We start from the raw sequence: 115,343 nt of genomic DNA on the forward strand, positions 1-115,343 counted from the left end.
AGAGAAATCTAATAATACGCTAATAATACGCTAACGATTACCGGTAAAGTTTGGAATCTCTGCACCAAGATTATAAACGCCAAAGTTTATTAGGAATAAATCAAGGGGTATTTAATCGGGTGCTTACTATTTAATCAAAGAAGCCGTTAAATATCGCTTTCCGAAACATTGTTCAAGAACGAATAAGCCTTTCTGTCAAATCTTTCGTAACGAGGAGGTGTCGGTACATACGAGTCGTCGTCCCACAATGTGCTGGTGATCATCAGATCGGCACTATAGCGATTGCATGCAATGGGCACATTGTGAATGCGACATTGCCGCAACAGCATCATGATGTCGGCCTCATGTGGCTGAGGATTCAAATCGTCGATGAGAAAAACAGCCAGATTGATTTCTTTGCGGACAACCATTGCGGCTATTTCTGCATCTCCACCCATAGGTCCCGAATTCATGCACGTGATGTCGGGTTCGATTCCTTCGTTTAATAAGGCGCGTTTCACCAGGGATCCGGTAGTTCCGGTACAAACCAAGTGGTGGTGTGATAAAAATTCGGAGTTGTAAACTACCCAATCCACCATGTCGGCTTTCCTCCGATCGTGTGCTACGAGAGCGATAGTTAATTTTTTATTCATTGGATACTGTTTGTTTTAAATTCCTAACTCTTTTCTGATAGCTCCTATTTTGGCGTTTGCACGCTCTTCGGCCACTGCGATTTCATCACGTGATTTTACTATATCGTGAACTTCGATGTAAAATTTAATCTTTGGTTCGGTTCCGGATGGACGTATCGAAAGTTTGGTTCCATCTTCGGTGAAATATTGCAAAACGTTTGATGTGGTAGGCATTTCGAGTGAAATATGTTCGTTGCGAACAAAATCTATTCCTTCAAGTTTTGCAAAATCCTTCATCAAAGTAACCTGCGATCCGGCCAATGTTTTTACAGGATTATTCCGAAAATTTTTCATCATGGCTTCTATTTCATCTGCGCCTTCTTTTCCTTTTCTTACGAGCGATACACTTACTTCTTTGGAATAGCCGTATTCCACGTAAATATCCTGCAATAATTGATACATCGTTTTACCCTGATCTTTGGCCCAAGCAGCTACTTCGGCAAATAGACAGCAAGCCGATATCGAATCTTTGTCGCGAACAAAATCGCCTGCCAAAAATCCATAGCTTTCTTCGCCTCCGCCGATGTATTGTTTTATCCCTTCGTTTTTGCGAATGACGTCAGCAATCCATTTAAACCCGGTGTAGCAATCGTAAATTTCCACTCCGTTGCGCTTAGCTATTGTGGCTGCAAGTTCTGTGGTTACGATCGTTTTCACGGCGTAATCTTTCGACGATAACTTGTTGAGTTGGCGTCGCCGTGTAATCAGGTAATATACAAGAATGAGCAGCGTCTGATTGCCATTGACGAGAATAAAGTTGCCTTCGGCATCGCGTATTGCGGTTCCTATACGATCGGCATCGGGATCGGTTGCCATAATAATATCCGCATCTGTTTCTATGCCTTTTTTAATTGCCAAATCGAGGGCGGCAGGTTCTTCGGGATTGGGTGAGATGACAGTCGGAAAATCGCCGCTGATTACATTCTGCTCCGGAACATCAATGATGTTCGAAAATCCAATAGCCTTCAATGCGTCGGGAACCATCGTGATGCCGGTACCATGAAGTGGAGTATATACGATTTTCAAATCTTTTTGATGTTCGATGGCTTCGGGGGAAAGAACCAGTTTTTTTACTTCATCGATGAACGCTTGGTCCATATCCTTGCCGAGTGTTTCGATCAGTTCTTTTTTGCCTGAAAATTTGATTTCGTCGTTCGATTTGATTCGATTTACTTCGGCGATGATTTGATGATCGTGAGGAGCCAATACCTGAGCACCGTCGTTCCAATAGGCTTTGTAGCCGTTATACTCTTTCGGATTATGTGACGCGGTGATCATAATTCCGCTTTGACATCCCAGCTTTCGTATGGCGAAAGACACCTCGGGTGTAGGTCGCAAGCTTTCGAAAAGATAAACTTTAATGCCATTGGCGCTGAAAATATCGGCCGATATTTCGGCGAACTTACGGCTATTGTTTCGGCAATCGTGTCCGATAACCACTTTTATTTCGGGTTTGCTGGCGAATTCTTTTAGCAAATAATTAGCTAGTCCCTGTGTGGCTGCACCAACGGTATAAATATTCATCCGGTTGGTTCCTGCACCCATAATTCCGCGCAAACCGCCGGTTCCGAATTCCAAATCTTTATAAAATGCATCGATGAGGGTAGTCTTATCTTCGTCATCGAGCATTTTCTGAACTTCGGCTTTCGTTTCGGCATCGTAGTTTCCGTTGAGCCATTCTTGAGCTCTTGCCGTAACGCGTGATAGCAATGTTTCGTTGTCCATAACTTTAAAAAGATTATAGTTGATTATTTCTTATGTCTTATTTTGTTGTTTCAGGTACCTTATAGCGGTCGCCCGTTTCTCTTATAACGGCTCGGCGATATTCTTCGGGGTAACCCGGTCGTGAGGGAAATTCGGGCAATCCGTGAGGATTTCTTTTAAATTTATCGTTTTCTTCTTTCTTTACCACTCCATCAATATATTTTACGAGCAAGTATTCGCCAAGTTTTTTCCATTCCGATATACCGTTTGAGATTTGAGCGTTGGTATAATTGGTCAGATAATCAATGGATTCTGTCTCCGATTTTTTGTAAAGTTGCAAGGCCTCTTTTTCGATTTGAGGTTGTTGCTGACGAAAAGATTCTTCGAGCTTGCGTTGAACTTTTTCAACATCTTTAATCATATAACTGTATTTGCCGTAAACCATGTTCGAAACCCAGTTGTGTATCCAAAAAGCCGAATTCCACGAGAAAGTGAGCAAATCGCCATTACCGACTCTCATTTCTTCGGCTACGGAAGTGTTTCCGCAGTAAACGGGATAATATACGTTTTGAGCGGCGTCGTCAACTCCGAACCACAAGATTCCGCCAATTTGGTTGGGCAGCCACGATCGCATTTGTGCTACGAAAGAAAATCCGGTTTGCTGGGTTGCGATGGGGCGTTCGTTGAAATATTCGATCGAATCGACAGTCCACGTCAAAGGTGACCACCGATACGGACACTGAAAAGGTCCGGCTCCAAGGTCGTTGCGCCAGTCGAGGTCGGTACCCTCATAATGATCACGCATGTAGGATTGTGCCTCTTCTACAGAGATCAGCCGATCGGGTTTGATGTAGAGGGGCATGGGTTCTGTGGTTTCTCCTTTGGCATATGAAACATACTGTGCCATGTCTTTATTCACATGATTGAAAAACGACCACACGCGCGCTTCGCAAAATCGTTGTGCGCCGAAATCGAGTGGTGCGTATGCACGTGAAAAACTGAAATCGCTGTCGTTACCGTCGAAATAACCTTTTTCGCGAGCGAAAGAGATGACATCGGGAGAGTAAAGACAGTTTTGAGGATCGTTGAGCGGAAACTGCTGAATGCGTGCCTGGTTGGCATGTGCTGAGACGCAGTCGTCGGGGATGCGGACGGCAACCCAAACCGCTCCTTTGTTTCCGGGCCCTTTCCCGATCATTTCCATGATCCATACTTCGTTGGGATCGGCTATCGAAAACGATTCGCCCGAACTGTAATAGCCGTATTGAGCAACCAGATCCGTCATCACTTTTATAGCTTCGCGAGCAGTTCTGGATCGTTGCAATGCTATGTAAATCAAGCTGCCATAATCGATCATTGCGGTTGTGTCGACGAGCTCTTCGCGTCCGCCGAATGTGGTTTCTCCGATAGCTACCTGATATTCGTTAATATTCCCGATTACGTTGTATGTTTGTTGTACTTGATGGATTTCCCCCAGATATTTGCCCGTATCCCATTCATAAACTTTGAGCATTTCTCCCTCTCTATGTGTCGAAGCAGGCCAATGATACAGTTCACCATAGAGTCCAAATGAATCGGCAGCATAAGAAATCATCGTTGAACCATCTTTTGAGGCCTTTTTGCCGATTAAAAAATTGGTGCAGCTAAATGCTTGATTCGTACAAAATAAAATTGTAAAAAATGCGATAAGATTTTTTCGAGTCATACATTCATTCAAATTGGTTTTTTGCAACAATTCGTAAAGGTACGTTTTTTTGATGTAATTTTACAAATATAACATCAATATCTTTATTTAATTGTCTGCAATTTCTGACGAGTGAAAAATATGATTAATTTTGTAGGATAACAAATATCACTACGTGACAAATGGGGGAAAAAGAAACGAAAATGCGTTTTAGGTTGTTGGGAATGAATCACTATCAGTGGATAGTGATAGTGGTGTTGTTAGCTATGCTTTTTCTCTTTAGCGATAACAGTATTTTTAAAAGAATCGAGTATGATCGACAAATCAGAGATTTGAAATCGCAGATAGAATTTTACCGGGCGCAATCTGATACAAATCGGTTGAAATTGAATGAATTGCAATCCAATAAATACAATCTGGAAAAATTTGCACGCGAAAATTATTTTATGAAAAAGGACAATGAAGAGGTTTTTATTATCGAATAAAATTTTTTTTTGGAAAAAGCAGCATTTTCATTTTAATAATTGCAGGTTTATCTCCGGATGCTTTGTTCCAAAATATTCCGTCTGTTTTTACGGGAGTATAAATTCATAGATACTGAATCTGTTAGTATTATTTTTAAATAGGTAAGATAAAAGAATAGATGTCAAAATCAAAGGAAATAATTTACGCCTTTTCGTGTGTGTTGATATTGGCTGCTGCTGCTATGTACATGGCTTTGCCTGAAGTTGCTACTTGGATGATGGTTGTCGGCGTTGTTATTTTTTCTGCTGTCACGGCCAAAAATCCATATCCGGGCAAAAGTATCAGGGGCAAGCGTTTGTTTATGTTTCGGATATATGCTTGCGTATTGATGGCTGTAGGAATCTATTTTATGTTTCGCCGGCAAAATATCTGGTTTTTAATGATGCTCATCGCATCGGTTTTTCTGATATATTCAGCTTTTTTGATGCCGCGGGTATGGGAGAAAGAGCAACTTGAACACACGGATAAAGAATCATAGAATTCGATAGAAAAAATGCCGGACAATAGGGTTGAAGAAAAATATAAAAGATATTTGCTGCTCGAAAAGGGATTGTCAAAAAATACCATCGAAGCATACATGACAGATTTGCATAAATTTTCGACCTACGTTGCACAACACAATTTGTCTTATCGAGACATTTCGTATATACATCTCCAGGATTTTCTGTCTTCTCTTCACGATCAAAATATCTCGCCGAGGTCAGTTGCCCGAATTCTTTCAGGCGTAAAATCGTTTTTTAAGTTTATGCTACTTGATCAGTATATTGATCATGATCCGTCGGAACTACTCGATGCTCCCAAAATAGGATACAAACTACCCCAAGTTTTGTCTGTCGAAGAAATCGATCGGATATTGAGCGTGATCGATGTTTCTACTGTCGAGGGTTCCCGAAATTATGCCATTATCGAAACGCTTTACAGTTGCGGGTTGCGTATTTCGGAACTCACATCACTCAAGTTTTCAAATTTGTATTTCGACGAAGGATTTATTCGTGTCGAAGGCAAAGGAAGTAAACAACGTCTGGTACCTATCTCCGAAACCGCAATTCAAAAGATAAAAAATTATCTGCAGCATCGTCAATTGATAAATATCCGTAGGGGAAGCGAAGATGTATTATTTGTAAGTACTCGCGGGCGATCAGCCGGATCGATGCTTTCGCGCTCGATGATATTTCAATTTATCAAAGAATATGCAGAGTTGGCGGGAATCAAGAAAGAAATAAGTCCGCATACATTTCGTCATTCATTTGCCACGCATTTGCTCGAAAGAGGGGCTAACATTCGGGTGATACAGGAAATGCTGGGTCACGAGAAAATTACCACGACCGAAATCTATACACACATCGATCGGAATTTTTTGCGTCAGGAAATTATCGAACATCATCCTCGCAACCGAAAATAAGCTACATCTGCAAAAAAATCATTTTTCCTGCCTTCAATCTCCTTCAAAAAATTAGCCTGATTGGAGAAAATTACCTAAATTTGCTCAATTAATCATTTGCTGAAAATTAAGTTTTCCATTTACCAAATTATGTGTTTTTTAATATAGAGGAAAAATCTTTCTTTGGCATACATATCGTAGATCAAGAAAAATAATTAAAACATAATCGTATGAAATTTGTCGTATCAAGTTCCAACTTACTCAATCATTCGCAGGCAATCAGCAGGGTGATCAATTCGAAAAAGACCCTTTCTATCTTGGATTGTTTTTTACTGGAATTGAAAGGAAACGCATTGTCGTTGACGGCTGCAGATAACGAAAGCCGCCTTCAGACAACGATTGATGTTTCGAATGAAGGCAGCGATGGAAGTGTGGCTATTAATGCCAAAAACTTACTCGATCCGCTCCGTGAATTGCCGGATCAGCCATTGACTTTCGAGATAAACGATGACACATTGGAGGTAAATATTTTTTACCACAACGGTAAATACAACTTTATAGGTTTGAAAAGTGAGGAATATCCTGAGCCTAAACAACTGAGCGATAATGTAATGACGTTTCGTATCAATGCACAGGATCTTTTCAATGGCATCAATCGAACGATTTTTGCTACGGCCGACGACGAATTACGACCGGTCATGAATGGTATCTTTTTTGATCTTACACCCGAGGGTCTGACCTTTGTGGGATCTGACGGCCACAAGTTGGTTCGATTTATTAATAAGGCTGTGAAAAGCGAAGGTCGATCTTCGTTCATTCTTTCCAAAAAACCGGCGAATCTGCTCAGGGCCCTGCTTCCACGCGAAACAGGCGAAATAGAAATACGATTTGACGAAGACCAGGCTTATGTTGTCATGCAGGATTATACCATGTTATGCCGATTTACCGAAGGACGATATCCAAATTATAATTCGGTGATTCCCAAAAACAATCCCAATAGTGTTACCATCGATCGTTTGTCTTTACTGAATGCCCTAAAGCGCGTAGCCGTTTTTACTAATCCGGCTATTGGCCTGATCAAAATGCAATTCTCTGAAGACAGTATTGTGGTTTCGGCTCAAGATATCGATTTCCTTACTTCCGCCGAAGAAACAATTCCTTGCACTTATCACGGAAATGTGCTCAATATCGGATTTAAGGCTTTATTTTTGATTGATATACTCAACAACATCCCTTCGGCTGACGTTCGTATTGAGCTCTCTGATCCTTCGCGTGCAGGTGTCGTTTTTCCCGCCGAAAACGAAGAAAACGAAGATATGCTTGCATTGCTTATGCCCATGATGCTTAACGATTGATTGCCGAAGAAAAATTTTATCCACGAATGAAATTGAATCTTAAAAATCCGTTGGTTTTTTTTGATCTCGAAACTACCGGTATCAATATAACGAGAGACAGAATTGTAGAGATATCTTTCTTGAAAGTTTATCCGAACGGGAAGGAAGAAATTAAATCACGCAGAATAAATCCCGAAATGCCTATTCCTCCCGAAGCCACTGCTATTCATGGCATCTCCGACGAGGATGTAAAAGATTGCCCCACATTTAAGCAAATTGCCAAATCTTTGGCAGATCAATTAGAAGGTTGCGATTTGGCAGGTTTCAATTCGAGCCGTTTCGATGTGCCTCTGCTTGCAGAAGAGTTTTTGCGTGCCGGAATTGATTTCGATATGAGCAAGCGCAAGTTTGTGGATGTGCAAATTATTTTTCACAAAAAAGAACAACGTACGCTCGAGGCCGCTTACAGATTTTATTGCAATAAGGAGCTCGAAAATGCTCACTCGGCCGAGGCCGATACCGTTGCAACATATGAGGTTCTGAAATCGCAACTCGATCGGTATCCCGATTTGGAAAATGATATCGAGAAGTTGTCCAACGAATTTTCGAGCTTCAATAACAATGTCGATTTTGCCGGGAGAATCGTGCTCAACGAAAAAGGTATTGAAGTTTTTAATTTCGGAAAACACAAGGGTAAACCGGTTTCCGAAGTTTTCAAAAATGAACCCAGTTACTATTCATGGATTATGGATGGCGATTTTCCACTGAATACAAAACAGGTGGTTACGAAAATTCGTTTGCGCGAAATGAATAAATAGAGACTATCTTAAACCGATTGTATGAAGTATTTTCAATGGCTGATAGTAATCGCGATGACCTTTGTTTTCACGGAATGTGGAAAAGGTAATGCCGAAAATGAGCACAAGACTAAAATGGATCCTATCGTCAGAGAACGCAAGGCTCGTTTTGTCGGAAACTACAATCGCGAATTCAACGATTTACCTGATCTGCATTTGGAGGCCGCTATCCGCAACGGAATTGAACCATTGAAAAGTCGTGTTGATACTCTGCTGTTAAAGAACGATTTGGTGCGACTGCCTGTTGAACTCGAACTTTACAAAATGTACGATCTCAAACATTCCATCCCTTTTTTGGTTCCTTCGGCTGCAAGTTTGCTGATCGAAATTTCCCGAAATTTTCGCGATTCTCTTTATAGTAAGGATCTGCCGCTTTATCGATTGTATCTGACAAGCGTTACACGCACCGACGAGGATATTGCGGGTCTTACCAAAAAAAATATAAATGCTGTCGAAAACTCGTCGCATCGATATGGAACTACTTTCGATATTTCATGGAAGCGATTCGATCCCGTTGATCCGGATACGCTTCAATCATTACCTCCGGAGCGTTTGAAACTCGTCTTGGCACAGGTGCTTTTCGATTTGAGAAATCAGAATCGATGCTATGTGAAGCATGAGCGAAAACAAGCCTGTTTTCACATTACAGTTCGTTAGTCGTTCATCCAATGTCGCGTTTTTTTATCACTCTTGCATACAACGGAAAAGATTATGTGGGATGGCAAATTCAACCCAACGGAGAAAGTGTGCAGGAAGTGGTGCAAAATGCGTTGTCCATCATTTTGCGTGGTGAAATTGTTTTGGTGGGTGCCGGTCGGACCGATGCCGGTGTTCATGCCCGAAAAATGATCGCTCATTTCGATTGGAACGGCATAGCTTTCGATCCAAACGATTTAGTATTTAAGCTCAACGGATTTTTACCTCGAGATATTGCCGTTTACGCTATCCGAGAAGTGGATGCTCGCGCTCACGCCCGATTTAGCGCTTCATCGCGAACATATAAGTATTTTATTACTCTTCGGAAGGACCCGTTTTTGTTCGATCTGAAATATCGAATTTTTTATACGCCGGATATCGAAAAAATGAATTGCTGCGCACAAATTTTGAAGGAATACACCGATTTTACCAGTTTCAGCAAATTGCACACCGATGTAAAAACAAATTTTTGTAATATAACTGATGCTTATTGGGAGCGAGTAGGAGAATACGATTTGGTTTTCACGATCACTGCCGATCGTTTTCTTCGGAACATGGTACGCGCCATTGTGGGGACATTGCTTGAAGTGGGGCGAGGCCGACTTGACGAAAACGATTTCCGACGGATTATTGAAGCAAAAGACAGGCGATCGGCAGGAACATCTGCCCCCGGATATGGGCTATATCTTCACGATATAGTTTACCCCGAATGGGTGTTTCAAATCGGGGATTAATCGCGATTTGAATTTCAAAGAAAAAAGCAGCAATCGATTTTGTCGATCGCTGCTTTCTGCATTTTTTAGAATGGATCGAATAAATTCAATCGTTCATCGATATCAAGAATTCTTCATTGTTTTTGGTTCGTCTCAATCTGCCCAAAAGGAATTCCATAGCTTCAACCGAATTCATATCGGATAGGAAATTACGTAAAATCCACATTCTGTTCAGCACATCTTCCGATAGCAGCAGATCGTCGCGTCGTGTGCTGGATGCCATGATATCTACGGCGGGGAAAATGCGTTTGTTGGACAGTTTGCGATCGAGTTGCAATTCCATATTTCCTGTTCCTTTGAATTCTTCGAAAATCACGTCGTCCATCTTCGAACCAGTGTCGGTGAGAGCGGTAGCAATAATAGTGAGAGAACCACCATTTTCGATATTTCGTGCAGCACCGAAAAAGCGTTTGGGCTTGTGGAGGGCATTGGCATCGACTCCTCCCGAAAGCACCTTGCCTGATGCCGGTTGAACGGTATTGTATGCTCTTGCCAATCGGGTAATGGAATCGAGCAGGATAACCACATCGTGTCCGCATTCTACGAGACGACGGGCTTTATTGAGCACGATTTCGGCAATCTTTACGTGGCGATCAGCCGGTTCATCAAAGGTGGATGCAATTACTTCCGCGTTCACACTGCGTTCCATGTCTGTAACTTCTTCGGGTCGTTCGTCAATGAGCAGTATGATCATATATACTTCGGGGTGATTGTCGGCAATAGCGTTAGCTATATCTTTCAACAACATTGTTTTACCGGTTTTGGGTTGGGCAACGATCAACCCACGTTGTCCCTTCCCAATAGGAGAAAACAAATCGACTATTCTACACGAAAGATTGTCGTTGTGCCCTTTTGTAAGATTAAATTTTTCGTTCGGGAACAAAGGCTTGAGATGATCAAAAGGAACTCGGTCGCGTACCTCTTCGGGATTGCGTCCGTTGATCATGTCCACTTTTACGAGCGGAAAAAATTTTTCACCTTCTTTTGGCGGACGGATCGGGCCCTCCACAACGTCGCCTGTCTTCAACCCGAAAAGGCGAATCTGCGATTGCGATACGTAAATATCGTCAGGCGACGACATGTAGTTATAGTCCGAAGAACGCAGAAAACCATATCCTTCAGGCATAATTTCCAGCACTCCGGATGCTGTCAAAATTCCGTCGAAATCGAATAAAGGTTCTTTTTCGGTATCTTTCGGTGCGTTCGGAGTAGTCGTATTGGGTTTGTTTTGTTGATGTTGGCTTTGATTCTGATTTTTTGGGGCAGCAGGTTGAGGTCGAGCTTGCAAGGGAGCCGGGGTCACCAATTCCATTAATGAAGGTTTCTCTATTGCGGCAAGTTCATCTATTTCGGGTGTTAACGAGTTTTCTTCCGGTTTGTCTTCGGCTACAACCGGAGGAAGAGTAACAGGTGGAGGGGTATTTTGTTTTTCTTCAGTTCGCTGTTTTGAAGGCCTGAAAACGAGTTGAGTTGGTTTCGTAACCATCTTTTGTTCCGTTTTCGGATCTGCTTCTTTTTTTGCCTGACTTTCGTTTTCCGGTTGTGGACCCGGATCTTTTTTTGCGTCTTCCTTTTCCGGAACGGGAGTTGATTGATCGTCGCGAATTTCCGCTAAATCGGTAGCGGAGCTCGATATTTCTTTTTCCGATTCTTGTTGTGTCGCGACAGGATTTTTTGCGGGAGACTCAGAAACAGATCGTTTTTGAAGCGTATGTTTTCTTCCTGTTTTTTCTGATTTGGTTTCCGACTTTGTCGTTGGTGTCGGCACGGATGTTGATTGATTTTGTTTCGATTTCTTTGTTTCGGCAATCGCTTGCTCATCGAGTATTTTGTAGATGAGCTCTTCTTTTTTATAAGCGTCGGGACGCCTGATTCCCATTTCTTTGGCGAGTGCGCGTAATTCTGTTGTAAGCTTTTCGTTAAGCTCGATAATGTTATAAGCCATGTATAATGTATTGAATTCTCTGTATGGTTTAGTATAATAAATTATATGACAATTATCTACGGAATGTGATGTTTGGTGGAACTCAAATTAACAAACCTGAATAAATAAACTTAATTATAAAATGTGATGAATAAAAAATAAACAAGAACAGTAGAATGTTCGAATACGTTTTTGAAGATTCTACCACAAAGGTAATATTTTTTTAAATATCAATACGCGCAGAATGATTTTTTTTGGATTTTGCCTGTAAAAATCTTTTCAGAAAATGATATTTTGCAAAACCGAACGTTTTTTCCTTTTCGATCATACTACAGCAATAGCAAAAAACAGTATTCCGGTTGTTGGGTTAATTGTATCGAAATTTTTTCTTGTTTATTGACTACGGTACGATAAATCAATTCAATTTCATAGCATTCGATTTGTCGTAGTTGTCCTTTCTCCTCTGTATCTCATTTTTATAAAGTTCGGCTCGTTTGCGGTCGAGCGAATTATTTGTTGTCGATTGATCAAACAGTTGTTTTGAAATAGTGATCCACTCGAGCGCCGAATTCAAGTCGTCGAGCATTTCATAAGCAAAAGCAATGTTGCTGGCCGCTTTAGCCTTATCCGGATTTTTTTTCGTCTTGTCATAATAGGCTTTCCATTTCGAGATAGCTTCCGGCCATTTGTTCGATCGAGCAAAAACATCGGCCTCTTTCATCAGCGAATGATTTGACGTATAGTACCACCTGCTTTGAGTTTCCCAATGAGGAACAAATATGTAAGTCATTTTTTCTGCAGCATACAAGGCAAGTTCTTTCATGGCTTCTTCGTGGGTAGGGAGAATAAGATCGGCATAGGCTTTCCCGTCCTGAATGTCGAATCCTTCCCATCTCAAACTGTCTGTGAATTCTACGGCGGGAAGTTTTCCTTCCATAGTAGGCATATAAACTCGGATGATAGAATTAATCTTTCCCACCATAGCTCCATAAGGATAACCTTCTTGCTTGAAATAATCATTTCTTTCGGTCTGAAGCATCAATTTTTCGAGTGAAAGGATGGCATCTGCGCCGGTCTGCAAGCGTAGATCATTCATTGTTTCGGGGTTTAATCCGATTGTTTCCCAAAAACGGCGATCCGTTCGTAATGGTTTGTCATAGATCATCACTTTATCGAAGTAATTTTCCTCCGATAAAAATTGTGTCAAAGCTTCGGTGAAAATGATGGATATGCTGTCGGTTTTTGCTTCCACTTTTTCAGCATCGCTTTTTCCAACTTGTTTCCACGTGTGTCCCACGTCGTTGGGTTGTTTCCCTGCATTGTCGATAATCAAAATATTGTTCACGGTTTCGGGAAGAGGTATTTGAGGGGGTTCGTTGGTTTGTATTGTTATTGTCCTGATTCCTGCACAACTAAATAACAATAATCCGACAATAGATGCAACGAATAGTTTGTATATATTTTCCATGCCGATAATTTGTATGAGTTTCGCCTTGCTTTAGACAAACAAAATTACAATATTTTTCAGTTCATCTTGCATATGAATGGAGAAATTATAAATTGTCTGAAGTAACGGGTTTTATAGTGAACTCAGTTTAGTTAATTAAATACAGGGAGTAGTAGAAAACATTATTCTGTCAATTCTTTAGCAATTCTTCCACTCTCACAAGTTCGTATCCCCGATGTTTCAATTCCTTAATCAGATCATCCAATCGGTTGTATAACTTGTCAGTACGTTTCGGATCCGTTCCTATATGCATGAGCAGCAAAAAACCATTCAGCGTATTTTTCTCTTCATAAGCGAGAATATTTCGATAAATAGTTTGAGATGAACGATAGTTGTTCATGTCAGGCGTCGTGTAATCGGCATTGGATGTAGTTCCCGGTGTAAAATTTATTATTTGAACATGCATTGCTTTTGCCCAATTGCTAATTTGCCCGTTATACCATTCGTAAGGAGGTACAAAATATCGCTTTTGTTCCATTTTTAACCCGATATTTTCCATTGTTGCATAATTGTCTTTCAAATCTTTTTCGAATACATCCCGAGAAACCAATGTCGAATCCCGTTTCTCCCAATCGGCATACAACACATGAGTATCGGAATGAGGACCAAGATAATGACCATCATGTTGTAAATTTACGGCAAGAGAGGAAAATTTCCTGTAAAAATCTCCTGTCAGGAAAAAGGAAGCTTTCACCTTATTTTTTTTCAAAGTATTTCGAATCGCTTCTGCACCATCGGCAAATTCGTGTCCAGTAAAAATCAGTGCCAGTTTCTTTTTCGAAGGATTTCCCCGCACAATGCCACCCAAAACTTTTTCATTTACATTCGCTTGCGAGTTTAAGTACCCCAGATAGAAACAAAGGGAAGCAGTGCCATCCATTGTCGGTTCATTCGTAGAATAATCGGCAAAATCATCATGATAAACCACATAATCCGACTGAAAAGGCGCATATTCATCCTCGTTGGCCAAATAAATTCCGATTAGACGATTAAAAATCGAAGTGTAAATAGGACCGTCAACCAATCCGCCTGTAATCGGCATTCCATGCAAATGCATAAAAGCAGAATGAGGGTCTTCGGGGGTATCCGCACCATCGGGATAACCGACAATCATGGAAGTTCCCCACGGATTGCACCCCAAAAGCCAGTCGCGCATGGCGGTCTCCATTTCAAGAAATGTATTGTCATCGGTAAGTTCATGATAAAGGCGGCACTGAGTAATAAATCCCACGGTAAGATTATTTGAGCACCAGATAAATGGAATGCCATTCAAAAAAGCATCGCCAAGATCCCGGGCACGGTCTTTTACTCGCTGCAAGCCGGTTCGTATATTTCGAATAAATTCGGTTCTCGCCGCCGGATGATCGTTTTGCAGTGCCAGGTGATAATTTCCAAGGTTAACGAACGGATACCATTGATAATGACGGGCAGAATCGGCACCCATCCATGGCGTTACAGGTTCCAGACGTCCGTAATGCACAGCGTGATTCAGGTATTCACTATTCCGGAGAACGTTATACATTTCGGCAGCAGCCAACTGCATATCGTCAGCCCAGTTATCCTCTTCGTAAAAATAAGGTGCGCCACCGGGCGCTGTCTGACAAACTCCCGGATTTTCCGATCCTTTGCAATAAGCATCCTGAGCCTTTTGAAGCAACATTTCCGAAAATTCGGGATAATAGGGTGCTAAAAGTTTAGCTCCCAAGGTAAACGACGAAGCATATTTACCCAACGTAGAGGCCAATCCTGTACTGCGGTTTTTATAGTTGAAAAGTCCTTGCGGTTTCGGACTGCAAAAATACACCGAACGCTCTTTTCCTGCGCCCCAGCCATAATCCACCTTTTGCCGGGTAGGCAAAACCATTCCCGCATGATCCCGATCATCGGCCACCTGATTGAAGTAAGTATCTTTATCGGGATTCATTTTCACCAGCCAATCGAGTCCCCATTTTGCTTCGTCCAAAATATCAGGAATACCATTTGCCCCCTCGTCTCCGTTTGCCTGATAATGATCGCCAAATACATCGGGATATTGACTGTAAGCGAACAATAGTTGATAGACAGCATTTGCCGAAGTGGTAACATACTGCAAGTAATCCGAAGCATCGTGCCATCCGCCAACTACGTCATAATATCTTCCATCACGTTTGCCGTCAGGATCGCCTACCGTAATTCCGTCATATACATGACAGGAATCCCTCAAAAACGGATTATAGCCGCAACGTTGCTGGCGCATATACTTCAATGGGATTTCCGATGCTCCGGCATAAATATCGTTGCCAATTTTAAAAGGGACTGATTTTCTTTCGCCTATTTTTATTAAATAAGTTCCGGGAGCTGAAAAATCGGAAAAATCCAAACGAGCCGATGATTCAAAAGCCGGTTGTTTGCCCATATTCCTGATTTTATTGCCCGAATAAACCACTTTCCCGCTTTGAACATCAATGACTTCAAAACGTGAGACGTTTTTTTTCTCCTTGCTCACCCATACTGCTACCTTAATATCATTTTGTAGATACCCCACCTGATTCACCCGAATCCATTGTGTTTGTGAGAATCCGAAAATTGGTGTGAGCAAAATAAGTAAAACAACTGAAATTTTTTTCATGAAAATTGGATTTTGATTATGCGTGTAAAACTGCAAAATGATCGTTCCGAAAAAACAACAAGCAGCCCTGTTTTTAGGCTGCTTGTTGCGTATTTGACAGAATTATTCCCACCCGGGGGTTTGTGTGAGAATATAGCCTTTGTCTTTGTATTGATCGATCTGAGCTTTTCCTACGGGTGCAAGATATACTCGATCATCAAAAGTTTGTCTGTCGACAGCTTTTTCAATCATATAAAAGCCCACCATCTCGTCAGCATTAGTTCCATCATAAGTCACGATTGTTCCATCTGCTTTTCTCACCTTCAGTATTCCTTTTTTGCTGGCAGTTAAGAAAGATGGTAATTCTTCCTTGATGTTTATCCATAGGCCAAACAAATTGTCGGGGTGTGTAGTTGCACTCATGTATTGAATTTTTTTCCAGCGTTTAATGTCAAGCAAGCGCGAATATTCGAAAACAAATTCCATTCTTCGTTCTCTTCTTATTTCCCAGATCAATGCAGGTACGTCTGGATCGCGATCCGGATCATCAGGTAATGAAGCCAATGTCATAGGTTCCGTTTTTTTCACCCCTTTAGCTATTGCAACAGCATCTAAGGGGCGATTCCGTATTTTATTAATAGATTTGTCAATATCGGCCTGTGTAACAGCTCCTCCGCCCAACGTAGCCAATTCTGCTTTCGCTTCAATCCAGTTTAGTAACACTTCCGAATAACGCATTACAGGAGCATCGTTTGTATTGGTATTGCTTCCATACATAGGGGGGATGTTACCAGAATCCCAAAATGTGGGACCTGTTCTGTCGATAAATTTGCTAGCGTATAATAACGTCGAGGATTGTACTTTTGGAACATCTTGAAACGTTGCTTCAAAACGCGGGTCACGTGTTTTGATCATATTTTTGATGTTCAATGAATCTGCATATTGAACCGAAGAAAGTTGATATGGCATTCCGTCGTTGCAAAGGAAAGCTTTAGCCAGCGATAAATTTGGTGCAGTGGGTTGAGCTTCATATCCGTTAGAATAAGAAGCAATATGGTGGGTTACATTTTGTGCAGCATCGTAGTGGCGATACATTAACATCTCTTTATTTCCTTTTAAATCTTGAGAGCCGAAAAGTGAACGGAAATCGGTATCGATATCATATTTTCCACTGTTAATCACAAAGTCTCCTGCTTCTATGGCGAATTGCAGATATTTTTGCGCTCTTGCTGCATCATTGTTGTGATATTTCTGCCATGTCCCTTCGAAAAGCATGATGCGTGTAATGAATCCTGCGGCAATATACTTGTTCAATACATTGTCTCCATCGTTCAAACGAATGTTTTCGTAAGCATACTTTAAATCGTCGTAAACGTTATCCATCACTTCGCCACGTGGTGTTCTATCCTTATACATTTCGTCGTAATCTTTTTCGGAAAAAAGTTTATCGTAATAAGGTACATCTCCGAAAACACTCACGAGCCGATGGTATTCGAATCCTTTGAAAAAACGGGCCACTCCCATCCAATGCTTATATTGTTCGTCTGTGATTAGTGGCTTTGCTTCGTTTTCAATTCTGTCGATAAACAGGTTACTTTTTCTAACCCATGCGAAATTCCATGTTGGACCGGCATATTGTGTGAGCATATCGGGAGTTTCAGATGTACTTCCTCTGCTTGAAGGTACACTCGACTCAAAATTCGATTGCACGTTGGCATTCGAGAAATCGTCACTAAAATAATATCCTCTTAAAGGAGCATAAGCCACTCCCCAGGTATTATTATACCCTACAAAATAGTTCATATAGAAACCGTTTGCGAACAATCTTAAGTCGGACTCGTTGCGCCAATAAGTATCGTCGTTCATATCATTCAACTGTGGTCTGTCCAATACATCCGAACAGCTTCCCAGCAAAAGGACTACCGAAAATAGAATACTATAATATATATTTTTTTTCATCGTAGTATATCGTTAAAATGTTATTTGTAAACCAATGGATCCGCTTTTGAAAGTAGGAGCGCCTACTCCCGTACGGCCGGAGTTATAATTCGTTTCGTTAAACATCGAATATCCGGAAATAACCTCGGGATCAATGGGGAGACCTCTTAATTTGTCGAAGGTAAAAAAGTTCTCCAACGACACATAGATTCGTGCCTGTTTAAGCAAAATATGATTGATCACTTGTTGAGGAAGAGAATATCCCAATGTAATGTTCTTCACGCGCAAATATGCCATATTCAGCAGATATCTCGATTGTTTCTGCATATTATTTGCTTCATTTGTTCCATTCAAATTATAAGGAGCAGGATAAAAAGCATCTGTTCTGTCGGGACGCCAAAAGTCTCCGGCTATTGCCTGTGGCATGGCCCCGTCAGACGATTGAAATCCCGGCGTAGTTAAGAATCCCACACCCCATATTTGCCTACTGCCTACTCCTTGTAGAAAAACTGATAAATCAAGACCTTTGTAATCGGCTCCTAATCGGAGACCGTATTCATAACGTGGTGTCGAATTGCCGATAATCTCCAAATCGCCATGATCATCCAATAATCTGCTACCCGCGTCAATTTCGCCATCACCGTTCAAATCGACAAACTTCACATCGCCCGGTCCAAAGAAGAAATTGGAACTATTTTGCAAAAATACCTGATATATTGGTTTTCCGTCTGCATCAGATAGTTTATTTGCGACTTTTCCTTTGTATTTTTCACTTTCATTTTCGGTTAAGGTAATTCTCTGTAGATTTCCGTCCGCATCCAAAACAAAATCTTCTTTTTGATATAATCGATCGGTTCTATAACCCCAGATTTCACCATATTTTTTCCCCACATACCAACCATCAATACTTTGGGTATCACCATATTTCAAAATGGTTGTTACAGCATCGGATAATGTACCCATGATATTGATGCCGATTCCGTTTTCAAATCGATGATTGTAGTCCAGAGCTATTTCCCATCCGTCGGTTCTCATCGAACCGAAATTTCCTTTAGGTGCACCTGCTCCAAAGGTGAAGGAAACGCCTTCACCCGGAACTATCATGTTCTTAGTGTCACGTCGATACCAATCGAAAGTCAACCCGAGACTGTTGTCGATGAAACGAAAATCGACTCCGAAGTTCGTACTTTCCAAATCTTGCCAGGTGATATCTCTTGTAACAGCACCGGGGGTACCGACTGCTACTACTTTTTTGCCACCCGGATCGAGCCAGTTGATTTGATTGGTTGACATGGAAGGAACGTATAAACCGTTGGGAACAGTTTGATCTCCTATGATACCCCACGAACCTCTTATTTTCATCGAGGTCACAGCCGGAGTTATCCATTGCATCCATGGTTCTTCGGTCACCCGCCATCCTGCCGAGAAAGATGGGAACCAACGCCACCACAATCTTTCAGGAAATTTAGAACTTCCGTCGTATCGAAGGTTTGCCTCCAACAGGTATTTATCTTTGAAGGCGTAATTGAGACGCCCGAAAAATCCAAGCTGTGCGTCCCAATAGGTATTGCCTCCGGAAGTTTGTGTCCCGACGGCTTTCCCGAACTGGGGATCGGTGATGTCTGCCAGGTCCGTTATCTGCGACCAGTTATTTTTTGCATCATACGTTACACGATTCATTCCCACCATAAATTTAAACGCATGGGTATCTTTTAATCGAAGGTTATACGTGGTATAAACATTCATTGTATTTGTAACTGCATTTTGTACATTCCTGTAAATATGGTCGGGGTTTGCTCCATGTGCTGTATATTCAACCAGGGCAAGTTGATAGGCAGGCAAAGCACCTTGAGTGGTAGGTGGAACTTGTTCTCCTTTATCGTTCACGTAAATTCTTGTGCCTGATGCGTCGTTTAGGGGTATTGCACCTCCCCAGGAGTTAAGAGCTGTATAACGAGTTCCCGGCCTATTGTTTATGAAGGTCAGATTCGCATTCGTAAAATCAAAGTCTAATGTCCAGTCTTTTGTGAAATTAACTAAGGCACCTATATTCACATTGTAATATTTGTCCTGCAAATTTGCCGTATTTGCCTGCATGGTTTCAGAATGAGGGCTTCTTATAATATTTCCGTTTTCGTATCCCATTGGCTGGATAGGCCCCCAACGATAGAGATATAACCACGGATCGGCGGTTGTGCTATTTGTTGCATAGGGATATCTTTTGTTTCGATCAGAGTAAATCGCTCCGGCTCTCAAGGTTACATATTTGTTGATTTCCGTATTTAATCTAAGGGTTCCGTTGTATCGAGTAAAATCATCTTTCTTAGCGGGTTTCATCATACCGTTCTGATACAAATATCCTAACCCGATATTGTAAGAAGTTTTTCCGCTTTTTCCATTTACCGACAAGTCGTGATTAGTTGATGGTGCCCATTCGCGAATCATATAATCGTAAGGATCATAAGTCCTTAACCCTAATTTTCGATTATTTGCATCTACATACCAATCTCGCCCATAAACCATAGGTTCATTGGGTCCCATTGATCCGTAAGTTTGATGCCATTTTTGGGATTTTTCAAAACTTTCAGGTGTTATCTGCCAAAAAGCGCCGGTTACTGTAGAGCCGACTCTTTGGGCTGCTAAAATAGAATATTCCATAGCGTCCAATCGTCCCATTTCCATTTGTTTCGATATGTTCTGCCATGCTACATTGGAGGAATATTGAACATCTACGCGTTCTTGTTGTGCTCCCTTCTTCGTTGTAATAAGCACTACACCAAAGGCTCCTTTTGCACCGTATATAGAAGCTGATGCAGCATCTTTGAGTATCGATATCGACTCGATGTCATTCGGATTTACTATCTGTATGCTTGGAATCTCAACATTATCCAATAGAATCAAGGGCTTAGATCCTCCTTCGAAAGAAGCGATTTGTCCTCGGATTTTTATTAAGGGATCAGAACCTATCTCTCCACTTGGAATTATAACCGATAGTCCCGGCGTAGATCCCTGTAACCCTCGTCCCACGTCCGGAATGGGACGACTATTGAGTGTTTTGGCAACATCAACCGAAGATACTGCTCCTGTCAGATTTTCCTTTCTTTGGGTTCCGTAACCAACCACTACCACTTCCTCAAGAAGTTCGCTTGCCGATTGCATAACAATCTGTAAATTTGGAGCAACGGATACCTCCTGAGTTTTCATCCCGACATACGAAATCACTAACGTCCCATCTGCAGGGGCAGAAAGTGTAAAGTTTCCATCTAAATCGGTTACAGTTCCTTGTCCTGTCCCTTTTATCTGGATAGTTGCTCCGATTATCGGATCTCCATTTTCATCAATAACTTTCCCCGAAACTCGGGTTTGAGCAATTGATGCTCCCGCACATAATAGTAGCAGGAAGAATAAAAAAAACGATTTTTTTTTCATAACAGATATAATTAAATATTAGGCCACAGGCAATTTTCGAGAAAAGTACGCGGGGAAAACGAATGTGGCATTTTTACATTAATTTAAATCACGTCTGCAAATATACAGAAAATACTATTATATTTACAAAATTTACAAATTTTAATTTTGAATAAATAACATCGAGGTTATATTCACTTCGTTACAAGTATTTATATTTGCTTGTGCCATTATTGGTAATGGAACAGATGAATATCTGTGCCGACAAAAAGTGACAAACAGAAATGCAATTTGTAATTCGTAACTTGCAATTCCCATTTCTCCACTTCAAACTTCTTTTTAATACTCCATTGTTCGAATCATACTATCTCCGTATTTGCGTCGTATTTGCGTCGTACTTGGTTCGAATCAACGCTACTTCGCTTGGGGCAAATATTTACTTGTGGCCTACATAGAGTAAGTTTCCGAACTTGTGCCGGAAAACAATCGCAATTTTAAACTGCTTTTTGTTTTTCATGCTTCACACAAAATAATAATTCCATGCCCGTTATTAGCGGTCGAGATCCAATACCTATTTTATCTTATCTAAAACAATAAAGAGTGCCCATTTGGAGCACTCTTCTTCTCTGATTTTATTACAAAAAGATTCTTTTCAAAAATTAAAACCTATAGCGACGTATCCGTTTTGAGTTTTCACTGAAGTCCCATCAATTCGTGAAATATTGGCCAATCCAAAATCCCAACCGGCATCGATGGTGAAACTGTTGAACTCTAATCCGGCTCCCAGACCTATTCCTCCATCGAAGTTTCTGAATCCGATGCCTGCTGCGTTTACATCGCCGGCACCTGAAAATGTATCGTATTTAACAACATTGTCGCCCGAACCCACTTTGGTTTTTCCGGCAATTCCCACTGCAACATAAGGTCCGGCATTCACATTGAAACGGACTGATCCCGAAATCGGAATTTTGTAGGAAAAATGCAAAGGAAATTGCAGATAATACATGTCGGCATCGACCGGAACCGATTGTTGATCTCCGCTTGTAGTGGAATATGTTGCTCCTTTCATAAAAAAATAGGCACCGGTCTGAACGGACATATTGCTGATAAATTCATAATCGACCGTTAAGGCACCCATTCCTCCGAATTTACCGGACAGATCGGATAAATCGTTGCTCGTCAATCTTGTGAATGATCCGCCTCCCTTAATTCCCACATACACACTTTGCGATTTCGCCGAAATGTTTAAAAACAATGTCAGAATGATTACCAAACTTGTTATTTTACTCATAATCTATGATTTTAATAGCAGTAAATTTTCAAAAGCAGGCTTTTGAAAAACAAAGATAAAGGATTCTTTCCGTTTTAACAACTTCAAATCAATGGAAATATTTACAAAAAAAGCGTTCCGATGTCCCGAAACGCTTTTGGAAGATTCATTTTCCGACATAATTAGTTAAATCGATATCCTATCGAAAGGTAAGCATTTTGATTTTTAATATTGCCATCATCGATTCTCGAAATATTTACCAATCCCATATCCCAGCCAAGGTCCAGCAAAAATTGTCCAAACTCGGCACCTACACCAAGTCCCAAACCGGCATCGAATGGTTTATACTGATAGTTTTCATCCCCGAATACATTATCGTTGGTTATTGAAACTGAGCCCGAAGTAACTTCCGATTTTCCGCCTACTCCATAAGCAATATAGGGACCTGCGTGAAATACCAGACGAGTGGCGGGCATTACTTCATATTTGTAAGCGAAATGAACAGGGAGTTGCAAATAGTTGAGGGTTTGCGTGAAATCGCCATTGAGGTCACCAATTTCTCTTGTTACCTTCGAACCTTTCGTGGTAAAAAACAATCCTGTCTGAACCGCCATTGCCGGTTGAAACTCGTAGTCTAAAGCCAACCCCAGGTTAAATCCGAATTTCACATTTTCGTCCGTCAGTTCGTCACCATAAAGGTTCGACATGTTTAATCCGCCTTTGGCGCTTAACGAAACTTGTGCTTTTACGGTGATTGTCGCAATTAGCATAAGTGCTAATAAAGATACTGTCAATTTTTTCATTGTTCTGATTTTTTTTTAATGATTTTGTTTTAATAATAAATATGAATAAACGCTTTTTTTTTAAGCGAATTGGGGTACAATTCTGCTGATCAAATATTTTGTAACCGTTTAAATTTTTTAAAGTTCAACGGATGAATCTTCTTCATGCAATTTTAACGGTTTTTTTAATAGTTTGATAAAAGCATTTATTGCAATCTGTTTACTTCGATCGAAAATGAGAGGAATAGTTTAATTGAGACATCTCCGAAATATCGAGAAATTCATCCACAAGGGTTTGAATTTCTATGCTTGAGACAGCATCAATCTTCTCAAACATTTCTTCAAATGAAAGATAATCATTGAAATGCAAGAAACTTTTGGCCATTGCCAAAGCTACGTTTTCGTGATTCTCGGACGAAATACCCCATTGTCCTTTCAATTGACGCTTGGCCAAAAGAAGCTGCTTTTCCGTAATCGGCTGTTGATGAATACGCGTAAATTCCTTATCAATCAACTCTATGCATCTATCGATATCTTTTGAATCGCAAGCAAAATAAATATAAAAAACTCCCGTATCGGTGTAGAAAGTGACATTTGATTCCACCTGATATACCAACCCGTTTTTTTCGCGAAGCGAATTATTCAACCGACTGCTCATGCCTCCACTTAAAATGTGGTTGAGCAAATAAAACGCATAGCATCGCGAATCGAACATGTCGATTGTTTGCCGTCCGATAATGGTATGAGCTTGAGCCGATTTTTTGTTAATTATTTTCCGGATGGGAATGTTTTTAGTCGGTTTAATTCTTTCCTTGAAAGGAAGAGCCTCAAATGATTGACTGAAATACTTTTCGACCAATCCGGCCACTTTGGCGAAAGGGGTACTGCCGAACGAAAAAAACACCATTCGGTCGGGTCTGTATTGCCGATTGACAAATCGTTTGACAGTGGCTGAATCAAATGAAGAAACAGATTTTGGCGTTCCCAGAATGTAATGACCAAGTTCATTCCCATCGAAAACAAGATTTTCGAAATCATCATATATCTGCTCGGATGGTGTATCGATATAGGAGTTAATTTCGTCGAGAACCACGTCACGCTCGCGTTCAATTTCGTGCTGTCGAAACTCGGAATGGAAAACCACATCGCTCAACAGCTCAACGGCGCGGGCAAAATAAGGTTCGAGAAAGGTGGAGTAAATGTAGGTTTCTTCTTTTGTTGTATAGGCATTCGTTTCGCCGCCAACGCTTTCCATGCGATTGGCAATATGATATGCCCGACGGTGCTCAGTTCCTTTGAACAACATGTGTTCGACAAAATGTGCCAACCCTATTTCATCCGGATACTCATCTCGCGATCCGGCATTTACCACAATTCCACAATACGAAATATTCGATGAAAAAGGTTGATGAATGATTCTCAGCCCGTTAGAAAGTGTATAGGATTGATAGTGCATGACTTCCCCCAAATTATCGTTTCATATATTCGATTCGCTTTTCGGGCGAAAACCGCTCGATGGCATAACGAAGCATGGTTCGCGGCATTTGCCGGTAATATTGATCGAGAAATTCGGTCAAAACCGGTTCATTCCGCTTCCCAACTTCACGCAACATCCATCCACAAGCCTTGTGCATCAAATCGTGACGATGATCGAAAAATTGCACTGACAGTTGTAAAGTATCCGCAAAATCGTTTTTACGGATAAAAGCCAAAGTCGAAACAACAGAGATACGTTCTTTCCACAGACTTCTGCCGGCGGCCAGATCATATAAAACAGTTCTGTTTTTGTCGAACAACCATTCGCCCACAATATAAGGCGCCGACAAATCTACCAAATCCCAATTATTCACCGCATGGATATGATCGCAATAAAAATCGAAAATCGACTTTTGTTTTTCGGCATCCGCCTTTTTGAATTGTTCTACGAGTAGGATAAGACCGCAGAGACGACATTCGTGCATTTCATCATCGAGTAGTTTTTCAATCTCGTCAAACGACATATTTCTATAAGTTTTGGCTATGCTTCGTGTCTCAGGAACTGTACATCCAATGAAACGATCACCTTCGCCATATTGACCTTTGCCGGTTTTAAAGAAATAGGCTGCATGCTCCGCTTTTTGCGGACTGCCCATCGATAACAATTCATTTTTTATAAGTTGTGCTGTCATGCCTGTAAAAAAAAAATGGGAATCTTAGTTCACCCTTTGTACGGGAAATGTTCCCTCATAAAATCCAACGATATTTTGGACCATTTCTGTCGTCATCTTCAGTCGATCATCGATGGTTTTTGTGGCTGCATGAGGAGCGAGTACCACATTGTCCAACTGAAGCAAATCAGGCAAAATATGTGGTTCGTTTTCGAACACATCCAAGCCGGCAGCCCATATTTTCCCCTCTTTCAGGGCATTGGCAAGCGCCTTTTCGTCCACCAAATTACCTCGTGCCGTATTCACAAAGACGGCAGTTGGTTTCATCAACGCAAATTCCTTTTCGCCAATCATATGATAATTTTCGGGACTTGATGGAGCATTAAGTGAAATGTAATCGGCGGTTTTGAGCAACGCTTCGAGAGAGACATATCGAGCATTATACAATTTTTCAATAGATTCGTCCAGTCTGTTTCTATTGTGATAAATGGTATTCATCCCCGAAGCGACAGCTCTGCGAGCCAAAGACTGCCCGATTCGTCCCATTCCGATGATTCCGAGCGTTCGACCATGAACGGGAAGTCCCGATTCGGCATAAACGCCCCAACTCACACCCTGAGGCGTGCGAAGTTTGCGATCGTAATACCCAATGCGACGGCCGGCTGCCAGCAACAAGGCAAAAGCAAATTCGGCCGTAGGCTCTTGTGTCGAACGAGGTGTATTGGTTACGACAATTCCTTTTTGTGTGGCGTATGCTACATCAATATTATCGAATCCAACGCCGAAATTTGAAATCAACTCAAGTTTCGAACCTTTATCCATAATTTCGGAATCGGTATAAAATCCAAAATTGGGAACTAAGACTTCGAATTCGGGAATCATTTCGAGTACTTCGTTTCGCGTGAAATGCGATTTATCTTTAGGAAGAACTATTTCATACTTTCCTTCCAAATCTTTCAAGTATTCTTCTTTGAATCGGTATGCCATCAATATTTTTTTCATAACAATGCCTGTTTAGTTTGTCTATCGAAAATATTAAATAATCGAATGGGCAATGCGAATGTTTTTGACACAAAAAAAGCGAGTATCAAACCCGCTTTTTTTGCTCTTCAGGTTGGACTTGAACCAACGACCCTCTGATTAACAGTCAGATGCTCTAACCGACTGAGCTACTGAAGAATTCTTTTTGTTATTCGAACCTTTCGATTTTTTTGCTCTTCAGGTTGGACTTGAACCAACGACCCTCTGATTAACAGTCAGATGCTCTAACCGACTGAGCTACTGAAGAATTCTGTATTTTGTGTAATCGAAAAGTGTTGCAAAAGTAGTATATTTTTCGATATAAACCAATATCCATCCCAAAAAAAGTTGTCCAATAACAAAACTCCATTCACTTTCCACAATTTATTGTAGTTTGTATCTTAAAATTTTTCCAAAACTTTATTATCTTTGAAGTGTCAATGCCCATAATAAAACAAAAATATTATGATTTACAGATTTTTAATTTTATCGGATGAAGTCGACGATTTCAAAAGAGAGATCAAAATAGATGCAGATAATACTTTTTACGACCTCTACGAGGCAATTATCCAATCTACGGGTTACAGCGAAAAGGAAATGGCATCGTTCTTTCTCTGCGACGATAATTGGCGCAGAGAAAAGGAAATCACACTGGTGGAAATGAATACCGATTTCGATGAGGATTCATACATCATGAAAGATTGTGTGCTGTCCGATTTTCTGGAAGACGAAAAACAAAAAATCATGTTCGTCTTCGATTATATGAATGATCGTGCACTTTATATCGAATTATCCGAAATCATAACCGGTAAAACGCTCAAAAAACCCGTATGTACAGTGTCTGAAGGCGAACCGCCCGTTCAAATAAAAGATATCGATGAAACCAAACAAGACTCGATATCAAGCGACTTGGATGAAAATTTTTATGGCGATGACGGATTCGATTTGGATGAACTCGATCGGGAAGGGTTCGACGGATTGGACGATCTGCCGGTCGATCTCGATGAAAATGATCTGTATTGAATGAAATCGCTCCTCGTCATGCTCGGCCCGACAGGTGTGGGCAAAACAGAATGGAGCATTCACATTGCACAAAAACTTGGATGTCCGATTCTCTCGGCCGATTCTCGGCAAATTTATCGGGGAATGACTATCGGAACTGCGGCGCCTACCGAGGAACAACTTCAATGTGTTGAGCATTTTTTTGTAGGCTCTCTTCCACCTGAAACTTATTTTAGTGCGAGCGAATATGAGCAGCAAGCATTGCAGCTCTTACAACAATTGCATGAAAAACACGATACCGTTATTCTTTGTGGTGGCTCAATGATGTATATTGATGCCCTGTGCAGGGGAATCGACGATATTCCCACCATAGACGAATCACTTCGTAATGACATTCAAAACCTTTATCGTAGAGAAGGACTCGACCCGATTCGGCAGCAACTCAAAATACTCGATCCCGTTTTTTATAACCAGGTCGATTTAAAAAATCCGAAGCGTGTCATCCATGCGCTCGAAGTCTGCCTTATGGCAGGAGTGCCATATTCTTCGCTTCGCACTAATTCTGCGAAAGAAAGACCTTTCCGAATCGTTAAAATCGGGTTTACTCGCGATCGGGAAGAGTTGTATGAACGCATCAACCAACGCGTGGATAAAATGGTTGCTGATGGCCTGGAGGAAGAAGCTCGAAGTTTTTATTCGAAACGCCATCTCAATTCGCTCAATACGGTGGGGTACAAAGAATGGTTCGATTTTTTCGACGGAAAATATTCGAGAGAAGCAGCTATAGACAAAATAAAGCAACACTCACGCAATTATGCACGCAAACAACTCACCTGGTTCAAAAAAGATCAGGAGATTCGCTGGATAAACCTTTCGGATAAAAATATAGATGTTGAGCACGTTGTTTTATCGGTTTTATCCGAGAGATAGGCTGCTCAATTCTTTCGGGCGAAAAATTCCGGATGAAAAACGAATCAAAATTTTATTCTTTTGCAACCTGTTTTTGTCGTTCGGCTTTCAAATCCATCGCACCTTGCGACCAATATGCCTGCCCCGACATTTTAGCTCCTTCTATTTTTGCATTCACATTCACAAGTTCGCCTTGGATGTATGCCGAAACGTTTATCGAATCGTTTTTCGAAGTAATTTTATTCAATTTAAACGATTCTCCCGAGTCCATCTTAAGCTCTCCGGTCAACGAATCGCCCTGCTGAATGATGAGAATTATACCTTTATCATAACCATAAGGTGCTTGAGGAACTTCAAATTTCCAGCTGCCGATTGCGGACTTCTTTGTTTGTGCATTTGCAGTAAAAGTAATTCCCACTGCGATAATTAGTACAAAAAATAACAACGGCTTTTTCATAACATACTTTTTTTGTGTCATCTGATTGATATCGAATCGATTTTTAAATAACCATGCACCTATTATAACAGATGGTGAAGTCTTTTTGTTTTGCCGTCAGATAAATTGATGGAAAAGTCTTATTACAATCGAATTATTCTTACACAGCTTTTCAAAAATATTATACGAAAATCATTATCTTTGTCAATAAATACATGTATTATATGGCTCTCAGGCAACAGCAAGAACTAAAACAGATACAAAAACTATCGCCACTGCAAATGCAGGTGATTAAGCTTGTAGAGCTTAACACGGTTGAGCTGGAAGACAAAATAAAACAGGAGCTGGAAGAAAATCCCGCATTGGAAGCCGGCGACGAAGAAATGCCCCAAGATCCTGACGATAGCGATATCACACTCGACAATGAGGACGAAAGCGAAAATGTTTCGCAAGAAGATATCATACTCGGCGATTATGCTTCTGAAGAAGACATTCCCGATTATCGCATCAACGGAACTCCCGATTACGATCCATATTATAGACAAACAAACTATTCGGATGAAAAATCGCTGATAGAATCTCTTGAAGAACAGATTGCACTGCAAAATTTGGATGAGCGGAAACAAAAAATAGCTCAATATATCATTGGAAATCTCGACGAAAACGGATATTTGCAACGCGATCTGAAATCAATTTCCGACGATTTACTCTTTCACGAACATATCGATGTTTCGTCTCTCGAAATGGAAGATGTGCTTTATGAAATCCAAGATCTCGATCCCCCCGGCGTGGGTGCCCGTGATCTGCAGGAGTGCCTATTGTTGCAACTTCAGCGCAAGCTGCCTACACATTCTACCAAACTGGCCATGCAAATTCTTACAGAGTACTTCGAGGAGTTTTCACGCAAGCATTATGACAAAATTCTCAATAAATTGAATATTTCCGAGGACGAATTGCGATCTGCGATTGACGAAATCGTTTCCCTCAATCCTAAACCGGGAAATGCCTGGAGCAATTCACTCGAGATCTCGATGAGCAACATAACTCCCGATTTTATTGTCGAATCGGAAAATGGACAAGTTGTGATGTATCTCAACAATCAGAATATTCCCTCACTCAATGTCAGTCGCGATTTTGCTGAGATGTTGCAAGGCTACAATCAGAATAAAGATAGCATGTCGGCCAACGACAAGCAAACCGTGCTTTTTATAAAGCAGAAGGTAGATTCGGCAAAATGGTTTATAGATGCTGTCAAGCAACGACAGAATACGCTCTATAAAACTATGCAGGCAATTATAGAACTGCAATACGATTTTTTTCTGACGGGTAACGAGGGTGCGCTCAAACCGATGATTTTGAAAGATGTTGCCGTAAAAACGGGATTCGACATTTCTACTATTTCACGCGTAAGCAATAGCAAATATGTTCAAACAGCAAGTGGAATTTATCCGTTGAAATTTTTCTTTTCTGAAGCCATGCAGACCGATTCGGGAGAAGATGTTTCTTCTCGCGAAATCAAAATTATTTTAAAAGAAAGCATCGATGGTGAAGATCCGTCAAAACCATTGACGGACGATCAACTTACAAGCATTCTCAATGAGAAGGGATACAAGATTGCTCGTCGTACGGTTGCAAAATATCGAGAGCAATTAAATATTCCGGTAGCCAGATTAAGAAAAAAAATTTAACTTTGGGTATTGTAAACAAAAAAACAGTGCAAATGAAAACAATGGCTCATATTTTTTCGACGGTTTTTCAGCCTTTGCTAATGCCTATTTATGGAATAGCGCTCTTGTTTGTATATACGCATTTTCGATATACTTACAGCCAAAGTTTTTGGCAGATTATGTTCCCTGTTTTTTTATTCTCTTTCGCCCTTCCCAGTATATCTATATTCGTGATGTACAAACTAAAGTTAGTCTCGGATTTGTCCCTCAGTATCCGGCGCGAGCGTTTCATACCGTATGTGTTGGCTTTACTGTCATATACTTTCATGATTTTTCATTACTATCGCATTGGAATGCCTTCCTGGTTTTTGATGTTGACTGTTGCGCCTGTCATTGTGATGATTTTTGCCATCATCATCACCATTTGGTGGAAGATAAGCGCACACATGTTCGGCGTCGGAAGTCTTGTGGGTGGAGTGATGGGAGTAAGCTATTTCGTCGAACACACCAATTCTTCTTTTCTGATTATGATCCTTTTCATTTTATCCGGTTTTGTTGGAACTTCGCGCTTAATCCTCAGACGGCATACTCCCGGACAAGTATATGCGGGTTTTTTGCTGGGATTTGGTGTTACTTTCGCCTGCATCGGTATAGGTGCATGACAAATGATTTGATTGAAATAAATTTCAAACACTAATTTTGAAATAAAGAGATAACGTATTAATTTTACTTCTTTAAATAACTCCTTAAAACAGAAGAATTATGAATTTCCCCGAAAATGTAAAGTACTCTAATGATCACGAATGGATCAGAATAGAAGGTGATACGGCCTTTGTAGGCATCAGCGATTACGCTCAAAGCGAATTGGGCGAAATTGTTTATGTTGATGTGACTACAGTTGGAGAAACACTCCAAGCAGGCGAAGTTTTTGGTAGTATAGAGGCAGTGAAAACTGTTTCGGATCTGATGATGCCGGTGTCGGGAAAAATATTGGAACTCAATGCCGATTTAGATGCAACGCCCGAGCTTGTCAATTCCGATCCTTATGGTAAGGGTTGGATTGTGAAAATAGAAATTACACGGCCTGATGAAATCGACAGCTTGCTTTCGGCCGATCAATACAAGCAACTTTTAGGAAAATAATTCATTGCAAATCAATCAGGGGAGATCGAAATTCGGTCTCCTTTTTAATTCCGAGATAAATTATGAAACCCATTGTCAGCATTATTATGGGAAGTACATCCGATCTTCCCGTGATGGAAAAAGCAGCCAAATTTTTCGATGAAATGGAAATTCCCTTCGAAATAAATGCTCTTTCAGCTCATCGTACACCCGAAATGGTCGAAGAATTTGCAAAAAATGCACATTTGCGGGGGATCAAAGTGATTATTGCAGCCGCAGGGATGGCTGCTCATCTCCCGGGCGTTATAGCATCGATGACCCCGCTTCCCGTAATCGGAGTACCGATAAATTCTACACTCGAAGGGATAGATGCCTTGCTCGCCATCGTGCAAATGCCTCCCGGAATACCGGTGGCAACTGTCGGTGTCAATGGAGCTCTCAATGCCGCAATCCTCTCTCTACAGATGATTTCTACCGGCGATGAAGGAGTGCAGCAAAAACTCATCAACTATAAAAAAGATTTGAAAAACAAGATTGTTAAAGCAAATGAAGAGCTTGCCGAGATTCGCTACAAATATAAGACCAACTAAATGCTCTCTTTTTTTGTTGTGCGAATGAGTGTTTTTTCTTTAAATTTCTCAAAGAGGTGGGCAGTTAGTCCCGATCTTTTTGGGGAATAATTTGTTTTCGGTTTGTCATAATGATTGCGCTTACTCAAAACAATTATTACAAACGTTGATATATAACGATATTCCATCTTCGTTTGTAACGCTTTTTTGAGCGCATTGGCATATATCTCAATGTTTCATTAGTGATACTAATTCTGTGTTTATTTGTTGGCTGGAATTATTTTCTTTGCCGAACTTCTTTATCTTTGAAAGAATAAAATCTGACCCAATCAATCTCCATTTCTACCGGCAGATTATGAGAATGAATATTACCTACCCACGGACCCCCTAATTGCATGTCGATTAACAGGTAGTATTGATGTTTGTCAAATGGGTATTGACCGTCCTTGTCGGTATCGATTCGTGGATAAGAAAATGTTTGTTGATGATTTATGAAAAAGACTAGGCTGTCAGGGTGTACTTCAACTGCATAAGTGTTGAAATCTTCAGAATCAATGACTGCTGTGGTGCCTTGTTTTGGATTTTCACGCTCATCGAGAACGTATGTATAATGGCTATGAACAGTTTGATATGCAATAGAGTCGAAATTCAAATGTTCCATTATATCGATTTCGCCGTCATCCGGCCATTTTCCGCCTTGAGGAAGCAACCAGATTGCAGGCCAGGCACCTTGTGCTCCATTTAGTTTAGCTCGAATTTCCCATCTTCCAAATCCGAAATATCGTTTGTCTTTGCTGTAGATGCCGCCGGTTAAATAATGTGCCGTATCGATCTCCGAATTTGTATTTTCAATACCTCGCAGAATCAATTTTCCTTCACGTATTTCATAACAACGCTCATCATTAGTCATATACTTGTTCCATTCGGATTTTCCGCGAGGGATTTTTGTCCAGGAAGTTTCATCGAAGGTTTTTGACTGATCGAAATTATCTTCCCATGTCAGTGGATATTTGTTACCGAGGAAACGGGTATTGCACCCACTTGACAAACAGATTGCAAGTACCAAAAATATAAAAGGTTTTATGAAACTCATCCCAAATTTATAATTAAGCTCGTACGATATAGATATCAAGGCATAAGAGCAATTGTCGCAAGGTTTCGCGAGGAAATTATCATTATCATCGAACCAGACTTGTTTAGAACTAAAAAAGCTTCAAGAAGCCATTATGTAACCCCTTGAAGCTTTGCGGTATGGACGGGAAAGCCACCTTTGTAAGATAATCTGCTTTCTTTCAGCATCTTACTCCCTCATTTTTTCTTAGGGGGTACAGTTTAGGTTAGGAACTCCTAACTAACTGTATTTAAGTGCTTCCACCACTGTATTTCCAAACTTCCTATTTTGGCAGTCAGACTAATTTTGAATTAAATTTGTCAGACCACTAATATTCAGTGTTTTATTATTTCAAAGACCTTTATGGGGGTACAAATTAGGTTAGCGTCTTCTTCTGCTTTACTTTTGGCAATCTTGGCTGCTATTGGCACTAATCTGTCGTCATAAAATTCAAGTTCAAAGTTACAACTTATTTTCAAATCAACAACTATTTTGAATCACAATGTTTTAAGTTTGGTGCAAGGTGCAAGATATCTATATAGATATACTTGCACCTTGCACCTCTGATTCGTTATTTTATGATTGAAATTATTGTCTTTTTTCTGTGTTTAGTTTAAATGAAAACCGTATATTTGCGATTAATAGCGTCAAATATTTGATGAAAATAATCATAATATGACCGATAAAAAAGTAATCAATAGAATTAAGGTTGTTTTAGCGGAGAACGATAGAACAAATCGCTGGCTTGCCGAAGCAATAGGAAAGAATGAAGCAACTGTTTCAAGATGGTGTTCCAATAAGGCGCAGCCCTCTATTGACGTTTTTCGTCAGATTGCAGAAGCTTTGGATGTGGATGTTCGAGAGTTACTTCATACAACTAAAAAGTAGCAAGCAACCAAGCGTATGGAAATATTAGATAACAAACAGGGCCGAACAGTTGAGCATGAGATAGCTAAACGGTTAGATTCAAACACTTCGGTGTCTGTCAGTACCGGAATGTTTAGCATCTATGCCTTTTATCTTTTGCGGGAAAAAATGAAACACACAAAAGGATTAAAAATCCTGCTTTTATCAAACCCGCAAACAAAAAATCCTCAAGGGGTATCCATTGCCTTGGATAATACTTTTTGGGGAACCGCCGAAGAGGGAGGACTGAAAAGGCAACTCTTACTACGATATGCAGCAGAAGAATGTACCCACATACTTGAAAGAAGTCGTATTCGTGCTTTGAGAGTTCCTAATTCATTCGGATTTAAGTTAATATTTATCCAAAATGAGCACGATAGCTGTGTAATCAATCCCGGTATGGCAGACTTCTGTGCAGATTCATTGGGTTTTATCAACTCGGAGAAACCACAGCTACATATTCTTCACAACAAAAAAGAAGAGGTGGCGCAATACAAACAAATGTTTGACGGAATATGGTCGGATACTTCCATGTCCAAAGAGATTACAAAACTGGCTTTGGATGAGTTAAAAAAAGGGTTTAAGGACTACTCTCCCGATGCTGTGTATTACATGATTTTGCATCATCTTTTTCATTATTCCATTGTTGATTTTGCCGACGATAAGATTTTTAAATCAAGAACCGGATTTAAAGATAAAGAAATTTGGAATAAACTTTACAAGTTCCAGAAAGATGGTGTAATGGGGGCTATCGAGAAAATTGAAAAATATGGCGGTTGTATTATTGCCGATAGTGTGGGGCTCGGAAAAACATTCGAAGCACTTGCCGTTATCAAATATTACGAATTGCGAAATGACCGTGTATTGGTACTTTGCCCCAAGAAGTTGCGTGACAACTGGACAGTTTATACGCAAAACGACAAGCGCAACATTCTGATTAACGACCGTTTCAATTACGATGTGCTTAGCCATACTGATTTAACTCGTGTGCGGGGTAAATCGGGGGATATTGACTTGGCGACAATTAATTGGTCAAATTATGATTTGGTCGTAATAGACGAATCGCATAACTTCAGAAACAGCTATCCCTCTAAAGGCGAAATGACCCGTTATGCCCGCATGATGAATGAAGTCATCAAAAAGGGTGTAAAAACAAAACTGTTGATGCTTTCGGCGACACCGGTGAACAACCGGATGAATGATCTCAAAAACCAAATATCGTTTATCACGGAAGGCGACGACAGCGTGTTCGAAGAAGAGGGCATAGATAATATATCCAACGTAATGAAGCTGGCGCAGCGGCAGTTTTCCGATTGGGCAAAATATTCGGATCGGAATATAAACGAGTTGTTCGACCGGTTGGATAATCGTTATTTCAAACTATTGGACATGCTTACTATCGCCCGTTCACGCAAGCATATCGTGAAATATTACGATTCGGCGGATGTGGGAAGGTTTCCGACCCGTTTGAGACCGATAAACGAGAAAACCGATATCGACAGTCAGCGATTATTTCCATCTTTAAGAAACATCAACAATGCTATTCGGAAGCTGAATCTGGCAAATTACTCGCCCGTATCTTCACTGAAAGAGGAGAAAAAAGCGGAATATGCGGCAAAATATGACTATCAGTTAAGTACGGGAAGTGTTTTTACGCAGTCCGACCGGGAAAAGAATCTGGTTGACCTTATGCGGGTGAATTACTTGAAGCGGATGGAGAGTTCCATCTATTCTTTTTATTTGAGTGTAAAAGCCCTATTAGAACAAGTCAATCAGAATTTATACAAGATAGAACATATAGCCGAATTGTCGGATAAATCCATTACCATAGACAGCATTGATTTAGAAGAGGATGAAAGTGACTACCTGATTGGTAACAAGGTAAAAGTATTGCTTCAAGATATTGATTTGGTAAAATGGCGACAAGAGTTGGAATACGACCGCGATACACTTACAAAGCTAATGGAGAGTGCCGCCACCATATCGGCTGCTCGTGATGAAAAACTGACACGACTGAAAGAGGTCATCGCCCGCAAAATAGAAAACCCGATCAACGAAGACAATAAAAAAGTCATTGTTTTTACCGCTTTTGCGGATACGGCTACCTATCTTTATCAAGAATTGTCAGAATGGATATTGGATGAATATGGCTTATTTACCGCTTTGATAAAAGGAAGCGGGACAAATAAGACAAACTTCCCCGATATAGAAAGGAAAGAGATGAACGAACTGCTTACGCATTTCTCGCCTTATTCAAAAGAGCGTGATAAAACCTATCCGAATGTCAAAAGAGAAATAGACCTGCTCATTGCTACCGATTGCATTTCGGAAGGGCAAAACCTGCAAGATTGTGACTATTTGGTAAACTATGATATCCATTGGAATCCGGTGCGTATCATTCAACGTTTCGGTCGTATCGACCGCTTAGGCTCCAAGAATGAACAGATCCAGTTAGTCAATTTCTGGCCGAATATGGAGCTGAATGAATATATCAACTTAGAGAGCCGGGTGAAAGGGAAGATGGTCTTACTCGACATTTCCGCTACCGGAGAGGAGAATCTCATAGAGATGAACGAAAACGACGAAATGACCGATTTGGAATATCGTCGCAAGCAGTTGGAGCAACTCCAAAGTACAGTACTCGATTTGGAAGACATTCAAGGTGGAATAACCATTACGGATACCAATATGAACGATTTCCGAATGGATATTATGGAATACGAAAAAAAACACCTTGCTGATTTGCAGGATATTCCGTTGGGCATCCATACCGTGGTCGAAACAGACGATGAAGAGATACCTCCCGGAACTATTTTCTGTATGCGTAGCTCTGTACAACAAAAAGGGCAAAGCCTGTTGGCTCCTTATTATTTGGTTTATATGGGCGAAGGTGGAGAACCTGTTTTGGGCTATATGCAGGGAAAACGTTGTTTGGATTATCTGAAAAAACTGTGTCAGGGCAAAACGGAAGTACTGGCAGAGTTGGCGCAAAACCTAAAAAAAGAGACAAAGAACTATGCCAATATGAAAGCCTATTCGTCCGCTTTTCAGTTAGCCATTGAGAGTGTCATCGGTAAATCGCAAGAGGTAGGTGCTGCTTCGTTTTTCTCTACAGAGTTAGTTTCGCTCAATGCCGAAGGGGTTACCTCACAAAGCGATTTTGATATTGTGGCATTTGTTGTTGTCAAGCGGAAATAATTCTTTATCTTTGTCCGAAATCTACCGAATATTTCGGACAATATTATTGGGGTTTAATGATGGAAGAGAATATTTCACAAAAAGTTAGAGATCGAGTAACTCGCTTTAAGAAAGGCGATTTGTTCACTGTGCGTGATTTTGAAGATTTAAATAATGATAGCCTTGTTACCCGAACGTTATCCCGTCTGCAAAATGAAGGCATCATTGTTCGTGTGGCAACCGGCATCTATATGAATCCCATAAAAACGCAATTTGGTGTTCTGCACCCTACGATTGACCAAATTGCCCACAAAATAGCCGAACGAGACAGGGCTCAGATTATGCCAACCGGTGATACTGCCTTAAATATTTTGGGCTTTTCTACTCAAGTACCGATGAACGCCGTATATATTACCAACGGAGCTAAGCGAAAAGTGCAAGTTGGCGAAAGAAATATTATTTTCAAAAATGTTGTTCAGAAAAACTTTCAATTCAAGGGTAAGCTTCTGCCATTGATAATTATTGCACTAAAAGAACTTGGAGAAAATCAGGTAACGGACGAAATAAAGGACAAAATAAGTAAGCTTCTTTCGGAGAGTGATGCCGAAGAGCGAGCAACAATGATGCACGATTTATACCTGTCGCCGGTATGGATGAAAGAATTGCTATTACCAATCATAAAAACAGTAACAGAATGAGTATTTGGCTGAATTATAGCGAAGATGAAAAAATGGTTTTGCTACAACAAACAGCAGTGGCCAGAAAAATTTCAGCAGAACAGGCAATTGAAAAGGATTGGTGGGTAACGGCCATTTTGGTAGCATTGTCAAAATCTTCGTGGGCGGATTTTCTGCAATTCAAAGGAGGAACTTCGCTCAGCAAAGCGTGGGGATTGATTAGTCGCTTCAGTGAAGATATAGATTTGACTATAAGTCGTTCGTTTTTCGATCTACCTGAAGAAACCAATCAGCAACGAACAAAAATTCGCCGAGAAGCTTTCCATTACATAGAAGAGAAGTTGCTCCCCGAGTTAGATAGCATACTTTCTTCAGAAGGAATAACAGGTTATAAAGTTGAGCTTGTTACAAAAAACAGTAGCGATATGGTAACTTTAGTAGAAGTAAAATACAAAAGTATTCTTCCGACTAAAATAGATTACCTCCTTCCGGTTGTCAAGATTGAGTTCAGTGCCATGTCTCTTGACGAGCCGTTTGAAAATCGAGAAATTGCAACGCTTATCCATTCCCGGTTTCCTGAAATTGATAGCGAAATAAAGTCACTTTTTAAGTCTGTATTGCCTGAACGCACCTTTTTGGAAAAAATATTCTTGTTGCACGAGGAGTATCAAAAGGAAAATCCACGCACGGATAGGATGTCAAGACATTTATACGATTTGGAAAAGATGATGGATAGCTCTTTCGCTCAATCAGCGTTGCAAGATACGGACTTATACAAAGCCGTTGTCAATCATCGTCAAAAGTTCAACAGCATAAAGGATGTTGACTATACAACACACGAACCTGCTCAGATCCGGATTTGTCCTCCCGACCACTTGATGGGGAGTTGGAGAAAAGATTACGAAAACATGAAAGAGAGTTTCATTTATGATAAAGACAAAAAAACATTCGATAAACTTATCGAGAGGATGGAAGAGCTTACCGACAGGATAAGAAAAATCAACCTATAATGATAGAGTACTTCAACATACCGTCTGGGGCATTAATCAATACGCCTATCAGCAAAAAACTTTTTGCCGAGAAAGCGCCTTTGTCTGCTGGGGAAAAACGGTTGTTGCGTGAAGAGATAGAAAAGCTCACGATGAAAGGTTTATTGCAGACCCGCACCATTGGATTGGCTGCATACATGGATGATGAACAGGCTTACGACCAAATCATCATTGCCGAAGCAAGTATCAAGAATCCGGCTAAAGCGATGCCGGTAGCTACCTTGGTACAGAAAGCCTTTCCTGCTCCGATGTTTTTAGTTATTCATTGCGACGAAAGTTTTTCTGTGAATTGGTGCGTAAAACGAATCAATCAGGCGGATAAAACAAGGCGGGTGATGGAAGAACAACAAATAACCCGTTTCTTTGTACCTGAAGGCGACGATAGCATTATTCGTGCTTGGTTGCCTTCGTTAGATATAGCACGCATCCGCTGTAATTCACTGAAAGAACTATTCGAAGCCTTGGCAAACCGCCTGTTGATGCTGGCAGTTTCCGACGAGGCAGGTATCTATCTCGAAAGCGACAGGCAGAAAACAGAGCAATACCGTGTCTTGCTGGAACAGTTAAATACCAACCGCATGGAACAAAAACGAATAACCGCTGAAGTAAAAGCGGAAACGCAATTCAACCTCCGTTTAAAGCTGACAACAAAACTGAAAGAGTTACAACAACAAGAAAAAATATTGAAAAATCAATTGATATAGCTATGCAAAAGACAAACATACCGCAAGCCGAGAGCAAAAGTGCCGACTTGGTGGCACAAAATCTGGAGCAACTGAAACAGATTTTGCCTGAAGTGATAAAAGAAGGTCGTGTGGACTTTGAAGCACTAAATGACCTGTTGGGCAACTATGGCGACACCGCCGAAGAGCGTTTCTGTCTCAACTGGGCAGGCAAAGCCAACGCACGGCGTGAAGCACAAAAGCGAAGCACGGGAACACTCCGCCCTTGCCCCGAAGAGAGTGTGGATTGGGATACGACCGATAATCTCTACATTGAGGGCGACAACTTGGAGGTGTTGAAACTTTTGCAAAAGAGCTACCACAGCCGTGTTAAGATGATCTACATTGACCCGCCCTACAACACCGGGAAGGACTTCGTGTATAAGGATAACTATGCGGATAACATGAAGAACTATCTGGAGCTGACGGGGCAGGACAAAAAACTCTCCACCAATACCGAAAGTGACGGGCGCTACCATTCCAACTGGCTGAATATGATGTATCCGAGACTGAAACTTGCTCGCAACCTGTTGACGGATGATGGGGTGATATTTATTTCGATTGATGATAATGAGGTGGCAAATTTACGGAAAGTTTGTGATGAGATTTTTGGGGAGGAGAATTTTGTGGCACAACTTGTTTGGACTAATAAAGAAGGAGGAGGAAGCTCTGATAGCAAATTATTTAGGTTAAAACACGAATATATATTATGTTATTGTAAACAGATAGAACTTGTAGAGGTCATAGGATTGCCTGTTGGAAATGAAGACAGGTATAAATCTGAAGATGAATATGTTTCTATTAGAGGGAAGTATTATTTGCAGAAAATGGGCATGGGGTCTATACAATACTCTGAATCATTAGATTATCCTATAAAAGCTCCTGATGGAACATTAATAAATCCAATAGATAATAACAATGGGCGAAAAGCTTGTTGGAGATGGTCAAAGCCTAAATATGATTGGGGAGTAGAAAATGGTTTCATTGTTATAAAGAAAGACAGGGATGGTATCTGGACTGTATATTCTAAACAATATTTGAACTGCGATAATGAAGGAAATATTATATCAAGGACACAAAGACCAATGGGAGTTATTGATGAATTTTCCAGTACTCAAGGAGCCAAGTTATTGTATAATTTAGGATTAGGGGATTACTTTGATTATTCAAAACCAAAAGAACTAATGGAATATTTAATAAATCGATTATCCAACAAAGACTCTCTCATTCTCGACTTCTTCTCCGGCTCTGCTACCACCGCCCATGCAGTGATGCAACTCAACGCCGAAGATGGAGGTAACCGCAAATACATCTGTGTACAAATACCCGAACCTACGCCTGAAGATAGCGAAGCTCGCAAAGCTGGATATACCACCATTCCCGAAATAGCCAAGGAGCGTATCCGCCGTGCAGGTAAAAAAATAATGGAAGAGCAAAAAGCAAAAGCCGAAAAAGAAGGCGGACTATTTGCTGAAGAAGAGAAGAAATTAGACATCGGTTTCAAAGTATTTAAACTCGACAGCTCAAATATTAATGCTTGGGATAGCGATCCCGAAAATCTGGAAGCAAGCCTGAGCAACTCGCTGTTTAATATCAAAATAGATAGAAGTGAAGATGATCTGTTGTATGAGATACTGATCAAATACGGCATTGAGTTGACCGAAAAGATTAATCGTCACACCATAGATGGAAAAACCGTGTATGAAATGGGTGCCGGTTCGTTGATTGTCTGCTTGGCAGAAAGCCTATCCACGGCAGTTGCCGACGGTATCGGTAAACTCTACAAAGAGGTAAGCCCCGAAGGAGTGGATGCCAATTGCCGTGTGGTATTCAAAGAAGCCGGGTTTAATGGTTCGGACGAAGTGAAAACCAATACGCTGCTGATCTTGAAACAGCACGGCATTACGAATGTGGCAACCGTTTAAAGAGAGGACGCAGTATGGCTAAAAATATGACATTAAAATTCGAGAGTCACCTCGAATATCAGGACGACGCAGTAAATAGTATCTGCGATATATTTGAAGGCGAAGAGATTTTCCAAAGCAATTTCTCTATCACGCCCATCAAGGGAGAAGAAAGTTCGCTATGGAAAAGCGCTACTATCGGTATCGGCAACTCTTTAAAAATGATTGAGGAAGATATGCTTGCCAATATGCAGCGCATCCAATTGCGTAACGGCGTGCCGCAATCGACCGCCGAGAGTTTCAAGAAAGAGGGAATGAACTTCTCCGTAGAAATGGAGACCGGTACAGGTAAAACCTACGTCTATTTGAAAACGATTTTTGAACTCAATAAGCGTTACGGTTTTACCAAGTTTATCATTGTAGTGCCGAGCATCGCCATCAAAGAGGGTACATACAAATCCTTACAGATCACCAAAGAGCACTTCAAAAGCGAATACGAGAATGTAGTGTACGATTATTTTGTGTACGATGCCGCCAAATTAGAGCAAGTACGCTCGTTTGCCACGGGTGACAGTATTCAGATTATGGTGATCAATATTGATGCATTCCGCAAAAGTTTCGAAAGTGAAGATGAAAACAGCAAGTCAAACATTATCCACCGTTACAACGATAAGTTGGGCTACAAACCCATCGACCTGATTAAAGAAACGAATCCGATAGTGATTATCGACGAACCGCAAAGTGTGGATAATACCGACAAAGCGAAAGAAGCTATCGCTGCGCTCAATCCGCTCTGCTGTTTGCGCTATTCTGCCACACACCGCACACCTTACAACATGATGTATAAGCTCGATTCGGTGGATGCTTACGAACTGAAATTAGTAAAACAGATTGAAGTGGCGACTGCTACTGTGGAAGGTTTCCAAAACGATGCGTATATCGACCTGATAAAAGTGGACAATAAAGCCGGAATTAAAGCACAGGTAGAATTGGATTTTCAAAACAAAGGAAAAGTTAACCGCAAGAAAACGTGGGTAAAGCAAGGACAGGATTTATTTGATATCACCAAGCGCGAGCAATACGAAGGGTATATCGTGGAAGATATTTGGTACGATGGCGAACGCTGGAATATGTCGTTTACAAGCAATGATAAGATTATAGAACAAGGCGTTGTGTCGGGGAGTTTGAGTGACGACCTGCTGAAACGAGAGCAAATACGCATGACCATCGAGGCGCATCTTGACAAAGAAATAGTGCTCAATCCGCAAGGAATAAAAGTGCTGAGCCTGTTCTTTATCGACAAAGTCGCCAACTACCGGGAGTACGATGCTGAAGGGAATCGCCAAAACGGGAAGTATGCCCGTATTTTTGAAGAAGAATATAACAACCTGATACAGAAACCGAAATACCGTTCTTTATTTAATGAAATGAAGGACAAGGATGTGGATGTTAGCCAGATCCACGATGGATATTTCTCGGTGGATAAGAAAGGGAAAGCCTCGAACAATAAAGATAAATTTGAAGTTTTTGTAGACACCTCCGGGAAAACGGCTAAAGACGATGATGCGTTCAATCTGATTATGCGCGATAAGGAACGACTGCTGAGCTTCGAAACGCCACTCCGCTTTATTTTCTCCCACTCCGCCTTGCGTGAGGGTTGGGACAATCCGAATGTGTTCCAAATCTGTACGCTTAACGAAACAACCAAAGAGATAAAGAAACGGCAAGAGATTGGGCGGGGACTTCGTTTGTGTGTCAATCAGGACGGCGAACGGGTAAAAGGTTTTGACGTAAACACACTTACTGTGATGGCAAACGAAAGCTATGAAGAGTTCGCCAAAGCGTTGCAGAATGAAATAGAGGAAGATACCGGAATTAAGTTCGGTTACCTGCATAAACATTCTTTCGCCCGTATTGAAGTAGGTGCGGATCAGGACAAAGCGATGTATCTGAACGAAGAAAAATCGGTTCGACTTTACGACTATTTCGTGGAGAAAGGCTATGTCAGAGAAGAAGTTGTCAACAAGAAAACCAAAGAGATTGCCGCTAAAGTGCAGGAAAAACTGAAAATAGACTTGCGCGACAATCGGGTAGCTATTCCCGAAGAATTTGACTATATTAAAACACCGATTCTGAAAGTATTGAAGCGTATCAGCGGAAACTTTATGAATATCAAAAACCGGGACGATGTGCGTCGGGTAACATTCAAGAAAGAGTTTTTTATCAATAACGAAGATTTCAAGAATCTATGGGATCGGATAAAATACAAAACGACGTACTCCGTAAAAATTGATTCGGACAAATTGATCGATCAATGCGCTCAACGGATATACGAAGAGGTGGTGGTAGGCAAAGGACGCTTTGTTACCCGCAAAATAAAATTAGCGATTACCGAAGGGGGCGTTCTGGAGGGAGAAGATTCTCCTCGTGAATCGACACGGATTATGGACGATACGGTTTCGATACTGCCGGATATTGTTACTTACCTGCAAAACGAGACCGGACTGACCCGTCAATCCATCGTTTCCATCTTGATTGGGAGCAAACGCCTGGAAGCGTTTAAGAAAAATCCTCAAGCCTTTATCGAATCGGTTATTGATATCATTCGTAACGAGATGCGCCTCTTATTGGTTGATGGCATCAAATACAAGCGGATAGATAAGGATATGTGGTGTCAGGAACTGTTTGAAAACAAAGAGCTGCAAGGTTATCTAAGCAGCAACTTACTGGAAAGTAACAAATCACCCTACGATTATGTGATTTATGATTCGGAAACAGAGCGCAGTATGGCACAACGATTTGAAAGCTCCGATAATGTTAAGGTGTTTACCAAACTACCCTCCTGGTTTAAGATTGATACGCCATTGGGAGCCTATAATCCCGACTGGGCACTTGTTTGGGATGACGGTCACGAGCAGAAACTTTATTTTGTTGTAGAGACTAAGGGCGGTTTGTTTGAAGACGCTATAAAACCAACCGAGAGAGCAAAAATAACCTGTGGCAAGAAACACTTCGCTGCCCTTGAAACCGGAATAAAATTAGAATTAGCAGATACATTTGATACATTGCAGGGGAAGATCACCTCTTAATTGAGGATTATATACAGGCATAAGAAAGACTTTGTATGTCTATCACATAACGTCTAACATTAAAAAATTATGTCTATGAATGATTTAACAACCAAGGAGTTTTTCAGACTATTGTCTGAACCTTCGCAAGTATCGAACAAAGAAATCCAAACTTCGTATGAATCTTTTGTTAAGCAGATTACAGAAACAAGCAACTCAGAGGCAGATTACTCGAAAGTGTTTCGTCTATTGAATCACTCCCGTATCGAGATAGATTCAATAAAAACATCATCACTTTACGAGTCGGGGGGGGGATATGATTAAGTTTAATTACATCCGAAAGGCTTTGAGCTTTCTACATTCTGAAATGGAATTGCTAAAACTAAAGATACAATACCCGGAAAGATTTTCTCTAACAGAAGAACTATCGTTTAAGTCGGAACTCTATGTAATCCCCAAAGCAAAAGGACTGGGAATTATCGGGTTGGCGGAATTAGTGATGAGTATTTTTCTTTCAAAAGAAATAAAAAACCGAAACGGTAAACCTGCATCTTTGGTGCAATTGGCAAGAGCTTTTGAATATGTTTTCAATTGCAATTTTGGAAGCATATACGATAAGCAGGCAGAGATTTATAATCGAAAATCTTGTAACCTGACAAAATCATTAGATTTCCTCAAAGGAAGCTTGGAACGAAGTCGGAAAATCAAGCCTTTGAAACAAAATGAAAAAGAATGATTTTATAATTAACTGAATTACTTGTAATTATATTCTAAACTTGGGGGAGTAGTTAACTACTCCCCCTGTTTTTGTATTATTCTTTCCCCGAACTTTGCAGCGAATTAAATAGTTACGAATATGGATGTCATAACAATAGAATCGCAGGCGTATAAAGATTTAGTCACAAAGATTAATGCCATAGCAAAGTTTGTCGTAGATCATCAGGATGATGATACAGTCAACCCTGATGAAATGTGGGTGGATAGTTACGAAGTTTGCACCTTTCTCAAAATCAGTGAGAGAACACTTCAACGCTTACGAAGCAATCGACTGATCTCATATTCAATCATTTCAGGAAAATCATATTACACCATTGCGGAAATTAAGCGAATGCTTAATGAGAAGAGAATCCGCAGTACCGAAGAATGTATGAATGACCTCATAAATAATCATAAACTATATGCTCAACAAAGACGAACTATTAAGACAGACAAATAACGGTCTGAATGTATTCAAGCACTATATTTCGGTACAATGGAAAACAGGTCGTAATTTTCTGAATCCATTGTATGAAGACCGTAAGGCTTCGTGTAATGTGTATTTTGACCGTCGTAACAATATCTATCGCATAAAAGATTTCGGCAATGATAATTACAGCGGAGATTGCTTCTTTTTCGTTGGGCAGTTGAAAGGTTTGGATTGCAACAATGGTGCTGACTTCGTTGAAATACTGAAAACCATAAACAGGGATATGTCTTTAGGATTGGATAGTTCGGACTATGCAACTCATATTCCGCAGTCAGTTCCACAAAAGAATAATTCGACGATCCCGGAACTACCCAAAATCAAACCCTATAATATCACACAACAGAAGTTTACTCAAAAGGAACTGGATTTTTGGTTAAGGTCAGGTATCACTCCCGAAATACTGAAACTATACAGAGCCGTATCCCTGAAAGAGTTTAGAAGCGAAAATAAGGACGGAAAATCGTTCTCTTACACTTCATCGGAGAATGAGCCGCTATTTGGGTACATAGGTAAACGATATGTAAAAATCTACCGTCCATTTTCGGAAGTACGTTTCTTGTATGGCGGGAATATCGGAGATAGTTATTGTTTCGGACTGGAACAATTACCCGCCAAAGGAGATACATTGTTTATTACCGGTGGAGAAAAAGATGTGATGACACTTGCCGCACATGGCTTCCATGCTATCTGTTTCAACAGCGAAACATCGACCATTCCGACAGGAATAATCTATAAACTCACTTTCCGATTCAAACATATTGTACTGCTCTATGATGCGGATAAAACAGGAATAGACAGTGCAATGAAGCATGAAAAAGCCTTGTCGGAGTATGGCGTTAAACGGCTCGTCTTACCATTGTCAGGCGAAAAGACCGACAAGGATATAACCGATTATTTCCGCAAAGGGAATAACCGCAAAGAGCTTCGACAACTATTCATCGACTTTCTTGATAACCTATATAATGAAACAATGACCATGCTTAAATCCTGCGAAATTGATTTCAACAATCCTCCGGCAAAAGCTGAAGAAGTTATATCTGCCGGCGACGTACCTCTGGGAACACAGGGAAACATCCTTTGCATTACGGGCGGGGAAGGTACGGGGAAAAGCAACTATGTTGCCGCCCTGATTGCAGGTTCAATCATAAAAGACAACCGTACCATTGATACGTTAGGCGTGAATGTCCGTGATAATTCCGACGGCAAGGCGGTTTTGCTTTACGATACTGAACAATCCGAAGTACAGCTTTTCAAAAACGTTTCCAATCTTTTGAAACGAGCCAAACTGAACGAAAAACCGGAAGAACTACGGGCTTTCTCCCTTACTGGAATGTCCCGGAAAGAACGATTGCAAGCCATAGTTCAGAGTATGGACAAATACCATTATGAATACGAGGGCATACGCTTGGTTGTTATCGACGGTATTGCGGATTTGGTATCATCAGCCAATGATGAAGTAGAAAGCATCCGTATTATGGACGAACTGTATCGTTTGGCGGGAATATACCGTACTTGTATCGTTTGTGTGCTTCATTATGTGCCAAATGGATTGAAATTAAGAGGGCATCTCGGTTCGGAATTACAGCGAAAAGCTGCTGCTATCCTAAGTATAGAACTCGATTCGGAACCGTCGATATCGGTTGTTAAGGCTCTCAAAGTAAGGGACGGAAGCCCTCTCGACGTTCCTTTGATGCAGTTCTCTTGGGATAAGGAACTGGGAATGCACATTTATATCGGTGAAAAGCCACGAGAGGAAAAGGAAAAACGGAAAGAAAAAGAGTTGGCGACAGTTGCCCGTGAGATATTTGGCGTACAAAAGCACTTGACTTATATCGACCTGTGCGACCGGATTCAGCAGATTATGGATGTAAAAGAGCGTACTGCCAAAAGCTATATCAAGTATATGCGAGAAAAAGAAATAATCATCAAAGATCCGTCCAGTCAGAATTATTTTATGATAGGGCATATTATATAAAATTCAACAGTTATGTATATAAGTAAAGAAGATTTTGAAGCCTGGATGGAGCGAATTATGTATCGATTCGACAAACAAGATAAAACTCTCGATAAAATGAGTAAACACAGGAATATATTAGACGGAGAACTCCTGCTTGATAATCAGGATTTGTGTATGTTGCTTAATGTCAGCAAACGAACTTTGCAACGGTATCGTGCCACGGGAGAATTGCCGTTTCAAACGCTATATCACAAAACTTATTATAAAGAAAGTGATGTTCATGCTTTTATTAGAACAAACTTCAACAAAAAAAGGGGAGATAATAACTCTAGCAAGTGAGTGTTGAAAAGTATCTAAAGTAGAATTTGGCTATCAGCTACTTTCTTTGTAATTTTGCCACATTGGGCATCTCATGTCTAATGCTTTGATTTTAAATGCATATGAGTACAAATTTTTTCTATAAAGAATTAGGATATGAGCATTTGATAGAATGTTCTGACATATCAGACTCCTACCCTGAATATCAGGAGTTAGAAAAAATTGGAGCAGACAAAATCTATTTTTCAGATAATTTCCCTGCAATTCTCTTTAAAGAAGTAGATTCTTTTAATAAAAATGCCCTTAAACAAATTGCAGAAATTCAACATAAGGCATGGAATTACCGAAAGATAATGTTTCTTTTTGTTGTATCAGATACGGAAATCAGGATATATAACTGCTACGAGAAACCTCAATATATAAAAGCAGAATCCAGCTATACAAATGAGCTTAAAGAATATGAAATATTCAGTTGCATTAAGACTGATGAAGATAACTTAAAAGTTCTGATTGAATTATTTTCACGAATAGGAGTAGATTGTGGGCTACTATGGACAAGCGATTATGATCTCCGTGAAAAAATCAATATTCAAAAAAGGATAGATAAATATCTGGTTCAAAGTCTTCTTGCGACTTCCAATGCATTAAAGAAAGATATCTTGGATATCAATATTATTCATGGGCTTCTCATGCGCTCTCTTTTTATTCTTTATTTAGAAGATAAAGGGGCAGCAGAAGAAGCTGGATTATACACAAAGATAAAAAAAGGAGCAAAAAGTTATTTTGATATTTTAGATGACGTTGATGCTACTTATCGTTTATTTATAGAACTGCAAGAACACTTCAATGGTAATGTATTCCCAATTATAGAGAATGAACAAAATTTCGTCAATAAAGATCATCTTTCCTTGATAAAGAGATGTTTTATTGATGGTGATATTTCAGGTCAGCCTAAATTTTTTGATGATTGGCGAATTTTCAAATTTGATTTTATTCAAATTGAATTACTAAGTGAAGTATATGAAAATTTTTTGGGAGAGTTCGCCTCAAAAAAAGAAAAAGGACAATTCTATACTCCATATACATTAGTTGAACTAATTTTAAACGACAAACTACCAATCAAGAATGAGGTTAATTATAACATTAAGACGTTAGATATAGCATGTGGTTCGGGGATTTTTTTAGTTGAAAGTTATAAGCGATTAATTCGAAGATGGCAAAATGCAAACCCCGAAAAAGACATCACATTTAAAGAACTTAAGAATATTCTTGTTGATAATATTTTTGGTATAGAAATCGATCCTTTAGCAATTAAAGTTGCTGCATTTAGTTTATATTTGGCACTTGTCGAATATCTTAATCCAAAAACATTATGGATAGACAAACACAATAAATTTCCATATCTAATCAATAATCCTAAAGATAAATCACTGAAAGATAAAGGAGGAAATAATCTTTGGTGTAGAGATACTATTGGCGAAGTTAATCCTGATGATTTTACAAAAGTGGATTTAGTTGTGGGCAACCCGCCATTTGGAACTAAAAAACTATCAAAATCAATAATGGATTATTGTTCCAAATTTGATTTTGGGAAAGAGATGGTTTTGCCATTTATTCATAAATCTGTTGATTTTTGTCCAGCAGGGAGTATTGCTTTAATTTTCAATACAAAAGTTTTAACTAATACAGAAACCCCTTTTCAGAATTTTAGGAAATGGTTATTTAATGAGAACTATGTAGAAAAAGTTTACAACCTATCTATTTTTAGAAAGGTTCCTAAAAATTTTGGTGGACAACTATTTACTTCTGCCGTTGGCCCCATCTGTATTGCATATTTTCAAAATAAACAGCCCCAAAAGCCTTCTGCCACAATTGAATATTGGGCTCCAAAAACGTATATAAAATCTAATCTAATAGATGGTGTTGTAATAGATAGTACAGATGTAAAATTCCTTCCGCGTGCTGAATGCCAAATTCCAAATACAAAGATTTGGAAAATTGCAATGTGGGGAAATATTGGTGATTTCTATTTGATAAATAGATTGTCAAATATGTCAAATAATGTAAAGAATTTTATTAAAACTAATAGTATAGACTTTGGCGTAGGATTACAGCCTCTAAATAAATCAACAATTAAGCCTATCGTAGATGATGAAATCTCCAAATTGCGATTTATTCGTCCAGAAAGGATTCGAAAATATCTAACATTAGAAACGACATTCACAGAACTTAATTCATTACTAAGAGATAAAGATACAATTAATGAGTATTTAAAATATTACGGTAAAAAAAGCATCACAGAATTACCAACTATAAATGTTTTCAGAAGATTAGGAAACAAAAAGGTATATAAAGGACCTATATTGCTAATTAAAGAAGGATTTAAGGATAATGAGTTTTGCTCTGGAATTGTTAAATCAAAAGTAGCTTTTAACAGTACAGTTCTTGGATTACATTCTGAAAATATAAATAGTTTACGAGTACTATCAGCTATTTTAAACTCAGATTTTGCAGCTTATTTTTTACTAATGATTTCCAGTTCATGGGGGATAGAGAGAGAACGTATAAAACCTAATGAAGTTTATTTATTACCATTGCAAAATAGAGAATCTGAATATAAAGAATTCATATCTCTACACAAGGAAATAGAAAATATTATTGAGTCAGATACACTGTTCCAAGATAGTTTATTAGAAATAGAGGAAAAAATTAAAACTGTAGTTCTCTCTTCTTTGGATATTTCTGTCAGGGAAAAGTTTATGATAGAGGATTTCCTAAATATTTCAGTAGACCTGTTTTATAAAAAAGAAAAATCAATAGCATTTAACAAGGTATTTCTTGACGAAAATAAAGCTTATGCTCAAATACTTGCCAATGAGCTAAATGAATTTTATTCTGAAACCAATCATAAGATAAATATAAGTGTTTATGACATACAACGTTCAGAACCATTAAATTTGATAGTTATACATTTCGGCAAAATACAAAAAGAAATCGAAGTCAGAGAATCAAAAGAACTAGCTCCTTTGCTAAAAGAATTAGATAAATATTCTATCCAAGAAAAGGGTAAAAACATTTATGTACAAAAACAATTTCGTTATTATGACACAGATAAGATTTATTTGATAAAACCTAATCAAAAACGTTTTTGGACACGGTCACAAGCAATAGATGATGCTCTTTCTTTAGTCATGGAAATAGCAAATATGGGAGGACAGAAATGACAGGAAGTTTAAATCCCATATATATAAATACCACGATTCAGGTTTTAGAAAAACGTTGCTTCATTTTATTAAGTGAAGTCTATGCAGACATAAAATCTAAAAAGACTATCTCTATCAATTGGGTTGAAGAAGATATTTCCAAAGAATTGACAAATTGTCTTCAATCTAATAGAAAACGGATTGCGTGGAAAATTAGAGTTGAACCCGAACATAGATTATACAAAGAAGACAATTTATCAGCAAATAAATCTCCAAGAATTGATTTTTGTTTTTCCACTTGGACAGATACTGAATGGGAGTTTTTTGCAGAAGCCAAAAACTTGATAGAGTCAGATTGTGAAACAAATAGAATAGGTAAAAATGGAAAGATAAGTATTAATGCACATAGCTTATATAAGCGATATATAGAAACAGGCATTGATAACTTTATCTCTGGAAAATATCCACCTAATGGCTGTTTAATAGGCTATATTCTCCAAGGCAAAGCAGAAAATATTATTTCAGCACTAAATTCATGTTTGTATAATCTTAATAGAGAATCGGAAAGATTAAATCAACACTCATTTGGGCTAATTGATTTTGAATCATGCTATATTTCTACTCATAATAGTCCCTCATTAATGAAACATTTAATGTTTGACTTTACGTCAAATATAGTTTGATTATTTTTGTTTACAACCAATGATAGAACTATGTATGAAATAGATGAAATCAGTGAACTTTCAAAGAAAAATCAAAAACTGTTCAATAGAATACAAGGGCAAATAGAGTATTGCTATAATTGTCAGCCTTATGACGAGGGGGAACCTGTTTGGATACATGGAGACCGTACAGAAATTAGCGAGCTATTATATGATTATAATGTTCCAGAAAACTTACATGAATTATTTGCCAGAAATTTATCATGCAGATGTGGAACATCAGATTTTTATCCATTTTCAGAAATTGGTCTAAAGACTAAATATGAAATAGAATTAGATAGACATTTTGAATTTGCTAAACGCAAATATGGAAAACCATTAAGCGAATTTAAGAACTTAATAATCAAGCATCCTTTTTTATCATTAGATTGTAAAATAGCGAGAGATATTAAGAAAGAAATTGAAGCAAAAAAACTGCCTGTTGAAACTGTATCAGGAGAATTTTATCGTTGTCGTAAAGTAGAAAATGACATTGCCTTTGAGACGAAAGATTTAATGCTTGCTCCTATAGGAATACCCAAAGAGGGACGCTTCAATCATTCTGGTCAAAGTCATTTATACTTATCTAAAGAAAAAGATACTGCAAAAGCAGAAATCTTAGGAGATACTGAAAAAAGCCGTTTAGTTTGGATACAAAAAATTGATATTAAAAAACCTATTGAGAACATCCTTGATTTAACTTTCGATTGGACAATGATGACGTTATCTACGCATGCTTTGCTCATTGCATTGCATACAGGAGGATATTTATCTTGCATAAAAGATAACGAAGGAAATTGGAGACCTGATTACTTCATTACAAGGTTCATCATGGATTGTGCGAAAAAGGCAGGCTATAACGGAATTAAATATGAATCTGCGCGTAGTTACATCGGCGACAATATTGTACTATTTCATTATTCTGCAGAGAATATTATTTCAGAAGAACCTCCTGTTATTGAAACATTTGTTCCTGATTCCAATGAATATCCTATTTTATATAACGGCGATTTATTTGAAGATAAAAGTTTTGGCGATATATAAAAATGGTTGTGAATTATACACTCACAACCACTCTATACTATAACTTAAAAGCTTTACTTTCTTTCTTCTCCACTTTCGGCGGACTACCACCCACCGAAGCAATAACAAGCCTGTCGCCCATGATTTCTTTCACTCCTTGTAAAGTGTTTGGAGGTGGAGTGTCCTGGACAAATGAAGTTTCGGGCTTCCCTTGTGATTGGCTTTGATTGCTTGCCGAAACGCTATTGTCCTGCACGCTCTCCTGCCCCTCACTCTCTTCGATTGGTTTAAGCGAGAGTTGGATTTCACGGTCTAACTTAACCAAATCGTCTTTCAGGGCTTTCAGTTCCGGTTCCTTTCGCCAAGTTCCTTCGACTACTTCTTTAAGAACGGGAATATCCTTTTGCAATTTCTCGTTATCTGCCTGATACCTTTCCAAAAGTTTCGGCATGGTATCAAGAGCATTCAGGAAATTTTGTGCTGCCGTCTTCGGATCGGTCGCCATTACCCCATGATTGTAGTTGTAGAGAATGTCGCCTTCGCCTTTAATGAAGAAGCGGTTTTGTATTACATCGAAGCCGTCTTTAGCTGTGGTTTCTGACTTTACCATTAAATCAAATCCGTAAAGCGTACCGATTTTCTCATGTGCTCCATGTGTACGAGCTTTTTCTGCTATTTCATTCAGCTTTGTGCCGACTTCTTTCGGGTTACTACCCTGTAATCCGTCCAACTGAACGGGATTCAGACGGGTAACACCGTCAGGTTGGTACTGCACACGGGAATTGAACGCTTCAATATCCTTAGATATACGGTTAATAAAGCCATTGTTCTTCTCCACATCAGAAACAATGCTCTCTAATTTGTAACGTGATGAAGACTTACCACGCATGAACGCCTGCCGTTCGGATTCCAACGAAGCAATTTTCTTTTCCAAACGTGCTTTTTCCAACAGTTCGGTATTACCCGAAAGAATTGCCACATATTCGGAAAAGTTCATACCGCCTTTTTCGTCCATGCTGCCCTCGTCGATGGTACGGCTACCCAGTGAATTGTTCTTCAACTGGCGAATGAAAAGCTGCTTGTTGTGGAGCAAGCCAAACTTGTACGCATCCAATGATTTTTCAACCGCATAAATCAGTACATCTACTTTGTTATTAGCATACAATTTTGCTATATCATTACCTTTGCGAATGCCCCGACCGTCCCGTTGCTCCAAATCTGATGGTCGCCAAGGCGCATCTAAATGATGAATAGCAACGCAACGTTTCTGTGCATTTACACCTGTTCCTAACATTTCGGTAGAGCCGAACAATACACGGATTTTGCCCTCGTTCATATCCTTAATCATGGTTTTGCGAGCCTTGTCGGTCTTGGCTTCCTGAATAAAGCGTATTTCGTGAGCCGGGATTCCGTAGTCATCCACCAGTTTACGCTTTATCTCGGAGCATGGGTTCCATTCTCCGGGTTTGTAAGTACCCAAATCAGAGAAAATAAACTGGGTTGCTTTATGGTCTTTAAATTTTGTATAGTAATCTGAAACCATTTTAGCAACGTGCGAAGCCTTATTATCCACATGGTCTCCGTACTTAACAGGATCAATCAGCCGCATATCGAGCGACATTTTTCGGGCGTAGTCCGTAGCAATCAACATTTTGGCTTTCTCTTCCTTTTCGGATAGTGGGGCACGTCCCAATATTTCGCCTTTACCTGTTTTGGCAAACTCTACTAACTTCTGAATAAACTCCTGTTGGTCGGGCGTAGGCGGAATATTGTGTAGGATTTCGTTTTTAACAGGTCGGTCGATACCAATATCTACAGCAGAACGATAGTCCGTAATTTCGGCATAAAAAGCCGCCAATTCAGGTACTTTGATAAAATACCGGAAGCGTTCTTTTTGTACAATTTCATTCGTTACAGAAAATTCGTAGTCTATCGACTTTTTGGCGAAAATAGCTGCCCACGCATCAAATGTATTAATGCCCTGTCTTTCCAGTTCGTTTGGCCGGAGATACTTGAAAAGTAAATATAACTCCGTCAGCGAATTGGAAATAGTTGTTCCTGAAAGGAAAGTTGCTCCTAAATCTTTGCCCGTCCTGTCCTGAATGGTACGCAAGGCGAAAAGCATATTCAGGGCACGTTGTGAGCCTTCGGCATTACCCAGACCTGCAACCCTGTCGTGCCGAGTGGTAAAGGTCAGGTTCTTGAAACGGTGGCTCTCATCGACGTACAAATGGTCGATACCCATTAAACGGAAATCTACCGTATCATCTTTTCGGTTTTCAATCTGATAGGCGATATTACTTAACTTAGCTTCAAGATTAAGCTGCCGTTTAACCAAACCCTTCTCCATTGCACGGGAAATCTCCTTGCCCTGTGCCCGTAATACTTCCAGATTTTCTTCAACCGAATCCAGTTCTGCCTGTAATATCCGTTGCTGAATTTCGGGCGACTGGGGTATCATGCCAAATTGTTCGTGTGTTAAAATGATAGCATCCCAGTTGTTGTTTTTCATTTCGTTGAAGATCTTCGACCGTTTTGCGGGGGTAAAATCTTCTTTGCCCGGATACAGCACTTTAGCATTTGGGTAAGCCGTACAGAAAGTTTGGGCTATCTCATGCACATTGGCTTTGAGAGCCATAATGAGAGGTTTGTTTACCAATCCCAAACGTTTTTTCTCGTAGGCGCTTACACACATAATGAGGGTTTTACCGCCGCCCACCTCATGGTCAATTATGCCCCCACCATTGAGTTTATCCATCCAAATCGCATCCTTTTGGCTTTTGTATAAATCGGGAATACCCAAGCCTTTCAAATCAAGTCCCGGAAACTCTTGCTGGCTTCCATCATACTCCGGACGGACGAAACAATTAAACGTGCGGTTGTATTTATCTGCCAGCCGGTCTTTGAACTCCGGCGACTGCTCGTTAAGCCATTCTACAAAACCGTTCCGTATCTCGTCAATCTTAGAATTGGCGAGTTGGATTGATTCGGAATCACGCACTTTGACCTCTTTGATTTCCCCGTCAATCAACTTATTGACTTTCTTCGTAATATCGGGAGAAGTGTTGTGCAGGGCGTGTTTCATCAGGGCGATACCGTCGAAAGTCCGGTTTGTTGATTTAACAGCGTACTGATCCCATATCTTGATATTTTTGCTGTCGGCTTTGAGTGTGTATTCATCCCGGCTTTGTGCGTAATGTACCGATACATTGGTATCAAATAAATGCGAAGCATATTTGCTGTAAATACCTGACGGAATCCACCGTTCCCCAAAATTAAAATCCAAATCCTCGAACGGTATCGGACGGGGTATTGCTTCTTTGAGAGCCTTTAAGGATTCTTTTGCCGCTTCGTGGTCGGGGTGGTTCTCTATATACCGCTCGACGTGTTCCGCTTTGGATATGACGTTACCGCTTATGAACTTGTCTTTAATTTCATAAGCCCCTATCATCGGATTGAAAAATACCTGCCCTTTCAGTTCCTCCAGTATTTCGTCCGAAGTACTGCCTGTAAGCCCTGCCATATATTCAAGGTTTACTGTTGCATACTTATTAAGCGAAGCAGTTAGGGCTTCCCGTGCATTGTCGGCAGAAGTTATCTCGTTTGGATTGAAAGCAACCGGCTGCCCAAAAATATCGGCTTTGACCGCTTTGCCGTTTACATAGCGTTCAAGGGACAGAATTTCTGTTCCTCCGGCATCCATTTTTATAAGGCTTAGATTTTTTGCATCGTTTATATTTCCAAAACGACGGGTAAAATCGTCATAAAGCCTGTTTAGCATATCCCTCAATGCGGGATTAGCTTCCAACCTTGTTGCTTCGTTATTATACAGGTGGTGGTAAGTGTCCCGAATTTCAATGTAAAGGGACGCTTTCGCCTGCTGTGTTCCTGTGAGCTGAAGCGGATGGAACATCGGCTGAAATCCATTCAAATCACGCAAATAACCGATACGATTATTTTCGTCTGTTACGAGCGAGCCTTCACGATAATGGGATGGCATATCTTCCGCATTGAAGTAGGGAATCGGTTTCATACGTTCCTGCTGTTCCCGTTCGGCTTCTTCTTTCAGCCGTTCCAGTTGTTCCTCCCGACGGGCATCAAATACGGGATAGGCTGCCGCAGTTTCCTCTTGTAGCTTTTCCCGTTCCTGTGCTGTGTTATGCGCCATTTCTTCCCGCCAGTCCATAAAGGGTAGTTCTTTTGGCTTACTGACTTTTGATTTAGACTTTCGACCTCGTTTTTTAGGCTTGCTTACCTGACTGCGTTCCTCTTGGGTAAAACCGAAAAGGTCATAGAGCGTAATTAAAGGTTGCTCTGTAACAGACTTCGGTTTTGCCTCCGGAGTCGGCTCTTTCTTAATGGCAAGATCGTCCATATCGAAAAGCGTACCCGAATAATTTTGTTGTTGTTTGGGTGGTTCGGGTTTGCTTTCAATCGCAGGTTTTATCATTTCGGATTGATTCTTGCCGGGAAACCAGTCGTCTTCAATAGCTTGCCAAAATGGATCGAGTTCTTCTGCTTGCCAAAGAGGATTGAGGTCATTGGTATTTGATTCAAGTGTCGGTTTAACTTCTACGGCGGTTGCTACCTGTCGTTCCGCTGTGTTCTGTGCATAGGTTTGGTAACGCTGTAAATCCAAATGTTGGGAGAAATCTTCTTTCAACATTTGTCGCAGGTCTTTGGCAATACCCTCTACTCCGCCCTCGTGAGTAAAGACAATCGCAGGTTTGCCGTAAGGGTCGGTATCAATCTTAGAACTGGTTTGTATAACCCTGTCGAAATCACGGAACAGGTTGTTAATGGAAATACCGTTCGACAATTTTCGGGATTCTATAAAATCCTGCTGCCTTTGGCTTGGAACGATACTTTTATTGTTCCGTTGCAGGATTATCAGGTCGCTGCCGACTTCTGTTCCGGCATGGTCGGAAAAGAGGTTGTTTGGCAAACGGATAGCCGATACCACATCACAGGTGTTCATCAGGTATTCCCGTATCGGCTTGTTCTGTTCCGAATTGAGTACGCCCTGACTGGTAATAAACGCAATTATTCCACCCTCTCTGGCCGACATAACGCTTTTTACAAAAAAGTAGTTGTGTATCGCCTGTGTTGATTGTTTGACAGCGGGTATCTCATGGTTGGATAATAGTGGATCGAATATCGAAATATCGCCAAAAGGAATATTGGATGCAATCACATCAAAATGCTGTGAGTAGCGTCCTTCCATTTTCTCGTAACCCTCAATCCGAACTTTGTCATCGGGATAAAGGTGTGAGAGGATTTTACCTGTCAATAGGTCTTTTTCAAATCCGGTTACTTTTGCTTCAGGAGCGGTTTCTTTGAAAGAAGAAATAAAAGCACCTGTTCCGGCACTGGGTTCTAAAAAGCGTATCGGGGTTATTCCGCTATCTTTTAATGCATCCGCCAACGTATCAATGACAGGCTTCGGCGTATAGAATGCGGTCAGGATAGAACTTTTCAGGGAACTGACATAGCGTTTGTAAACTTCCGGTGTGGGAGAACTTTCACGGAGTACCTCGTGGAGTTCCTGCACCAACGTAAAAAGCTCGACTTCGGATTTTGACCACCGCTCAATATCTTCGGGTTTGTCGGCTGGGTTAAGAATTGCCTTTATTCCTCCGAATCCTGAATATTTAGCGAGTATTTCCCGTTCTTCGGGAGTTGCTTTTCTATGTTCCTTATCGAGCCTTAACGCTAACTTAATTGCATCAATGTTTTGACGCAAATGAGTTCGCTTATTGTAACTCATTTTCGAGTAGTATCAAGATTGTGCCGACAAGCTCCGTATAGAGCGACTGGTACTCGGTCGTTTCGGCATAATCATCATTCAGGTTGTATTTAGAAAATACCGCCTGACATTCGGGCAATAGTTCTTTTGCCTTTGCGTGGGCTTCGCTTGGCGAAACTTCGTCGAAAAATTCATTCCAAAGGATTTCAACGATTACGTTATAAAAAGAGAAGTGCAAGCCTTTGAATAAGGCTTCGTTGGCAATTTCGGCTGCCTGAATATGGTCTAAGCCGCTTTTAATGGCTTCGCTGTATGCTTCGGCTGCCATATCTCCACGCCCTGCAATAAAGGAAAGGTCATTGGCTTTGTCAGGGAGGGAATCTCGCAGGTAAGAAAGCAGGTTGAGCCGGAAATAAGACATTTCCGCTGGATCTAAATTTGAATTGTATTTCATATTGATTACTTATTTGGTTCCGCATCTCTATTAATGCAGAATAAAATTAAGCGTAATCTGTAGGTTGAGAGAGGGTTTTGGAATGGGTGGTAGTGTGTGGCTCCGGTTTGGCAGTATGTGGCGTTTATGGGAAGATATTTTCCTGTATCTTAAATGTTTGCTAAATTTGTAGGCTGATATAATTATCCTTTTTATGCATTGCGTATTTCGGATAACTGTTGCGTATATTTAACGTTGAACTAAACCTGTCGGTAAATTAGAATAGTGATAATTTTGAAGCGTAATAACTTCAATTAATTATCATTATGAATCTAAACAAAACATTCGAGAGTTTGCAGATCAAGGAGATGCAAATTCGCAATTACAGTCCCCGTACAATTAAGACGTATTGCAGCCTGCTCATAAAACTTGAAAAAGACTTGGGTAAATCGCTGTATGAGGTTACCACCGAAGACTTTAAAAACTGGTTACATTACCTGATTACCAAAAAAGGAATTTCCGTTTCCACGGTAAACCAGCTTATAAGTGCTTTCAAGATTTTTCATGTAGACGTCTGCCATCGCAAATGGGAAGAGTTCCATGTAAGACGGCCTCGCAAGGAGAAAAAACTCCCCATAGTTTTGTCATTGCAGGAAGTGCAACGCATGATCACGGTAACAAACAACATAAAGCACAGAGCCATTCTAATGCTTACTTATTCTGCGGGACTTCGCAGGATGGAAGTATTACAAATCAAACCACGCGACATTGATTCACAGCGTATGCAAGTACGTATCGTGCAAGGAAAGGGGAAGAAGGACAGATATACCATTCTTTCGTGGAAAACACTCGAAGTGCTGCGAATGTATTATAAATTGGAACGACCAAGCACTTATCTATTCGAACCGATGGGGCGTAAAGGACAACCCTTGTCGGAAAGAACTGTAGAGTATATTGTGAAAAACAGTGCTAAAAATGCCGGAATAAAAAAAGAGGTATCGTTTCATACATTGCGTCATTGTTTTGCCACCCATTTATTGGAAGCCGGTGTAAACCTGAGACAGATACAGCAGTTCATGGGTCATACTTCATTGAAGACCACAGCTGTTTACCTGCATGTAGCCCATATCAAAACCAGCGAGTTTACTTCTCCATTGGATGATATAACACTTTTCTGATCTATCATTATGGAGAATAAAAAGCAAATCATAGAGATTGCTGACATTTTCCGGGATAAGAGACACGATTTCCTGACCGAGAACACACTTTGTGCCGTACAGCAAAAAGCAATGGAAGATATTATTGCCTGTCGTACTTCAGAACTTGGCGGGCATACATTGAGTTGCAATCATTGCGGTCACAAGGTTCAATCCTATAACTCGTGTCGTAATCGCAATTGTCCCAAATGCCAGTACATAAAACGGATGCAATGGGTGGATAAACTTGCGGCTGATCTCCCCCCGGTAAAACATTTTCACATTGTTTTCACAATACCCGCGTGTCTGCACAAACTGTTTTATATCAATCAGAGGATTGCTTATTCCTTGCTCTTCAAAGCAGCCGGACAAACACTGATGCAATGTGCCAGAAACACGCATTATTTAGGCGCAGAGGCCGGAGCTGTTGCCCTGTTACACACCTGGGGTCAAACAATGACCTATCACCCGCATATTCATACCATTGTTCCTGCCGGAGGAGTATCCGATGATGGAATGGAATGGGTACCAAGTGCTAAAAAGTTTTTTGTCCCGGTAAAAGTGCTCAGCACCGTTTTCAGGGGTATTTTATGTCGGCTACTGCAGGAGTCAGTATTCAGGAAGGAGATCAAACTTCCGGATGATACACCCGATTTTCAGACCATAAAAGCAAAATGCTACGCTAAAAAATGGGTGGTTTATGCAGAAAAACCGTTTGCTTCACCCGATAATCTGGTCCGTTATCTGGGCAACTACACACACCGTGTGGCAATTAGCAACCACCGTATGGTAGGTTACAAAGATGATAAGGTTACTTTCAGCTATAGGGATAACAAGGCAGGAGGTGCAAGAAAAACAATGACCCTGGAAACTATGGAGTTTATACGGCGATTCATGCAGCATGTCCTTCCATGTGGATTTAGCAAAATACGTTACTTCGGATTCATGGCTATCTGCAAAAGGAAAACAAAGCTCAATTTATGCTATTCACTGTTGCCCACCCCAACCTGTTTTTCAAGACTTACAGGACTGCTTGCAATGGAAGTTTTACAAATAATATCCGGTAAGGACCCGATTATTTGCGCAAAGTGCAAAAAAGGGAAATTAATGGTAAGCCCGGCATGCAATGTTTTACACATGGAACCAGGATAATTCTGATAATTAACAAAAGCGTTCTTTCCATTTAATGACAAAACTCGTATAGATGATGAGCAAAATCATACAGGGAGAATTATGCATTTACGTGGACGGTCTAAGATTAAAAAACAATCATGTACTTGAAAAAAAGCTTTTATAGGAACTTATTAACACAAATCAAGCAAAAACGCCAACCTCCCATAAATACTTTTCCCATAGCAATAGGTTCCGTTCAACTAGTTTTATTTGCCATTATTGATATCATATTAAATTAATCTTTGTGAAAATTTGCGAATCAACTTCTTTTCAATAACTTTGGTGGGCTATAACGGCGAATAAAACACTAAGATGTTAGCGGTCATGCTAAAACAACACCCAAAACAATAGATTAACAAACAAAAAATATGGAACACTCAGAGCATAATCATACCGAAAGCACCCACACACATAACCACCATTCCGAACACAGTGGCTCTGGACACGATAAACACGCAGGACATAATATTGCCGATTTTTGGAAGCGATTTGTAATCTGTTCGATTGTATCCATTCCTGTACTTGCCTTGTCGCACATGATACAGCAGTGGTTAGGATTTGAAGTCACTTTTGAAGGCGACAAATATGTGTTAGCCCTTCTTTCCACTTTCATATTCTTATATGGCGGTTACCCTTTTCTAAAAGGGCTGTATGACGAAGTAAAAGATAAGGCCATTGGTATGATGACACTGATTGGCGTTGCAATTACAGTTGCCTGGGCTTACAGTGTTGCTATCACTTTTGGTTTGCAGGGTATGGACTTTTATTGGGAAATGGTGACTCTGATAGACATCATGCTCATTGGCCATTACTTTGAGATGAAGTCGGTTATGGGTGCTTCTCGCTCATTGGAATTGCTCGTAAAAATGATGCCTTCCACTGCACACCATATTAAGGACGGGAACATTCACGATATGCCGGTCAGTCAATTGAAAATTGACGATATGGTACTGGTGAAGCCGGGCGAGAAAGTTCCGGTAGACGGTATAGTAATAGAAGGGGAAAGTTATGTGGACGAGAGTATGCTCACAGGTGAGAGCAAACCTGTAAAGAAAGAAAAAGACAGCAAAGTAATAGGTGGGGCAGTAAATAGTAATGGGTCTTTAACCATTAGAGTGGTAAGCATTGGAAAAGACAGTTACCTAAACAAAGTAGTGAAACTCGTTGAAGATGCACAAAAAATAAAATCCAAGACACAAAACTTTGCCGACCGTGCCGCAAAGGTTTTGACTTTCGTTGCCCTGGGCGGTGGTGTCATTACGTTTGTTGTTTGGTTGCTGTTAGGGTTTCCTTTTGTATTTGCATTGGAAAGGATGGTTACGGTAATGGTTATTTCCTGCCCGCATGCCTTAGGTTTGGCAGTGCCTTTGGTGGTTGCCATTTCAACATCCATTTCTGCACAAAAAGGTTTGCTCATTCGCAACAGAACTGCTTTTGAAAATGCTCGATTGATAACAACCATTATTTTCGACAAGACAGGAACACTTACAAAAGGTTCTCATGAATTGCAGGAAGTGAAGGTATTGGGTAATGGATTTGATAAAAACGAGTTACTCCGTTTGGCATCAGGTGTTGAACAACATTCTGAACATTATATCGCTGCGGGTTTTTTGCGAAAAGTAAAGGAATTGAAAATCAAAATTCCAAAAGCAGAAAATTTCAATTACTTGCCTGGAAAAGGATTAGAAGGAAATGTGGAAGGAAAAGAAATAAAAGTAGTCGGACCAAATTACCTGAAAGAACAAAACATTAGCGTGACCGATACAATCAATGATTTTACAGGAACAGTTGTTTATATTCTGATTGACAAAGAAGTAGCAGGATATTTTACCTTCTCTGACAAAATTAGGGAAAGCTCTTTTGAAGCCATTCAAATATTAAAAGAAGCAAGCATTAAAAATTTGCTTCTTACTGGGGACAATGAAAAAGTAGCCAAGAAAGTGTGTGATGAATTGAAAATGGACGGCTACATAGCCAACGTATTACCTCACGATAAATTAGAGAAAGTAAAAGAATTACAAACCAAAGGGGAATATGTTGCCATGACAGGCGATGGAGTGAATGATGCACCTGCACTGGCACAAGCAGATGTGGGAATTGCTGTTGGTTCAGGAACAGATGTGGCAGCAGAAACAGCAGACATTATACTTGTAAACTCCGACCCAAAAGACATTGCCAACCTGATATTATTTGGTAAGGCTACGTATAATAAAATGATACAAAACCTCTGGTGGGCTGCGGGTTATAATATACTTGCAATCCCTTTAGCAGCAGGTGTATTATACAAGTGGGGATTTATGTTAAGTCCTGCAATTGGTGCTGTTTTGATGAGTTTAAGCACTATTGTAGTAGCAATAAATGCACAGCTATTAAAAAGACGACTGACATGAGAAAATCAAGTTACATAGACGCAGAAAAGAAGCACGAACCGCTAACAGGCGTTTGGCTCAATGGCGGGTGACGTGGTTAATTGAACATTGTACCTCGCATCAACTTTTGTGGTGTATTGACAGTTTTGTGCTCCGAAACCCGCCACTGCGCCAAGCGCCAAAACGTTAGCAACAAGGCGAAAAAAGAGAACCTTCAAGACTGATAGGTGCAGTTTAAAACAAGCAGATTAAAATATTTAGCTCTTTGACAAGTCGGTGCAAATTTGATGGAATTTATTTTGTTTTTTTTCTCCCCCCGCAAAAAAAGGAAAGAAACCCCACCCCACATTGCAGCACATTTCCAAGCCCCCACAAGCCAACGCCCAAACCAAAGGCTTGTAAAAGAGCTGCAATTTTGCCTACACACTCGTGCTGAATTGTTACTTTTGAGCTATTAAGAAATGAACCGACAAAATGAAAAAGGAAATAGACAACAAACTCAACTTAAAAAACATCAAACCAACTGCAATGCGACAATTGGTTTTGCAAGTTCTAACAGAACAAAAAACGGCTATTAGTTTGCCTGAATTAGAACAAAAATTTGAAAAAGCCGATAAAGCAACTCTTTATAGAACACTAAAAACATTTCAGGAAAACAAACTGATTCATTCGATAGAAGATGGTTCGGGTTCTTTGAGATATGCGCTTTGTCAGGACAATTGCGAGTGCGACCCCGAAGACCTGCATGTTCATTTTCTTTGCACAAATTGCAATCAAACCTTTTGTTTAAAGGACATTCCTGTTCCAACTATAAACCTCCCCAGTAGTTTTTCCCTCGAAAGCGTAAATATGGTAGTAAAAGGAGTTTGTTCAAATTGTAAAAAATAACTTTGCAACCCGGTTGCATGAACTTTGGTGTATATTTGTCGTTATAACTTTGTATCAACATTTTAAAACTGTAAGAGATTGAGTTTATTGGAAAAACATACGGGTAAATTTCTTGTGCTGATTGCAGGGATAATTATTTTTGCCCATGCTGTTGTTCCTCATCATCATCATTTCGATTCCGTTGAATCACATTCGGAAAGTTCGGAGTGTAAAACATCAAAATCTGAAAAGCACGGAGAAAATCCTGAAACGCATTGCCATGCCTTAAATATTGTCGTTTCAGAAAAATCTGGCGATGTTGATGTAAAATTACCGCTTGTAACGCAACTACATTTCGACCTTTTTAGAAGTGAATCAAAGTCAGATATAGCATTAAATGTTGACGAGGTAATTGGCATTATTTATTTTTGTTTTTCTCCTCCCAAACAAATATTTCTCACCAACTATTCATTGAGGGCACCTCCCTTCGCTGTTTAATTTCTTTTAGATTTTCTTATAAATCCGATAGCACATTTTTTATCGGCAATATTAATCACTTAATCTTTTAAGTATGAAAAAGAAGAGATTAAGCAAGCAGGAGCTTCTTGAAAAGCAAAAGCTTGATAATAAAAAATTTAACAGGACCATGCTGATAAGTTTCAGCATCCTTCTTCTGAGTCTTATGTCAATTCTGATTTTCTATACCTATCGTTGCGAAACCAGGTTCGCATGGCGTAAAATTGTATGGTATGGTCAGAACATGCCTGAAAACTGGATATGTATGAATGGGGATAATTTACAGATTCATGAAAGTACTAAAGCAGTTTTTGAGAATAAAGTTTACTATTTCTGTAGCCAACAATGTTTTAATCATCTCGCAAAACATTTCAAGGAAGTGGCAATGGTTGCCGATGCATTTTCGGGAGATTCAATAAACAAAGCTGACGCAATTATCGGACTTAAAACAAGGAATAAACAGGACGTGGTCTATTTCAAAAACAAAGAAAATTTCAATAGATATTATGAAACGAAATATTAAAAATAAAATCAAGATTCAAACAAATAAATTTTAGATGAAATGATAAATAGTATAATATCCTTTTCAATAAAGAATAAGGCACTTATCGGGCTGATGACAATCGGACTGATTATCGGTGGAATATATTCCATGACGAAAGTGCCACTTGACGCCACACCTGACATTACAAACAATCAGGTTTTGGTAATTACCACCGCACCCAATTTGGGCACGGAAGACATTGAACAGTTTGTAACCTATCAGGTAGAATTGGCAGTAGCGAACCTGCCCGACGTGACCGAAATACGAAGTGTGTCACGTTTTGGGCTTTCGGTTGTAACCATTGTTTTCAAAGAAAGCGCCGGGACATATCTTCCCCGGCAGTTGGTAAGTGAAGCCTTAGCCGAAGTGAAAGAAAAAATTCCACAGGGATTTGGGGAACCGTTTATGGCGCCAATCAGCACCGGATTAGGCGAAATTTATCAATACACGCTTGAAGTGCAACCCGGTTACGATACCGTTTATAACGACATGGAACTGCGCACCATGCAGGAATGGATTGTAAAACGACAAATGGCTATGCTGCCCGGAGTGGTAGAAGTAAACTCTTTTGGGGGCAGGGGTAAACAATACGAAGTCGCTGTTAATCCTGATAAACTCAGAAGTATGGGTTTAGCCATTTCGGATATTTTTGAAGCACTTGACGACAACAATCAGAACACAGGCGGCGCATATATCGAGAAAAATTTTCAGGCCAACTTTATCCGTGGCGAAGGGTTGATGCGTTCGTTGGATGATATTAAAAACACTTTGGTCGCAAACATTGACGGGCAACCCATTTTCATCAGGGATGTGGCAGAAGTGAAATTCGGAAGTTTTGTCCGTTATGGTGCTTTTACCAAAGATGGAAAGGGAGAGGCCGTTGGCGGAATCGTGATGATGCTGAAAGGCGAAAACTCAAACGATGTGATTAAGGATGTAAAAGAGCGAATGGCTTTAATTCAAAAATCACTGCCTGATGGTGTTGAAATTAAACCTTTTCTTGACCGCAGTAAGCTCATTAAAAGTACCACATCTACCGTTGCCGAAAACCTGTCGTTGGGTGCGCTGATTGTTATTTTTGTGCTGGTTATCTTCCTCGGGAATTTAAGGGGCGGTTTAATTGTGGCATCAACCATTCCGCTGGCCTTGCTATTTGCATTTATCATGATGAACCTGTTTGGGGTGTGGGCTAACCTGATGAGTTTGGGGGCGCTCGATTTCGGGATATTGGTAGATGGTGCAGTAATTATTGTTGAATCCATGATATTTTACCTCCATCGTAAAAACCTTATCGGAACAAAACTTGACCAGGCGAAACGAAACGAAATTGCCTATAATTCGTCAAGCAAAATGATGAACTCAGCATTTTTTGGTCAGTTGATTATTTTGATTGTTTTCATCCCGGTTTTAGCCTTGCAGGGTGTTGAAGGTAAAATGTTTATACCAATGGCTATGACTTTTGGATTTGCCGTTTTGGGCGTGGTAATATTGTGCCTTACCTATATTCCAATGATGGCAGCCTTATTCCTCCAACCACCTAAAACAGACAAAAAAACCTGGGGCGATAAAATAATTGGGAAACTCGAAAATGCTTACACTCCCGTAATCGGTTGGTCATTGAAAAGAAGTTGGATTGTAATAACAATTGCTTTTGTGCTTTTGATTTCCGGCAGTTTTCTGTTTACACGGATGGGAGCCGAATTTAACCCAAAACTCGATGAAGGCGATTTTGCTTTTCAGGCATTTTTAAAGCCGGGAACTTCATTGAGCGAAGTCACAAAAACTTCTACCCGACTGGAACAAATTGTCTTGGAAAACTTTCCTGATGAAGTAGAAAGTATTCAAAGCAGGATTGGTGTGGCAGATTTACCCATGGACCCAATGCCTTTGGACATTGCAGATATATTTGTGATTTTAAATCCTCAGAAACAATGGACAAAAGCCGCATCGAAAGAAGAATTAATTGATAAAGTTAGAGAAAAAATCAGCGTATTACCCGGTATCAATTATGAATTCAGTCAACCTGTTGAAATGCGTTTCAATGAACTGTTAACTGGTATCCGTGAAGATGTGGCCATTAAACTGTATGGCGATGATTTGGAATTACTGGCTGATAAAGCTACGGAAATTGCTGGGCTGGTTTCTGGTATTGATGGTGTGGCTGGTGTAAAAGCAGAGGCCACAAGAGGATTGCCACAGATTACCGTTCATTACGACCGCAACAAGCTTGGCCGCTACAACCTGAAGATTAAGGAACTCAATACCATTGTTGAGTCCGCTTTTAGTGGTGGCGTTGCCGGAAGCATTTACGAAGGCGAGCGGATGTTCGACCTTGTTGTGAGACTGGATGAGGAACACCGCACAAGTATTGACGATGTCAGGAATTTATTTGTAACCCTTCCCGATGGTAATCAAATTCCCTTAAAAGAAGTGGCCGAAATTAGTTACCAGCCAGGACCGATGCAAATTAGCCGCGACAATACCAACCGTAGAACCTACGTGGGGATTAATGTTGCCGACAGGGATGTGAAATCGCTTGTAGAAGAAATCCAATCTGTCTTAGATGAAAAACTAGAACTGCCAACCGGCTATTATATCCGATATGGCGGTGCGTTCGAAAACCTCGAAAGGGCTTCAAAACGCTTGTCGCTGGTTGTTCCGCTTGCTTTGGCATTAATTTTCATGTTGGTTTTCTTCGCTGTAAAGTCGTTTAAACAAACGCTAATGATTTATGTGGCTGTGCCGTTTGCCGCTGTTGGGGGTATATTTTCGCTCTATTTGCGTGATATGCCTTTTAGTATTTCGGCTGGCGTAGGTTTTATCGTCCTGTTTGGCGTTGCGGTACTTAACGGTTTAGTGTTGATTAGCGGTTTTAATGAATTGAAAGAAGAAGGCAAACTCCATATAAACGACATTATTAAAAAAGGTTCAATCCGGCGTATCCGTCCAATTTTATTAACAGCTTCAACCGATATTCTGGGCTTTCTGCCTATGGCGGTTTCCACGTCGGCAGGAGCAGAAGTTCAACGCCCTTTGGCTACTGTGGTGATTGGAGGAATGTTGACATCAACCTTGTTGACGCTTATTGTGCTACCTATTCTCTATAAATTTGTTGAAAGTGGCGTTAAAAAAATAAAAATGCCAAAAACAGCTTTAGGGATGTTTACCGTTCTTGTTGTGATTGCAGGTTTGGGAATTTCAGGAAATGCCAATGCGCAGGATTCTACGATAACATTGCCACAAGCCATTGAAAGGGCAAAAGAAAACTATCCGGCAATTAAGGCAGCCAAATTGGAAGTTGACAAACAGGAAGCATTAAAAGCTACGGCATACGAACTGGGAACGACTTCGATTTATACCGGGAAAGAAGAAGTAGGCAACAACGCACCGGGTATTCAAAACAAAATCGGGATTGGACAAACAGACATTGACCTGTTCGGCATACCGGCTAAAAGAAAGCTTGCAAACAGCCGTACAAAACAAGCTTTATCCGGTCAGGAACTTACCGAATATTCGTTGGCTCGTGATGTTAGTCTTGCCTGGTACAATGCAGTCCATGCCAAACAGCAATGGCAACTATTTAAAGACCTTGACACCTTGTACACCGATTTTCAGAAAGCTGCGGAGTTGCGTTACAATACACAGGCAATTTCAAAAATCGAATATCTTTCGGCATCGGCCAAATACAAAGAATTGCAGGTGAATTTAAGGAAAGCCGAAAGTAACTATTTGGCAAGCTTGCAAATCCTTAACCAATACCTGCTATATCCGGGGGCTGTTGATGTGAATACTCAGGATTTAGGACAATATGTTTTTGAACTTGTTTCAGGAACTGATTCTTTGGGTGCAAGCCCTTTACTTGATTACTATTCAACCGGAATTGATGTAGCAGAATCGGCGTGGAAAGCTGAAAAGGCCAATTTCCTTCCAAAGTTAAACTTGGGTTATAAATGGCAATCGGTTGACGGCAATTCAGGATTTTATGGATGGGAAGTAGGTATTTCTGTCCCGCTGGCTTTCTTTTCACAATCGGGCAAAACCAAAGCTTCAAAAATTGACTTCCAAATTGCAAACCAACAGTACGAGCAAAAGGAACTGGAACTGAAAGCCGGGTACAACGAGCAAATCAGCCGTTACCTTACTTTGCAACAGGTTATCAACTATTATCAAAAAGAAGCATTGCCTCTGGCCGACGAACAAATTCAGGCTTCCAACCTGGCGTACCGTTTAGGCAGTATCGACTATGTCCAGTTTATTCAGAACACAGAAGCAGCCATACGGACAAAACAAGATTTTTTAATGCAACAGGCAGAATACTTCGAATTGTCTGCCCAATTAAAATTCATAACAGGTAAATAATCAACAAAATATAGTAACGATGAATACAAAAATAATTATAGCATTGATGGCAATCGCCACATTAATATCGTGCAACACAAAAAACAAAACAGCCGGAGAAGGCGAAGAACACGAAGAACATAGCCCCGAAGGCATTGTGATATTAAATAAAAACCAACGGGAAGCCCTGAAATTAAAATTGGGGTCTTTTCAAATGCGCAACCTAACCACGGTAGTAAAGTCAAACGGGCAACTCGAAGTACCTCCTGCAAACAGCGCCGATATTACAGCTGTTATTGGCGGGAATGTAAAAGAGATAAAAGTATTCCATGGCGACCGGGTAAGCAAGGGTCAATTATTGGCAGTACTTGAACATCCGGATTACATTGCCTTACAGGAAAGTTTTGCCGAAGTTGCCAACAGGCTTGAATTTCTGGAACAGGAATTTGAACGCCAAAAAGAATTGTTTGAAAACAATGTTGGTGCAGGCCAAGACTTCCAACAGGCAAAAGCGGAATACAATACGGCAAAAGCAAAATACGAAGGATTAAAATCACGCCTGCAATTGCTGAATCTTTCGCCCGATAAAATTATGCAGGGCAATATTTCAAATACCATAAACATTAATTCACCAATAAACGGTTTTGTAAATGAAGTTAATATAAAAGTAGGCTCTTATGTTGATGCAAAAGACATACTGCTTGAAATAACTGACAACACCGCAATTCATGCCGATTTTATGGTTTATGAAAAAGATGTGCATTTGGTAAAAGAAGGCCAGAAAGTTCATTTTACGGTTTCGAACCGCCCCGATGAAGAATTAACAGCAACCGTTTTTGCCATTGGAAAAGAGTTTGAGGCCAATTCAAGGGCAGTTCATATCCATGCAAAAATCAATGAAAAAGTTTCTGGGCTTATACCCGGCATGTACATTTCGGGGCATTTGCATACAGATGAAAAATATACCAGGGCTTTGCCCAACGATGCCATTGTTTCCGAAGGGACAAAATCCTTCATTTTTATTTTGGACAATGAAGCTATTGAAGAACAAGGGCACAGCGAAACCGAACATGCCGGACACGATGAGGATAAAGAAGCACAAGTTGAAGAAGGAAATCATGAGGGGCATGAACATGGCGATGCAGACGATGATGATGCAACTCAAGAAAAGATGGCTTTCAGAATGGTAGAGGTCATTCCCGGTTTAAAAGACGAAGGTTATACAGAAATACAACTGATTAACTCCTTACCTGAAAACACACAGGTGGTTTTAAATGCGGCTTACTATCTATTGGCCGATATGAAAAAAGAAGAAACTGAACACGAACATTAAAATTTTATGAGATGAAAAAACTGAAATTAGAAATACCACTCATTTTACCCGAAGTGCCGGACGAAAAAGACCAATGCGTTCAGGAGCTTATCTCAATGCTTCAGGAGCAAAAAGGACTGGAAAAAGTGCACGTATCAGAAGCTGCTGATAATGGTGTACCCCAGCTTTGTTTTCATTACGACCCGGAATTGATTTCCATGGACCGCGTACGTTCAATTGCCCGGCAAACCGGGGCATCCATTACCGAAAAAATCGGGCACAAGCTCATCGGCGTAGAAGGTATCCGCCACCCGCGCCATGCGCGCGGCATCGAGCGTAACCTGCGCGACTTAAACGGTATGATTGAAGTATCGGTTTCTGCCTCGGGAATGGTACGGGCTGAGTTCGACACAAGCCAGATGGATGAAGCGGCAATCGTTAAAGCCTTACGAAAAGAAGACCTCGGAATAACTGATACTGCCTTAAAAGCCGGGGAATATCTTCGCGGCATCAAAGAAACAGAGAAAGCACCGAAAGACAAGAAGCCTGAACACAAAGAAAAAGAAAGAGAAGAACATGAACATACCCATGGCGGCCTGTTTGGTAAAAATACGGAGTTGGTTTTCTCTATCCTTTCGGGAATATTGCTGACCATTGGTTTTGGCCTTTCTTTCGTAGATGCAGTCTCTTCATGGGTAAGCCTATCGTTGTACATCGGAGCTTATTTCTTTGGCGGTTTCTACACTACCAAAGAAGCGTTCGAAGCCGTACGTAAAGGTGGATTTGAAATTGATTTTTTGATGCTGGTTGCCGCTATTGGTGCAGCTATACTGGGTGCATGGGCCGAAGGCGCTTTGCTGCTGTTCTTATTCAGTATGGGCCATGCCCTCGAACAATATGCCATGAACAAAGCCCGTAAATCTATTGCTGCTTTGGCTGAACTTGCCCCTAAAACCGCCTTTCTAAAAAAGAACGGGAGGATTGAAGAAGTAGGTGTTGAAAAACTGTGTATAGGCGATATCATCGTGGTGAAGCCACACAGCAAAATCCCGTCAGATGGCGTCGTGGTTAGCGGCGAAGGCAGTGTGAACCAGGCCCCCATCACGGGCGAAAGTATTCCTGTGGATAAAATACCGGTTGAAGATCCCGAAAAAGACTATTCCAACGAAAAAAACATCAGTGACGAAAACAGGGTTTATTCGGGCACAATCAATGGTAACAACACATTAGATGTTAAGGTTATTAAGGAAGCTAAAGATTCTACCCTCTCCCGTTTGGTAAAGCTTGTAAATGAAGCTCAAACGCAGAAATCACCCACCCAGCGGTTTACCGATAAATTCGAGAAATACTTCGTTCCCGCTGTTTTGGGATTGGTGGTTGTATTGCTCGGTGCTTTTTTGGTCATAGACGAAAATTTTAGCGACAGCTTTTACAGGGCCATGGCAGTCCTGGTAGCCGCCAGCCCTTGTGCTCTGGCCATTTCCACGCCCAGTGCGGTATTGAGCGGGGTGGCCAGGGCCGCAAAAAGCGGGGTGCTTATCAAGGGCGGGCGACCGTTGGAAGACCTGGGGGTTTTGACCGCCCTGGCTTTCGATAAAACCGGGACACTTACCGAAGGCAAACCAAAACTCACTAAAGTAGTTCCGCTGAACAATACCGATGAGAATGAATTGCTGATAATGGCAATTGCCGTGGAAAACCTGAGCGACCACCCCTTGGCAAAGGCGGTGGTAAGGGACGGTAAAAAACGTTTGGAAGGAAATAGTATTCCCGAGGCCACAGATTTGGAAGCCGTTTTGGGTAAAGGCATAAAGGCAGCACTGGGGAATGATAAAGTATATATAGGCAACCTGGAACTGTATGAAGCCCTCGATGATAAAAAACCTTCCAAAAACATTGTAGAAGAAGTAAAAGCCCTCGAAGCCGAAGGGAACACCACCATGCTTATTCGCCGGAATGACGATTATGTAGGCATCATCGCCTTAATGGACACCCCGAGGGCAGAAGCAAAAAGTACGCTGGTGCAATTAAAGAAAATCGGAATCAAACGGATGGTCATGCTCACGGGCGACAACCAGAAAGTGGCCGATGCCGTTGCCAAAGAAATAGGCTTGACCGATGCATGGGGCAGCCTGTTGCCAGAGGAAAAAGTAGATGCCATAAAGAAACTGCAAGAGCAGGAATCGAAGGTGGCAATGGTAGGCGATGGCGTAAACGATGCCCCCGCAATGGCCAATAGCACCGTGGGCATAGCCATGGGCGCGGCCGGTTCTGATGTGGCACTCGAAACCGCTGATATTGCCCTAATGGGCGACAAACTGGAAACCCTTCCCTTTGCTATCGGCCTGAGCAGAAAAGCAACAAGTATTATAAAACAGAACCTCTGGATTAGCCTGGGTATCGTTACTTTACTTATTCCGGCAACCATCTTTGGGCTGGCCGGCATAGGCCTTGCCGTAGTTATTCACGAAGGTTCAACCCTTGTTGTGGTATTTAATGCCTTGAGGTTGTTGGCCTACAAAAAATAACTATATGCAAAAGAGTACATTTCACATTTCCAAAATGGACTGCCCTTCCGAGGAAACCCTTATCAGGATGAAACTCGAAGGGCTTTCCATGATTAAAAGTTTGGTGTTCGATATTGAAAACCGAAAACTTACTGTCTTTCATTCTGAAGAAAGCTCTGAAATTGAGAATCACCTGAAAGAACTCAATTTAGGGTCGCAACTCCAAGAAACAATTGTTGTCCAAGCGGATGAATTCAAGGACAATTCATCGGTACAATCGAAACTCCTTTGGACGGTTTTGATTATCAACTTTGCATTTTTTATTATTGAAATTACCACGGGTTTTATTTCTAAATCTATGGGTTTGGTTGCCGATTCGTTGGATATGCTGGCAGATGCACTTGTTTATGGTCTTAGCCTTTGGGCTGTCGGTTCAACTGTGTTCCGTAAGAAAAAAGTGGCAAAGCTGAGTGGCTATTTTCAACTGGCTTTAGCATTGATTGGGCTTATAGAAGTAATACGCAGATTTATCAGTTTCGAAGCTGTGCCGGATTTCAAAACCATGATTATTGTTTCCATATTGGCATTAATTGCCAATTCCGTTTGCCTTTATTTATTACAAAAATCAAAAAGTGAAGAAGCACACATGAAAGCCACGATGATATTCACATCGAATGATATTATTATCAATACTGGTGTTATCGCAGCAGGAGTATTGGTTTTGTTGACCCAATCAAAGTATCCTGATTTAATCATTGGTGCAATTGTTTTTTTAATTGTGGTCAGGGGGGCTTTCAGGATATTAAAACTTGGAAAATAGATATGGAAGTAATTTTAGAGTCAATAATAAGCTGTCCAAATTGTGACTTTCAGAAGAAAGAAACCATGCCCATGGATTCTTGCCAATTCTTTTATAAATGTGAAAATTGCCATACCATTCTGAAACCAAAACAGGGAGATTGCTGTGTGTATTGTTCGTATGGTTCGGCAAAATGCCCTTCCATTCAAAAGAATGAAAGTTGCTGCTGATTTTTTAACAAAACGGAAATGCAACTGAGTTCCTACAAAAAGTATTTTCATTATATTTAACATTTGGTTTTACAAATACAACATCAAGTTGAAAAATAGCAGTTGTAAGTTTGAAAAATGCAATAGTAGAAAGGAAAAAAAGACTGGCAAGTAGGGGAAATATTGCAGTACGGTCGGAAAAATCAATTTCAAATCCGAATAGAGAAAATGTCGGTGGGAGTAACGCAATTGTAAGACTGAAAAACAGAATTGTAAAAGGGAAAAAACCAAATGTAATTAATTATTAACCTTTAAAAATTTAATTATGGCATCACGAACAAAACTTACAGACACAGCAACTTTGGAATTGTACCGGGTAGCTTTGGAAAATGCGGAGACCCAACCTGAAATTGCGGCTATTATGGCTGATTTAGGTTATGATTCAGTAGTTATCGCAGAAGGTAAAGCATTGCTTACAAAAACCCGGACTGCATACGATGCAAACAAAACCGAAGATGATGAAACATCTGCCGCTTACGCAGATTTTTCAAGTAAAAAGGAGCAATTAGAAGACACATTTAACACCCATCGAAAAAAAGCTAAAGTTGTATTCCGAAATGATTCATTAATCGCAGATAAATTAGCCATTTCAGGCGTAATGCCACGGACATATATAAAATGGTTAGAAGCAGCAAAGAAGTTTTACAGTGTTGCATCTGCCGATTCTGCTATTCAAGGTAAATTAGCTCGTTTAAAAATATCAGTTGACGACTTGACAGCAGCAAACACCCTAATATCTGGATTAGAAGCAGCAAGAGCAATTTATCTGAAAGAAAAAGGGGAATCACAAGATGCAACAAAAATAAAAGATGCTGCATTTGCCAAAACAGATGATTGGATGAGTGAATTCTATGCAGTAGCAAAGATTGGTTTAGAGGATAATCCGCAGTTGTTAGAAGCATTGGGTAAAACAGTGAGAAGCTGATGGAAAAGCCCACCCTATTTGTAAGCACATTGGCAAGCCCCACGAGCTGCCGCACGACCAAAGCTTGCCAAAGAGCTTACAAAGCCAGCCCAAGTAACCGCCTTTAAGGGCGGTTTTAGGGTTGCCCTCCCACAAAAAAAACAAAATAAATTTGTGCTCCGTTGACAGTTTCGTGCGGACAGAAAAGACAATTAACAAAACCTTAAATGACTGAAAAACAGACTGGAAGAATCAACGCCCAGTTGCTAATCGAGTAGACTGCCCCGCCAGCCTTGGCTGACGGGGAGAGCCTCTCACACCACTGTACGTACGGTTCACGTATACAGCGGTTCGTTAAGAAATGGAGCAATTTTCTGATAATAAGTAAACATAGGTTCGTAACCGCGTTGTTGCAGACGTTCCACCGTGATGGTGGTTTTCAAAATAGGGCTACAGGCGACCGCCCATGTACCCATTCGGCTACGGCTGTGGCTGTATGCGTGTTCAAGGTCAACGCCCAAACGTATCAGGTTTTTCCGTCTTCGTTCGGATTTCTTCCATTGTTTCCAGATACAGCAACGTAACCGGTTACGCACCCACCCATCCACATCTTTGAGTTTTTCCTGGATACTTGCCATGCGGTAGTATTGAAGCCAGCCTCGCTGTACTTCTTTCAGTTTGTGGATACGCTCATCGAAACTGGCGGGTGTGGTTTTTCGGGTGATGGCTTTGAGTTTTAGTTTCAGGTTTTTCCATCCTTTGCCGCTTACCACCAGCTGGTATTTGCCTTTTTCCCCCTTTTTGTAAGTGGGCACAAAACCATATCCTAATAGCGAAAAGTTTACGGGGCGACGGATTCCACTTTTCTCCCGATTAATAGGCAGGTGTAGTTTACTCTTTAGAAAGAGAAAGATCTCGTTGCCTGTTTTGCGGGCTTGCCATTGGCTTTTGCAATAAATGCTAAAGTCGTCAGCATAGCGGACAGACTTTAATCCACGTCTGTCTAATTCTTTATCCAATTCATCTAACATGATATTGGAGAGAATCGGGCTCAGCGGACTGCCCTGTGGTACTCCTTTTCGGCGTTTGACTAACTTCCCGTTGATTAAAATCGGCGCTCGCAGCCATTTGCGGATAAGACGCAGCGTAAGCGGGCATTTTACCTTGCGATACAACAATTGCAGCAAAATGCAGTGGTCTACTTCGTCAAAGAAGCTCTTCAGGTCAATGTCTACTATATCCTGATAACCATTGTTTATATACTCCAATGCTTTGAGTACCGCTTGCAGGGCATTCTTATTCGGGCGAAATCCATAACTGTAATCCTCAAATTCCATTTCGAACCGGTTGGCTAAAACTTGCCCTACGGCTTGTTGAAGCATTCGGTCAACCACGGTAGGCACACCTAAAAGACGTGTCTTCCCATTTCCCTTGGGTATCTCTACCCCCAAAATGGGTTGTGGCAAGTAAGTGCCATTTAACAATGATTGCCCTATACTTTCCCTGTTCTTTGTCAGGTGGTCGTATAGTTCGCTTACAGGCATCCGGTCAACTCCTGCCGAACCTTTGTTCTGCCTGACCTGTTGCAATGCACGCATCATGTTGTGACGGTTAATCACTTGCTCGATCAATTCCATTTCGTTTTTGTTTGCTCATTTAATCATCTTCTCTTGCCCTGTTTCGCTTGCTACAGGCTATTTCATTGCTGAAAATCCATGTCGCATTAAAAACTTCTTAACGTTCAGTCCTTCATTACGTTCGTGAGACCTCCGACTCTCTGGATTTCTATCACTTGCCGGCTCGTTTTCCGTAATTACTATGACCTCGGCTGACTTCTCATTACATTTTACTGCTTAGAGATCTCCCCCGGTAAGAGCTTTTTCCTTCCTCCAATCCCTGCGGTATCTACATATCTGTCCACAAACTACCTTTTGGGCGTTACAATGATGTGGTTGCTTACCCAAGACAATTATGCCTCATATACCGTTTCTGTTCGTCAGTACCGGATTTTGCAGTCTCGCTTCCTTCACTGCTGTCGTCACCAACAACCAGCATGCGACTTGCTAATGCTTCGGGCACGACCCCGTGCATAAGGGACTTGCACCCCCTGGAAAAATACACCTGCTTAGAGCATTGTTTAACCAAAATTATTTGTAATTTTGAAATTTTACTGTTGCTTGCAGCAGGTGCGCTCTGCTCATGCAGGGCGCACACATCATGTATAAAACATTGGGGTTTAAGTGGTTATATGAAAGTTTCTGCCCCACATTAGCTTTTGCAACGGCAGACAGAGACGAAGCCCGCAATCCCCAACGTTTCATACATGTGACCGTTGGCGGTCATTGTAAAAAACGACATCCTTTCACAAAAACCAAATATATAATTTAACTTAATGACACAAACGATATTAGGAGCAAACGGGGCAATTGGAATCGAACTTGCTAAAGAGTTGACAAAATACTCAACTGAAATAAAATTAGTGAGTAGAAATCCAAAAAAAGTAAATCCAACTGACATTTTATTTCCCTCTGACTTAACTCAAAAAGAAAATGTATTCAAATCAATTGAAGGTTCATCAATCGTTTATGTAACTATTGGTTTTCCATACAAAACAAAGATTTGGAAACAAAATTGGGTACCTTTTATGCAATCAGTTATTAATGCTTGTTTGAAATACAATTCAAAACTTGTTTTTTTTGATAATATTTATGCAATTGGTGGAGACAATGTAAATCATATAACGGAATCATCACCTTTAAGTCCAACAAGCAAAAAGGGAGAAATTAGAGCCGAAATAGATAAACAGATTTTAAAAAGTGTTAATGAAGATAATTTACAAGCAATTATTGCAAGAGCCCCCGATTTTTTTGGTGGCACTTCACGCGCAAACAGTATAATTATGAACTTGGTTTATGACAAATTTTTAAAAGCTAAAAAAGCTCAATGGTTTTGCAATGCAGAAAAAGTACACAGCTTTGGTTATGTGCCAGAACTTGCAAAAGGAACTGCAATGCTCGGTAATACAGAACAAACATACAACCAAATATGGAACTTACCGACTGACTCGCATAAAATAACAGGAAAGGAATGGATAGAACTTTTTGCAAGAGAAATGAATTGTGAACCAAAATATAGCATTTTACCCAATTGGTTGATTAAAGGGCTTGGGATATTTGTACCAATGATGGCAGAATTAGCCGAAATGAATTACCAATATGACCGAGACTATTATTTTGACAGCTCTAAATTCAATAAATTTTTTAATTATAAACCAATATCAAACGAAGTTGCTGTAAAACAAACAGTAGAAAAATTAAAAAAATAGAAGGAAATAATAAACAACGAACCGCCAATAAATAGGACTCTGAGCGGTCGGCACGACCCAGCGATGAGTCGGTGTTGAACTACACCCACCGTTATTCAGTGCTATGTACTTAATGAAAGTTTTTGTTTTTCTGAAGGAAAAATAGACAAGCGATCTTTGAAATTTTGCAGGTTTTTGTGCTTTCCGGAATCAGTTTTTATGGATCAATCAGGATTAAGAGAAGTTTCTGTGATCGCTTATTCTTAACAAGATGACATATCCTACCCTGTGCACCTTTAGGCGCATTTGGTTTTGATAGTTAAAGTTGGGGATGAGTCTGTATGAAAGTGGCTCCTGGAGGAGAACGTATGGGAGGCAGCTTTCTGATTCTAATCATTTGACCCATTTTACACACCGGACAATGACAAGGATTGATACCGGTAAGTCTTTCGAAACGTTCAATGTTCGATTCAATCGTTTTCCGGGATTTTGATTTGTTATTGCCTTCGGATTCATCTTCTACCCTGAACTTGATTCCCAGATTCCGTTTTGCCGTGTGGTTGTAGATACCGTAACGTCGGATTTTTACAAATCTGCGTGGGAGGATGTGCTGGGCAAATCTGCGCAGGAACTCCACATCACCGAGAGTGATGTACTTTTTAGCCGCTCCTTGTCGGTAATCCCTGGCAATAAAGGTTACTTTTTCATCAGTGATATTCACGATACGCTGGTTAGTGATGGCAACCCGATGGGTATATTGCCCCAGGTATCTCACCACATGTTCAGCACTTGCCATCGAGGGCTGACAATGGACCACCCAGGGAGTGCTATATGCACGCTGAATCTGGTCATTGAAGAGCATCAACTGGTTTTGTTCGCGCAAAGCACGTTTGAGGCTGTCCAGGAACTTGGATTTAAACGCACTGCTCATCTGATGAACAGGATAAAGGAACTTCCCTCCATGACCGATATTTTTCCACCGTCCATCCAGGGAGTATCCGGTAGCCGGGACGAGACAATGGATATGCGGATGAAGTGTGAGGTTCTGACCCCATGTGTGAAGCACGGCTATTGCTCCGGTCCCGACACCATAGTGCGAGTATCCAGAGCTGTTCAGGGTGTGCCATACGGCCGAAAATAGCAGGTTGTAAAACATCCTTCCATTATGCAGGCAAAGGACATTTAAATGGTCGGGCACAGTGAAAACGACATGATAATGCCTCACGGGCAGTGTGCTTTGCACCAACTCGTCAACCCAGAAGGCTTGTTTGGCTGCCTGGCATTTGGGACAATGCCTGTCGCCACAACTGTTATAGCTATAACGAATCGTGCCGCAGTTGTCACACACCTCCTCGTGTCCGCCAAGAGCAGCGGTTCTACAGAGTGCAATTTTAGCAAACACCTTTTCTTGAAGGGGAGTAAGCTTTCCGCGGTCATGCAGCGAAGGAGCAAACCGATGAACCACATCGGCCAGTTCAAACCTTGTTCTCATTTTTTGGTGAAGTTGTACAAGGAATCGAGCGGACTGTGTGGTTTAATAAGCGGACATTGAGCTACGTGAAGGTAAATCATGGTGGTGGTGATATCGGCATGACCGAGCAACTCTTTCAGGGTAACAATGTTCAGCCCCTGTTCAAGCAGGTGGGTGGCATACGAGTGTCGTAGTGAATGAAGGTTTACCTCTTTTGCGATGGATGTCTTTTTGAGGTTCTCACGCATCACCCAGGAGAGCCCGCGCACGCTGTATCGACCGTCAGGTTCTTTACCGTTGAACAACCAGAGATGAGGGTTTTCGGCTTTAAGGTATTTTCTCAATCCCATAGCCATGCTGTCAGCCAATGGAACAACGCGATCTTTCTTGTACTTGCTCTGGCGGATATGAATGGTTCTACGCTCAAAGTCGATATCGGAGATCTTCAGGTTAATCACCTCCTGGCCTCTCAATCCGGCCGAATAAATCAATGTGAGCACTATTCGTTGTTTGAGCAGTGTAGGGGCAGCGAACAACTCTTTCAGTTCTTGCCGGTTCAGTATCACGGGCAGCTTCGAATCTTTTTTAAGTGATGGCAAAGCGATGGCTTCACGATTCATACCCAACAAGCGATAATAATAGCGCAGCCCGTACACCATATGTTTAAAACTGCTTCGCGAGGGAGATCGGGGATCACGCGCCAATGCGGCCAGGTATTCATTGATCTCTTCGGGATCAATCTTCTCGGGAAGCTTGCCAAAATGAATGACAAAAAGGGCAATTCTGCGGATGTAGTTTTGTAAAGTACTCCGACTCTGCCCCCGTAACGTAACCTGTTGTTCCAGTTTGTGGACAACCATTTCAAACTCAGGAACAAGCACAATAGCCTGCTCGACAAAAGTAAAACCTGATTTCTTTCTCATATTCGGGAATTTTTGTGATGAATAATCTTCGAATATATAAAGAATCAGGTACTTTTGTCAAATGCTACCCGCGTATGCGGGTTTAGTTCAACAAGCGGTAAACATAATGTGGCTGAAAAGAGTAAAAGGCACTGGGGTATCCCTCCCCAGTGCCACCACTAAAAAAATTCAATAGCACCTGATTTAACAATTACTCATCAAACCTGTGACGTATGAACTTTCTTAGTGGCAAAGATAGCGATTTTATTTGCGTTTTTTATTGAAGCCTTTCTTCGGAAGAAACTCAAATACCGTTTTATACTCCGCATCAAAAGCTACCGCAGCATCAAAAGGTTTGTTTTCTTTGCTCTTAAAGCCTTTGATAGTACCTGTTTTGCCTTTGGTAAGCAAGTCTTTCAGTTGACCATCGGTCAAGTCTTTGCTTGACTTGTTCCGGAATACGGTCAATCCGCAGGCTTCGTTCTGACACTTGGCGACTTTCTGATAGAAAACAACCTGACCGTTTTTACATTTGGGACACGGACAGCATTCACGTTGACTACCGCCGCCTTCGATTTTAATATCCAACAATTCGGAAGTAATCTGTGTGGCATACACTTCAATTCCCCTGTGGAACGTATCGGCATCCATTTCGCCTTTTTCAATGCTGTTCAAGGCTCTTTCCCATTCGCCCGTCATCGAAACGTCCGCAATTTTTTTACTCTGAACAGCCAAATAGACGACCAACCCTTTATTGGTCGGAACGAGGGATTTTTTCTCACGTACAATATATTCACGGGAGAACAGCGTTTCTATAATACTCGCACGGGTAGCAGGTGTTCCGATACCTGATTCTTTGATTGCTTCCCGTTCTTCCTCGTTAGTAAGGTCTTTACCGCAGGTTTCCATTGAAGAAAGCAGACTACTTTCTGTGTGTAACGGTCGGGGCTTGGTTTGTTTCTCCAATAAGTCCGTTCCGTTAATGGAAAGGACATCGCCATTAGATAAAGACGGAAGTGCCGGAGCATCGTCTTCGCCTTTTTCTTCATCGGGTGCGTTCAATACGGCACGCCAACCGGGAGTAAGGATAACACTACCTTTGACCGAAAACAAAATGCCCGAAGCATCCAAAGAAACGCTTGTGTTTTCTTTGGTACATTTATCAGAAAAGGCTTCCAACAGACGGGCGGCAATCATATCGTATATAATACGTTGGTCGGCTAAAATATCTTTCGGCGTGTTTTCCGTGATTATCAGTGCGTGGTGGTCGGTAACTTTTTTGTCGTTTACCGAACGCCTGTTCAGACTTGCTCCCGATAACGTTTTTGCATAATTGCCGAATGAAGCATGATTGGATAGCTGACCGATAAGGGTAGGTATCTCGGCAAACACATCATCGGAAATATAACGGCTTCCCGTTCTCGGATAGGAAATGAGCTTCGCTTCATAAAGCGATTGTGCAACCGACAGGGTTTTATCTGCTGAAAAACTATGGCGGCTGTTTGCTTCTTTCTGCAAGGTGGTCAGGTCGTAGAGCAATGGCGGTTCCTGACTTCCTTGCTTTGTTTCTACGTTTACGACGCTGACGGATTCTGACGAGCGGATACGCTCTAAGATTGTGTCTGCGTCCTGTTTCGTATTGTATCGTTCTGTGGAAATAGCGGCGAACTGTGTTGCATCTTTTGCCGTGTGTAACTTTACCTGAAAATAGGTTTGCGGCTTGAACTCTTTGTTTTCGAGGTATCGGTTGCAAATCATGGCGAGTGTGGGTGTTTGTACACGACCTAACGACCATACCCCGTAGCCTGCCGATACCGAAAGGGCTTGTGAAGCGTTTATTCCGACAACCCAATCGGCTTGGCTCCGGGCTTTTGCTGAAGCGTACAGGTTGTCGTACTCTTTTCCCGGACGTAGGTTCTCCAATCCTTTGCGGATAGCCGAATCGGTAAGCGAACTTATCCAAAGGCGGTCGAAAGGCTTACGGCATTCCAGATAATTATATATGTAGCGGAAAATGGCTTCGCCCTCTCGACCTGCATCACAGCAATTTATAATGAGGTCGGATTTATTAAACAACTCTCTGATAACTTTAAGTTGCTTTAATGCACCCGCATCGGGTTTGTATTCTTTGCCGTCCTTAACCTGACGGGGCAGCAACTTAAATTCTGTGGGGAGTATCGGCAGGTTTTCAGCCTGAAATCCTGTGATACCATAATCCTGCGGCATTGCCAACCCTACGAGGTGGCCGAATGCCCATGTAACAGCATATCCGTTACCTTCCAAATAACCGTCTTTGCGGTTACTTGCACCAACGATAGCCGCTATATCACGGGCTACGCTTGGTTTTTCTGCAATTATTACTTTCATTTACTATTGGATTTTTTTAGTGGTTGATATTACATTTTATGTCCTGTGGATTTTTTTACAGGCTTTTTAACTCCTTGCTGTTGCTTTTGTTCTTTGTTCTGATTCTCGGTAGGCTTTTGCTGACCTTGTTTCAATGGTTCGTTGGAATGCTTGGTAGCTTCGTTGGTTTTGCCCTGCGAATTGACTGCTACCTGCGTTTTGCTTGCTTCGGCAGGTTTTACTTCCGCACCCTGTTTCTTCGCTCGGTCGGGATTCCATTTGAAAAAGTCGAGTTTGCCTTTTTCGGTATTGACCTTTACATAAGCGTTGAAAGGCTCGCCCTTTCCGTCTTTTACCATGCCTTGAACATAAGTTGCTTTTCCCTCACGAAGCGTATTCTGCTGCTTCTCGCTCAAATCAACTCCTAATAGATTTTTAGGAATACGGACTTTATTTTGCTGTTCTCCGTTTTGGTTCTGCTCCTGCTTGTTGTTTTGCTGATACTTATTGCGGTTTAATCCGTCGTAGGAAAAATCATAACCGCCTTTGGCAGCATTGAACTGAACATAAGCATCGAATTTTCGGAGATTGTCCGTACCGATTGTATTTTTAGAGGTCATGCCCTCGATTAATACTTTCTTTCCCTCTTTGAGCGACTGTTGTTGTTCAGGAGATAGTTCCGCACCTTTCAGGTTTTGAGAAACGGTAAGTTTATCAAGCGGTACAGCTTCCAAACGGTTGGTTAGTTTGTCAATAGATACAAGCGACGGAACTTTTTCGCCTGGTCTTGGTTCCAGTTCGACTACACGACCACTATTACCCGTTGCCAGTAAGTTTTCCTTTACATCGTTCGGTAGCATAATTCCCTGAAACGGCTTTTCCAAATCAACTTGTTGTTGCTGTGGATGCGGAACGAATTTCAGGCTGCCGTCGGGTTGTTCTTCCAATGACAGGCGGGCTTTCATCGGATAATCCACGCCCTCGATTTTGGGATTGATATCCACCAAGTGCGGGGACTTATACCCATAACTCATGGCTTTGAGTTCGCTCTCTAAACCTTCGGGCTTAATGCCGTACTTCTGATATTCGCTTTCAGGAATACGGTTGGTGTCGAATTGCTTAAATTCGGCTTTCTGTTCGGTTGCTGTGTCCATTTTTTCTTCTTTCTTTTCGGGTTGAACTTGTTTTTCACTCTCTTTGGTCGATTGCTCCTGCTGATTCATATAATCTTTCGGATTGATACGATACTTTTGCAAGTCTTCTTCGTTGATATGCAGGATTTTGTCAAGCATATCGACAGTTACGGCATAAAATCCCGTATGTGAGGGATTTTTAGCCTGATTAAAGAAGTTCTTGAAAAAGTTTTCGATAGGGTCGGCGTGTTTATCGATTTTGAGAAAATCGGTTTCTTTCGCCTTCATGGGGTCAATGGCATCAATTTTTCCTTTCTTATCAATGCCTTTCACTACTTTGAGTTTGTTGCCTTCTCCTTCATCTCGCATCAGGAGAACTTTGTCTTTTGGATTTAATTTTTCATCCATGATTAAACTGTTTTTTTGTTCTGCATCACTATTAATGCAGAATAAAAGTAGGCTTAATCAGCGTGTTAGCGGTTGGTTTTTTGTGAGGTGGCAGTGTGTGGCTTCGATTTGGCAGCGTGTGGCGTTGGGAATTGATAATTCACCAAAATGGAAGATAATCGAGTAGGTAGGGGGATTACTCCCCCGCCCTCTCACACCACCCGGCTTGCTCTCGCACCGGGCGGTTTCTTTTAATTGTTTAATCTCTCGTAATTTAATGTGAGGTTGTATAGACCTACTGATTCAAACCATTTATTGCTAAGAGCCTGATGTGTTTGGGGGCAACCTGACTTGCGCCAGTGTCCTTTACCCGAGAGAGCTAATATCCAGCTTTGCCAGCTATCAACTCCCCGACTTTCAAGGAAACGTTGCAAGGTGATTACCCTTTTGCACTGCTTTAACCTGTAGCACCGAAGTTTTCTGCGTATCCATGAATCGAGATTCTTTAATAAGCCTTTACATCGGGCATAACGGAAGTAGTTCAGCCAGCCTCGCATAAGGGGTTGCAATTCGGCAATTATTTGCTCAAACTTCACGCCTCTGTTACGTTTGGTTATACTGCGTACTTTGTCCTTAAAGCGTTCAATGCTTTGCTTTGCTATGGTTAGATAACCATCGATTTGGATGGTGTGACCTAAGAATTTGGTTTGAAACACTTCGCAAACCTGACTCTTGTCTCTGTTGACAAGTAGTTTTAGTTTGCTATCGATAAAGTTACTTACCGATTCCATTACTCTCTCGCCTGCCATTTGGCTGCGTACGTAGATGTTGCAATCGTCAGCATATCGAACAAATTTGTGTCCTCGTTTCTCTAACTCTTTATCCAGTTCATCAAGAACTATGTTGGATAATAAGGGGGAGAGAGGACTGCCTTGGGGCGTCCCTTCGATGCGTTGGCTGACAATACCCCCTGTCATGATTCCGCTCTGAAGGTATTTGCGTATCAGCTTCAAAAGGGTTTTATCCCCAATTTTCTGTGATAACATATACATCAGACGGTCATGATTGACAACGTCAAAGAATGTCTTTAAGTCGATATCCACAACTATCATCCTGCCTGTCTGTACGTATTCGCAACCTTTCTTTAGTGCATCATGTGCACTTCGCTGAGGACGGAATCCGTAACTATAGTCAGAAAAATCTCTTTCATAGAGAGGGCTTAAGACTTGGGAAATGGCTTGCTGGATAACCCTGTCGGTTACCGTAGGAATGCCCAGCCTGCGTTTACCGCCGTTAGGCTTGGGAATCTCAACCTGCTTAACGCCTTGGGGAATATATGTTCCCTCACGGAGTTGTGATAGTAAGGATTCGCCATGAGTATGATACCACGTGGCAAATTCATCTACTTTCATCTGGTCTATTCCTGCTACACCTTTGTTGCGCTTTACCTGTTTGTAGGCTTGGGTGATATTGCTGTGACACAATACCGCTCCCATTAAATCAAGGGTTAAGGCTCGTTCTTGTTCGCCTGCTTCTTCTACTTGCAACGCCTTTGATGTATTAGCTCGGCTTACGGCTTCACTATCTACACAAGGGCATACAGAATCCTTGACTGCTAATGTGAACAGGTCTGACTGGTATGCTGTAACTTGCTGTCGCTTCATAGAACAAATTTTGAACTAACTGCTCCTTAAATTAAAAGATTCAGACCTTCTTTTATGAGTGTGCACTTCATAAAATACTATGTCTTCTGCTGACTTCTTATAAGACTTAGAATTACATCGCTATAAGTCCTGCACTGTTGGTGCCTCTTATAAGACCTCTCGGGATAAGATATTAAACTTTCACTGCGTTCTGCCTGATTTACTCATAAGAGTTACGGTTGAAGTTTGGGCGTTCCCAATCCATTGCTCGGTTGCCCTCCCAAATGAGCCTTATATCAGATTTCTGTGCGTCAGAACCTCAGTTTTGCTGATGGCTTCTTTCAGATTTGCAGTTGCCCGCAACACCCTTGCCAGTCGCTAATGTTTCCTATCAACTCGGCACATACAGGAACTTACATCCTGCAAGCTTAATACCATGCCCGACATACAAAAAACTGCCACCCTTTGAGGAAAGGTGGCAGCAAATGTTTTGAAGTGGCTTTAGATATTTATATTATTGCCAAATAATACTTATAGCGATTTTGCCATAATTTGGGAAAATGCACTTTTCAAAGAGTTTAATTCCTCTTATGTCATCATATGAGCTAAACCATTCGGAAGCTTCTACAATTTCAGTATCATCACATTTGAGTCCATTATTAAAATAATCTCCAGCAACAGTAAGAGGAGGAGTCTTTTTTGACGAATGCTCAATGAAATACTTATATGGGAAATCATTTGATTTCCAACTATATTCAATCATATTATCTCTTGAAAAAACTACCATAATAGGGTATGCGTCAATTTCTATATATTTAAGTAATGTCGCAGAAAGACTTGTTCCAAATTCCTTTGTCAACGATTCTATCAAAGAAAAATCAAATTTTCGTGTTTGAACAGCTTGTTTAAAACGAGATGTTGGCATTAGTAAGTTTGAAGCGAAATGATCAGCCTCCATTTCTACGATATTTTTCCTCTGGAATCTGTAATATGATTTATGCAAAGACTTCCCTTTTTTTAGAGCATTACGATGTTCATCAATAAAAAAATGTCCTAATTCATGAGCAAATGAAAATCGAAGTCGTGCATTGTCTGTCGATTGAATATTTTGTGTATTCAAATAAACATGAAAATCTTTAGAATCATGTTCTAAAAGACCATCAAAACAATCTCCATATTCTCCATAATTATACGTTACACCAGATTTTTCGGCAATGAGTTCTGGCAACACCATACTATGTGGACAATAATCAATAGATATAAATTCAGCTAATTCAGCTAATTCTTTTTTTCGAGCATTATCTATTGTCATTCTTCTTTTTCTTAGCTTCTTCTTTATCTCTTTTCATTTTCGCAAGCATATCTTCTGGGATATCTTTCCCTTCTCTTGCAGCTAATGCCCAATTCCTTTCTCCCTCTGAATTGTCTATTGCAATTACTCTTTTCTTTAGTGTCTGCTTTTTGTCCTCAAATACAAAATCAGGAGATCCTAATTCTTTGGGCAAAGGAATATAGTCTATATTTTCTTCAAAAACGGACATCTGTTCATCTGTTGTAGGGAATAGGTACCCATGTGATTTCAGTGCATTTTCAAGATATGCTTCAAAATCCGCATCCTGTATTTTTATTTTTTTTGTCATTGTTGTTATGATTTAATCGTTTGACAAGTGGAGTTTTGGATAATATGCGCTTTAATTTTATCCAAAGCTCTTTTTTTGATTTGCCTAATATTAGCAGGTGTAGTCGAGTATCTATTGCTTAACTCACTTAAAACTTCATCCGGCAAATGTTTATTTTCTTCCTGATATAGAAAACAGGTAAGTAAAATTTCTCGGTCTCTTTCAGATAACAAACTCAATGCATCATTTAAAATTTTCTTTTGAGGTGTCTCGTAATCAACAATATCATCTTCAATATCAGAAGTAGAAGTTATTACATCCTCTTTCAAGGGGATATTTTTTCTGTCATTCAGATTATATTCTTTGATTAAATCAAGAGTCTCGTTATAGGCTATTTTTGACATCCATGTTGACAACTTACTTTTCTTAGAATCATATGTTGGATGCGCATAAATAGTCATCATAGTGTTACTAAAGACATCTTGTGCCAACTCCGCTCCGTTCTCAATATCTAACTTCGCGCAAACGCCATAGCATAAAGACCATAGCAAGTTCTTGTATCGCTTATAAAAAATACGAAAAGCGTCCTTTGCCTCAGCCTCATTTTCTTCCTTATAAGACATTAAAACAAAGAGATCTTCATCTGTGTATGAAATATCTAATTGTTTCTTGTTTTGCATAACATCCATATTTTGACAATCTATATTAATATACTCGTAAGCGTGACCAATTACGATAAACTGCTAATTTTCTGCAAAGTTAGCAAAAATGTCACGCTTATGAGTATAATGGTTAAACTAATGCAGAGAATAGATAATGACCGATATGATAACTTATAGCAAGACTTCATTAAAAGACAAAAGCTCCTGCAAAGCTTTCGATTGGAGTGATAAGAGCGAGTTATGGTTTTATAGAGGTTTCAAGTTTAACATATACAGAGTAAAAGCAGAGATAATATATTATGGTCATCAGTCGCAACCAACCTTCAATGGGAATAGTCGGCTTAATAGCTAAAATACAAATTAATTAAATAAATTGAGTATGAATGTACATGACGGGGCGCCGGATACGCAAAAAGAAAAAATCCCCTTGAAGTTTGTTATTGAGGGAAAAGAGTATGAAACCTGTGAGCAATACCTGACAGGTGCAGAGTTGAAGCAATTAGCGGGCATTCCTTTGGAAACCGAATTGTTTCTATCTATTAGTAAGCCGTATAATGACGAACTGATAGAAAACGATACGCGAGTAAATATAGCAAGACCGGAAACGGAGTATTTTTTTGTGAAAAAGAAATTGCACTTCACTATCAATGGAGTTCCTTTTGTTTGGTACAAGCAATATATCCGTGGCGTACAAATTCGAGAGTTAGGAGGGATTTCGCATAATGATGAACTATATCTTGATATTCCTGATGGTTGGAACGATGATTTCATTGAAGACGATGAAATTGTTGATTTAGCTCGTCCGGGTGCAGAACACTTCATTTCTAAAACCAAACAAAAGGAGTTTAAAATCATAGTAAATGCTCGTGAAAAGGCTTGGTCGCAGGCTACCATATCTTTTGAACAAGTCATTGTATTGGCATTCGGTTCCTACGACAATAATCCGAATAAGGGTTATACCGTTACTTATAGTAAGGGGCCTAAGCCTAACAGGGAAGGTTCTATGGTGAAAGGATCAGTTGTTGATGTTAAAAATAATATGATATTCGATGTCACAGCAACTGATAAATCATAGTCAAGACCTTAAGCGTCTTAGAGACGAAGGTTACGAAATAGAGGTTCGTGGTGGACATTTACTTGTCCACCATATTCCCTATGTAAGAAGCGATAAGACTATACAGTACGGAATACTAGTGAGCACGCTTACTTTGAAGAATGGAACCACTACTGCCACTCCTGATAATCATGTTATTTATTTTATTGGAGACAACCCTTGTAATGACGACGGGACGATAATAACTGCAATACAACACGATAATTCAGCCAAGAATTTTGGAGGCATAGCAATAAATCGCTCTTTCTCGAATAAGCCTCAGCAAGGCTATCCTAATTACTACGAAAAGGTGAAACGGTATGCAGATATTATTTCAGCTCCCGCTAAGTACTCGGATAGTACAGTAACTGAAAAAACGTTCAAAGTCATACCTGACAATGCAAATGAAACGGTTTTTCAGTACATTGACACTAACTCAAGTAGAGCAAATATAGACTTGATTAACTCTAAATTTAATGGGCAAAAAATCGCTATTATCGGGCTGGGCGGAACTGGTGCTTATGTATTGGATTTGATAGCCAAAACTCCTGTTTCCGAAATTCACATTTTCGATGGAGACGACTTCGATCAACATAATGCGTTTCGCTCTCCGGGAGCTGCTTCAATTGATGATTTAAATAAGAATCAAAGGAAGGCTGAATATCTTTCCGGTATTTACGCTAATATGCACAAGCATATAATCCCTCACAGTTATTATGTACTGAAAGACAATATCCAAGAGCTCGACCAAATGTCTTTTGTTTTTATTTGCGTTGATAAAAACAGTGTTCGTAACATGATAGTTAAGTACTTAATTCACGCAGGCATACCTTGTATTGACGTTGGTTTGGGTGTAGAAACCGTAGATGATAAGTTGCGTGGAGCTACAAGGGTAACGACTGTAACTAAAGCAAAAAACGACCATTTTTCCACAAGAGTATTTGCAGAAGACAGTGAGAATAACGATTATGTAACAAACATTCAAATAGCCGAACTCAATTCGCTAAATGCGTGTTTCGCTGTAATCAAGTGGAAAAAATTAATTGGCTTTTATGTTGATCAAGAATGTGAGCACAATAGCATTTTTACGATAGGGACTTCAAAAATAATCAACGATGATGCAACATAGGTTTGTCGAGATTATTCCCGATGCTGTCGAAGATGATGTGTTGTATATTTCTCTGAAATACTGCACAGCCATACACAAGTGCGTGTGTGGCTGTGGAAATGAAGTGGTTACGCCTATTTCTCCTACGGATTGGAAGTTGATATTCGATGGAAAAACGGTTTCTTTATCTCCTTCTATAGGCAATTGGAACTTTAATTGTCAATCTCATTACTGGATTAAAAGGAACGAAATCGTTTATGCCAGAGAATGGGATAAAGAAGAAATTCAATTCGGCAGGGCAAATGATGAAAAGCGAAAAGCAAAGTATTACAATAAAGAAAATGAGAGCGTTAGTTCTGTTACAAAAAGACCTAAAAAGAAAAAGAGATGGAAGAAGTTCTTAAAATCAATCTTTTCTTTTTGAAGTAATCATTTATAAGGTTGAGTACGACAGAAAAATAACTTTAAGCAGGAATCAATCCACCTGCATTGTTCGGATTGAAAGCTAAATTTTACAGGTATGGCTAAAAAAGTTACCAGTAAATCCGCTGCCACAGCCGCTTCTAAAGTTTTGAGAGATGGGCGAACAAGTGCTACAAGCAAGACCGCTGCAGGAAGTGCTCTCTCTCAAAGAGAAAAAAGCGGAAAACGAAAATGAGCAGCATGATTAAAAGAGCGTAGAAGATTAAAAAACTACGCTCTTTTTTACATTTTACATTTATTCCCCTTGCTGTAACAAATGAGCCAACGCAGGGTCATTTTTTATTCGTTCCAATTCTTCGGCAACAATCTGTTTCGTTTCCTCCTTGATACGGTTATAGTTGAGTTGTATCTGCTCTTTCATCTTATTCTCTCCGTTTTCGTCTGTGAAATCAGTAATTACAGGAATGGATTGATACGCCTTTGTTTCGGCAGCAACTTTCGCATTATCCACAACGATTTCACAATGGAAAATCTTCTGCTCGATACGTTCATCAAAGTTGTCAGAAATCGCACCGACAAACATACCTTGTGTAAGATTGGATATTTTGGACGGAGGTATCAGGCTGTCCATTTGGGTACTGATAGAAGTTGATTTATCATTACGATTGATGGTCATAGACTGACGTTTTTGTAATACTTTTCCAAAGCGATCAGAAAGCGTTTTGGCTGTTTCGCCTACTACCTGACCGGAGAAAATATTACCAACCGTATTCATCACTACTTTCGCTTCCTTGTCGCCGTAATCCCTTGTTAATTGGCTGAAATCTTGAAACCCTAAAAGCACTGCAACTTTATTACTTCTGGCGGTTGCTATCAGGTTGTCCAATCCTTTGAAGTAAATTGTTGGCAGCTCGTCAATGACTACCGAACTTTTCAGTTGTCCCTTTTTGTTGATTAATTTCACGATACGAGAGTTGTAAAGTCCCAATGCCGCACCGTAGATGTTCTGCCTATCGGGATTGTTACCGACAACCAACACTTTCGGATCATCAGGATTGTTTATATCAAGCGTAAACTCATCGCCACTCATAACCCAGTACAACTGGGGTGAAATCATACGGGATAGTGGGATTTTTGCACTGGCTATCTGTCCCATTAATTGGTCGGCAGCACCTCCCAACCATGCGTCCATAAAAGGACTAAGATAGTTTTCTAGTTCAGGATATGAGGTGAGAATTGGGAAAATATTTTCATAACGTTTATTCAGGAACTCAATTGCATGAGGGAACGTACAATATTTTCCGTTCTGATAAATGCGTAAATACCAAATTATAGAAGCAAACAGAATTATCGGGGATTCCACAAAAAAATCGCCTTGTTTTTGCACCCATGTTTTATTGAGATTGAGCATGATTGTGTAGGCACTTTCATAAGCATCGGATATATCCGTCATAAAATCGGGATTGATCGGATTACAACGGTGTGAACGTGCCGGATCGTCAAAGTTTATCACATAAAAGGTAGGGACTTTAGTATAGCCCATTTGATTGTTCAATAAATGGTTATAGGCGATTGTAGAGAGATCGGGGAATTTAAAGTCATACACATACATCGAGAATCCTTTCTCAATTTGCTGTTTAATGTACTGATTAACAACGGCGTATGATTTTCCACTACCCGGAGTACCTAACACAATACTGGCACGAAAAGGATTTACTACGTTTATCCAACCCCGCCATTCCTTTTTCTTGTACCAAAACTTTGTAGGTAAGTTCACAGAATATTCACTCTGTAATAACCGAGTTTCCTGCATAAAACTCTCGTTCTCTGTGTTGAAAACGTCGTCGAACATATTGTTCTTGAGCAAACGGCTGATCCATAATCCGCCAACCAATAGGAACAGATAACCTGCTACCATTGTCAGGATATAAAAACCTGTTGTCGCCGATGCGGTTAACGGCAGGTCGAGTATCCACCAGTTCATAAAGAACAGGATAAAACCTATTGTCAGAAAAACATAGATTTTCGACCAAGTGATTTTTTCCTCTTTAACGCCCTTTATCCCCAAACAGGAAAGAGCAAGGAAAACAACGGCAAATAATTTCGTGTAGAGAATATTGCCGAATAATCCGGCAGTCCGATCAAAGTTCAGTAGAATCTTATCTACTACTCCGATGTTGATTCCCCATTCTCGAATGGCATAATAGCAAAACCAGTATATGTTCATAACCACGAACAAAATACTGATTGCCCGCATAAACTCCATGACTTTAGCAAGTCCTCTTAAATCGTCTTCTTGTTGCATTTTCTTAAAAATTAAATTGTTTAAGAAGCGAAAGTATAGGGGATATGTGAGGTTTTATGCAGTTTTGCTTTAGGTGGCAGTATGTGGCTTCGGTTTGGCTGCTTGTGGCACTTGTCTATATGAAAATTAACCCCGAATACTATAAAATACCTTATCTTTGCAGATGTGTTAAAGTTTAACGAATAATCAACAACTTATAAGCATCAATAAAACTATGTATATAGAAAAGTTCATTATAAAAAACTTTAGGGGAATTGCCGATTTAGCTCTTCACTTTAGCAAAGGGCTAAACGTACTTATCGGAGAAAACAACTCCAGTAAAACGGCGATTATTGACGCTTTACGCATCTGTTTAAGTTACGGTAATCAGAAAAGGGACATTTATATCTCGTATCCTGACTTTCATATAGAAAAAACCGAAATAAGTGATACCCTAAACGATATAGAATTTCACTTGCATTTTAAAATAGAAGACCCAGCTGAAGCGGGTTGGTTCAACGATTTATTGAGTGTTCAAGAAGACGGAACACAGGATTTGCAATTACATTTCCGCTATTATCTTGATGAAGAGGAAAGAATCAGGTATAAGGTATGGGGAGGAACAAATGAAGGACAGGCAATCGCTCCAGAGATCTTAATTCTTTTGTATCATGTTCATTTGGACGCATTACGAGATGCAGAAAATCATTTGCGCCCAATCAGGGGAAACCGTTTAGGGCAATTATATGCCAATATTCAAATTGATCCGAACGCTGAAACCGATAAAGAAAAGAAAAAAGAGATTGCAAAAAAGGTTCGTGAAGCAGTTGATAGTGATACTGATTGGACACAACACATTGGCAAAGGGAAAGAAAAAATAAACGAACATTTGAGAGAAACGAGCTTTGCGAGCAAACAACAGCAAGTTGAAATTTTGTTTCTCCCATTTGATTTTAACCGATTAGTAGATAATCTAAAAATTCAAATGCCTATCTACACTGATGAATTGCTTGAAGGCGATTCATCAAAGCAGAAGCATTTCGAACTATATCAAAACGGACTTGGATATAACAACCTAATTTATACAGCTACTGTTTTAGGGGATTTGAAACAACGAAAAGAACTCAACAAGGAAAGTTATGCAGCCCTACTTATAGAAGAACCCGAAGCCCATCTACACCCGCAACTACAAAATCTTTTCTTTAAATACCTGAATAAACTTGATACGGAGCAAGGATTTCAAATATTCATATCATCACACTCTCCGACAATCACAGCAAAGTCAGATTTGAAGTCCGTTGTGGTTTTGCAGAATCAGGATAATAAAGTGTCTGCCTTATCTCTTGACAAATCAGGCTTGTCAGGAGATAACCGAAAATACTTGCATAAATTCTTAGATGTAACAAAGTCGCAACTATTCTTTTCTAATGGGGTGATTTTAGTTGAGGGTATTTCGGAATCATTACTTCTACCGATTTTTAGCAAAATTATGGAAGAGAATGGAAAGTACGATATCGAAAGTGCTGGAGTTGAATTAGTCAATTTAAATGGTGTCGCATTCTCTCATTTTGCTAATTTGTTTAACAATGATGATAATGACAAAAATTTGAAAACAAGATGCTCTTTGATTACCGATGATGATAGAGATAAAGAAACGGACGAAATTGCTTCAAGAGCAAAGGTAGCCAGTGAACTTGAAAGAAAGAATCTAAAAGTGTTTTTGGCAGAACAAACATTTGAATTTGAACTTTTCATTGCAGGAAACAAAGATATTCTCATAGAAATATTCAAGGAAATGCATCCTGTCGCAGCGGGTAGAATTATTGAAAATGCTGACGTAAAAATTCATGCGACAAATTTCTTAGAGAAAGTTATTTCAAATAAGGCAAAATCAGAATTAGCACATAGATTGGCTGTGAAATTGGCTTCGGACGAAAATGCGAGAAATGCGTTTGTTGTGCCTACATATCTCCAAAATGCTATAAAATACGCTACGAAAGGAGAATAATCGAATGTTTAGAACGCTATCAGATAGTCAACGAGAAATTGTATTCAACAAATCAGGAAAATTTGTTGTGAGAGCCTGTCCGGGTAGTGGAAAAACTTATTGTGTAGGTGCAAGATTAGCTCGATTAATCCATGATTGGAAAAAGAGACATGAGGGAATAGCCGTGCTTTCTTTTACAAATGTTGCATGGCAAGAAATAGAGAAAAAGTGCAACGAGAAATTTAGTATTAGTAAAATCGCATATCCCCATTTTCTTGGGACTATCGACAGCTTTGTAAACAAATACATTTTCCTTCCCTTTGGGCATTTAATCTTAGGATGTAAAGGAAGGCCTATTTTAGTTGGTGAACCTCATGGGACTTGGAGTGGAAAAGACTTTAGTAGCACTCTATTTGACAATATAAGTTACGCTATTGATGGTAGTATGTATGCCATTCAAGCAACAAAAATGAATGCTAATTGGCAGCAAAACAAATATATTACAGGAGCAAAGAAGCGCTATAATAAAGCGGGGTATGCCACACAAAATGATGCAAACTTTTTTGCGATGAAAATCCTTGAAAAATATCCTCAAATCGCCAAAGCTATTGCCGTCAGATTTCCTTATTTGATAGTAGATGAAGCCCAAGACACATCTGATATTCAGATGAAAATAATTGATATACTCATTGAAAACGGATTGAGTGAAATAATGCTTGTCGGCGATCCAGACCAAGCTATTTTTGAATGGAATGACGCAAGACCGGAATTACTCACTCAAAAATATGACGAATGGGAAAACTCCATTATACTGAATGAAAACCGAAGAAGTTCGCAAAATATCTGTGGTTTCACTTTTGGAATTTCTTCTTTGAGTGATGCTTCTGTTTCTGTAAACGAGCAAGTCCGGGAATTTGCTCATCGACCTAAAGTAATTACATATAACAGCAATTTGCCTCAGATAGTATCTGACTTTATTGATGAATGCCAGCAACAGGGAATCAATGTGTCTAAAGAATCTACCGCGATAATTTATCGAAGTAAAAGCATCGTTAATGAAATTCTTGGCATTCCTGAAATTACTTTTGGTACTAATGTATGGGTAGATAGTCATACGCGAGAATTTGCAAGAGGAAAATTCCTATATGATAACGGGCGTTTCAAAGACGGCTTTAAAATATTGGAGCGAATCTTATTGAAAACCTTGAGCAATTTATCTTATTGTTCAGAGGATGATATTAATGATGCAATTGCTCAAATGGGATTTGTTACCTTTAAAAGCCAAATCCATGCTTTTATAAATCTGCTTCCTCGAACAAATATTTCTATTGGAGAGTGGGTTGATGCAGCAAACAAGGCTCTAAAAGAAAATAATTGTGGTTTTGAATTACGTGTTCATAAAGACGGCTTACGCCTTTCGTTTCCCCAATTATTTTTAAATGAAGACAAACAGATTATTGAGAAAAATTACAGATATGGCACGGTGCATAGTGTGAAAGGAGAAACATTTGAAGCTGTTCTTTTAATATTGAAGACTAAAGGCATTGGTAGTGCATATAAAACACTACTCAATAAAAATATATCCATTTCGGCAAGCGAAGAATTAAGAATCGCATACGTTGGAATGACACGACCAAGCAAAATCTTAGTTATTGCAGTTCCCAATGATGATAACAAAAATGCTTGGGAAAATAAGTTGGTTCGTAATTGAAATATAAATAAAAACAAATATGGTAGCGCAAAAACCAAAGGTAGTCAATTTCCACGAAAGCGAATGGGAATTTGTATTTCCGCCCTCCATTGACAATGAGGAAACGTATAATGAATATTATGAGGGTGTTGAGTTGTTAGACTATAATGATGTGGAGGCAGAGCAGATTTTCAAGAAAATTATCAAGAAGCACCCATATCATATCGACGCTTACAATCATTTAAGCATTGCATTCAAGAATCAGAAAAAGTCTTTTGAAAGTTTCTTGACAGCAGAAAAATCATACCTTATCGGAAAATCGTGTTTTCCAAAAGAATTGAAGCAATCCAAACATAAGCTACGTTGGAGTAACTTGGATAATCGTCCATTTTTACGGTCTTGCCACATTTTAGGAATGGAGCATCAGGACAGAAAACAATATGAGGAAGCAATACTGCTCTATTCCGAAATACTTGGTTATAATGAAGATGACCATCAAGGCGTGAGATATTTGTTATTGGAATGTTATTTCGCTCTGAAAGACTATGAAACAGCTGCCAAATTATTGAGAAAGCATAAGGATGATTGGGGTATTGAATTTGTTTATGGAAGATTACTGCTTGCAATCATAAACAATGAGAATGGCAAATTGAAATCTCTTTTGGCGGAAGCAATAAAGCGAAATAAGTTCGTTCCCGAAGAAATCACAAAGAGTAAACACGTTGCTCCTCTTCCTTTCAGGATTCCCGGCGAGCCGTATTTTGACGCAGGCATTCCTATGGGTTCCATTCAAGAGGCATATGAATATTGGAAAAACAATAAGTCTTTATTAACAGACAAACGAGTTAAAGCCTTTTTCAGTTCTATAAAATAAGAAAGAACCATAGTTTTGCCCTGATAATTCCACATGAACTTTCGGGGCAATTTTAATTTTCGACTACATCTGCCGCCCATACCTGCGCTTTTTCTTTTTCCTGCGTCGTGGTAACGGCTGTTCATCTTTCGGATGATTCTCCGGTTCGGGAGAAAGGATTGAGAAAATACCACCCAGTCCACTATCAGGACTTTGTGTGTTGTCCTGTTGATTATTAGTTTTGTACACATCAGAAAGGTTGGAAGTTTGCATCGGTTCCTGTACCTGCTCTTGCTTACCGCCGTACAAGTCATTGAAAACATTAGCCGAATAATCCTTACCCAAACGTGAGCCGTTCAAAACGGTACGGGTAGTATGGTCTATGAATGTCGCCCCATAAATACGCCCTTCATCGTTCCGCCTGAATAGTACATCAATACCCTGCTGTCTTAGCTTCGCTCGGAACTCGCTTTCACTGGGGCTACTTTGTTTAGCTTCCGATACAGCTTTCAAGGTATGTATTTTCAGATTCTTAGTTTTTATACGTTCAGTGGATTTTGCCATGCGCTTTTCCAGTCCGTCATAACCGACCGACTTTCCGAAAATGGAAGACTTCAACGGATTGCCGACTTTGTTTCTCTCGCTGTCCGTTGCCGAATACAGTAAACCTCGATAGGGTTTTCCTTTCACTTCGCCTTTGAGTTCCTCTACATTAATATTATATAAAGAAAGGACAGCTTTGTATTCTCCCATTGACTGGAAGTGATACATGGAAGCCAACGGTTTAATAACGGCTGCAATCTGTTTTTTCAAATCGCCTTTGGAAGCATCGACAGGCGTAAGTTCCCATTGCTCGCTGCGCTTTTGCCCCTCTGCGGGATTGAGGTTGTATTTGCGTTCCAAATGCTCGGTTATCTCCTTGCTACGTTCGTGTTCTTTGTAGTCGTCAATCTTCTTTCCGTTGCTATCCACCCGAAGCGACACGATATGTATATGCTCCCGCCCAATGTCCTCATGTTTGAAAATAAGGTAAGGTTGGTTGCCATATCCTAACTGTTCCATGTATTCCCGTCCGATGTCCGTCAGTTGCTCATCGGTTAGCCGGTCATCGGGGTGCGGATTGATAGATACATGGAATACAGGCTTTTCAGTACGGAAATGAGCCGGAACAAACTGCATAAAATCATCCATACACTCCGAAACATTGAACTTTCCGTCGGTCGGTTCAAAGACAAGATTGGCTCCGAGAATCTTTCCCAGACCTTCATCCACCTTCTCCTGATTGTATGCCAACGCACCGTACAGGTTGCTTCCGATGTTTATTTTCGCAACCATTTCGTTGTTATTTTGCTAAATAATTAGCCTTAAAATCTTCTGATAACTCCTGAATTTTCTTCCCTATTTCGACCAAATCAACGGTAGCTTTTTCTAATTTATAGAGCAAAGCCAATGCTTTTTTCTCCGAAAAATTGCTGTGCAACTCCTTTACAACTTGGTTGTAATTCACTCCGACGGAGCGGAACTGTGCAAAAAAAGAAGTGAGTTTGGTAACGTATTCCATAGTGGAACGGTCGATTTTTACAACTCGGAACTCATCGCCAAAGACACGGGCAGCGATAAAACGAGCTTTCGATTGCAATCCTGATTGCTCAAACATCGTGAGAAATCGGGCGTGTTCTACGGCTGTAAAATTTACCGAGTATCGGTAATTAGCCGGATCATTCTTCGGGGCTCGCCCCCCTTTACCCCGTTTCGGGGTGTTACTTGCATTTTCATTCATACGTCGGATTTTTTAGTGGTACAATCCGTCGTTGCGGTATCCTGCCGCCCATTCAATCATCACTCAAATAATTGCCAAAAGCAACCGACTTCGGAGGGTGCGCCCTCCCTTGTGGGGCAAGCATTTTTTGCAGCAAAACGGTTTCCGTGCAGCAAAAAATACAGCTTGCTATTTGCCATGTCGCAAATAAAATCTGCCCTGAACAGGGGCAGATATGAATGCGAGCCGGGCGAGCTAAAATGGCGGTCGATTACCTCCCGACGTTTCATGCTGCAAAGTTACAGGCTAAAGTAACGTGCTGTATTCCAGTGAGCGAAGCCACTTGCTGCCAAATCGACGCCACTTGCTGCCACCTCGTGAAAAAGTAGTGTGCAGGAGAAATTTTAGGCGTTTATTTGCCCTCGATTTATTACTCGACAGCGTAATTAAACGATGAAGCGATTATAGAATTAATGATTTGAATAATCGGAAAATCGAATGATTTATAAACAGATTGAGTGATTTTTCAATAGACTGATTTCGTAATGAATTAAATGGGCTGTCGATTAACGAATTAATAAATTGATAAACTGATAAAGAAATTAATTGATTTAGCAGCAAACCAATCAAGTAAGCAATGCTTCAATCTATTGTCCGACAAAGCAAGCGTTTGATTAACAGACCGACAGGTCAAGCGATTAATAAAAAAATAAGTTCAACAATTAAAATGTAAAGACAATGAAAAAGAAAATTTTGAATGTGGCTTTCTCAACCCAAAAGGGCGGAGCCGGAAAAACAACTCTTACGGTGTTGGTAGCTTCCTACCTGCACTATGTGAAAGGTTACAACGTAGCCGTGATTGACTGCGACTTTCCGCAACACTCGATTGCGGATATGCGAAAACGGGATTTGCAAATGACAATGGAAGACGACCATTACAAGCTCATGGCTTACGAGCAATTTTCCTCGCTCGGCAAAAAAGCATACGTCATTGTAGAGAGTAGTCCCGAAAACGCAATGGAAGATGCCAAAGCAGTGATTGAAGAAATGAATCCTGATTTCGTGTTCTTCGACCTGCCGGGAACAATCAATAATCCGGAAGTAGTCAAAACCTTATCGTTTATGGACTATATCATAGCTCCGATCAGCGCCGACCAATTAGTGTTGGAAAGTACCCTGCAATATGTGGTAACGATTAACGATGCCCTGATTACGCCGGGCAAAGCCAAAATCAAAGGATTGTACCTGCTTTGGAATCTTGTTGATGGGCGGGAAAAGACGGAATTATATGAAGTGTATGAAGATGTGATTGACAAACTGGGTTTTCCGCTTTTCAAAACATTCCTGCCCGACAGTAAACGATTCCGCAAAGAGCAATCGGTCAGCCATAAAGCATTGTTCCGTTCAACGCTGTTCCCTGCGGACAAGGTACTGGTAAAAGGCAGTAACCTTGATATTCTGATTGATGAAATGTTGGACACTCTAAAATAATCAGGCTATGGCAAAGAAGAAAGAAGAAGTGAACTTGAGTGATATTGACGCAAATTTCGTCATTGCTTCATTCAAGAACAAAGACAGGCTGAACAATCCGAGTTCCATTCCCAGAGCATTAGTTCCTGAACATGAGAAAAATCAGGAACAGGAAGCAGAACCCGAAGCAACGGTACAACCTGTTGCTATTGTTCAGGAAGAAACTTCCCGTGAAGAACCAAAGCGTAAGCGAGCCAAATCGCCCGATTACGAAAGCCTGTTTCTTACAGTTGCAGATATACCCACACGAAATGGGAAACTGGTCAGTATCCGTGAAAAATACCACAAACGGATAGCAAAGGTTGTGAAAGCACTGGATAAAAAGGATGTTTCCATATTCAGCTATATCGACAATATTCTGTCGCACCATTTCGACACCTATCAGGACGAAATAAAAGAGATTTATAATAAAGACAAAGAAGACGATGATTATTTAACGCCCTAAAAAACAAATGTATGATACCCAATCCGATTATTTACAACGATACCACGATAACGATAGGTCTTATCGTGTGTTGCCTCGTGATGCTTGCTGCGGTAATGATACCCAAAGCAATAAAGTACAGAAAACAAGTGAAGCAAAATGAGAGTGAGAAAGCTGTTCAAGATGAACAGGAAGTAGAAATAACAATAATATCCGAAGAAAAAATGAAAAAGAAAGAACAAACATTGGATTACCGTAAGACATTTCTTACCGCTCCGAAATTGGAAGACAGAAAGCCTGTATTCATAAGCACGGAAACAAGGGACAGCCTTGATAAAATAGCCCGTCGTTTAGGCGACCGGAAAATGAGTGTATCAGGTTTCCTTGAAAACATGGCGAAACACCATTTGGCAGAATACAAAGATGAGGTAAACAGGTTATACGAAGAATAATGGAAAAGATATTCATAACCGTAGTTGTGCTGTATGCCCTTTTCGTTGCAATCTATCTTCTGCGACTGAAAATAGGCAAAAGGCGAAGAAAGAACATAATCGGCGAAGGCTCGACAATCCAAGAAACGGGGCGGTTGAAGTCGGATATTGTCGGCAAAAGCCAATTCGATTTAAGTGCAGCGAAGCCACTTACTGCCAAATCGGAGCCACTTGCTGCCAGCTCGCCAAAAATGGAAAATCAGCAAGAAATTCCCGATACATTTGTTCCGCCTAACGAGGTAAAATCGTCGCCGGAAGTGCCGCAGGAGGAACTGGACGAAGCGTTTTCCGACACTCCGCCTGATGAAGATAACGAGCCGATGGACATAGATTACTCGCTCGAATACGAAGCGGACGAAAACGAAGATGAGCCGGAGGATGAGGACGAAGAAGTCGAAGGAACGGCACAAGCCGCACTCGCTTCAGGAGTTCAGTTCGATGATTTGGGAAATATGGTTCGCACGGTAAACCGTAAGGATGAAGCCACTCCCGAACAAAAGAAAAAGGCAGGTGATACCCTGTTGGAGATACGGCAGACCGATATGTTTGAGCAGGTGGTTTCAGGTAAACCCGATGCAAAGCGAATCGTTACCGACCTGATGGCGGAGAGCCTTTCAGCTTTCTATGAGCGGAAAGATAAGGAAGCCGGAACAATGGGAAGCGAGAAGAAGGCTCCCGACACTTTTAATATCAGAGATTTCGCATAGAGCGAACAGTATTAATAATGTAAAACAAAAAAGAGATGAAAGAAAGAGATTACGGTTAGCGTCGAATAAGCCGACAACAAAAGGGTCTTATGACCTACCACTAAAAAAATTCAATAGTAACAACCCGGTAAGTGGGACTATCCACCCCACTTGCCATTTTAACAATTTCTCAATATGACAAAGAAAAAAGTTCTTATGTCGGCAGCCTTTATTCTGGCTGCTGTTTCAAGTGCATTCGCACAAGGTAACGGTGTCGGTGGTATTACCGAAGCTACCAACATGGTGACCAGTTATTTCGATCCGGGAACAAAATTGATATACGCAATCGGAGCCGTTGTCGGCTTGATTGGCGGGGTAAAGGTGTATGGGAAGTTCAGTTCGGGCGATCCCGACACGAGCAAAACTGCCGCCAGTTGGTTCGGTGCGTGTATCTTCCTGATAGTAGCTGCCACCATTCTGCGCTCCTTTTTCCTTTAATCGACTTCATACCCAAAAGAGTTATGGAGTTTAATATCAATAAAGGAATAGGCAAAAGTGTGGAGTTCAAAGGTTTGAAATCCCAATACCTTTTCATATTCGCCGGAGGCTTGCTCGCTGTATTTGTCGTGTTTGTCATTATATATATAATTGGCATTGATCAGTGGATCTGCATAGGCTTCGGTGTAATCGCTGCTTCGGTATTGGTTTGGCTTACCTTTAACCTGAATGAAAAATACGGGGAACATGGCTTGATGAAACTCATGGCTATAAAACAACATCCCCGCTATTTGATTAACAGGAAAACTCCGCACCGCCTTTTCAAACGGAAAAGAAAGGAGGTAGCGTATGCGTAACATTATGAAAGCGGCGACTATCGAAAGTAAGTTTCCGCTGTTGGCTGTCGAACATGACTGCATCATATCAAAGGATGCAGATATTACGGTTGCCTACCGTGTGGAACTGCCCGAACTGTTTACCGTAACCAATACCGAATACGAAGCAATTCATTCGTCTTGGGCGAAAGCGGTAAAAGTCCTACCCGAATACTGTGTGGTGCATAAGCAGGATTGGTTTGTGCGTGAAACCTACAAACCCGCTACCGATAAGGACGATATGAGTTTCTTATCCCGCAATTTTGAAAAGCACTTCAACGAACGCCCGTTCCTGAATCACTCATGCTTCCTGTTCCTTACCAAAACAACCAAAGAGCGAATGAGAATGCAGAGCAATTTTTCGTCGCTTTGTCGTGGGAATATTATCCCAAAGGAAGTGAACAAGGATACAAGCGTGAAGTTCTTGGAAGCCGTCGGACAGTTTGAACGGATAATGAACGATAGCGGATTTATACGCCTTACCCGTATCAGTTCCGATGAAATTACAGGAACAGACACTTCTGCCGGACTTATCGAAAAGTATTTCGCCCTGTCATTGGACGATACTACTTGTTTGGAAGATTTGGAACTGGGAGCGGATGGGCTTCGGGTAGGAAGTAAACACGTCTGCCTGCATACGCTTTCGGATGCGGAAGATCTGCCCGGACGTATCGGAACGGATATGCGATATGAAAAACTATCGACCGACCGGAGCGACTGCCGTTTGTCTTTCGCTTCGCCCGTCGGTTTGCTCTTGTCGTGCGACCATATCTACAACCAATATCTGTTTATCGAAGATAGTGCGGAAAACCTACGAAAATTCGAGAAAAGTGCAAGGAATATGCAGTCGCTTTCAAGGTATAGTCTTGGAAACCAAATCAATAAGGAGTGGATCGACCAATACCTGAACGAAGCACATTCATTTGGACTGACTTCTATTCGGGCGCACTTCAACGTATTGGCATGGAGTGATGACGTGGAAGAACTCAAACATATCCGCAACGACGTGGGTAGCCAGTTGGCTCTTATGGAGTGTAAGCCACGACATAATACGGTGGATGCCGCTACTTTGTACTGGGCAGGTATGCCGGGCAACGGTGGTGATTTTCCTGCGGAAGAATCGTTCTACACGTTTATCGAACCTGCTCTTTGTTTCTTTACTGAAGAAACAAACTACCGCAGTTCGCCCAGTCCGTTCGGTATCAAAATGGCGGACAGGGTTTCGGGAAAACCTCTCCATGTAGATATTTCCGATCTGCCCATGAAGAAAGGAATTATTACGAACCGTAATAAATTCATTCTTGGGCCGAGCGGAAGCGGTAAGTCATTTTTTACCAACCACATGTGCCGCCAGTATTACGAACAGGGAACGCATATCGTGTTAGTGGACACGGGTAACTCCTATCAGGGATTATGCAACCTGATTAACCGTAAGACCAACGGTCAGGATGGGGTGTACTTCACTTATACCGAAGAAAATCCGATTTCATTTAATCCATTTTTCACGGATGATAATGTCTTCGATATTGAAAAGCGTGAGAGTATAAAAACGCTAATTCTTACCCTGTGGAAAAGGGATAACGAGCCGCCTTCACGGGCGGAGGAAGTTGCCCTCTCCAATGCAGTCAGCCAGTATATAGACAAACTGAAAACCGACAGGAAGCTGATACCGTCTTTCAATACATTCTATGAGTTCGTCCGGGACGATTACAAAAAGGTACTGGAAGAAAAGAAAGTGCGTGAAAAGGATTTTGACATTGCCAATTTCCTGAACGTGCTTGAGCCGTACTATCGTGGGGGCGAATATGATTTCCTGTTGAACTCGGATAAGCAACTGGATTTGTTGTCTAAACGCTTCATTGTCTTTGAAATTGATGCGATAAAAGACCACAAAATCCTCTTTCCCGTCGTCACGATTATAATCATGGAAGTTTTTATAAACAAAATGAGGCGGTTACAGGGTATTCGCAAGATGATATTAATCGAAGAAGCATGGAAAGCGATTGCTAAAGAAGGTATGGCAGAGTACATTAAGTATCTCTTTAAGACCGTCCGTAAGTTCTTCGGCGAAGCCATTGTCGTAACGCAGGAAGTCGATGATATTATCGCTTCTCCTATCGTGAAAGAGAGTATTATCAATAACAGCGATTGCAAAATCCTATTAGACCAACGCAAATACATGAACAAGTTCGACAGTATTCAGGCGTTGCTCGGATTGACCGAAAAGGAAAAGTCGCAGGTACTCTCAATTAATATGTCGAATGCTCCAAGCCGAAAATACAAAGAAGTTTGGTTCGGACTGGGCGGTGTGCAGTCGGCGGTCTATGCCACAGAAGTCAGTTTAGAAGAATACTACACGTACACAACGGAAGAATCCGAAAAACTGGAACTGCTGCAACTGACCGAAAAACTGGACGGCAATATCGAACTGGCGATTAAACAACTTGCCGAAAGCAAACGACAGGAGCAATAGCCATGAAAAGAAAAAGATATATGTCAGCTACGGCTCTGCAAGTGCTAACCTCTTTTCCGCTTCGTGATATTTGCGGGACATGGGAAAGTCTTTGCGGTTCCCCAAGCATCAGGATTTACCATGACGGTAGTCGATTCCGGTTGCAGTTTATTTACAAACACGATACGGCGTTTACCGTCCCTTTATTCCAATGTTGGGGATATACCTTTTTCAATTTCTATGGCATGATACGCATTGCCTACGATAGTGAGCGGGATATGCTCCTGCTTGCTACTGAAGGCGATTACAAACGGGTGTACGATTAACGTACAGTCGAAATTCAATCAGTAATAATTTAAAAAGTAAAAGTTATGAAACGAATATTTATGTGCCTTGCAGTGGCACTAAGCATGTTCTCCTTTCAGGCAAAAGCGCAGTGGGTTGTTGCCGACCCGACCAATCTGGTACAAAATATCATCAGTGCGGTACAAGGTACTTCGACGGCATCCAACATGATAAACAACCTGAACGAGAGCATCAAAATTTACAAACAAGGTAAGGAATACTACGATGCACTCAAATCAGTCCACAACCTGATTAAAGATGCACGTAAGGTTCAGAAGACTATCGAAATGGTAAGTGAGATTACGGACATGTATGTTACCGGATTTAATAAAATGGTAAGCGACCCTAATTTCTCTGCAAATGAGTTAGCAGCTATTTCAACGGGCTATGCCAAGCTGTTGGAAGAAGGGGGAGCGTTGGTAACGGATTTGAGAAACATTGTTACCGGAAGTAACGGGCTTTCCCTTTCCGACAAAGAGCGCATGGATGTAATCGACCAGATTCACAGTAAGATGTTGGAATATCGTAATCTGACGAAGTATTTCACACAAAAGAGTATATCCGTATCCTATATCCGTGCAAAGGAAAAAAATGATATGGACAGGGTATTGGCTCTGTATGGTAGTCCTTCCGAAAGGTATTGGTAATAAGATAAATGTAGTCAGTTATGAATTTTGACAATCTACATCAGATTTTACAGAATCTGTACCAAAGCATGATACCTCTTTGCAGCGACATGATTGGTGTTGCAAAGGGGGTAGCGGGACTGGGCGCACTGTTCTATGTGGCGTACAGGGTATGGCAGGCGTTAAGTCGTGCCGAGCCTATCGACGTGTTTCCTTTGCTTCGTCCGTTTGCGATTGGGCTGTGCATCATGTTTTTCCCCACAATCGTGTTGGGAACTATCAATGCGGTTATGTCACCTGTTGTAAAGGGTGCGCATACCATTATGGAAAACCAAATGGTTAATGTGGAAGCATTACAGCAACAAAAAGACAATTTGGAATATGAAGCCCGTTTGCGTGAGGGCAAAGCATGGCTTGTCGATGATGAAGTGTATGACCAGAAAATGAAAGAACTCGGCATTACCGATGCTGCCGAAATTGTCAGTATGTGGGGCGAACGGCTTTGGTATGATATCAAAGCATGGTTCAGGGAGGTAATTCGGGATTTCTTTGAGTTATTGTTCAATGCTGCCGCCCTGACCATTGATACGCTCAGGACATTCTTCCTTGTCGTGTTGGCCATATTGGGACCTATTGCGTTTGCCTTTTCCATATATGACGGATTTCAGGCAACGCTGTCCCAATGGCTTACACGCTATATAAGCATCTATCTCTGGCTGCCTGTCGCTGATATTTTTTCCGCCGTATTATCGAAGATACAGGAATTAATGCTTCAACAGGATATTGCCCTCCTGCAAGACCCGAACTATATCCCCGACGGCTCAAACGGTGTGTATATCGTGTTCCTGATCATCGGAATTATCGGATACTTCACGATCCCGACAGTTGCAGGATGGATAATCCAATCGGGCGGTGCAGGTGCTTATGGAAGCGCAGTAAATAAAACAGCAAGCAAAGCAGGCGGTATTGCCGGAGGCGTTGCCGGATCGGTAGCGGGTAATGTTGGCGGTCGTTTGCTCGGTAAATAATCAATTAATGGATTTAAAAACATGGAGTTCAAAAGTTTAAAAAATATTGAAACAAGTTTCAAGCAGATAAGGATTATCGCCATTGTGTTTGTAGTATTGTGTGCAGGGATAACAGGCTATTCGGTTTGGAGTTCCTATGTATTCGCCGAAGAACAAAGGCAGAAAATCTATGTATTGGACGAGGGCAAATCGCTTATGTTGGCTCTTTCGCAGGACTTATCGCAAAACCGTCCTGTGGAAGCGCGAGAACACGTGAAAAGATTTCACGAACTGTTCTTCACGCTCTCGCCCGATAAAAGCGCCATTGAATCGAATATCAACAGGGCATTGTTCCTTGTCGATAAAAGCGCATTCAAATATTATCAGGATATGCAGGAAAAAGGCTATTACAACCGCATTGTGTCGGGGAATATCAATCAGATTATTCAGGTTGATTCCGTAGCCTGCAATCTCGATGCGTATCCTTATAAAACTACTGTATATGCAAAGCAAATGATAATCCGGGCAAGCAATGTAACCGAACGGAGTTTGGTAACACGTTGCGACCTTAGAAACTCCGTCAGGAGCGACAATAACCCGCACGGATTTATCATGGAACGCTTTGAAATAATAGAAAACAGAGATTTACGAACAATAGACCGATAACCATGATACGGAAATTAATCAATCAGGTAAATGAGTGGTTGGAAGACAAACTCCGCAGCATTGTCAGACCATTAAGCCCTGACGCACGGGTAATCGTAATCCTTACCATGTTGCTATTGTTCGGCAGCTTGTCTATCTACATGACGGTTTCTTCCATATATAATATGGGCAAAAAAAGCGGTCAGCAGCAAATGCAGATAGAACATATCAAACGCTTGGAACTGGAACACAAACAGGAAGCGGATAGTGTAAAACAATTAAACGATTTCAATTATGAGTAAAGAAAATGAAAGTAACGAACGGAAACCGGACGTTACAGAAAAAAAGAAAGAGGAAAAGCCGAAAAAGGAACTTACCCCGCAGGAGATTCAGAAGCGGAAAAAGATGCTTGTCTATCCCTTGTTCTTCCTGATTTTCGCAGGGGTTATGTGGATCATTTTTGCTCCTTCAGGAGATAAGAATGACGAACAGCCCGATGGCTTCAACTCCGAACTACCTATTCCCAAAGATGAAGCAATTGTAGGAGATAAGCGGACGGCTTACGAGCAGGAAGCCATGCAAAACAAGCAAAATGAAAAGATGCGGAGTTTGCAGGATTTCGCTTTCATGCTCGGAGAGGAAGAAAGTAGAAAGGCACAGGAAGTAAACACTTCCATTCCGTCCGATAATCAGGAAGTACCGACAAACAATCGCACTCCACAAACCGGAATCCAATCTTCGGCAAGTGCCTATCAGGATGTAAACCGACAGTTGAATGACTGGTACGAACAACCTGCAACGCAAGCGGACAACCAAGCACAACTTGAAATGGAATCCCGCATTCAGGAATTGGAACGGCAACTGGCTGAAAAATCGGCTGCCGACGGGCAGTTGGAACTTATTGAAAAATCCTATGCGATTGCAGCGAAATATATGCCCAACGGACAGCCTGAACAGGTGCAACCAGTGGATAACACAATCAATCTGAAAGAAAAGGTTATCCCGAAACCTGTTTCGCAAGTCCACCAAAGCGTGGTTTCGTTGTTGGCTGCTCCAATGGAAAACGATGATTTTTTGGAGCAATACAGTAAGCCTCGTAATATGGGATTTATCACGGCTGCCGGGAACGAAACGGTAACGGATAAAAACAGTATCAGGGCTGCGGTGTACCAAACCGTAACGATTTCTAACGGAAAGGAATTACAACTCCGCCTGTTGGAGCCAATGAGAGCCGGACATATCCTGATACCTGCAAATTCTATCCTTACCGGAAGTGCAAAGATTGGCGGGGAACGCCTGCATATTACCATTACTTCAATCCAGTATGCGGACAATGTGATACCCGTTGAAATGGAAGTGTACGATATGGACGGTATGCAAGGCATATTCGTTCCGAACTCGGACGAGGTAACTGCCATGAAAGAGATTGCAGCCAATATGGGTACGTCAATGGGGAGTAGTATTACGATAACAGATGACGCAGGCTCACAGCTTGCAGCCGATTTGGGACGAAGCCTGATTCAAGGTACATCGCAATTCTTCAGTAAGAAAATGCGTGAGGTAAAAGTTACGCTGAAGGCAGGCTACAAAGTTTTATTACTCCCCAAAGCATAAATAATAATAATCAGGACGAAAGTCCGCCACTAAAAAAATCCAATAGTAATTAACAATTAAAACAAATTTTGTATGAAACGATTTCTTTTTGCACTCGCTATTATCGGGTGCGTATTCACAGCAAATGCACAAGAGTTGGAAACACAGGAGCGCATTTCTTCGCCCTCTAAAGGGGACTATTTTGATGGTTTGACACGACCACTAACCTTTAACCGCATGATACCGCCGTATGCCTTAGAAGTTACTTTCAATAAGACGGTACATATCATTTTCCCTGCGGCAATCCGTTATGTGGACTTGGGGTCTGCCGACCTGTTGGCAGCCAAAGCGGACGGAGCGGAAAACGTTCTCCGTGTGAAAGCTGCCTTGCGTGATTTCTCCCGTGAAAGCAATCTGGCGGTTATTACCGAAGACGGTGCGTACTACACTTTTAATGTGAAATATGCTGATGAACCCGTAAAACTGTCAGTAGAAATGACCGACTTTATCCACGACGGGGAAGCGGTAAATCGCCCGAACAATGCAATGGAGATTTACATGAGGGAACTCGGCAGCGAATCGCCTTTGCTTGTCAAACTGATTATGAAGTCCATTTATAAGAATGACAATCGGGAAATAAAGCATATTGGCAGTAAACGATTTGGTATTCAGTACACACTCAAAGGAATTTACACGCATAACGGATTGCTTTATTTCCACATGCAACTGAAGAATAGTTCCAATGTGCCGTTCGATGTGGATTATATCACGTTCAAAATCGTCGATAAGAAAGTCGCCAAACGTACTGCCATTCAGGAACAGGTTGTCGTGCCATTGAGGGCACACAACAACCTCACATTGATAGGTGGCAAGAGAACGGAACGTGTAGTATTTACCCTGCCGAAATTCACTATTCCGGATGATAAGCACCTTATCATTGAACTGAACGAAAAAGAGGGCGGGCGACACCAATCGTTCATTGTCGAAAATGCTAACCTCGTGAGAGCCAAAGTTATTAACGAACTCAAAGTGAAATAACCATGAAAAGGTTATCAATTATATTAACGTTTGCGTTGTGCCTGGTCTTTATAGACCAAGTACACGCACAGCGTTGTTTGCCGGGAATGCAAGGCATTCAGGTAACTGGTGGAATGGTGGACGGATTTCATTCGTTGGACAAAAAGAATGAACTGGGCTATTACTTCGGGTTGTCGATGGCAACCTATACCAAACACGCCAATAAATGGGTGTTCGGTGCGGAGTTTCTCAATAAATACTATCCATATAAGGAAGACAGAATACCTGTCAACCAGTTCACGGCAGAGGGCGGTTATTACCTGAAATTTCTTTCCGACCGCAACAAAGTAGTCCTGTTTTCTTTGGGCGGATCTGCACTCGCCGGATACGAAACAAGCAACTGGGGAGAAAAGACACTCTTTGACGGTTCTACGCTTCGGAATGAAGACGCATTTATCTACGGCGGTGCGATTACGTTGGAAATGGAAACCTATCTGTCCGACCGTGTTGTCCTTCTCCTGACCGCCCGTGAGCGGATTTTGTGGGGAACTTCGACAGGTCATTTCCATTTCACATTTGGAGCAGGCTTAAAGTTTATAATCAATTAAAATAGAAACACAATGAAAAAAACATTAGCATATTTCTTATACACGCTATTGCTCGGCGCAATAGTCTGTGCCTGTAGCGACGATTTGGATATTAATCAGGTTTACACATTTGATTTGGTATGTATGCCAGTTCAGAAAAAAATCGTTCAGGGAGAAACTGCGGAAATCAGGTGTCAGTTGGTAAAAGAGGGTAACTACGACCAAGCAAAGTTCTTCATTCGGATGTTCCAAACAGATGGCAAAGGAGAATTGAGAATGGATGACGGAACGGTGTTCCTGCCGAATGACCTCTATCCGTTGGATAGAACGACGTTCCGACTTTACTATACTTCGCACTCAACCGACCAACAGGTTATCGACGTGTATATCGAAGATAACTTCGGGCAGGTAGTACAAAAGAACTTTAGTTGGCAGAACGACAGCGGGGATAGCGAGGAACAGGAAGATGAATAATTATGCCAAATTCCTAAGTCCGAGCAAGTACGATGAGAAGTACACTCCCCGTTACGCCGTTTTGCCGATTGTCAAGTATCTGCCGAAAGGGAAAATCATTTGGTGTCCGTTCGATACGAAGAACAGCGAATTTGTATTTGCCCTGAAAGAAGCAGGGTTTGACGTGGTTTACTCCCACATTGCCACAGGGCAGGATTTCTTCAGCTATGAGCCTGAACGATGGGATATAATCATATCAAATCCGCCATTCAGCAACAAAATAGAGGTATTCGGACGTTGCTTGGAACTGGGTAAACCGTTCGGATTGCTAATGTCCAACTTTTGGCTAAACGATGCTTCTCCCAGTCGGCTATTCAAAGACAGGGAACTGCAACTATTATTGTTCAACAAACGTGTCCAGTACAACGACCTGAATCGTGTTCCTTTCGGTTCAAGTTACTTCTGCCACAAGCTGCTCCCGAAACAAATCATATTTGACGAGTTGGGGTTGGTAAAAGGGCAATACAGTCAAATGTATCAGGACTTTGAATAAACCGATGCGGTAAGTGCCTGAATTACTTCGGGTATTTACCGCATTTATTAATTTGATTATGAAATATTCTGTAATAATCTTCATTCTTCTGACGTATGTACCTGCATGGGGACAACCGACCAGAAAATCGGAGATAGAAAAATGCACGGAACTGGCTTATTCGGCAACAGAGTTCAGACGGATTGTCGACTCCATGCAAATGACCATTGACGAACTATGCGATTATCCCGTTATTTTTCCGATAAAGAAGCCTTTGCGTATTTCGTCAGGCTTCGGAATGCGCTACCACCCAATTTACAAGGTGCAGAAATTCCATACAGGGATTGATATACCCAAAACGAAAGGAACTCCCGTGTATGCTACTGGTAACGGTGAAGTGATTCGTAAGGGTTATTGTTCAGGCTATGGCTACTTTATTGAGATTGAACACGCAGGGAATTTCCGTTCGTTTTACGCACATTTAAGTAAGACAACAGTAAATATAGGAGATACGGTAAGTATCGCCACGCAAATTGCCTGTGTTGGCAATTCGGGAATATCAACAGGTAGCCATTTGCATTATGAGATAAGGAAAGGCAAACGCTATCTGAATCCTGCTGAATGGTGCTACTGTCTGATTGCAATAATGAATAAACAAACATTAAACGAAGAAACAGCATGAAATTTCTTACTACATATTTACAGCACGGAGAGGAAATCCGATACAGGGCAAGGATACATATATTTCTGTTCCTGCAACCTGCCATATTGTTGGCTATCGGATTCATGTGCTATTGTGATGAAGTCAAAATAACACACTATTTAGGGCTTACGTTGCTGTTCTTGGGATTGGTTTCCCTCGTTCAGCGTGTATTTGTGAAAGTCGGCTCAATCTATGCCGTAACCAACAAACGTGTGATTATCAAAACAGGGGTTATTAGCCGCAGGATGGTTGAACTGGTGCTTGCCAAATGCGAGGGTATTCAGGTGGTACAAAGTATTGCTGGGCGTATCTTCGGCTATGGCTCTATCGTGGTTACGACTGGTGGTGCTACCAACTGCTACTATTATGTCGTCAAACCGTATCGGTTTAAGAAAGCGTTAAATGAGCAGATTGCCCTGTATCGCATGTAAACAAACGACTTCCGCCAACTTGTTGAAAAACACCTGTCAAGCAATTTTGTCAGGTGCTTTTTTATGGGTAATTTTGCAGGAATAATTATAGATTGATGTATGGAAAATCCGACAAAAGAAGAAATATTAAAAGCAGTAAATGATTCAGGATATTTATTTGAGCAGGAAATAGGAACGATATTAGAAAGAAACAACTTCTATATCCAACCGAATGTTGCTTTTATTGATATAGATGAAGAAAAGTCGAGAGAAATAGACGTTATGGGTTATAAACGTTTCTTTTATGACGAAGAAAAGAAAATATCCATAGGTGTTAGAATTTTATGTGAATGTAAAA

95 protein-coding genes and 2 tRNA genes (1 of these 97 running past the window's edge) are annotated in these 115,343 nt (G+C 40.8%); 66 read left to right on the plus strand and 31 right to left on the minus strand.

All coding sequences use genetic code 11. The annotated features are described in order from the left end of the window. Positions 1–146: 146 nt before the first annotated feature. Genes EJN84_RS02120 through EJN84_RS02130 form a run of 3 tightly spaced genes read right to left on the minus strand, consistent with a single transcriptional unit; the run spans position 147 to position 4,080 of the window. Positions 147–632, minus strand: coding sequence for a methylglyoxal synthase (locus EJN84_RS02120; RefSeq protein ID WP_129593890.1), 486 nt, complete (start codon positions 630–632; stop codon positions 147–149). 15 nt (positions 633–647) lie between these two features. Further along, entirely contained in the window at positions 648–2,396 is a 1,749-nt protein-coding gene (locus EJN84_RS02125; protein ID WP_129593891.1) for a phospho-sugar mutase, read from the minus strand. Between the two features lie 37 nt (positions 2,397–2,433). Beyond that, positions 2,434–4,080 carry a dipeptidase gene (locus tag EJN84_RS02130; RefSeq protein ID WP_129593892.1) on the minus strand — a complete coding sequence of 549 codons (1,647 nt, stop codon included), beginning with the start codon at positions 4,078–4,080 and terminating at the stop codon, positions 2,434–2,436. Between the two features lie 161 nt (positions 4,081–4,241). Between EJN84_RS02130 and EJN84_RS02135 the strand changes: the two genes are divergently transcribed. The 7 genes from EJN84_RS02135 to truA all read left to right on the plus strand — a co-directional run bounded on the left by EJN84_RS02135 (position 4,242) and on the right by truA (position 9,586). After that, positions 4,242–4,544: an FtsB family cell division protein gene (locus tag EJN84_RS02135; protein ID WP_129593893.1), complete on the plus strand. Its 303-nt coding sequence runs from the start codon at positions 4,242–4,244 to the stop codon at positions 4,542–4,544. A 158-nt stretch (positions 4,545–4,702) separates the two neighbouring features. Beyond that, positions 4,703–5,062, plus strand: a complete 360-nt coding sequence (locus EJN84_RS02140; RefSeq protein ID WP_129593894.1) for a hypothetical protein — start codon at positions 4,703–4,705, stop codon at positions 5,060–5,062. 15 nt (positions 5,063–5,077) lie between these two features. Then, positions 5,078–5,986 carry a site-specific tyrosine recombinase XerD gene (xerD, locus tag EJN84_RS02145; protein ID WP_129593895.1) on the plus strand — a complete coding sequence of 303 codons (909 nt, stop codon included), beginning with the start codon at positions 5,078–5,080 and terminating at the stop codon, positions 5,984–5,986. 209 nt (positions 5,987–6,195) lie between these two features. Beyond that, positions 6,196–7,320: a DNA polymerase III subunit beta gene (gene dnaN, locus EJN84_RS02150; protein WP_129593896.1), complete on the plus strand. Its 1,125-nt coding sequence runs from the start codon at positions 6,196–6,198 to the stop codon at positions 7,318–7,320. Between the two features lie 26 nt (positions 7,321–7,346). Further along, positions 7,347–8,117, plus strand: coding sequence for a 3'-5' exonuclease (locus EJN84_RS02155; protein WP_101487404.1), 771 nt, complete (start codon positions 7,347–7,349; stop codon positions 8,115–8,117). Between the two features lie 21 nt (positions 8,118–8,138). Further along, positions 8,139–8,813, plus strand: a complete 675-nt coding sequence (locus EJN84_RS02160; RefSeq protein ID WP_129593897.1) for a DUF5715 family protein — start codon at positions 8,139–8,141, stop codon at positions 8,811–8,813. Positions 8,814–8,824: 11 nt separating this feature from the next. Continuing rightward, the gene (truA, locus tag EJN84_RS02165; protein ID WP_129593898.1) at positions 8,825–9,586 is read left to right on the plus strand and encodes a tRNA pseudouridine(38-40) synthase TruA; all 762 of its coding nucleotides are present in this window, start codon (positions 8,825–8,827) and stop codon (positions 9,584–9,586) included. A gap of 85 nt (positions 9,587–9,671) precedes the next feature. On the opposite strand, the gene rho is transcribed toward truA, so the two are convergent. The 12 genes from rho to EJN84_RS02225 all read right to left on the minus strand — a co-directional run bounded on the left by rho (position 9,672) and on the right by EJN84_RS02225 (position 26,476). Beyond that, positions 9,672–11,570, minus strand: a complete 1,899-nt coding sequence (rho, locus tag EJN84_RS02170; RefSeq protein ID WP_129593899.1) for a transcription termination factor Rho — start codon at positions 11,568–11,570, stop codon at positions 9,672–9,674. A gap of 394 nt (positions 11,571–11,964) precedes the next feature. Further along, the gene (locus EJN84_RS02175; RefSeq protein ID WP_129593900.1) at positions 11,965–13,017 is read right to left on the minus strand and encodes a DUF6340 family protein; all 1,053 of its coding nucleotides are present in this window, start codon (positions 13,015–13,017) and stop codon (positions 11,965–11,967) included. A 169-nt stretch (positions 13,018–13,186) separates the two neighbouring features. Continuing rightward, complete coding sequence (locus tag EJN84_RS02180) at positions 13,187–15,664, minus strand: glycoside hydrolase family 9 protein (protein ID WP_129593901.1); 2,478 nt, start codon at positions 15,662–15,664, stop codon at positions 13,187–13,189. Positions 15,665–15,766: 102 nt separating this feature from the next. Beyond that, positions 15,767–17,602 carry a RagB/SusD family nutrient uptake outer membrane protein gene (locus EJN84_RS02185; protein WP_129593902.1) on the minus strand — a complete coding sequence of 612 codons (1,836 nt, stop codon included), beginning with the start codon at positions 17,600–17,602 and terminating at the stop codon, positions 15,767–15,769. A 12-nt stretch (positions 17,603–17,614) separates the two neighbouring features. Next, complete coding sequence (locus EJN84_RS02190; protein WP_129593903.1) at positions 17,615–21,010, minus strand: SusC/RagA family TonB-linked outer membrane protein; 3,396 nt, start codon at positions 21,008–21,010, stop codon at positions 17,615–17,617. Between the two features lie 631 nt (positions 21,011–21,641). Further along, positions 21,642–22,280, minus strand: coding sequence for a porin family protein (locus tag EJN84_RS02195; protein ID WP_129593904.1), 639 nt, complete (start codon positions 22,278–22,280; stop codon positions 21,642–21,644). Between the two features lie 161 nt (positions 22,281–22,441). Further along, complete coding sequence (locus EJN84_RS02200) at positions 22,442–23,062, minus strand: porin family protein (protein ID WP_129593905.1); 621 nt, start codon at positions 23,060–23,062, stop codon at positions 22,442–22,444. Positions 23,063–23,261: 199 nt separating this feature from the next. Beyond that, positions 23,262–24,497 carry a M16 family metallopeptidase gene (locus EJN84_RS02205; RefSeq protein WP_129593906.1) on the minus strand — a complete coding sequence of 412 codons (1,236 nt, stop codon included), beginning with the start codon at positions 24,495–24,497 and terminating at the stop codon, positions 23,262–23,264. 13 nt (positions 24,498–24,510) lie between these two features. Further along, positions 24,511–25,209, minus strand: a complete 699-nt coding sequence (locus EJN84_RS02210) for a DNA alkylation repair protein (protein ID WP_129593907.1) — start codon at positions 25,207–25,209, stop codon at positions 24,511–24,513. Positions 25,210–25,233: 24 nt separating this feature from the next. After that, entirely contained in the window at positions 25,234–26,190 is a 957-nt protein-coding gene (locus tag EJN84_RS02215; protein ID WP_129593908.1) for an NAD(P)-dependent oxidoreductase, read from the minus strand. Between the two features lie 103 nt (positions 26,191–26,293). Then, positions 26,294–26,367: transfer RNA gene (locus EJN84_RS02220), tRNA-Asn, on the minus strand. 35 nt (positions 26,368–26,402) lie between these two features. Further along, positions 26,403–26,476 (minus strand) — tRNA-Asn (locus EJN84_RS02225). Positions 26,477–26,673: 197 nt separating this feature from the next. On the opposite strand from EJN84_RS02225, the gene EJN84_RS02230 reads away from it, so the two are divergent. Together EJN84_RS02230 and miaA are read left to right on the plus strand one after the other, a co-directional pair. After that, positions 26,674–27,231, plus strand: a complete 558-nt coding sequence (locus tag EJN84_RS02230) for an IS1096 element passenger TnpR family protein (protein ID WP_129593909.1) — start codon at positions 26,674–26,676, stop codon at positions 27,229–27,231. After that, positions 27,232–28,140, plus strand: coding sequence for a tRNA (adenosine(37)-N6)-dimethylallyltransferase MiaA (miaA, locus tag EJN84_RS02235; protein ID WP_129593910.1), 909 nt, complete (start codon positions 27,232–27,234; stop codon positions 28,138–28,140). A gap of 52 nt (positions 28,141–28,192) precedes the next feature. On the opposite strand, the gene EJN84_RS02240 is transcribed toward miaA, so the two are convergent. Further along, positions 28,193–28,576, minus strand: coding sequence for a hypothetical protein (locus tag EJN84_RS02240; RefSeq protein ID WP_129593911.1), 384 nt, complete (start codon positions 28,574–28,576; stop codon positions 28,193–28,195). 203 nt (positions 28,577–28,779) lie between these two features. Between EJN84_RS02240 and rpoN the strand changes: the two genes are divergently transcribed. The 4 genes from rpoN to purE all read left to right on the plus strand — a co-directional run bounded on the left by rpoN (position 28,780) and on the right by purE (position 31,934). Beyond that, complete coding sequence (gene rpoN, locus EJN84_RS02245) at positions 28,780–30,243, plus strand: RNA polymerase factor sigma-54 (RefSeq protein WP_129593912.1); 1,464 nt, start codon at positions 28,780–28,782, stop codon at positions 30,241–30,243. A 32-nt stretch (positions 30,244–30,275) separates the two neighbouring features. Next, the gene (locus EJN84_RS02250) at positions 30,276–30,884 is read left to right on the plus strand and encodes a hypothetical protein (protein ID WP_129593913.1); all 609 of its coding nucleotides are present in this window, start codon (positions 30,276–30,278) and stop codon (positions 30,882–30,884) included. Between the two features lie 100 nt (positions 30,885–30,984). Further along, positions 30,985–31,365, plus strand: a complete 381-nt coding sequence (gene gcvH / locus EJN84_RS02255) for a glycine cleavage system protein GcvH (RefSeq protein ID WP_129593914.1) — start codon at positions 30,985–30,987, stop codon at positions 31,363–31,365. A 62-nt stretch (positions 31,366–31,427) separates the two neighbouring features. After that, a complete protein-coding gene (purE, locus tag EJN84_RS02260; protein ID WP_129593915.1) occupies positions 31,428–31,934 on the plus strand; it encodes a 5-(carboxyamino)imidazole ribonucleotide mutase in 507 nt (168 codons plus the stop codon). Between the two features lie 256 nt (positions 31,935–32,190). Here purE and EJN84_RS02265 read toward each other — a convergent pair whose 3' ends face one another. Next, positions 32,191–33,006: a glycoside hydrolase family 16 protein gene (locus tag EJN84_RS02265; protein WP_129593916.1), complete on the minus strand. Its 816-nt coding sequence runs from the start codon at positions 33,004–33,006 to the stop codon at positions 32,191–32,193. Between the two features lie 693 nt (positions 33,007–33,699). Between EJN84_RS02265 and EJN84_RS02270 the strand changes: the two genes are divergently transcribed. The 14 genes from EJN84_RS02270 (at position 33,700) to EJN84_RS02340 (ending at position 52,996) form a co-directional block, all read left to right on the plus strand. Then, positions 33,700–33,912 (plus strand): helix-turn-helix transcriptional regulator, encoded by a 213-nt coding sequence (locus EJN84_RS02270; protein ID WP_068184896.1) that lies wholly within the window; start codon positions 33,700–33,702, stop codon positions 33,910–33,912. A gap of 147 nt (positions 33,913–34,059) precedes the next feature. After that, a complete protein-coding gene (locus EJN84_RS02275) occupies positions 34,060–37,128 on the plus strand; it encodes a DEAD/DEAH box helicase (RefSeq protein ID WP_238943901.1) in 3,069 nt (1,022 codons plus the stop codon). Positions 37,129–37,184: 56 nt separating this feature from the next. Then, positions 37,185–37,805 carry a DUF6088 family protein gene (locus EJN84_RS02280; RefSeq protein WP_129593918.1) on the plus strand — a complete coding sequence of 207 codons (621 nt, stop codon included), beginning with the start codon at positions 37,185–37,187 and terminating at the stop codon, positions 37,803–37,805. After that, positions 37,802–38,794 (plus strand): nucleotidyl transferase AbiEii/AbiGii toxin family protein, encoded by a 993-nt coding sequence (locus EJN84_RS02285; RefSeq protein WP_129593919.1) that lies wholly within the window; start codon positions 37,802–37,804, stop codon positions 38,792–38,794. The genes EJN84_RS02280 and EJN84_RS02285 overlap by 4 nt, the downstream gene beginning before the upstream one ends. After that, positions 38,794–39,537, plus strand: a complete 744-nt coding sequence (locus EJN84_RS02290) for a DUF4391 domain-containing protein (protein ID WP_129593920.1) — start codon at positions 38,794–38,796, stop codon at positions 39,535–39,537. The genes EJN84_RS02285 and EJN84_RS02290 overlap by 1 nt, the downstream gene beginning before the upstream one ends. 2 nt (positions 39,538–39,539) lie before the next feature. Continuing rightward, positions 39,540–41,480, plus strand: a complete 1,941-nt coding sequence (locus tag EJN84_RS02295; RefSeq protein WP_129593921.1) for a site-specific DNA-methyltransferase — start codon at positions 39,540–39,542, stop codon at positions 41,478–41,480. A 26-nt stretch (positions 41,481–41,506) separates the two neighbouring features. Beyond that, complete coding sequence (locus EJN84_RS02300) at positions 41,507–44,548, plus strand: type III restriction-modification system endonuclease (RefSeq protein WP_129593922.1); 3,042 nt, start codon at positions 41,507–41,509, stop codon at positions 44,546–44,548. 295 nt (positions 44,549–44,843) lie between these two features. Further along, positions 44,844–45,263 (plus strand): RteC domain-containing protein, encoded by a 420-nt coding sequence (locus EJN84_RS02310; RefSeq protein ID WP_129593924.1) that lies wholly within the window; start codon positions 44,844–44,846, stop codon positions 45,261–45,263. Between the two features lie 234 nt (positions 45,264–45,497). Next, positions 45,498–45,743 carry a helix-turn-helix domain-containing protein gene (locus EJN84_RS12525; protein WP_394343076.1) on the plus strand — a complete coding sequence of 82 codons (246 nt, stop codon included), beginning with the start codon at positions 45,498–45,500 and terminating at the stop codon, positions 45,741–45,743. Further along, a complete protein-coding gene (locus tag EJN84_RS02320; protein WP_129593926.1) occupies positions 45,706–47,748 on the plus strand; it encodes a bifunctional DNA primase/helicase in 2,043 nt (680 codons plus the stop codon). The genes EJN84_RS12525 and EJN84_RS02320 overlap by 38 nt, the downstream gene beginning before the upstream one ends. A gap of 12 nt (positions 47,749–47,760) precedes the next feature. Next, positions 47,761–48,069 (plus strand): helix-turn-helix domain-containing protein, encoded by a 309-nt coding sequence (locus EJN84_RS02325; RefSeq protein WP_129593927.1) that lies wholly within the window; start codon positions 47,761–47,763, stop codon positions 48,067–48,069. A gap of 101 nt (positions 48,070–48,170) precedes the next feature. Next, positions 48,171–51,272, plus strand: a complete 3,102-nt coding sequence (locus EJN84_RS02330; RefSeq protein WP_129593928.1) for an HsdM family class I SAM-dependent methyltransferase — start codon at positions 48,171–48,173, stop codon at positions 51,270–51,272. Beyond that, on the plus strand, positions 51,269–51,934 hold the full coding sequence (locus EJN84_RS02335; RefSeq protein ID WP_129593929.1) for a hypothetical protein: 666 nt from the start codon (positions 51,269–51,271) through the stop codon (positions 51,932–51,934). Before EJN84_RS02330 ends, EJN84_RS02335 begins: the two co-directional genes overlap by 4 nt. Positions 51,935–51,964: 30 nt before the next feature. Next, a complete protein-coding gene (locus EJN84_RS02340) occupies positions 51,965–52,996 on the plus strand; it encodes an RES family NAD+ phosphorylase (protein ID WP_129593930.1) in 1,032 nt (343 codons plus the stop codon). 37 nt (positions 52,997–53,033) lie between these two features. On the opposite strand, the gene EJN84_RS02345 is transcribed toward EJN84_RS02340, so the two are convergent. Together EJN84_RS02345 and EJN84_RS02350 are read right to left on the minus strand one after the other, a co-directional pair. After that, positions 53,034–58,742, minus strand: a complete 5,709-nt coding sequence (locus EJN84_RS02345) for an N-6 DNA methylase (RefSeq protein ID WP_129593931.1) — start codon at positions 58,740–58,742, stop codon at positions 53,034–53,036. Then, positions 58,729–59,175: a DUF1896 family protein gene (locus tag EJN84_RS02350; protein ID WP_129593932.1), complete on the minus strand. Its 447-nt coding sequence runs from the start codon at positions 59,173–59,175 to the stop codon at positions 58,729–58,731. The genes EJN84_RS02345 and EJN84_RS02350 overlap by 14 nt, the downstream gene beginning before the upstream one ends. Positions 59,176–59,480: 305 nt before the next feature. On the opposite strand from EJN84_RS02350, the gene EJN84_RS02355 reads away from it, so the two are divergent. The 12 genes from EJN84_RS02355 to EJN84_RS02410 all read left to right on the plus strand — a co-directional run bounded on the left by EJN84_RS02355 (position 59,481) and on the right by EJN84_RS02410 (position 75,969). Beyond that, complete coding sequence (locus EJN84_RS02355) at positions 59,481–60,332, plus strand: tyrosine-type recombinase/integrase (RefSeq protein ID WP_129593933.1); 852 nt, start codon at positions 59,481–59,483, stop codon at positions 60,330–60,332. A gap of 9 nt (positions 60,333–60,341) precedes the next feature. Continuing rightward, positions 60,342–61,502, plus strand: coding sequence for an IS91 family transposase (locus EJN84_RS02360; protein WP_129593934.1), 1,161 nt, complete (start codon positions 60,342–60,344; stop codon positions 61,500–61,502). A gap of 389 nt (positions 61,503–61,891) precedes the next feature. Then, a complete protein-coding gene (locus tag EJN84_RS02365; RefSeq protein WP_129593935.1) occupies positions 61,892–63,913 on the plus strand; it encodes a copper-translocating P-type ATPase in 2,022 nt (673 codons plus the stop codon). Between the two features lie 453 nt (positions 63,914–64,366). Next, the gene (locus EJN84_RS02370; RefSeq protein ID WP_129593936.1) at positions 64,367–64,780 is read left to right on the plus strand and encodes a Fur family transcriptional regulator; all 414 of its coding nucleotides are present in this window, start codon (positions 64,367–64,369) and stop codon (positions 64,778–64,780) included. A gap of 78 nt (positions 64,781–64,858) precedes the next feature. Then, a complete protein-coding gene (locus tag EJN84_RS02375; RefSeq protein ID WP_129593937.1) occupies positions 64,859–65,257 on the plus strand; it encodes a hypothetical protein in 399 nt (132 codons plus the stop codon). A 73-nt stretch (positions 65,258–65,330) separates the two neighbouring features. After that, on the plus strand, positions 65,331–65,798 hold the full coding sequence (locus tag EJN84_RS02380; protein ID WP_129593938.1) for a hypothetical protein: 468 nt from the start codon (positions 65,331–65,333) through the stop codon (positions 65,796–65,798). Positions 65,799–65,837: 39 nt separating this feature from the next. Then, positions 65,838–70,178, plus strand: a complete 4,341-nt coding sequence (locus EJN84_RS02385) for a CusA/CzcA family heavy metal efflux RND transporter (RefSeq protein WP_129593939.1) — start codon at positions 65,838–65,840, stop codon at positions 70,176–70,178. A gap of 19 nt (positions 70,179–70,197) precedes the next feature. Beyond that, positions 70,198–71,490, plus strand: a complete 1,293-nt coding sequence (locus EJN84_RS02390) for an efflux RND transporter periplasmic adaptor subunit (RefSeq protein ID WP_129593940.1) — start codon at positions 70,198–70,200, stop codon at positions 71,488–71,490. A gap of 11 nt (positions 71,491–71,501) precedes the next feature. Beyond that, complete coding sequence (locus tag EJN84_RS02395; RefSeq protein ID WP_129593941.1) at positions 71,502–73,997, plus strand: heavy metal translocating P-type ATPase; 2,496 nt, start codon at positions 71,502–71,504, stop codon at positions 73,995–73,997. A gap of 4 nt (positions 73,998–74,001) precedes the next feature. Then, complete coding sequence (locus EJN84_RS02400) at positions 74,002–74,796, plus strand: cation transporter (protein WP_129593942.1); 795 nt, start codon at positions 74,002–74,004, stop codon at positions 74,794–74,796. A 2-nt stretch (positions 74,797–74,798) separates the two neighbouring features. Continuing rightward, positions 74,799–75,005 carry a GDCCVxC domain-containing (seleno)protein gene (locus EJN84_RS12480; RefSeq protein ID WP_116496662.1) on the plus strand — a complete coding sequence of 69 codons (207 nt, stop codon included), beginning with the start codon at positions 74,799–74,801 and terminating at the stop codon, positions 75,003–75,005. A 304-nt stretch (positions 75,006–75,309) separates the two neighbouring features. Continuing rightward, positions 75,310–75,969, plus strand: coding sequence for a hypothetical protein (locus EJN84_RS02410; protein ID WP_129593943.1), 660 nt, complete (start codon positions 75,310–75,312; stop codon positions 75,967–75,969). Between the two features lie 314 nt (positions 75,970–76,283). On the opposite strand, the gene ltrA (EJN84_RS02415) is transcribed toward EJN84_RS02410, so the two are convergent. Beyond that, on the minus strand, positions 76,284–77,585 hold the full coding sequence (ltrA, locus tag EJN84_RS02415; RefSeq protein ID WP_238943903.1) for a group II intron reverse transcriptase/maturase: 1,302 nt from the start codon (positions 77,583–77,585) through the stop codon (positions 76,284–76,286). A 755-nt stretch (positions 77,586–78,340) separates the two neighbouring features. Here ltrA (EJN84_RS02415) and EJN84_RS02420 point away from each other — a divergent pair. Then, positions 78,341–79,273, plus strand: a complete 933-nt coding sequence (locus tag EJN84_RS02420; protein WP_129593944.1) for an NAD-dependent epimerase/dehydratase family protein — start codon at positions 78,341–78,343, stop codon at positions 79,271–79,273. 298 nt (positions 79,274–79,571) lie between these two features. Here EJN84_RS02420 and EJN84_RS02425 read toward each other — a convergent pair whose 3' ends face one another. From EJN84_RS02425 to EJN84_RS02460, 8 genes are all read right to left on the minus strand, one after another. Then, positions 79,572–80,744, minus strand: a complete 1,173-nt coding sequence (locus EJN84_RS02425; RefSeq protein ID WP_129593945.1) for an IS91 family transposase — start codon at positions 80,742–80,744, stop codon at positions 79,572–79,574. Next, positions 80,741–81,646, minus strand: coding sequence for a tyrosine-type recombinase/integrase (locus tag EJN84_RS02430; RefSeq protein ID WP_238943904.1), 906 nt, complete (start codon positions 81,644–81,646; stop codon positions 80,741–80,743). The genes EJN84_RS02425 and EJN84_RS02430 overlap by 4 nt, the downstream gene beginning before the upstream one ends. A gap of 243 nt (positions 81,647–81,889) precedes the next feature. Further along, positions 81,890–83,992 carry a type IA DNA topoisomerase gene (locus tag EJN84_RS02435; RefSeq protein WP_129593946.1) on the minus strand — a complete coding sequence of 701 codons (2,103 nt, stop codon included), beginning with the start codon at positions 83,990–83,992 and terminating at the stop codon, positions 81,890–81,892. 29 nt (positions 83,993–84,021) lie between these two features. Continuing rightward, positions 84,022–85,512, minus strand: coding sequence for a DUF3945 domain-containing protein (locus EJN84_RS02440; protein ID WP_129593947.1), 1,491 nt, complete (start codon positions 85,510–85,512; stop codon positions 84,022–84,024). A 230-nt stretch (positions 85,513–85,742) separates the two neighbouring features. Then, complete coding sequence (gene ltrA, locus EJN84_RS02445; protein ID WP_129594178.1) at positions 85,743–86,987, minus strand: group II intron reverse transcriptase/maturase; 1,245 nt, start codon at positions 86,985–86,987, stop codon at positions 85,743–85,745. Between the two features lie 661 nt (positions 86,988–87,648). Continuing rightward, positions 87,649–88,446, minus strand: coding sequence for an ImmA/IrrE family metallo-endopeptidase (locus EJN84_RS02450; protein WP_129593948.1), 798 nt, complete (start codon positions 88,444–88,446; stop codon positions 87,649–87,651). Then, positions 88,433–88,774 carry a hypothetical protein gene (locus tag EJN84_RS02455; RefSeq protein WP_129593949.1) on the minus strand — a complete coding sequence of 114 codons (342 nt, stop codon included), beginning with the start codon at positions 88,772–88,774 and terminating at the stop codon, positions 88,433–88,435. The genes EJN84_RS02450 and EJN84_RS02455 overlap by 14 nt, the downstream gene beginning before the upstream one ends. Positions 88,775–88,779: 5 nt before the next feature. Then, positions 88,780–89,433, minus strand: a complete 654-nt coding sequence (locus EJN84_RS02460; RefSeq protein WP_165004010.1) for an RNA polymerase sigma factor — start codon at positions 89,431–89,433, stop codon at positions 88,780–88,782. Positions 89,434–89,794: 361 nt separating this feature from the next. Here EJN84_RS02460 and EJN84_RS02465 point away from each other — a divergent pair, with 361 nt between their 5' ends. The 3 genes from EJN84_RS02465 to EJN84_RS02475 are packed head-to-tail and all read left to right on the plus strand — an operon-like array spanning position 89,795 to position 92,040. Beyond that, positions 89,795–90,490 carry a multiubiquitin domain-containing protein gene (locus EJN84_RS02465; RefSeq protein ID WP_129593951.1) on the plus strand — a complete coding sequence of 232 codons (696 nt, stop codon included), beginning with the start codon at positions 89,795–89,797 and terminating at the stop codon, positions 90,488–90,490. After that, the gene (locus EJN84_RS02470; protein ID WP_129593952.1) at positions 90,465–91,637 is read left to right on the plus strand and encodes a ThiF family adenylyltransferase; all 1,173 of its coding nucleotides are present in this window, start codon (positions 90,465–90,467) and stop codon (positions 91,635–91,637) included. The genes EJN84_RS02465 and EJN84_RS02470 overlap by 26 nt, the downstream gene beginning before the upstream one ends. Next, the gene (locus EJN84_RS02475) at positions 91,624–92,040 is read left to right on the plus strand and encodes a DUF6527 family protein (RefSeq protein ID WP_129593953.1); all 417 of its coding nucleotides are present in this window, start codon (positions 91,624–91,626) and stop codon (positions 92,038–92,040) included. The genes EJN84_RS02470 and EJN84_RS02475 overlap by 14 nt, the downstream gene beginning before the upstream one ends. A gap of 294 nt (positions 92,041–92,334) precedes the next feature. On the opposite strand, the gene mobC is transcribed toward EJN84_RS02475, so the two are convergent. Beyond that, on the minus strand, positions 92,335–94,344 hold the full coding sequence (gene mobC / locus EJN84_RS02480) for a conjugal transfer protein MobC (RefSeq protein ID WP_129593954.1): 2,010 nt from the start codon (positions 94,342–94,344) through the stop codon (positions 92,335–92,337). A 214-nt stretch (positions 94,345–94,558) separates the two neighbouring features. On the opposite strand from mobC, the gene EJN84_RS02485 reads away from it, so the two are divergent. Genes EJN84_RS02485 through EJN84_RS02495 form a run of 3 tightly spaced genes read left to right on the plus strand, consistent with a single transcriptional unit; the run spans position 94,559 to position 98,874 of the window. After that, positions 94,559–96,331 carry an ATP-dependent nuclease gene (locus EJN84_RS02485; protein ID WP_129593955.1) on the plus strand — a complete coding sequence of 591 codons (1,773 nt, stop codon included), beginning with the start codon at positions 94,559–94,561 and terminating at the stop codon, positions 96,329–96,331. Positions 96,332–96,335: 4 nt separating this feature from the next. Then, on the plus strand, positions 96,336–98,021 hold the full coding sequence (locus EJN84_RS02490; RefSeq protein WP_129593956.1) for an ATP-dependent helicase: 1,686 nt from the start codon (positions 96,336–96,338) through the stop codon (positions 98,019–98,021). A gap of 19 nt (positions 98,022–98,040) precedes the next feature. Next, a complete protein-coding gene (locus EJN84_RS02495; protein WP_129593957.1) occupies positions 98,041–98,874 on the plus strand; it encodes a tetratricopeptide repeat protein in 834 nt (277 codons plus the stop codon). Positions 98,875–98,937: 63 nt separating this feature from the next. Here EJN84_RS02495 and mobB read toward each other — a convergent pair whose 3' ends face one another. Together mobB and mobA are read right to left on the minus strand one after the other, a co-directional pair. Further along, entirely contained in the window at positions 98,938–100,188 is a 1,251-nt protein-coding gene (gene mobB / locus EJN84_RS02500) for a conjugal transfer protein MobB (protein WP_129593958.1), read from the minus strand. A 7-nt stretch (positions 100,189–100,195) separates the two neighbouring features. Next, positions 100,196–100,633, minus strand: a complete 438-nt coding sequence (gene mobA, locus EJN84_RS02505) for a conjugal transfer protein MobA (protein ID WP_129593959.1) — start codon at positions 100,631–100,633, stop codon at positions 100,196–100,198. Positions 100,634–101,350: 717 nt separating this feature from the next. Here mobA and EJN84_RS02510 point away from each other — a divergent pair. The 20 genes from EJN84_RS02510 to EJN84_RS02605 form a co-directional block, all read left to right on the plus strand. Next, positions 101,351–102,103 (plus strand): ParA family protein, encoded by a 753-nt coding sequence (locus EJN84_RS02510; protein WP_129593960.1) that lies wholly within the window; start codon positions 101,351–101,353, stop codon positions 102,101–102,103. 7 nt (positions 102,104–102,110) lie between these two features. Beyond that, positions 102,111–102,587, plus strand: a complete 477-nt coding sequence (locus EJN84_RS02515) for a DUF3408 domain-containing protein (protein ID WP_129593961.1) — start codon at positions 102,111–102,113, stop codon at positions 102,585–102,587. 11 nt (positions 102,588–102,598) lie between these two features. After that, positions 102,599–103,018, plus strand: coding sequence for a DUF3408 domain-containing protein (locus tag EJN84_RS02520; protein WP_129593962.1), 420 nt, complete (start codon positions 102,599–102,601; stop codon positions 103,016–103,018). Then, on the plus strand, positions 103,018–103,764 hold the full coding sequence (locus tag EJN84_RS02525; RefSeq protein ID WP_129593963.1) for a hypothetical protein: 747 nt from the start codon (positions 103,018–103,020) through the stop codon (positions 103,762–103,764). The genes EJN84_RS02520 and EJN84_RS02525 overlap by 1 nt, the downstream gene beginning before the upstream one ends. A gap of 174 nt (positions 103,765–103,938) precedes the next feature. Continuing rightward, on the plus strand, positions 103,939–104,241 hold the full coding sequence (locus tag EJN84_RS02530; protein ID WP_129593964.1) for a DUF4134 domain-containing protein: 303 nt from the start codon (positions 103,939–103,941) through the stop codon (positions 104,239–104,241). Between the two features lie 23 nt (positions 104,242–104,264). Continuing rightward, entirely contained in the window at positions 104,265–104,597 is a 333-nt protein-coding gene (locus EJN84_RS02535) for a DUF4133 domain-containing protein (protein WP_129593965.1), read from the plus strand. Beyond that, the gene (locus tag EJN84_RS02540) at positions 104,590–107,088 is read left to right on the plus strand and encodes a TraG family conjugative transposon ATPase (RefSeq protein ID WP_129593966.1); all 2,499 of its coding nucleotides are present in this window, start codon (positions 104,590–104,592) and stop codon (positions 107,086–107,088) included. The genes EJN84_RS02535 and EJN84_RS02540 overlap by 8 nt, the downstream gene beginning before the upstream one ends. A 2-nt stretch (positions 107,089–107,090) precedes the next feature. Further along, on the plus strand, positions 107,091–107,393 hold the full coding sequence (locus EJN84_RS02545; RefSeq protein ID WP_129593967.1) for a DUF3876 domain-containing protein: 303 nt from the start codon (positions 107,091–107,093) through the stop codon (positions 107,391–107,393). A 45-nt stretch (positions 107,394–107,438) separates the two neighbouring features. Further along, the gene (locus EJN84_RS02550) at positions 107,439–108,059 is read left to right on the plus strand and encodes a DUF4141 domain-containing protein (RefSeq protein WP_129593968.1); all 621 of its coding nucleotides are present in this window, start codon (positions 107,439–107,441) and stop codon (positions 108,057–108,059) included. A gap of 20 nt (positions 108,060–108,079) precedes the next feature. Then, positions 108,080–109,066, plus strand: coding sequence for a conjugative transposon protein TraJ (gene traJ, locus EJN84_RS02555; protein WP_129593969.1), 987 nt, complete (start codon positions 108,080–108,082; stop codon positions 109,064–109,066). A 21-nt stretch (positions 109,067–109,087) separates the two neighbouring features. Continuing rightward, a complete protein-coding gene (traK, locus tag EJN84_RS02560) occupies positions 109,088–109,711 on the plus strand; it encodes a conjugative transposon protein TraK (protein WP_129593970.1) in 624 nt (207 codons plus the stop codon). 2 nt (positions 109,712–109,713) lie between these two features. Continuing rightward, a complete protein-coding gene (locus EJN84_RS02565; protein WP_129593971.1) occupies positions 109,714–109,992 on the plus strand; it encodes a TraL conjugative transposon family protein in 279 nt (92 codons plus the stop codon). Continuing rightward, entirely contained in the window at positions 109,985–111,304 is a 1,320-nt protein-coding gene (traM, locus tag EJN84_RS02570; RefSeq protein WP_129593972.1) for a conjugative transposon protein TraM, read from the plus strand. Before EJN84_RS02565 ends, traM begins: the two co-directional genes overlap by 8 nt. A 72-nt stretch (positions 111,305–111,376) precedes the next feature. Next, on the plus strand, positions 111,377–112,321 hold the full coding sequence (traN, locus tag EJN84_RS02575) for a conjugative transposon protein TraN (protein WP_129593973.1): 945 nt from the start codon (positions 111,377–111,379) through the stop codon (positions 112,319–112,321). A 2-nt stretch (positions 112,322–112,323) separates the two neighbouring features. After that, positions 112,324–112,908: a conjugal transfer protein TraO gene (locus EJN84_RS02580; protein ID WP_129593974.1), complete on the plus strand. Its 585-nt coding sequence runs from the start codon at positions 112,324–112,326 to the stop codon at positions 112,906–112,908. A 12-nt stretch (positions 112,909–112,920) separates the two neighbouring features. Continuing rightward, positions 112,921–113,361: a DUF3872 domain-containing protein gene (locus EJN84_RS02585; protein ID WP_129593975.1), complete on the plus strand. Its 441-nt coding sequence runs from the start codon at positions 112,921–112,923 to the stop codon at positions 113,359–113,361. Further along, positions 113,354–113,893, plus strand: coding sequence for a tRNA (adenine-N(6)-)-methyltransferase (locus EJN84_RS02590; RefSeq protein WP_129593976.1), 540 nt, complete (start codon positions 113,354–113,356; stop codon positions 113,891–113,893). Before EJN84_RS02585 ends, EJN84_RS02590 begins: the two co-directional genes overlap by 8 nt. A 58-nt stretch (positions 113,894–113,951) precedes the next feature. Beyond that, positions 113,952–114,554: a M23 family metallopeptidase gene (locus EJN84_RS02595; RefSeq protein ID WP_165004013.1), complete on the plus strand. Its 603-nt coding sequence runs from the start codon at positions 113,952–113,954 to the stop codon at positions 114,552–114,554. Continuing rightward, positions 114,551–115,006 (plus strand): PH domain-containing protein, encoded by a 456-nt coding sequence (locus EJN84_RS02600; RefSeq protein WP_129593977.1) that lies wholly within the window; start codon positions 114,551–114,553, stop codon positions 115,004–115,006. The genes EJN84_RS02595 and EJN84_RS02600 overlap by 4 nt, the downstream gene beginning before the upstream one ends. 99 nt (positions 115,007–115,105) lie before the next feature. Beyond that, a protein-coding gene (locus EJN84_RS02605) for a hypothetical protein (RefSeq protein ID WP_129593978.1) crosses the window boundary here: on the plus strand, positions 115,106–115,343 show its beginning. Its footprint extends 593 nt past the window's final position; the window shows 238 of its 831 coding nt (coding positions 1–238); the start codon lies at positions 115,106–115,108; the stop codon falls past the right edge of the window.

The sequence above is a fragment of the Seramator thermalis genome (genome assembly GCF_004138125.1).
Taxonomy (GTDB): domain Bacteria; phylum Bacteroidota; class Bacteroidia; order Bacteroidales; family Dysgonomonadaceae; genus Seramator; species Seramator thermalis.

What these genes read in the sequence shown, in the direction of transcription:
- EJN84_RS02120 (WP_129593890.1), bottom strand. Translation starts at nt 632, where the DNA reads ATGAATAAAAAATTAACTATCGCTCTCGTAGCACACGATCGGAGGAAA.
- EJN84_RS02125 (WP_129593891.1), bottom strand. Translation starts at nt 2,396, where the DNA reads ATGGACAACGAAACATTGCTATCACGCGTTACGGCAAGAGCTCAAGAA.
- EJN84_RS02130 (WP_129593892.1), bottom strand. Translation starts at nt 4,080, where the DNA reads ATGACTCGAAAAAATCTTATCGCATTTTTTACAATTTTATTTTGTACG.
- EJN84_RS02135 (WP_129593893.1), top strand. Translation starts at nt 4,242, where the DNA reads ATGGGGGAAAAAGAAACGAAAATGCGTTTTAGGTTGTTGGGAATGAAT.
- EJN84_RS02140 (WP_129593894.1), top strand. Translation starts at nt 4,703, where the DNA reads ATGTCAAAATCAAAGGAAATAATTTACGCCTTTTCGTGTGTGTTGATA.
- xerD (WP_129593895.1), top strand. Translation starts at nt 5,078, where the DNA reads ATGCCGGACAATAGGGTTGAAGAAAAATATAAAAGATATTTGCTGCTC.
- dnaN (WP_129593896.1), top strand. Translation starts at nt 6,196, where the DNA reads ATGAAATTTGTCGTATCAAGTTCCAACTTACTCAATCATTCGCAGGCA.
- EJN84_RS02155 (WP_101487404.1), top strand. Translation starts at nt 7,347, where the DNA reads ATGAAATTGAATCTTAAAAATCCGTTGGTTTTTTTTGATCTCGAAACT.
- EJN84_RS02160 (WP_129593897.1), top strand. Translation starts at nt 8,139, where the DNA reads ATGAAGTATTTTCAATGGCTGATAGTAATCGCGATGACCTTTGTTTTC.
- truA (WP_129593898.1), top strand. Translation starts at nt 8,825, where the DNA reads ATGTCGCGTTTTTTTATCACTCTTGCATACAACGGAAAAGATTATGTG.
- rho (WP_129593899.1), bottom strand. Translation starts at nt 11,570, where the DNA reads ATGGCTTATAACATTATCGAGCTTAACGAAAAGCTTACAACAGAATTA.
- EJN84_RS02175 (WP_129593900.1), bottom strand. Translation starts at nt 13,017, where the DNA reads ATGGAAAATATATACAAACTATTCGTTGCATCTATTGTCGGATTATTG.
- EJN84_RS02180 (WP_129593901.1), bottom strand. Translation starts at nt 15,664, where the DNA reads ATGAAAAAAATTTCAGTTGTTTTACTTATTTTGCTCACACCAATTTTC.
- EJN84_RS02185 (WP_129593902.1), bottom strand. Translation starts at nt 17,602, where the DNA reads ATGAAAAAAAATATATATTATAGTATTCTATTTTCGGTAGTCCTTTTG.
- EJN84_RS02190 (WP_129593903.1), bottom strand. Translation starts at nt 21,010, where the DNA reads ATGAAAAAAAAATCGTTTTTTTTATTCTTCCTGCTACTATTATGTGCG.
- EJN84_RS02195 (WP_129593904.1), bottom strand. Translation starts at nt 22,280, where the DNA reads ATGAGTAAAATAACAAGTTTGGTAATCATTCTGACATTGTTTTTAAAC.
- EJN84_RS02200 (WP_129593905.1), bottom strand. Translation starts at nt 23,062, where the DNA reads ATGAAAAAATTGACAGTATCTTTATTAGCACTTATGCTAATTGCGACA.
- EJN84_RS02205 (WP_129593906.1), bottom strand. Translation starts at nt 24,497, where the DNA reads ATGCACTATCAATCCTATACACTTTCTAACGGGCTGAGAATCATTCAT.
- EJN84_RS02210 (WP_129593907.1), bottom strand. Translation starts at nt 25,209, where the DNA reads ATGACAGCACAACTTATAAAAAATGAATTGTTATCGATGGGCAGTCCG.
- EJN84_RS02215 (WP_129593908.1), bottom strand. Translation starts at nt 26,190, where the DNA reads ATGAAAAAAATATTGATGGCATACCGATTCAAAGAAGAATACTTGAAA.
- EJN84_RS02230 (WP_129593909.1), top strand. Translation starts at nt 26,674, where the DNA reads ATGATTTACAGATTTTTAATTTTATCGGATGAAGTCGACGATTTCAAA.
- miaA (WP_129593910.1), top strand. Translation starts at nt 27,232, where the DNA reads ATGAAATCGCTCCTCGTCATGCTCGGCCCGACAGGTGTGGGCAAAACA.
- EJN84_RS02240 (WP_129593911.1), bottom strand. Translation starts at nt 28,576, where the DNA reads ATGAAAAAGCCGTTGTTATTTTTTGTACTAATTATCGCAGTGGGAATT.
- rpoN (WP_129593912.1), top strand. Translation starts at nt 28,780, where the DNA reads ATGGCTCTCAGGCAACAGCAAGAACTAAAACAGATACAAAAACTATCG.
- EJN84_RS02250 (WP_129593913.1), top strand. Translation starts at nt 30,276, where the DNA reads ATGAAAACAATGGCTCATATTTTTTCGACGGTTTTTCAGCCTTTGCTA.
- gcvH (WP_129593914.1), top strand. Translation starts at nt 30,985, where the DNA reads ATGAATTTCCCCGAAAATGTAAAGTACTCTAATGATCACGAATGGATC.
- purE (WP_129593915.1), top strand. Translation starts at nt 31,428, where the DNA reads ATGAAACCCATTGTCAGCATTATTATGGGAAGTACATCCGATCTTCCC.
- EJN84_RS02265 (WP_129593916.1), bottom strand. Translation starts at nt 33,006, where the DNA reads ATGAGTTTCATAAAACCTTTTATATTTTTGGTACTTGCAATCTGTTTG.
- EJN84_RS02270 (WP_068184896.1), top strand. Translation starts at nt 33,700, where the DNA reads ATGACCGATAAAAAAGTAATCAATAGAATTAAGGTTGTTTTAGCGGAG.
- EJN84_RS02275 (WP_238943901.1), top strand. Translation starts at nt 34,060, where the DNA reads ATGAAACACACAAAAGGATTAAAAATCCTGCTTTTATCAAACCCGCAA.
- EJN84_RS02280 (WP_129593918.1), top strand. Translation starts at nt 37,185, where the DNA reads ATGATGGAAGAGAATATTTCACAAAAAGTTAGAGATCGAGTAACTCGC.
- EJN84_RS02285 (WP_129593919.1), top strand. Translation starts at nt 37,802, where the DNA reads ATGAGTATTTGGCTGAATTATAGCGAAGATGAAAAAATGGTTTTGCTA.
- EJN84_RS02290 (WP_129593920.1), top strand. Translation starts at nt 38,794, where the DNA reads ATGATAGAGTACTTCAACATACCGTCTGGGGCATTAATCAATACGCCT.
- EJN84_RS02295 (WP_129593921.1), top strand. Translation starts at nt 39,540, where the DNA reads ATGCAAAAGACAAACATACCGCAAGCCGAGAGCAAAAGTGCCGACTTG.
- EJN84_RS02300 (WP_129593922.1), top strand. Translation starts at nt 41,507, where the DNA reads ATGACATTAAAATTCGAGAGTCACCTCGAATATCAGGACGACGCAGTA.
- EJN84_RS02310 (WP_129593924.1), top strand. Translation starts at nt 44,844, where the DNA reads ATGATTAAGTTTAATTACATCCGAAAGGCTTTGAGCTTTCTACATTCT.
- EJN84_RS12525 (WP_394343076.1), top strand. Translation starts at nt 45,498, where the DNA reads ATGTGGGTGGATAGTTACGAAGTTTGCACCTTTCTCAAAATCAGTGAG.
- EJN84_RS02320 (WP_129593926.1), top strand. Translation starts at nt 45,706, where the DNA reads ATGCTCAACAAAGACGAACTATTAAGACAGACAAATAACGGTCTGAAT.
- EJN84_RS02325 (WP_129593927.1), top strand. Translation starts at nt 47,761, where the DNA reads ATGTATATAAGTAAAGAAGATTTTGAAGCCTGGATGGAGCGAATTATG.
- EJN84_RS02330 (WP_129593928.1), top strand. Translation starts at nt 48,171, where the DNA reads ATGAGTACAAATTTTTTCTATAAAGAATTAGGATATGAGCATTTGATA.
- EJN84_RS02335 (WP_129593929.1), top strand. Translation starts at nt 51,269, where the DNA reads ATGACAGGAAGTTTAAATCCCATATATATAAATACCACGATTCAGGTT.
- EJN84_RS02340 (WP_129593930.1), top strand. Translation starts at nt 51,965, where the DNA reads ATGTATGAAATAGATGAAATCAGTGAACTTTCAAAGAAAAATCAAAAA.
- EJN84_RS02345 (WP_129593931.1), bottom strand. Translation starts at nt 58,742, where the DNA reads ATGAGTTACAATAAGCGAACTCATTTGCGTCAAAACATTGATGCAATT.
- EJN84_RS02350 (WP_129593932.1), bottom strand. Translation starts at nt 59,175, where the DNA reads ATGAAATACAATTCAAATTTAGATCCAGCGGAAATGTCTTATTTCCGG.
- EJN84_RS02355 (WP_129593933.1), top strand. Translation starts at nt 59,481, where the DNA reads ATGAATCTAAACAAAACATTCGAGAGTTTGCAGATCAAGGAGATGCAA.
- EJN84_RS02360 (WP_129593934.1), top strand. Translation starts at nt 60,342, where the DNA reads ATGGAGAATAAAAAGCAAATCATAGAGATTGCTGACATTTTCCGGGAT.
- EJN84_RS02365 (WP_129593935.1), top strand. Translation starts at nt 61,892, where the DNA reads ATGGAACACTCAGAGCATAATCATACCGAAAGCACCCACACACATAAC.
- EJN84_RS02370 (WP_129593936.1), top strand. Translation starts at nt 64,367, where the DNA reads ATGAAAAAGGAAATAGACAACAAACTCAACTTAAAAAACATCAAACCA.
- EJN84_RS02380 (WP_129593938.1), top strand. Translation starts at nt 65,331, where the DNA reads ATGAAAAAGAAGAGATTAAGCAAGCAGGAGCTTCTTGAAAAGCAAAAG.
- EJN84_RS02385 (WP_129593939.1), top strand. Translation starts at nt 65,838, where the DNA reads ATGATAAATAGTATAATATCCTTTTCAATAAAGAATAAGGCACTTATC.
- EJN84_RS02390 (WP_129593940.1), top strand. Translation starts at nt 70,198, where the DNA reads ATGAATACAAAAATAATTATAGCATTGATGGCAATCGCCACATTAATA.
- EJN84_RS02395 (WP_129593941.1), top strand. Translation starts at nt 71,502, where the DNA reads ATGAAAAAACTGAAATTAGAAATACCACTCATTTTACCCGAAGTGCCG.
- EJN84_RS02400 (WP_129593942.1), top strand. Translation starts at nt 74,002, where the DNA reads ATGCAAAAGAGTACATTTCACATTTCCAAAATGGACTGCCCTTCCGAG.
- EJN84_RS12480 (WP_116496662.1), top strand. Translation starts at nt 74,799, where the DNA reads ATGGAAGTAATTTTAGAGTCAATAATAAGCTGTCCAAATTGTGACTTT.
- EJN84_RS02410 (WP_129593943.1), top strand. Translation starts at nt 75,310, where the DNA reads ATGGCATCACGAACAAAACTTACAGACACAGCAACTTTGGAATTGTAC.
- ltrA (WP_238943903.1), bottom strand. Translation starts at nt 77,585, where the DNA reads ATGGAATTGATCGAGCAAGTGATTAACCGTCACAACATGATGCGTGCA.
- EJN84_RS02420 (WP_129593944.1), top strand. Translation starts at nt 78,341, where the DNA reads ATGACACAAACGATATTAGGAGCAAACGGGGCAATTGGAATCGAACTT.
- EJN84_RS02425 (WP_129593945.1), bottom strand. Translation starts at nt 80,744, where the DNA reads ATGAGAACAAGGTTTGAACTGGCCGATGTGGTTCATCGGTTTGCTCCT.
- EJN84_RS02430 (WP_238943904.1), bottom strand. Translation starts at nt 81,646, where the DNA reads ATGAGAAAGAAATCAGGTTTTACTTTTGTCGAGCAGGCTATTGTGCTT.
- EJN84_RS02435 (WP_129593946.1), bottom strand. Translation starts at nt 83,992, where the DNA reads ATGAAAGTAATAATTGCAGAAAAACCAAGCGTAGCCCGTGATATAGCG.
- EJN84_RS02440 (WP_129593947.1), bottom strand. Translation starts at nt 85,512, where the DNA reads ATGGATGAAAAATTAAATCCAAAAGACAAAGTTCTCCTGATGCGAGAT.
- ltrA (WP_129594178.1), bottom strand. Translation starts at nt 86,987, where the DNA reads ATGGGAGCGGTATTGTGTCACAGCAATATCACCCAAGCCTACAAACAG.
- EJN84_RS02450 (WP_129593948.1), bottom strand. Translation starts at nt 88,446, where the DNA reads ATGACAATAGATAATGCTCGAAAAAAAGAATTAGCTGAATTAGCTGAA.
- EJN84_RS02455 (WP_129593949.1), bottom strand. Translation starts at nt 88,774, where the DNA reads ATGACAAAAAAAATAAAAATACAGGATGCGGATTTTGAAGCATATCTT.
- EJN84_RS02460 (WP_165004010.1), bottom strand. Translation starts at nt 89,433, where the DNA reads ATGCAAAACAAGAAACAATTAGATATTTCATACACAGATGAAGATCTC.
- EJN84_RS02465 (WP_129593951.1), top strand. Translation starts at nt 89,795, where the DNA reads ATGAATGTACATGACGGGGCGCCGGATACGCAAAAAGAAAAAATCCCC.
- EJN84_RS02470 (WP_129593952.1), top strand. Translation starts at nt 90,465, where the DNA reads ATGTCACAGCAACTGATAAATCATAGTCAAGACCTTAAGCGTCTTAGA.
- EJN84_RS02475 (WP_129593953.1), top strand. Translation starts at nt 91,624, where the DNA reads ATGATGCAACATAGGTTTGTCGAGATTATTCCCGATGCTGTCGAAGAT.
- mobC (WP_129593954.1), bottom strand. Translation starts at nt 94,344, where the DNA reads ATGCAACAAGAAGACGATTTAAGAGGACTTGCTAAAGTCATGGAGTTT.
- EJN84_RS02485 (WP_129593955.1), top strand. Translation starts at nt 94,559, where the DNA reads ATGTATATAGAAAAGTTCATTATAAAAAACTTTAGGGGAATTGCCGAT.
- EJN84_RS02490 (WP_129593956.1), top strand. Translation starts at nt 96,336, where the DNA reads ATGTTTAGAACGCTATCAGATAGTCAACGAGAAATTGTATTCAACAAA.
- EJN84_RS02495 (WP_129593957.1), top strand. Translation starts at nt 98,041, where the DNA reads ATGGTAGCGCAAAAACCAAAGGTAGTCAATTTCCACGAAAGCGAATGG.
- mobB (WP_129593958.1), bottom strand. Translation starts at nt 100,188, where the DNA reads ATGGTTGCGAAAATAAACATCGGAAGCAACCTGTACGGTGCGTTGGCA.
- mobA (WP_129593959.1), bottom strand. Translation starts at nt 100,633, where the DNA reads ATGAATGAAAATGCAAGTAACACCCCGAAACGGGGTAAAGGGGGGCGA.
- EJN84_RS02510 (WP_129593960.1), top strand. Translation starts at nt 101,351, where the DNA reads ATGAAAAAGAAAATTTTGAATGTGGCTTTCTCAACCCAAAAGGGCGGA.
- EJN84_RS02515 (WP_129593961.1), top strand. Translation starts at nt 102,111, where the DNA reads ATGGCAAAGAAGAAAGAAGAAGTGAACTTGAGTGATATTGACGCAAAT.
- EJN84_RS02520 (WP_129593962.1), top strand. Translation starts at nt 102,599, where the DNA reads ATGATACCCAATCCGATTATTTACAACGATACCACGATAACGATAGGT.
- EJN84_RS02525 (WP_129593963.1), top strand. Translation starts at nt 103,018, where the DNA reads ATGGAAAAGATATTCATAACCGTAGTTGTGCTGTATGCCCTTTTCGTT.
- EJN84_RS02530 (WP_129593964.1), top strand. Translation starts at nt 103,939, where the DNA reads ATGACAAAGAAAAAAGTTCTTATGTCGGCAGCCTTTATTCTGGCTGCT.
- EJN84_RS02535 (WP_129593965.1), top strand. Translation starts at nt 104,265, where the DNA reads ATGGAGTTTAATATCAATAAAGGAATAGGCAAAAGTGTGGAGTTCAAA.
- EJN84_RS02540 (WP_129593966.1), top strand. Translation starts at nt 104,590, where the DNA reads ATGCGTAACATTATGAAAGCGGCGACTATCGAAAGTAAGTTTCCGCTG.
- EJN84_RS02545 (WP_129593967.1), top strand. Translation starts at nt 107,091, where the DNA reads ATGAAAAGAAAAAGATATATGTCAGCTACGGCTCTGCAAGTGCTAACC.
- EJN84_RS02550 (WP_129593968.1), top strand. Translation starts at nt 107,439, where the DNA reads ATGAAACGAATATTTATGTGCCTTGCAGTGGCACTAAGCATGTTCTCC.
- traJ (WP_129593969.1), top strand. Translation starts at nt 108,080, where the DNA reads ATGAATTTTGACAATCTACATCAGATTTTACAGAATCTGTACCAAAGC.
- traK (WP_129593970.1), top strand. Translation starts at nt 109,088, where the DNA reads ATGGAGTTCAAAAGTTTAAAAAATATTGAAACAAGTTTCAAGCAGATA.
- EJN84_RS02565 (WP_129593971.1), top strand. Translation starts at nt 109,714, where the DNA reads ATGATACGGAAATTAATCAATCAGGTAAATGAGTGGTTGGAAGACAAA.
- traM (WP_129593972.1), top strand. Translation starts at nt 109,985, where the DNA reads ATGAGTAAAGAAAATGAAAGTAACGAACGGAAACCGGACGTTACAGAA.
- traN (WP_129593973.1), top strand. Translation starts at nt 111,377, where the DNA reads ATGAAACGATTTCTTTTTGCACTCGCTATTATCGGGTGCGTATTCACA.
- EJN84_RS02580 (WP_129593974.1), top strand. Translation starts at nt 112,324, where the DNA reads ATGAAAAGGTTATCAATTATATTAACGTTTGCGTTGTGCCTGGTCTTT.
- EJN84_RS02585 (WP_129593975.1), top strand. Translation starts at nt 112,921, where the DNA reads ATGAAAAAAACATTAGCATATTTCTTATACACGCTATTGCTCGGCGCA.
- EJN84_RS02590 (WP_129593976.1), top strand. Translation starts at nt 113,354, where the DNA reads ATGAATAATTATGCCAAATTCCTAAGTCCGAGCAAGTACGATGAGAAG.
- EJN84_RS02595 (WP_165004013.1), top strand. Translation starts at nt 113,952, where the DNA reads ATGAAATATTCTGTAATAATCTTCATTCTTCTGACGTATGTACCTGCA.
- EJN84_RS02600 (WP_129593977.1), top strand. Translation starts at nt 114,551, where the DNA reads ATGAAATTTCTTACTACATATTTACAGCACGGAGAGGAAATCCGATAC.